Source organism: Pseudomonas sp. NFX5 (genome assembly GCF_049132125.1).
In the GTDB taxonomy this organism is placed as follows: domain Bacteria; phylum Pseudomonadota; class Gammaproteobacteria; order Pseudomonadales; family Pseudomonadaceae; genus Aquipseudomonas; species Aquipseudomonas marginalis.
In genome coordinates this window covers 225,904-341,246 of the sequence record NZ_JAFMZG010000035.1, presented here as the reverse complement: position 1 = coordinate 341,246, position 115,343 = coordinate 225,904, and the positions used below count along the sequence as shown (strand labels likewise).

97 protein-coding genes and 1 pseudogene (2 of these 98 only partly in view) are annotated in these 115,343 nt (G+C 62.0%); 46 read left to right on the top strand and 52 right to left on the bottom strand.

The window, feature by feature from the left end:
* The 4 genes in view from J1N02_RS26125 to glnT are tightly spaced (at most 22 nt apart) and all read right to left on the bottom strand, a layout consistent with a single transcriptional unit that may run on beyond the window.
* Positions 1-1,079, bottom strand: the 5' portion of a protein-coding gene (locus J1N02_RS26125) for an FMN-binding glutamate synthase family protein (protein WP_027603581.1). Its footprint begins 244 nt before the window's first position; only the first 1,079 of its 1,323 coding nucleotides appear in the window; the start codon lies at positions 1,077-1,079; the stop codon falls past the left edge of the window.
* A gap of 14 nt (positions 1,080-1,093) precedes the next feature.
* Positions 1,094-1,768, bottom strand: a complete 675-nt coding sequence (locus J1N02_RS26120) for a protein glxC (protein WP_027603580.1) — start codon at positions 1,766-1,768, stop codon at positions 1,094-1,096.
* A gap of 11 nt (positions 1,769-1,779) precedes the next feature.
* Entirely contained in the window at positions 1,780-2,685 is a 906-nt protein-coding gene (locus J1N02_RS26115) for a class II glutamine amidotransferase (RefSeq protein ID WP_065925860.1), read from the bottom strand.
* A 22-nt stretch (positions 2,686-2,707) separates the two neighbouring features.
* The gene (glnT, locus tag J1N02_RS26110; protein WP_027603578.1) at positions 2,708-4,042 is read right to left on the bottom strand and encodes a type III glutamate--ammonia ligase; all 1,335 of its coding nucleotides are present in this window, start codon (positions 4,040-4,042) and stop codon (positions 2,708-2,710) included.
* A 282-nt stretch (positions 4,043-4,324) separates the two neighbouring features.
* On the opposite strand from glnT, the gene J1N02_RS26105 reads away from it, so the two are divergent.
* The 7 genes from J1N02_RS26105 (at position 4,325) to J1N02_RS26075 (ending at position 12,035) form a co-directional block, all read left to right on the top strand.
* The gene (locus tag J1N02_RS26105) at positions 4,325-4,924 is read left to right on the top strand and encodes a helix-turn-helix domain-containing protein (RefSeq protein ID WP_027603577.1); all 600 of its coding nucleotides are present in this window, start codon (positions 4,325-4,327) and stop codon (positions 4,922-4,924) included.
* A 342-nt stretch (positions 4,925-5,266) separates the two neighbouring features.
* Positions 5,267-6,133: a formyltetrahydrofolate deformylase gene (gene purU, locus J1N02_RS26100; RefSeq protein ID WP_027603576.1), complete on the top strand. Its 867-nt coding sequence runs from the start codon at positions 5,267-5,269 to the stop codon at positions 6,131-6,133.
* Positions 6,130-7,035 (top strand): bifunctional methylenetetrahydrofolate dehydrogenase/methenyltetrahydrofolate cyclohydrolase FolD, encoded by a 906-nt coding sequence (gene folD / locus J1N02_RS26095; protein ID WP_027603575.1) that lies wholly within the window; start codon positions 6,130-6,132, stop codon positions 7,033-7,035. Before purU ends, folD begins: the two co-directional genes overlap by 4 nt.
* Positions 7,017-8,258, top strand: coding sequence for an FAD-dependent oxidoreductase (locus tag J1N02_RS26090; protein WP_027603574.1), 1,242 nt, complete (start codon positions 7,017-7,019; stop codon positions 8,256-8,258). Before folD ends, J1N02_RS26090 begins: the two co-directional genes overlap by 19 nt.
* 13 nt (positions 8,259-8,271) lie before the next feature.
* Positions 8,272-8,571: a sarcosine oxidase subunit delta gene (locus tag J1N02_RS26085; protein ID WP_027603573.1), complete on the top strand. Its 300-nt coding sequence runs from the start codon at positions 8,272-8,274 to the stop codon at positions 8,569-8,571.
* Positions 8,568-11,465 carry a 2Fe-2S iron-sulfur cluster-binding protein gene (locus tag J1N02_RS26080; protein ID WP_421147978.1) on the top strand — a complete coding sequence of 966 codons (2,898 nt, stop codon included), beginning with the start codon at positions 8,568-8,570 and terminating at the stop codon, positions 11,463-11,465. The genes J1N02_RS26085 and J1N02_RS26080 overlap by 4 nt, the downstream gene beginning before the upstream one ends.
* A 3-nt stretch (positions 11,466-11,468) precedes the next feature.
* Positions 11,469-12,035 carry a sarcosine oxidase subunit gamma gene (locus J1N02_RS26075; protein WP_043293246.1) on the top strand — a complete coding sequence of 189 codons (567 nt, stop codon included), beginning with the start codon at positions 11,469-11,471 and terminating at the stop codon, positions 12,033-12,035.
* Here the strand turns inward: J1N02_RS26075 and J1N02_RS26070 are convergent.
* A complete protein-coding gene (locus J1N02_RS26070; RefSeq protein ID WP_027603570.1) occupies positions 12,023-13,429 on the bottom strand; it encodes a purine-cytosine permease family protein in 1,407 nt (468 codons plus the stop codon). The two genes, J1N02_RS26075 and J1N02_RS26070, sit on opposite strands and share 13 nt — an antisense overlap.
* 322 nt (positions 13,430-13,751) lie before the next feature.
* Between J1N02_RS26070 and J1N02_RS26065 the strand changes: the two genes are divergently transcribed.
* Together J1N02_RS26065 and J1N02_RS26060 are read left to right on the top strand one after the other, a co-directional pair.
* Positions 13,752-14,237 carry a flavin reductase family protein gene (locus J1N02_RS26065; RefSeq protein WP_092359108.1) on the top strand — a complete coding sequence of 162 codons (486 nt, stop codon included), beginning with the start codon at positions 13,752-13,754 and terminating at the stop codon, positions 14,235-14,237.
* 194 nt (positions 14,238-14,431) lie between these two features.
* Positions 14,432-15,475, top strand: coding sequence for an LLM class flavin-dependent oxidoreductase (locus tag J1N02_RS26060; protein WP_108574591.1), 1,044 nt, complete (start codon positions 14,432-14,434; stop codon positions 15,473-15,475).
* 28 nt (positions 15,476-15,503) lie between these two features.
* On the opposite strand, the gene J1N02_RS26055 is transcribed toward J1N02_RS26060, so the two are convergent.
* Complete coding sequence (locus J1N02_RS26055; RefSeq protein WP_108574590.1) at positions 15,504-16,724, bottom strand: MFS transporter; 1,221 nt, start codon at positions 16,722-16,724, stop codon at positions 15,504-15,506.
* The gene (locus tag J1N02_RS26050) at positions 16,721-17,395 is read right to left on the bottom strand and encodes an RraA family protein (RefSeq protein WP_421147977.1); all 675 of its coding nucleotides are present in this window, start codon (positions 17,393-17,395) and stop codon (positions 16,721-16,723) included. Before J1N02_RS26050 ends, J1N02_RS26055 begins: the two co-directional genes overlap by 4 nt.
* Before the next feature lie 313 nt (positions 17,396-17,708).
* Here J1N02_RS26050 and J1N02_RS26045 point away from each other — a divergent pair, with 313 nt between their 5' ends.
* The 4 genes from J1N02_RS26045 (at position 17,709) to J1N02_RS26030 (ending at position 23,560) form a co-directional block, all read left to right on the top strand.
* Entirely contained in the window at positions 17,709-18,686 is a 978-nt protein-coding gene (locus J1N02_RS26045; RefSeq protein ID WP_108574613.1) for a hydroxyacid dehydrogenase, read from the top strand.
* 82 nt (positions 18,687-18,768) lie between these two features.
* On the top strand, positions 18,769-20,094 hold the full coding sequence (locus J1N02_RS26040) for an MFS transporter (protein ID WP_027603564.1): 1,326 nt from the start codon (positions 18,769-18,771) through the stop codon (positions 20,092-20,094).
* A gap of 101 nt (positions 20,095-20,195) precedes the next feature.
* On the top strand, positions 20,196-20,942 hold the full coding sequence (locus J1N02_RS26035; RefSeq protein ID WP_027603563.1) for an IclR family transcriptional regulator: 747 nt from the start codon (positions 20,196-20,198) through the stop codon (positions 20,940-20,942).
* Positions 20,943-21,151: 209 nt separating this feature from the next.
* Positions 21,152-23,560, top strand: coding sequence for a glucose/quinate/shikimate family membrane-bound PQQ-dependent dehydrogenase (locus tag J1N02_RS26030; protein WP_108574588.1), 2,409 nt, complete (start codon positions 21,152-21,154; stop codon positions 23,558-23,560).
* A gap of 87 nt (positions 23,561-23,647) precedes the next feature.
* On the opposite strand, the gene J1N02_RS26025 is transcribed toward J1N02_RS26030, so the two are convergent.
* On the bottom strand, positions 23,648-24,319 hold the full coding sequence (locus J1N02_RS26025) for a hypothetical protein (RefSeq protein WP_133822149.1): 672 nt from the start codon (positions 24,317-24,319) through the stop codon (positions 23,648-23,650).
* 189 nt (positions 24,320-24,508) lie between these two features.
* A complete protein-coding gene (locus J1N02_RS26020; RefSeq protein ID WP_421147976.1) occupies positions 24,509-25,735 on the bottom strand; it encodes a XylR family transcriptional regulator in 1,227 nt (408 codons plus the stop codon).
* A gap of 139 nt (positions 25,736-25,874) precedes the next feature.
* On the opposite strand from J1N02_RS26020, the gene xylA reads away from it, so the two are divergent.
* The 4 genes from xylA to J1N02_RS26000 all read left to right on the top strand — a co-directional run bounded on the left by xylA (position 25,875) and on the right by J1N02_RS26000 (position 31,298).
* Positions 25,875-27,191: a xylose isomerase gene (xylA, locus tag J1N02_RS26015; RefSeq protein WP_092359118.1), complete on the top strand. Its 1,317-nt coding sequence runs from the start codon at positions 25,875-25,877 to the stop codon at positions 27,189-27,191.
* Between the two features lie 418 nt (positions 27,192-27,609).
* On the top strand, positions 27,610-28,611 hold the full coding sequence (xylF, locus tag J1N02_RS26010) for a D-xylose ABC transporter substrate-binding protein (RefSeq protein ID WP_027603560.1): 1,002 nt from the start codon (positions 27,610-27,612) through the stop codon (positions 28,609-28,611).
* 5 nt (positions 28,612-28,616) lie between these two features.
* Positions 28,617-30,161 carry a D-xylose ABC transporter ATP-binding protein gene (gene xylG / locus J1N02_RS26005; RefSeq protein WP_421147975.1) on the top strand — a complete coding sequence of 515 codons (1,545 nt, stop codon included), beginning with the start codon at positions 28,617-28,619 and terminating at the stop codon, positions 30,159-30,161.
* A complete protein-coding gene (locus tag J1N02_RS26000; RefSeq protein WP_421147974.1) occupies positions 30,162-31,298 on the top strand; it encodes a sugar ABC transporter permease in 1,137 nt (378 codons plus the stop codon).
* A 5-nt stretch (positions 31,299-31,303) separates the two neighbouring features.
* Here the strand turns inward: J1N02_RS26000 and soxR are convergent, their stop codons facing one another.
* Positions 31,304-31,756: a redox-sensitive transcriptional activator SoxR gene (gene soxR / locus J1N02_RS25995; protein ID WP_092359124.1), complete on the bottom strand. Its 453-nt coding sequence runs from the start codon at positions 31,754-31,756 to the stop codon at positions 31,304-31,306.
* Positions 31,757-31,844: 88 nt separating this feature from the next.
* Here soxR and J1N02_RS25990 point away from each other — a divergent pair, with 88 nt between their 5' ends.
* On the top strand, positions 31,845-33,263 hold the full coding sequence (locus J1N02_RS25990; RefSeq protein ID WP_421147973.1) for an MFS transporter: 1,419 nt from the start codon (positions 31,845-31,847) through the stop codon (positions 33,261-33,263).
* 73 nt (positions 33,264-33,336) lie between these two features.
* Here the strand turns inward: J1N02_RS25990 and J1N02_RS25985 are convergent, their stop codons facing one another.
* The 6 genes and pseudogenes from J1N02_RS25985 to J1N02_RS25960 form a co-directional block, all read right to left on the bottom strand.
* Complete coding sequence (locus tag J1N02_RS25985) at positions 33,337-34,257, bottom strand: substrate-binding domain-containing protein (RefSeq protein ID WP_027603555.1); 921 nt, start codon at positions 34,255-34,257, stop codon at positions 33,337-33,339.
* A gap of 17 nt (positions 34,258-34,274) precedes the next feature.
* Positions 34,275-35,030 carry a methyl-accepting chemotaxis protein gene (locus J1N02_RS25980; protein ID WP_370671265.1) on the bottom strand — a complete coding sequence of 252 codons (756 nt, stop codon included), beginning with the start codon at positions 35,028-35,030 and terminating at the stop codon, positions 34,275-34,277.
* A 102-nt stretch (positions 35,031-35,132) separates the two neighbouring features.
* Positions 35,133-35,552 (bottom strand): annotated as a pseudogene (locus J1N02_RS25975) (HAMP domain-containing protein); the annotation flags it as partial.
* A 920-nt stretch (positions 35,553-36,472) separates the two neighbouring features.
* Entirely contained in the window at positions 36,473-37,723 is a 1,251-nt protein-coding gene (locus J1N02_RS25970; RefSeq protein ID WP_027603553.1) for a glycoside hydrolase family 68 protein, read from the bottom strand.
* A 251-nt stretch (positions 37,724-37,974) separates the two neighbouring features.
* Positions 37,975-38,913, bottom strand: a complete 939-nt coding sequence (locus J1N02_RS25965; RefSeq protein WP_092359134.1) for a pectate lyase — start codon at positions 38,911-38,913, stop codon at positions 37,975-37,977.
* A gap of 238 nt (positions 38,914-39,151) precedes the next feature.
* Positions 39,152-40,651: a CoA-acylating methylmalonate-semialdehyde dehydrogenase gene (locus tag J1N02_RS25960; protein WP_092359136.1), complete on the bottom strand. Its 1,500-nt coding sequence runs from the start codon at positions 40,649-40,651 to the stop codon at positions 39,152-39,154.
* A gap of 108 nt (positions 40,652-40,759) precedes the next feature.
* Here J1N02_RS25960 and J1N02_RS25955 point away from each other — a divergent pair, with 108 nt between their 5' ends.
* The 10 genes from J1N02_RS25955 (at position 40,760) to J1N02_RS25910 (ending at position 52,508) form a co-directional block, all read left to right on the top strand.
* Positions 40,760-41,698, top strand: a complete 939-nt coding sequence (locus J1N02_RS25955) for a LysR family transcriptional regulator (protein ID WP_027603550.1) — start codon at positions 40,760-40,762, stop codon at positions 41,696-41,698.
* Between the two features lie 141 nt (positions 41,699-41,839).
* Complete coding sequence (locus J1N02_RS25950) at positions 41,840-42,832, top strand: SphA family protein (protein ID WP_092359137.1); 993 nt, start codon at positions 41,840-41,842, stop codon at positions 42,830-42,832.
* A gap of 39 nt (positions 42,833-42,871) precedes the next feature.
* Positions 42,872-44,068, top strand: a complete 1,197-nt coding sequence (locus tag J1N02_RS25945; RefSeq protein ID WP_027603548.1) for an MFS transporter — start codon at positions 42,872-42,874, stop codon at positions 44,066-44,068.
* 25 nt (positions 44,069-44,093) lie between these two features.
* Complete coding sequence (locus J1N02_RS25940) at positions 44,094-45,539, top strand: carotenoid oxygenase family protein (protein WP_092359140.1); 1,446 nt, start codon at positions 44,094-44,096, stop codon at positions 45,537-45,539.
* A 191-nt stretch (positions 45,540-45,730) separates the two neighbouring features.
* Positions 45,731-46,582 carry a fumarylacetoacetate hydrolase family protein gene (locus tag J1N02_RS25935; protein ID WP_027603546.1) on the top strand — a complete coding sequence of 284 codons (852 nt, stop codon included), beginning with the start codon at positions 45,731-45,733 and terminating at the stop codon, positions 46,580-46,582.
* A gap of 3 nt (positions 46,583-46,585) precedes the next feature.
* Complete coding sequence (locus tag J1N02_RS25930; RefSeq protein ID WP_027603545.1) at positions 46,586-47,413, top strand: IclR family transcriptional regulator; 828 nt, start codon at positions 46,586-46,588, stop codon at positions 47,411-47,413.
* Between the two features lie 21 nt (positions 47,414-47,434).
* Positions 47,435-49,096: a bifunctional 3-(3-hydroxy-phenyl)propionate/3-hydroxycinnamic acid hydroxylase gene (locus J1N02_RS25925; protein ID WP_421147972.1), complete on the top strand. Its 1,662-nt coding sequence runs from the start codon at positions 47,435-47,437 to the stop codon at positions 49,094-49,096.
* Complete coding sequence (locus tag J1N02_RS25920; RefSeq protein ID WP_027603543.1) at positions 49,093-49,941, top strand: VOC family protein; 849 nt, start codon at positions 49,093-49,095, stop codon at positions 49,939-49,941. Before J1N02_RS25925 ends, J1N02_RS25920 begins: the two co-directional genes overlap by 4 nt.
* A 49-nt stretch (positions 49,942-49,990) precedes the next feature.
* Positions 49,991-51,469, top strand: a complete 1,479-nt coding sequence (locus tag J1N02_RS25915; RefSeq protein WP_098479826.1) for an aldehyde dehydrogenase family protein — start codon at positions 49,991-49,993, stop codon at positions 51,467-51,469.
* Positions 51,470-51,527: 58 nt separating this feature from the next.
* Positions 51,528-52,508, top strand: coding sequence for a helix-turn-helix domain-containing protein (locus J1N02_RS25910; protein WP_027603541.1), 981 nt, complete (start codon positions 51,528-51,530; stop codon positions 52,506-52,508).
* A gap of 16 nt (positions 52,509-52,524) precedes the next feature.
* Here the strand turns inward: J1N02_RS25910 and J1N02_RS25905 are convergent, their stop codons facing one another.
* Entirely contained in the window at positions 52,525-53,148 is a 624-nt protein-coding gene (locus J1N02_RS25905; RefSeq protein ID WP_027603540.1) for a TetR/AcrR family transcriptional regulator, read from the bottom strand.
* A gap of 150 nt (positions 53,149-53,298) precedes the next feature.
* On the opposite strand from J1N02_RS25905, the gene J1N02_RS25900 reads away from it, so the two are divergent.
* From J1N02_RS25900 to J1N02_RS25875, 6 genes are all read left to right on the top strand, one after another.
* Positions 53,299-54,510, top strand: a complete 1,212-nt coding sequence (locus tag J1N02_RS25900) for an efflux RND transporter periplasmic adaptor subunit (protein ID WP_092359146.1) — start codon at positions 53,299-53,301, stop codon at positions 54,508-54,510.
* 18 nt (positions 54,511-54,528) lie between these two features.
* On the top strand, positions 54,529-57,690 hold the full coding sequence (locus J1N02_RS25895) for an efflux RND transporter permease subunit (protein ID WP_108574585.1): 3,162 nt from the start codon (positions 54,529-54,531) through the stop codon (positions 57,688-57,690).
* Position 57,691: 1 nt separating this feature from the next.
* Positions 57,692-59,143: an AdeC/AdeK/OprM family multidrug efflux complex outer membrane factor gene (adeC, locus tag J1N02_RS25890; RefSeq protein WP_027603537.1), complete on the top strand. Its 1,452-nt coding sequence runs from the start codon at positions 57,692-57,694 to the stop codon at positions 59,141-59,143.
* A gap of 113 nt (positions 59,144-59,256) precedes the next feature.
* Positions 59,257-60,192 carry an ornithine cyclodeaminase family protein gene (locus J1N02_RS25885; RefSeq protein ID WP_098479829.1) on the top strand — a complete coding sequence of 312 codons (936 nt, stop codon included), beginning with the start codon at positions 59,257-59,259 and terminating at the stop codon, positions 60,190-60,192.
* Positions 60,189-61,322, top strand: a complete 1,134-nt coding sequence (locus J1N02_RS25880; RefSeq protein ID WP_098479830.1) for an NAD(P)/FAD-dependent oxidoreductase — start codon at positions 60,189-60,191, stop codon at positions 61,320-61,322. Before J1N02_RS25885 ends, J1N02_RS25880 begins: the two co-directional genes overlap by 4 nt.
* A complete protein-coding gene (locus J1N02_RS25875; protein ID WP_027603534.1) occupies positions 61,322-61,948 on the top strand; it encodes a helix-turn-helix transcriptional regulator in 627 nt (208 codons plus the stop codon). Before J1N02_RS25880 ends, J1N02_RS25875 begins: the two co-directional genes overlap by 1 nt.
* Positions 61,949-62,003: 55 nt before the next feature.
* On the opposite strand, the gene J1N02_RS25870 is transcribed toward J1N02_RS25875, so the two are convergent.
* Complete coding sequence (locus J1N02_RS25870; protein WP_027603533.1) at positions 62,004-62,780, bottom strand: ABC transporter substrate-binding protein; 777 nt, start codon at positions 62,778-62,780, stop codon at positions 62,004-62,006.
* Between the two features lie 263 nt (positions 62,781-63,043).
* Between J1N02_RS25870 and J1N02_RS25865 the strand changes: the two genes are divergently transcribed.
* Positions 63,044-64,726 carry an AMP-binding protein gene (locus J1N02_RS25865; RefSeq protein WP_421147971.1) on the top strand — a complete coding sequence of 561 codons (1,683 nt, stop codon included), beginning with the start codon at positions 63,044-63,046 and terminating at the stop codon, positions 64,724-64,726.
* Positions 64,727-64,780: 54 nt separating this feature from the next.
* Here the strand turns inward: J1N02_RS25865 and J1N02_RS25860 are convergent, their stop codons facing one another.
* Positions 64,781-66,055 (bottom strand): glucarate dehydratase family protein, encoded by a 1,275-nt coding sequence (locus J1N02_RS25860; protein WP_098479833.1) that lies wholly within the window; start codon positions 66,053-66,055, stop codon positions 64,781-64,783.
* Positions 66,052-67,416, bottom strand: a complete 1,365-nt coding sequence (locus J1N02_RS25855; RefSeq protein WP_421147970.1) for an MFS transporter — start codon at positions 67,414-67,416, stop codon at positions 66,052-66,054. The genes J1N02_RS25860 and J1N02_RS25855 overlap by 4 nt, the downstream gene beginning before the upstream one ends.
* 106 nt (positions 67,417-67,522) lie before the next feature.
* Between J1N02_RS25855 and J1N02_RS25850 the strand changes: the two genes are divergently transcribed.
* On the top strand, positions 67,523-68,425 hold the full coding sequence (locus J1N02_RS25850; protein WP_027603529.1) for a LysR family transcriptional regulator: 903 nt from the start codon (positions 67,523-67,525) through the stop codon (positions 68,423-68,425).
* A gap of 152 nt (positions 68,426-68,577) precedes the next feature.
* Here the strand turns inward: J1N02_RS25850 and J1N02_RS25845 are convergent, their stop codons facing one another.
* Positions 68,578-70,407, bottom strand: coding sequence for a methyl-accepting chemotaxis protein (locus J1N02_RS25845; RefSeq protein ID WP_421147991.1), 1,830 nt, complete (start codon positions 70,405-70,407; stop codon positions 68,578-68,580).
* 488 nt (positions 70,408-70,895) lie between these two features.
* Between J1N02_RS25845 and J1N02_RS25840 the strand changes: the two genes are divergently transcribed.
* The 4 genes from J1N02_RS25840 to J1N02_RS25825 all read left to right on the top strand — a co-directional run bounded on the left by J1N02_RS25840 (position 70,896) and on the right by J1N02_RS25825 (position 75,514).
* Positions 70,896-71,348 carry a (2Fe-2S)-binding protein gene (locus J1N02_RS25840; protein WP_421147969.1) on the top strand — a complete coding sequence of 151 codons (453 nt, stop codon included), beginning with the start codon at positions 70,896-70,898 and terminating at the stop codon, positions 71,346-71,348.
* Positions 71,348-73,579, top strand: coding sequence for a xanthine dehydrogenase family protein molybdopterin-binding subunit (locus J1N02_RS25835; protein WP_027603526.1), 2,232 nt, complete (start codon positions 71,348-71,350; stop codon positions 73,577-73,579). Before J1N02_RS25840 ends, J1N02_RS25835 begins: the two co-directional genes overlap by 1 nt.
* Positions 73,580-73,595: 16 nt before the next feature.
* On the top strand, positions 73,596-74,936 hold the full coding sequence (locus J1N02_RS25830) for a c-type cytochrome (RefSeq protein WP_092359164.1): 1,341 nt from the start codon (positions 73,596-73,598) through the stop codon (positions 74,934-74,936).
* Between the two features lie 236 nt (positions 74,937-75,172).
* Complete coding sequence (locus tag J1N02_RS25825; RefSeq protein WP_368963417.1) at positions 75,173-75,514, top strand: hypothetical protein; 342 nt, start codon at positions 75,173-75,175, stop codon at positions 75,512-75,514.
* 105 nt (positions 75,515-75,619) lie between these two features.
* On the opposite strand, the gene J1N02_RS25820 is transcribed toward J1N02_RS25825, so the two are convergent.
* The 15 genes from J1N02_RS25820 to pstS all read right to left on the bottom strand — a co-directional run bounded on the left by J1N02_RS25820 (position 75,620) and on the right by pstS (position 91,208).
* On the bottom strand, positions 75,620-77,116 hold the full coding sequence (locus J1N02_RS25820) for an aldehyde dehydrogenase (protein WP_098479836.1): 1,497 nt from the start codon (positions 77,114-77,116) through the stop codon (positions 75,620-75,622).
* Positions 77,116-78,018: a dihydrodipicolinate synthase family protein gene (locus J1N02_RS25815; RefSeq protein ID WP_098479837.1), complete on the bottom strand. Its 903-nt coding sequence runs from the start codon at positions 78,016-78,018 to the stop codon at positions 77,116-77,118. Before J1N02_RS25815 ends, J1N02_RS25820 begins: the two co-directional genes overlap by 1 nt.
* A 36-nt stretch (positions 78,019-78,054) precedes the next feature.
* The gene (locus J1N02_RS25810; RefSeq protein WP_098479838.1) at positions 78,055-79,386 is read right to left on the bottom strand and encodes an MFS transporter; all 1,332 of its coding nucleotides are present in this window, start codon (positions 79,384-79,386) and stop codon (positions 78,055-78,057) included.
* 161 nt (positions 79,387-79,547) lie between these two features.
* Positions 79,548-80,867 (bottom strand): NAD(P)/FAD-dependent oxidoreductase, encoded by a 1,320-nt coding sequence (locus J1N02_RS25805; RefSeq protein WP_098479839.1) that lies wholly within the window; start codon positions 80,865-80,867, stop codon positions 79,548-79,550.
* Between the two features lie 84 nt (positions 80,868-80,951).
* Positions 80,952-81,674, bottom strand: coding sequence for a GntR family transcriptional regulator (locus J1N02_RS25800; RefSeq protein ID WP_115489159.1), 723 nt, complete (start codon positions 81,672-81,674; stop codon positions 80,952-80,954).
* Between the two features lie 222 nt (positions 81,675-81,896).
* On the bottom strand, positions 81,897-82,742 hold the full coding sequence (locus J1N02_RS25795; RefSeq protein WP_098479841.1) for an ABC transporter permease: 846 nt from the start codon (positions 82,740-82,742) through the stop codon (positions 81,897-81,899).
* Positions 82,739-83,587: an ABC transporter permease gene (locus J1N02_RS25790; protein ID WP_098479842.1), complete on the bottom strand. Its 849-nt coding sequence runs from the start codon at positions 83,585-83,587 to the stop codon at positions 82,739-82,741. The genes J1N02_RS25795 and J1N02_RS25790 overlap by 4 nt, the downstream gene beginning before the upstream one ends.
* Positions 83,584-84,696 carry a quaternary amine ABC transporter ATP-binding protein gene (locus J1N02_RS25785; RefSeq protein WP_098479843.1) on the bottom strand — a complete coding sequence of 371 codons (1,113 nt, stop codon included), beginning with the start codon at positions 84,694-84,696 and terminating at the stop codon, positions 83,584-83,586. Before J1N02_RS25785 ends, J1N02_RS25790 begins: the two co-directional genes overlap by 4 nt.
* An 88-nt stretch (positions 84,697-84,784) precedes the next feature.
* Positions 84,785-85,633 carry a glycine betaine ABC transporter substrate-binding protein gene (locus tag J1N02_RS25780; protein WP_098479844.1) on the bottom strand — a complete coding sequence of 283 codons (849 nt, stop codon included), beginning with the start codon at positions 85,631-85,633 and terminating at the stop codon, positions 84,785-84,787.
* 407 nt (positions 85,634-86,040) lie between these two features.
* Positions 86,041-86,637: a hypothetical protein gene (locus J1N02_RS25775; protein ID WP_098479845.1), complete on the bottom strand. Its 597-nt coding sequence runs from the start codon at positions 86,635-86,637 to the stop codon at positions 86,041-86,043.
* Positions 86,637-87,335, bottom strand: a complete 699-nt coding sequence (locus J1N02_RS25770) for a hypothetical protein (RefSeq protein ID WP_027603520.1) — start codon at positions 87,333-87,335, stop codon at positions 86,637-86,639. The genes J1N02_RS25775 and J1N02_RS25770 overlap by 1 nt, the downstream gene beginning before the upstream one ends.
* 55 nt (positions 87,336-87,390) lie before the next feature.
* Complete coding sequence (gene pstB / locus J1N02_RS25765) at positions 87,391-88,152, bottom strand: phosphate ABC transporter ATP-binding protein PstB (RefSeq protein ID WP_010210300.1); 762 nt, start codon at positions 88,150-88,152, stop codon at positions 87,391-87,393.
* Positions 88,153-88,228: 76 nt separating this feature from the next.
* Positions 88,229-89,140 carry a phosphate ABC transporter permease PstA gene (gene pstA, locus J1N02_RS25760; protein WP_027603518.1) on the bottom strand — a complete coding sequence of 304 codons (912 nt, stop codon included), beginning with the start codon at positions 89,138-89,140 and terminating at the stop codon, positions 88,229-88,231.
* Positions 89,140-90,105, bottom strand: coding sequence for a phosphate ABC transporter permease subunit PstC (pstC, locus tag J1N02_RS25755; RefSeq protein ID WP_027603517.1), 966 nt, complete (start codon positions 90,103-90,105; stop codon positions 89,140-89,142). Before pstC ends, pstA begins: the two co-directional genes overlap by 1 nt.
* Positions 90,106-90,179: 74 nt before the next feature.
* Positions 90,180-91,208 carry a phosphate ABC transporter substrate-binding protein PstS gene (gene pstS / locus J1N02_RS25750; RefSeq protein ID WP_027603516.1) on the bottom strand — a complete coding sequence of 343 codons (1,029 nt, stop codon included), beginning with the start codon at positions 91,206-91,208 and terminating at the stop codon, positions 90,180-90,182.
* A gap of 189 nt (positions 91,209-91,397) precedes the next feature.
* Here pstS and ppk2 point away from each other — a divergent pair, with 189 nt between their 5' ends.
* Positions 91,398-92,315, top strand: a complete 918-nt coding sequence (gene ppk2 / locus J1N02_RS25745; RefSeq protein ID WP_421147968.1) for a polyphosphate kinase 2 — start codon at positions 91,398-91,400, stop codon at positions 92,313-92,315.
* A 210-nt stretch (positions 92,316-92,525) separates the two neighbouring features.
* Here the strand turns inward: ppk2 and J1N02_RS25740 are convergent, their stop codons facing one another.
* The 9 genes from J1N02_RS25740 to J1N02_RS25700 form a co-directional block, all read right to left on the bottom strand.
* Positions 92,526-94,325, bottom strand: coding sequence for a glycosyl hydrolase family 28 protein (locus J1N02_RS25740; protein ID WP_421147967.1), 1,800 nt, complete (start codon positions 94,323-94,325; stop codon positions 92,526-92,528).
* A gap of 192 nt (positions 94,326-94,517) precedes the next feature.
* A complete protein-coding gene (gene kdgD / locus J1N02_RS25735; protein ID WP_027603513.1) occupies positions 94,518-95,429 on the bottom strand; it encodes a 5-dehydro-4-deoxyglucarate dehydratase in 912 nt (303 codons plus the stop codon).
* A gap of 198 nt (positions 95,430-95,627) precedes the next feature.
* Positions 95,628-96,404, bottom strand: a complete 777-nt coding sequence (locus J1N02_RS25730) for an ABC transporter ATP-binding protein (RefSeq protein WP_065939670.1) — start codon at positions 96,402-96,404, stop codon at positions 95,628-95,630.
* A gap of 11 nt (positions 96,405-96,415) precedes the next feature.
* Positions 96,416-97,255, bottom strand: coding sequence for an ABC transporter ATP-binding protein (locus J1N02_RS25725; RefSeq protein WP_065923972.1), 840 nt, complete (start codon positions 97,253-97,255; stop codon positions 96,416-96,418).
* Positions 97,256-97,269: 14 nt separating this feature from the next.
* Positions 97,270-98,187, bottom strand: a complete 918-nt coding sequence (locus J1N02_RS25720) for an ABC transporter permease (protein WP_027603510.1) — start codon at positions 98,185-98,187, stop codon at positions 97,270-97,272.
* 42 nt (positions 98,188-98,229) lie between these two features.
* A complete protein-coding gene (locus J1N02_RS25715; protein WP_421147966.1) occupies positions 98,230-99,840 on the bottom strand; it encodes an ABC transporter substrate-binding protein in 1,611 nt (536 codons plus the stop codon).
* A 45-nt stretch (positions 99,841-99,885) separates the two neighbouring features.
* Complete coding sequence (locus J1N02_RS25710) at positions 99,886-100,923, bottom strand: ABC transporter permease (RefSeq protein ID WP_065923970.1); 1,038 nt, start codon at positions 100,921-100,923, stop codon at positions 99,886-99,888.
* A gap of 20 nt (positions 100,924-100,943) precedes the next feature.
* The gene (locus J1N02_RS25705) at positions 100,944-102,554 is read right to left on the bottom strand and encodes an ABC transporter substrate-binding protein (protein WP_421147965.1); all 1,611 of its coding nucleotides are present in this window, start codon (positions 102,552-102,554) and stop codon (positions 100,944-100,946) included.
* 72 nt (positions 102,555-102,626) lie between these two features.
* Complete coding sequence (locus tag J1N02_RS25700; RefSeq protein WP_421147964.1) at positions 102,627-103,781, bottom strand: mandelate racemase family protein; 1,155 nt, start codon at positions 103,779-103,781, stop codon at positions 102,627-102,629.
* A gap of 359 nt (positions 103,782-104,140) precedes the next feature.
* Here J1N02_RS25700 and J1N02_RS25695 point away from each other — a divergent pair, with 359 nt between their 5' ends.
* Together J1N02_RS25695 and J1N02_RS25690 are read left to right on the top strand one after the other, a co-directional pair.
* Positions 104,141-104,866, top strand: a complete 726-nt coding sequence (locus tag J1N02_RS25695; protein ID WP_092359640.1) for an oligogalacturonate-specific porin KdgM family protein — start codon at positions 104,141-104,143, stop codon at positions 104,864-104,866.
* An 81-nt stretch (positions 104,867-104,947) separates the two neighbouring features.
* Positions 104,948-105,781 carry an NAD-dependent epimerase/dehydratase family protein gene (locus tag J1N02_RS25690; RefSeq protein ID WP_421147963.1) on the top strand — a complete coding sequence of 278 codons (834 nt, stop codon included), beginning with the start codon at positions 104,948-104,950 and terminating at the stop codon, positions 105,779-105,781.
* Here the strand turns inward: J1N02_RS25690 and J1N02_RS25685 are convergent.
* Entirely contained in the window at positions 105,721-106,500 is a 780-nt protein-coding gene (locus tag J1N02_RS25685) for a FadR/GntR family transcriptional regulator (RefSeq protein ID WP_027603503.1), read from the bottom strand. The genes J1N02_RS25690 and J1N02_RS25685 overlap by 61 nt on opposite strands.
* A gap of 221 nt (positions 106,501-106,721) precedes the next feature.
* Here J1N02_RS25685 and J1N02_RS25680 point away from each other — a divergent pair, with 221 nt between their 5' ends.
* Positions 106,722-107,585, top strand: a complete 864-nt coding sequence (locus J1N02_RS25680) for a diguanylate cyclase domain-containing protein (protein ID WP_421147962.1) — start codon at positions 106,722-106,724, stop codon at positions 107,583-107,585.
* 62 nt (positions 107,586-107,647) lie between these two features.
* Here the strand turns inward: J1N02_RS25680 and J1N02_RS25675 are convergent, their stop codons facing one another.
* From J1N02_RS25675 to hpaA, 6 genes are all read right to left on the bottom strand, one after another.
* Positions 107,648-109,096: an amidase gene (locus J1N02_RS25675; protein ID WP_092359642.1), complete on the bottom strand. Its 1,449-nt coding sequence runs from the start codon at positions 109,094-109,096 to the stop codon at positions 107,648-107,650.
* A gap of 16 nt (positions 109,097-109,112) precedes the next feature.
* A complete protein-coding gene (locus tag J1N02_RS25670; RefSeq protein ID WP_098479849.1) occupies positions 109,113-110,345 on the bottom strand; it encodes an MFS transporter in 1,233 nt (410 codons plus the stop codon).
* Between the two features lie 10 nt (positions 110,346-110,355).
* Positions 110,356-111,288, bottom strand: a complete 933-nt coding sequence (locus J1N02_RS25665) for a SphA family protein (protein WP_175472343.1) — start codon at positions 111,286-111,288, stop codon at positions 110,356-110,358.
* A gap of 68 nt (positions 111,289-111,356) precedes the next feature.
* Positions 111,357-112,337, bottom strand: a complete 981-nt coding sequence (locus tag J1N02_RS25660) for a helix-turn-helix domain-containing protein (protein WP_065939661.1) — start codon at positions 112,335-112,337, stop codon at positions 111,357-111,359.
* 167 nt (positions 112,338-112,504) lie between these two features.
* On the bottom strand, positions 112,505-112,927 hold the full coding sequence (gene hpaR / locus J1N02_RS25655) for a homoprotocatechuate degradation operon regulator HpaR (RefSeq protein ID WP_027603497.1): 423 nt from the start codon (positions 112,925-112,927) through the stop codon (positions 112,505-112,507).
* A gap of 173 nt (positions 112,928-113,100) precedes the next feature.
* Positions 113,101-114,006, bottom strand: a complete 906-nt coding sequence (hpaA, locus tag J1N02_RS25650) for a 4-hydroxyphenylacetate catabolism regulatory protein HpaA (protein WP_027603496.1) — start codon at positions 114,004-114,006, stop codon at positions 113,101-113,103.
* 161 nt (positions 114,007-114,167) lie between these two features.
* Here hpaA and J1N02_RS25645 point away from each other — a divergent pair, with 161 nt between their 5' ends.
* Positions 114,168-114,836 carry a fumarylacetoacetate hydrolase family protein gene (locus J1N02_RS25645; RefSeq protein ID WP_065939659.1) on the top strand — a complete coding sequence of 223 codons (669 nt, stop codon included), beginning with the start codon at positions 114,168-114,170 and terminating at the stop codon, positions 114,834-114,836.
* Positions 114,833-115,343, top strand: partial view of a fumarylacetoacetate hydrolase family protein gene (locus J1N02_RS25640; RefSeq protein WP_027603494.1) — the 5' portion only. Its footprint extends 260 nt past the window's final position; 511 of the gene's 771 nt are visible here — the first part of the coding sequence; it begins with the start codon at positions 114,833-114,835; its stop codon lies off the right edge, out of view. Before J1N02_RS25645 ends, J1N02_RS25640 begins: the two co-directional genes overlap by 4 nt.

Here is a 115,343-nt window from a genome sequence, read left to right as displayed (position 1 = left end):
GGGTCGCGGCCGTTCTGCCAGTCGTCGTAGAAACCGGCGGCCGAGCCGATCTTTTTCAGTTCCGCGTCCAGCCGTGGGTGGTTGTCGCCCAGGGCAATCAGCGCCGCCGTGCCGATGGCGACCGCATCCGCGCCCATCGCCATGGCCTTGGCCACATCGGCACCGTTGCGGATCCCGCCCGACACGATCAACTGGACCTTGCGGTGCATGCCCATCTCTTGCAAAGCCTGTACCGCTTGCGGGATGGCCGACAAAATCGGGATGCCCACATGCTCGATAAACACTTCCTGGGTCGCGGCAGTACCGCCTTGCATACCGTCAAGCACGATCACATCGGCACCGGCCTTGACCGCCAGCTTCACGTCGTAATACGGCCGGCTCGCGCCGATCTTCACGTAGATCGGTTTTTCCCAATCGGTGATTTCGCGCAGCTCGGCAATCTTGATCGCCAGGTCATCGGGGCCGGTCCAGTCCGGGTGGCGGCAGGCGCTGCGCTGGTCCACGCCGATCGGCAAGGTGCGCATGCCGGCCACACGCTCGGTGACTTTCATGCCGAGCAACATGCCGCCGCCGCCGGGCTTGGCGCCCTGGCCGAGGACGATCTCGATGGCGTCGGCCTTGCGCAAATCATCCGGGTTCATGCCGTAGCGTGATGGCAGATACTGATACACCAGGTGCTGGGACTGGCCGCGCTCTTCCGGGGTCATGCCACCGTCACCGGTGGTGGTGCTGGTGCCGGCGATGGTCGCGCCACGGCCCAGGGCTTCCTTGGCGTTGGCCGACAACGCACCGAAGCTCATGCCGGCGATGGTCACCGGGATCTTCAGGTGGATCGGCTTCTTGGCGAAGCGGTTGCCGAGGATCACATCGGTGCCGCACTTCTCGCGATAGCCTTCCAGCGGATAGCGCGACACGCTGGCGCCGAGCAGCAGCAAGTCATCGAAGTGCGGCAGCTTGCGCTTGGTGCCGCCACCGCGAATGTCGTAGATGCCGGTTTCGGCGGCACGCTGGATTTCCTGGATGGTCAGGCGGTCGAAGGTGGCCGACTCGCGCAGGACCGGAGGGGTTTGTTCAGTCATGGTGAAGCTCCTGATCAGTACGCGGAGGCGTTATCGACTTTGAAGTTGTAGAGTTGACGGGCCGAGCCGTAGCGCTTGAAATCCGCCGCCTGGTGGGCGAAGCCGGCGCGGTCGAGCAGTTCCTGCAACTCTTGCAGGTGCTCGCTGCGCATTTCTTTTTCGACGCAGTCCGAGCCCAGGGACTCCACCGTGCCTTTCACGTAGATATGGGTTTCGTAGAGCGAATCCCCCAGCGCATCGCCGGCGTCGCCGCACACCACCAGGCGCCCGGCCTGGCCCATGAAGCAGCTCATATGGCCAATGCTGCCGCCGACGACGATGTCGATGCCCTTCATGGAAATCCCGCAACGCGCGCCCGCATCGCCCTCAATCACCAGCAAACCGCCATGGGCCGTGGCCCCGGCGGCCTGGGACGCGCTGCCTTTGACGCGCACCGAGCCGGACATCATGTTCTCGGCGCAGCCCACGCCGACATTGCCGTGCACGGTGATCGAGGCCTGCTGGTTCATGCCCGCGCAGTAGTAGCCGGCGTGGCCCTCGATATCGATGGACACGGCCTGGTTCACCCCCACCGCGAGGTTGTGCTTGCCGTTGGAATGGGTCACGCGCCACTCGTTGTCGATGGCCTGGGCGTGCAGCGCCTGGTTGAGGTCACGCACGGTGGCGGTGGAAAGATCGATGGTTTTCATGTGTGCGCTCCTTAAGCTGACGGGCGTTCCCAGATGTACAACGTGGCCGGTGCCGGCTCCCAGATCCGCGCGTTCTCGATGCCCGGCAGGCTCGACAGCGCCTGGTACTCGGAGGCCATGGCGACGTAGTCGTCGGTCTCGGCCAAGATCGCCGGCTTGCACGCAATCGGGTCGCGGATCACCGCAAAGCCGTTGCGCGTGCCGATGGCGAAGGTGAAGAAGCCGTCGAGGTCTTCCAGGGAGTGGTCCAGCGCCTCTTTGAGCGAATCGCCCTGTTGCAGGCGCCAGGTCAGGTAGCCGGCGGCGACTTCAGTGTCGTTGTCGGTTTCGAAGTGGATGCCTTCGCGCTTGAGTTCCTGGCGCAGGCGGAAGTGGTTGGACAGCGAGCCGTTGTGCACCAGGCACAGGTCGGCGCCGGTGGAGAACGGGTGGCTGCCTTCCATGGTCACCGCGCTTTCGGTGGCCATGCGCGTGTGGCCGATGATGTGGCTGCCCTGCATGTTTGCCAGGCCGAAGCGTTGGGAAATTTCCTGGGGCAGGCCCATGCCCTTGAGGATCTCGATGCTCTGCCCGGCGCTCATGATGCGCACGCTCGGCGCCAGTTCGGCCAGGGCCAGGCGCACCGGGGTTTCGTCGGCGTGGATCTTCAATACGGCGGCGCTGGCGTTCTGGAACCAGTCCAGGGAACAGCCGAGGCGCCCTTCCAGCTCGCCCATCAAGCCTTTCCAGTCGAAGGCTTCGGTGGTGGCTTGCAGGGTCAGCTTGACCCAGCCATCGGCGACTTCATCGCCGTAGATGGCGAAACCGGCGCTGTCCGGGCCACGGTCGGTCATGGCTTGCAGCATGGGTTCAAACAGCTGGCCGAGCTGGGGTTCCAGCTGCGGATTCTTCAGGTACAGGCCTACGATTCCACACATAACAAGTCTCCGTCACACGGTGTCAGAAAAATTCGGTATAGCGCTGGATTTCCCAGTCGCTCACATGGCGGCTGTACTCCACCCACTCCATGCGCTTGAGCTTGATGAACTCGCCCACGATCTGCGGGCCGAGCATTTCGGCGAACAGCGCGTCGGCTTCCAGCGCGTCGCAGGCTTCCTTGAGGGATTGCGGCAGGGTCTTGATGCCGCGCTCGGCGATCTGCTCGAGGCTCAGGCTGTAGAGGTTTTCGTTGCAGACGTGGTCGATTTCCAGCTGGCGATCGATACCGTCCAGGCCCGCGGCGATGATCGCAGCGCTGACCAGGTAGGGGTTGCAGCCGGCATCCGGCAGGCGGAACTCCAGGCGGCCATACGGCACGCGGACCATGGCCGAGCGGTTGTTGGCGCCAAACGCAATAAAGGCCGGCGCCCAGGTGGCGCCGGACAACGAGTTGCCGACCACCAGGCGCTTGTAGGAGTTGACCGTGGGCGCGGCGAACGCACACAGCGCCGGGCCATGGGCGAGCAAGCCGGCGGCGAAGTGATAGGCGAGTGTCGACAGGCCCATGCCGCTCGGGTCGCTGGCGTCATGGAACAGGTTTTTGTTCTCGGCGCTGCTGATCGACAGGTGAAAGTGCATGCCGTTGCCGGCGCGTTTCGGGTCGGGCTTGGGCATGAAGGAGCAGATCATGCCCAGGTCATTGGCGATCTCGCCGGCGGCCATGCGGAAGAAGGTGAAGCGGTCGGCGGAGGTCAAGGCATCGCTGTAGGTGTAATTGATCTCGAACTGGCCGTTGGCGTCCTCGTGGTCGATTTGATAGACCTCGAAATCCACCGCCTGCAAGGCTTCGGTCAGGCGCTCGAGGAACACCCGCGAACGCGACAGGCCCTTGTAGTCGTAGCAAGGCTTGTCGAGGTTGTCGCTGGGGTCCACCAGTTGCAGCTTGCCCTGCTCGTCGCGGCGCATCAGGTTGAACTCGGGCTCCAGGCCGGTGTTCAGCGTCCAGCCCTTGTCCTGCAGGCGCTGCACTTGTTGCTGCAGCACGTAGCGGCTGTCGTAGGGATGGGGCTTGCCGTCGACATGCCCGACGCACACCACGCGCCCATAACCCGGCTGCCAGGGTACCGGGGTCAAGGTCGACAGATCGCCGCGCGCCATGAAGTCCGGGCCATGGGGTTCCATGCCCATGCCGCTGATGGCAAACCCGGCAAACCCCGCGCCCTCTTCGGCCACGGTCTTGAGCCCGCAGATGGGCACCGACTTGGTCTTGGCCGCACCGTGTATATCCACAAACTGCGCAAGCACGTATTTGATCCCGTGCTTGTCGATGATGCGCTGGGTTTCTGCTGGCAACATTGCGTGTCACTCCTCGCGAAAGGCAAAACCGTGTGGGTGGGCCTAGGCTGTCTTTTTATTCCTAAAAAGAAAGTTAGTTTCCCTACAGGAATGCAATACCCTTGCCAGAATCGCGATCGACACATCGAAGTGGGTGGAGCTGCGCTTTTGTGCTGTATATATGGGAAAATTCTTTTCCCCGCAGGAATACGCACAGCGGGGTGGCCTTCAAGCGCCAGACCTTGCACTTTCCCAGTGCGAAAATAATATTACTGAACGGAAACCGTGCAGGAGCCGATGATCATGTCCACCGAAACCGCCCCGCGCCTCAAGCTCGAGCAATACCTGGGGCTGCAGATCAAACGCCAGCGCCAGGCCCAGGACCTGAAGCTGTCCGACGTGGCGAAGATTGCCGATATCAGCCAGGGCATGTTGAGCAAGATCGAGAACGCCCAGGTCTCCACCAGCCTCGATACATTGAGCCGCCTGTGCGATGTGCTCGGGCTGCCGCTGTCGAAGTTATTCAGCGAATACGATCAGCAGGATGGCAGCGCCTTGCTGGTCAAGGCCGACCAGGGCATGGAAGTGGTGCGCCGTGGGACGGAGAAGGGGCATACCTATCACCTGCTCAACCACACGCGCGGTCCGAAGAAGAGCTTCGAGGCGTACATGGTCAGCATGGATGACGCCAGCGAGGAGTTCCCGACCTTTGCCCATCCAGGGACGGAGTTTCTGCATTTGCTGGAGGGGGAGTTGATTTACCGGCATGGCAACCAGCTGTATCGGATGGAGGCCGGGGACAGCTTGACGTTTGAGGGCGAGATTCCCCATGGGCCGGAAGAGTTGGTGCGGGTGCCGATTCGCCTGCTGTCGATCATGAATTACGGCAACGACAAAGAGTAATCCGGACTCGATACACCTGAAGCACAGAGATCCAATTGTGGGAGGGGGCTTGCCCCCGATGAGGGAGTGTCAGTGAATGCATCTTTCACTGCCCCCCCCTCATCGGGGGCAAGCCCCCTCCCACATTTTTAACAGCGTTCGATGCCGTTGGGCCTGTGTAAAAATTCCCCTAAGTTAAAAAACTTTCCCAAACCCTCTAGACGCCCTGCCCCCATTCCCCTATAAAGCCACTTCAGGAATATTTTATTCCCCACAAGAAAACTCGCTCAAGGAATGAGCCTGCTGTCCTCAGACATTTTTTCGCTATGCGATGAGCTGCCGCCATCATCCCGAGGACGTGTCATGCAACACGAAAAAAACCATTTCATCATCAAGGTGACGTGCCCCGCCGTGTCCGGCATTGTCGCTGCCGTCACCACTTACCTGGCGGACAAGGCGTGCTACATCGGGGAAATGGCGCAGTTCGACGATGACTTCAGCGGCCGCTTTTTCATGCGTGCGGTGTTCCGTTTCAACGATGGCCACACAGGCGACCTGCAAGCGATCAGAGACGGTTTCGCCGATGTCGCCCAGGCCTTCGACATGCAGTGGGAGCTGTATGACACCCGCGAGCCGATGCGCGTGATGCTGATGGTGAGCAAGTTCGACCACTGCCTCACCGACCTGCTCTACCGCTACCACAAGGGCGAGATGGACATGACCATCACCGCCATCGTCTCCAACCACCTCGACCTGCGGCCGATGGCCGAGCGCGAGGGCATTCGCTTTATCTACCTGCCGGTGTCCAGGGACAACAAGGCCGCGCAGGAAGCCGAGCTGATGAAGATCGTCGACGACACCCGCACCGAGCTGGTGGTGTTGGCGCGCTACATGCAGATCCTCTCCGACGACCTGTGCCGGCAACTGTCGGGGCGGGCGATCAATATCCACCATTCGTTCCTGCCCGGGTTCAAGGGTGCCAAGCCCTATCACCAGGCGTATCAACGCGGTGTGAAGTTGATCGGTGCCACCGCGCACTATGTGACCAGCGACCTGGATGAGGGCCCGATCATCGAGCAGGAAGTGCAGCGCGTCGACCACGTGTACAAGCCCGACGACCTCGTCGCCATCGGCCGCGACACCGAAACCGTAGCCTTGTCCAAGGCGGTCAAGTACCACCTGGAGCACCGGGTCTTCCTCAATCAGGACAGAACGGTGGTGTTCCGGTGAGCGCGCATAAACTGATCGACGGCAAAGCCGCTGCGGCGCGCGTGCTGCTGCAAGTGCGCGAGGACGTGGCGCGACTGCATGGGCAGGCTATTCAACCGGCGCTGGCGGTGATACTGGTGGGCAGCGACCCGGCCAGCCAGGTCTATGTGCGCAACAAGATCCTGCGCGCCGGAGAGGTGGGCATCCGCTCCGTGGAGCATCGCCTGCCCGGCGATACCAGCACCGAACACTTATTGATCCTGATCGGCCAATTGAACGCCGACCCGGCGATCCACGGCATCCTCCTGCAATTGCCGTTGCCGGCGCAGATGGACGAACTGCGCGCCCTGGAGGCCATCGCGCCGGACAAGGACGTCGACGGGTTTCACAGCCAGAACGTCGGCGGCCTCAGCCAGGGCCGCGCAGTGCTCACGCCGTGCACCCCGAGCGGTTGCCTGTATCTGTTGGAGCAAACCTGCGGCGACCTGCGTGGCAAACACGCGGTGGTGATCGGCCGTTCGAACATCGTCGGCAAGCCCATGGCCGCGCTGCTGCTCAAGGCGGATTGCTCGGTGACCGTGCTGCATTCGCGCAGCCACGACGCCCAGGCCCTGTGTCGCCAGGCCGATATCGTGATCGCCGCCGTGGGCCGCGCCCGCTTGATTGACGCGAGCTGGTTGAAGCCCGGCGCGGTGGTGATCGATGTCGGCATCAACCGCATCGACGACGACGGCCGCAGCCGCCTGGTGGGTGATGTCGACTTCGACAGCGCCCTGCCCCATGTCGCCGCCATCACCCCGGTGCCCGGCGGTGTCGGGCCGATGACCATTGCCTTCCTGATGAAAAACACCGTGGCCGCCGCCCTGGCGCAACACCACGCCCTACGCAGCCAATCGGAGGCCGTATGCCATTCAATCTATTGAAATACGGGCTGAGTTCGGAGTACCCGGTGGAGGTGGACCTGCCACCGCCCAAGGAACTCAAGTCGAGTTACGACGTGGTGATCATCGGCGCCGGTGGCCATGGCCTGGCGACGGCCTACTACCTGGCCAAGTACCACGGCATCACCAATATCGCGGTGCTGGAAAAGGCTTACCTGGGCGGCGGCAATACCGCGCGCAATACAGCGGTGATCCGCTCCAACTACCTCACCAGCGAAGGCGTTCGTTTCTACGCCGAGTCGGTGAAGATGTTCCAGTCGCTGTCCAACGAATTCGATTTCAACATCATGTACTCCGAGCGCGGCCAACTGACCCTGGCCCACACCGACGCCACCGTGCGTTCGTTCCGCCAGCGCGCCGAGGTCAACAAGCACTTCGGCGGGCGTACCGAGATGATCGACCGCCAACAGATCCGCGAGCTGGTGCCCAGCCTCAACCTCGACCCCGGCCACTTGCCGGTAATCGCCGGGCTCTGGCATATCGACGGCGCCACCGCGCGTCACGATGCTGTGGCCTGGGGCTACGCCAAGCAGGCAGCCAAGCGCGGCGTGGAAATCCATCAGCTCACCGAAGTGCAGGACCTGATCATCGAAAACGGCGCCATCACCGCGGTGAAAACCAATCGCGGCACCATCCGGTGCGGCTGCGCGGTGCAGGCGATTGCCGGGCACAGCTCGCTGCTGATGGCCAAGGCCGGTATCCGTTCGCCGATCCAGACCTTCCCGTTGCAGGCCATGGTCACCCAGCCGTTCAAGCCGTTCCTCGACCCGTTGGTGAGTTCCTCGGCCCTGCACTGCTACGTGCAGCAAACCAGCCGTGGCGAAGTGGTGTTCGGTGGCGGCTCCGACCCGTACCCGCTGTTCAACACCCGCTCGACCCTGGACCTCAAGGAAAGCCTGTTGGCCCATGCCATCGAAATGTTCCCTTTCCTGGCCAACGCCAAGTTGATGCGCCAATGGGCCGGGATCACCGACATGACCCCCGACTACAGCCCGATCATGGGCCTGTCGCCGCTGAAGAATTACTACCTCGACGCCGGCTGGGGCACCTGGGGCTTCAAGGCCACGCCGATCTGCGGCAAGACCATGGCCGAGCTGGTCGCCAGCGGCGGCAAGGTGCCGGACTTGATCAAGCCCTTCGGCCTCGAACGTTTCTCGACCTTCCAGCAAGTCAACGAAATGGGCGCCACAGCGGCCAGCCACTGACGGAGAGCAGACGATGAAAATCATGATTTGCCCGCTCAACGGGCCGCGCAATATCAGCGAGTTCACCTACGGCGGTGAATTCAAACCGATGCCCGATCCGGTGACCTGCAGCGATGCCGAATGGGCCGACTACGTGTTCAACACCGATAACCTCGCCGGTGTGGTGCGCGAATGGTGGATGCACACGCCGTCCAGTTACTGGTTCCTCGCCGAGCGCCACACGGTCACCGACGAGATCCTGCGCACCTTCGATCCGCGCGAAGTGTTCACTACCCGCGTCGACTTCACCACCGCCAAGGAGATCGCCGGATGAACCGCCTCCCCGCCCCCATGGGCCTGCTGATCCAGCGTGACCAGCCACTCGATTTCAGTTTCGACGGCCTGCCCTACCAGGGTTTGCAGGGCGACAGCATCGCCAGCGCGCTGCTCGCCAACGGGCGCTTCCTGATGTCGCGTTCGTTCAAGTACCACCGCCCACGCGGCCCATTGACCATGGCCGGCCATGACGCCAACAGCCTGGTGCAACTGCCCCGCGAACCCAACGTATTGGCCGATGCCCACGCGCTGTCCGCCGGCCTGGCGGTGACGGCGCAGAACGTCAACGGCTCGCTGGATAACGACAAGGACGCCTACCTGGGCAAGTTCTCCAGGTTCATGCCGGTGGGTTTCTACTACCGTTCGTTCTACAAGCCCAAGGGCATGTGGAAAGTCTGGGAACCGATCATCCGCAAAAAAGCCGGCCTGGGCGTGCTCGACCTGACCTTCCAACCCGAGTACTACGACAAGGCCTACCTGTTCACCGACCTCGCCGTGATCGGCGCCGGACCCGCTGGCTTGCAGGCCGCGCTGACCGCCGCGAATGCCGGCGCCAAGGTGCTGCTGATCGAGCAGCAGCCGATCCTCGGCGGGTCGCTGACCTACGCGCGCTTCGATATCGCCGGCACCCGCGCCGACACCCTGCGCCGCGAATTGCTCGGTGCGGTGCAGCAACACGCGAATATCCAGGTGCTCACCGACGCCACCTGCAATGCCTGGTTCACCGACAACTACCTGCCGGTGATCCAGGGCAAGCGCCTGTACAAAGTGCGCGCGCAGCAGTGCCTGGTGTGCAGCGGTTCGTTCGACCAACCGGTGGTCTTCCGCAACAACGACCTGCCGGGGGTGATGCTCACCAGCGCCGCGCAACGCCTGATGAAGCTCTATGCAGTCAAGCCCGGCAAGCGCGCAGTGGTACTCACCGGCAACGATGACGGCTACCTCGCCGCCCTCGACCTGCATGACCAGGGCGTGGACGTGGCCGCCGTGATCGACCTGCGTCACGCCCCGGCGGACAAAGCCCTGCCGGGTGCCCTGGCCCAGCGCAAGATCCTATGCCTGAGCAACAGCACCGTGTTCGAGGCCCTGCATGAAAAAGGCCTGCGCCATGTGAAGGGCGTCGACGTGCGCCAGATCACCGGCCAGGGCCAGGTCAGCGCCAGCGGGCACGTGATCGACTGCGACCTGCTGTGCATGTCGGCCGGCTATATGCCGGTCTATCAGCTGCTATGCCAGGCCGGTGGCAAGCTGGCCTATGACGACGCACGAGCGGAGTTCAGCCTCAGTGGCCTGCCGCGCAACCTGGGCGTGGCCGGTTCCGTACACGGTCGGCATCAACTGGACAATGTGCTGGCGGATGGGACCAACGCCGCCGCCGATAGCCTGCGCGCCCTCGGTTTGAACAGCACCAGCCTGCCTGCAGCGCTGCGCAGCGAAGCCCAGGTCAACTTCCACTGGCCGATCTTCCCGCACCCCAAGGGCAAGGATTTCATCGACTTCGACGAAGACCTGCAAGTGGCGGATATCGTCAACGCCACCCGCATCGGCTACCGCGATGTGCAGTTGGTCAAGCGTTACTCCACGGTCGGCATGGGTCCGTCCCAGGGACGTCACTCGGCGCTGCCGACCGCACGGCTGGTGGCCTGGGCGACCCAGCGCACGATCAGCGAAACCGGGGTCACCACCGCACGGCCGCCGTTCGTGGCGGAAAAACTCGCCCATGTCGCCGGACGGGCCTTCGACCCTTACCGCCAAACGCCGATGCACGCGCGCCATGTGCAAGCCGGGGCGAAGATGATGCCCGCCGGTATCTGGCAGCGCCCGGCCTATTACGGCAAGTCCCAGGACCGCGAAGCGTGCATGCAGGCCGAAGCGCTGCACGTGCGCAACAAGGTCGGGCTGATCGATGTGTCCACCCTCGGTGGCCTGGACGTGCGCGGCCCGGACGCCGCCGAATTGCTCAACCGCATGTACACCTTCGCGTTCCTCAAGCAGCCGGTGGGCCGTTCGCGTTATGCACTGATGACCAACGAACACGGCGTGGTGATCGACGACGGCGTGTGCGCACGGCTGGCCGACAAGCATTTCTACGTCACCGCCACCACCAGCGGCGTCGACCGCATCTACCAGCAGATGCTCAAGTGGAACGCACAGTGGCGCCTGGACGTGGACGTGACCAACGTCACGGCAGCGATTTGTGCGGTGAACCTCGCCGGGCCGGATTCGCGCAAGGTGCTGGAGCAGGTGTGCAGCGACCTCGACCTGAGTGCCGAAGGCTTCCCCTACCTGGGCGTGCGCCAGGGCACGGTGGCCGGAATCAAGGCGCGCCTACTGCGGGTCGGGTTCGTCGGCGAGCTGGGCTATGAAATCCACGTACCGGCACGCCACGGCCTGGCGTTGTGGGACGCGTTGATGACGGCCGGCAAGGCCTTTGACATTCGCCCCTTCGGCGTCGAAACCCAACGCCTGCTGCGCCTGGAAAAAGGCCATGTGATCATCAGCCAGGACACCGACGGCATGACTCACCCGGCAGAAATCGACATGGGCTGGGCGGTCAGCCGCAACAAGCCGTTCTTCGTCGGCCGCCGCTCGGTGGACATCCTTGAAGCCCAGCCGCTGAAACGCAAACTGGTGGGCTTCAGCCTGCCCAAGGGCAGCGTGCAACCGCTGGAAGGCCACCTGGTGCTCAACGGCGCGGACATCAGCGGCAACGTCACCTCCTGTGAATATTCCGCCAGTCTGGGCCGCATCATCGGCCTGGCCTACGCCGGGATCGACCAGAGCACACCGGGGCAGCGCATTCCGATTCGCGTCGAAGGCGGCATCGTCGTCCAGGCCGAGGTGGTGCAACTGCCGTTCTTCGACCCCACTAACCAACGCCAGGAGGGTTAAGCCATGACCAGTCTGAAAGCCCACGAATTGTTCACGCCGCCCTGCCAACTGCAGGACCAGACCGACCTGCCCCGGGTCGGCTTTCGCGGCGCACAAAGCGCCGAGTACCTTACCGCGCGCGGCTTCACGTTGCCGGGCGCGCCCAACCAAGCCAGCGCACAAGCGGACGGCAGCTGGGTGGCGCGCCTGTCGCAGAACGAATACCTGGTGCTGGGCAGTCCGCAGGATCAGGGGCAACGGATTGCCGATGAAGAAGCGCGTTGGGAACTGGACCACCGCGCCAATTACCTGCTGCCGCGCCAGGACAGCCATGCCTGTGTGCGACTCAGCGGGGGCGTGATTGCGCAGGTGATGGCCAAGCTGTGCGGGGTTGACTTGAGCGACCCGGCGTTCAAGCCCGGGATGGTGGCGCAGACGTCAGTGGCGCGGGTCAATGCGATTGTCATCCACACAGGGAGTGTGGAGCTGCCGGCGTTTCATATCCTCTGGGATCGCGCCTCGAAGGAATACTTCGAGGGCACGTTGCGGGATGCGTTGGAGGAGTTCGGCGGAGTGGCTCAGTCGGTGTAGCCCAACCGCACCGCCCTGATCTTCCGGGTGTGTTGACGTGTCGCCAGGCAGTAATACAACGGGCACGTCACCACCAGTCCCATCAGCCACGACAGGTCCGCGCCTTCCACCAGGTTGGCCCACGGCCCCACATACAGCGACGTATTGGCAAACGGCAGTTGCACGATGATGCCGATGCAGTACGCCACGATTGCATGCAGGTTGAAACGCCCATACACCCCGCCATCCGCCTGGAAAATCGAGGCAATGTCATAGACCCCGCGCTTGATGATGTAGAAGTCGATCAGGTTGATCGACGCCCACGGCACCAGCACCAGCAACAGCGCGAGGATCAGGCCGATGAATTGCGAGATGAAGTCCGCCGACGCGCCCAACGCCACCACGCAGCAACCGGCCAGGACCACGCCCGACAGCAGCACGCGCACCTTGATGCTCGGGGTCCAGTGGCTGGCGAAGGTCTGCACCGAGGTGATGATCGACAGCACCGCGCCGTACAGATTCAGGGCGTTGTGGCTGATGATATTGAGCAGGAACAGCACCATCAGGATCGGCCCCAGCCAGCCGGTGGCTTGCTTGACCGCGACCATGGCTTCGGTGCCTTCGGGCGTGGCCAGTGCGGCTACCAGGCCAAAGGCGAAGGACAGGATGGTGCCGAGGGTGGCGCCCAGGTAGGTCGCAATGAACGGCCGGGTGATGCCAATATCCGCCGGCAGGTAGCGCGAGTAGTCGCTGGTGTAGGGCGAAAAGCTGATCTGCCAGATCACCCCCAGCGACACGGTGGCCAACCAGCCAGCGGCGTTGAAGCCGCCACGGGTCAGGAAATCTGCCGGCAGGTCATGGGCGAAGATGTAGATAAAACCGGCCAGCAACGCGCTGCCCATCACCCAGGTGCCGATGCGGTTGAGGCTATGGATAAAGCGGTAGCCGATCACTCCGATCGCGGTGGCGCTGAGGGCGCCGATCAGGATGCTCGCCGGCACCGGCACCGACGGCACGATGCCGACGATGGACTTGCCGGCCAGGACGATATTGGAGATGAAAAAGCCGATGTAGATCAGCGCGGCAAAGAACACGATCAGCAGCGCGCCGTAACGGCCGAACTGGCCACGGCTCTGCACCATCTGCGGGATGCCCATGCGCGGGCCCTGGGCTGATGCGAGGGCAATCACGATGCCGCCGAGCAGATGCCCGAGGGCAATCGCCAGCAGCCCCCACGCCAGATTGAGATGGAACACCTGGGCCACCATGGCACCGGTGACAATCGGCAGCGGTGCGATGTTGGTGCTGAACCATAAGGTGAACAGGTCGCGGGCCTTTCCATGGCGCTCTGCGAGGGGGACGTAATCGACCGTGTGATGCTCGATCAGGGGGTCTTGCCGGGACATCTGGGGCATGGAAATGAACTCGCGTTTGTCTGATCTTATAGTTGTTTGACGCCACACCGGGGGAGCTCTCTGGCCGCCCCTCAGATGAACACCATATTATGGTATTCCAACATTTTCACAAGGCTGATCCGTAGTTTCAGCGCCCATCTGATCCGCAAGTGTGCCACAGGGCACCCCGTTATTTCCTGCCATGGCGCCCGTATTTATTGGCTATTAGACCCAGCCTTGACGTTCATCGGGCGACTGAAAAAGCGGTTGCATCGATTGTATTACGGTATACCATCAGACCTACAAACCCATAAAAACCGCTTTATCCGCAGAGGACCGCCCCATGATCGATGCCGCTATCTACAAACAAGTGATGGGTTCGTTTCCGTCCGGGGTCACCGTGATCACCACGCTCGATGACGACGGGCAAATCGTCGGGTTGACCGCCAGTGCCTTCAGCTCGTTGTCCATGGACCCGGCCCTGGTGCTGTTCTGCCCCAACTACAGCTCCGACTCGTACCCGGTGTTGATCAAGAACAAACGCTTTGCCATTCATGTGCTTTCCGGTGGGCAGCAAACAGAAGCCTATGCCTTTGCGCGCAAGGGCAAGGACAAGGCCCAGGGCATTGAATGGACCCTCAGTGAGTTGGGCAACCCGATCCTGGCGAATGCCACGGCGGTGATCGAGTGCGAGTTGTGGCGCGAATACGAAGGCGGCGATCACGCGATCATGGTCGGCGCAGTGAAGAACCTGATCGTGCCCCGGCAGAACGCCGGGCCACTGGTGTATTGCCACGGCAAGATGGGCGCCCTGCCGCTGCCGGCCTGAGCCCCTCCCACAGTTTGATTGCAGGTGTCAGCCCGGTAACCGGTTGAGAGAAAAATTTTGCGGACATTCCGTATTATGGTATACCAATAATCAATCCGCCGAACCGCCGTCATCACTGGCAGGCTTCACATTGGCGAGAGCACTTAAGGGCCCGCAGTCGACAGGCCGATCACAATAGATCCGAGGTAAGCGTCATGAAGTTTTCCCTGTTCGTACACATGGAACGTTGGGACGAAAGTGTCAGCCACCGTCAGTTGTTCGAAGACCTGACTGAACTGACCTTGATGGCGGAGGCTGGCGGTTTCAGCACCGTATGGATTGGCGAACACCACGCCATGGAATACACCATCTCGCCAAGCCCGATGCCGCTGCTGGCTTACCTCGCGGCCAAGACCACCACCATTCACCTGGGTGCCGGCACCATCATCGCGCCGTTCTGGCACCCGTTGCGAGTCGCCGGTGAATGCGCCCTGCTCGATGTGATCAGCAACGGGCGCATGGAAGTCGGCCTGGCCCGTGGCGCTTACCAGGTAGAGTTCGACCGCATGGCCGGCGGCATGCCCGCCTCCAGCGGCGGCCAGGCGCTGCGCGAGATGGTGCCGGTGGTGCGTGCGTTGTGGAAAGGCGACTACGCCCACGACGGCGACATCTGGAAATTCCCCACCTCCACCAGCGTGCCCAAGCCGATCCAGCAGCCCAACCCGCCGATGTGGATCGCCGCCCGCGACCCGGACTCGCACAACTTTGCGGTGGCCAACGGCTGCAACGTGATGGTCACGCCGCTGATGAAGGGCGACGAAGAAGTCCTCGACCTGAAAAACAAATTCCAGGCCGCCCTCGACAACAACCCCGGCGTACCACGCCCGCAACTGATGGTGCTGCGCCACACCCACGTGCATGCCGCCGATGATCCGGACGGCTGGAAAATCGGGGCCAAGGCGATCTCGAAGTTCTATCGCACCTTCGATGCCTGGTTCGGTAATAAAGAGGTACCGGTGAATGGCTTCCTGGCACCGAGCCCGGAAGAAAAATTCGCCGCCCGCCCGGAGTTCGAACTGGACAGCCTGCACAAGACCGCGATGATCGGCACCGCCGAAGAAATCATCCCGCGCATCCGTTACTACCAGGAGCTGGGCGTGGATGAGTTCAGCTTCTGGTGCGACAACAGCCTGCCCCATGCCGAGAAGAAGAAGTCGTTGGCGTTGTTTATCGAGCAGGTGGTGCCGGCGTTTCGTTGAGAGACACGCGGCGCAGGCGTGGTTGCTGTCAACCACGCCTGCGGCTGATGTACCCACTGACACCCTGATAAACCCCCAGCAACAGCCCCGCCAGCAGCAATGTCCATTGCACGCTCAGCGCCGCCGCCAGCAGGCCGGCCAACAATCCGCCGATGGCTTCAAAGCCGAAACGCATGGCGATATAGAACGCAATCACCCGGCCGCGCAACGCTTCCGGCGCCGCGCTTTGCAGGGTCATATTGCTGCTGACATTGCTCACCGTGATGCCGAAGCCCAGCCCGGCAAGCGCCGCCAGGGTGAACCACAGCGGCGGGTTGGCCGCCACCGCGCACAGCGACACCGCACACACCAGCGTGCCGAGCACGATAATGCGGCCCAGGTTCGAAGCACTGCCGGCAAACGCCAGGAAGATCGTGGCCACAAACGCACCGGCACCGGCTGCGCCCCACAGCCAGCCGAGGGTTTGCGCATCGCCGCTGAACGCATGCTTGGCCAGGATCGGCAGCAGTACGGTGTAGCAGGACGCCAACAGGTTGACCATCACCACACTGACCAGCAGCCGCCGAATCGCCAGGGTGGTCCACAGGTAGCGCAGACCTTCGCGGAAAATCTCCCCGGTAGACCCTTGGGCCCTGGCCTGCGCTCGGCTTTGCACCCTGCCCAGGCCGATCAGCAACATACCGAACGCGATGGAAGTGAGCACAAAGCAACCGGCCTCGCCGCTCCAGTTGATCAGCAAGCCGGCCAACGGCGGGCCGATAAAGCGTGCGGCATTGATCAGCATCGCGTTGAGCACAAGGGCGTTGGGCAGGTCTTTGGGCTCATCGACAAAGCTCGCGATCAAGGCTTGGCGCAGCGGCGTTTCCAGGGCGTTGAGCAAACCCAGCAGAAGCGCCATGGCGATGATCACTTCACGGCCCATCCACTGCTGCCAGGTCAGCACGGCCAGGGCCAACGATTGCAGGGCCAGGGCGGCCTGCACCGCCATCAAAAGGCGGCGTTTGTCATGGCGGTCGGACCAGGCGCCCGCCAGCGGTCCCACCAGCAGCTGAGGCAACAGCGTCAGAAACGCAATCGCCCCCAGCAGCACGGCCGAGCCCGTCAAGTGATAGGCGAGCCAGGACAGCGCGACCTGTTGCACCCACTTGCCCAGGGTGGAAAGGCCCTGGCCGACAAAGTAGATCTGGAAATTTCGATGGCGCAGCGCGCGCACAGGCGCCGGCCAACGGGAGTGGGAAGCAGGATTCAAATAAACTCGCAGCCCTTTTGTGTGAGCGATTTCAGGACCCAGGTGCGGTCGTTCTCGCCCAGCGCGATCTGTTCAAGCTGCTTCTGTTCAGCGGCATGCTTGGCGTAGGCGCGATCATACACCTCGCCGACCTGATCGAAGGGCACGCAGATCAAGCCATCTTCGTCACCCTTCACCAGATCTCCCGGTTCGATCACCATGCCCGCCAAGGCAATCGGTACGTTCACCTCGCCCGGGCCGTCCTTGTACGGGCCGCGATGGGTGATGCCGGCGGCAAACACCGGGAAGTCACCGGCACCGATACTCGCCGCATCGCGAATGGCGCCATTGATCACAATGCCGGCCACGCCTTTCTTGATCGCGTACGCCACCATCATTTCGCCGATCAGTGCGTTGCTCAAGTCGCCGCCGGCGTCGACCACAATCACGTCGCCAGGCTGGGCGATATCCAGGGCGTAATGCAGCATCAGGTTGTCCCCAGGCCGCGCTTTGACGGTCAGCGCCGGCCCCACCAGCACGCCCTGGTGGTGCATCGGTTGCAGGGCGGCGCCACCGGCGGTCATGCGGTTCATCGAATCGCTGATATTGGCGACGGGCATTGTCCGGTACCGCTCGACCCACTCGGCAGCGACTTTACGTTGCTGCTTGAGCACTCTGAATCCGATGGACATGGGGCATTCCTCTTGTGGTTTTTATTAAGCGTGAAAATTCATGAAATGAAATGGCATTTCGAAATTAACACTGCAATTTAAAACTGACAAGACTCACCCACAGCGGCTTCGGCACATGAAAAACGGTTTAAGGCTGAATAAATCCCTTAACTCGTTGAATAACACGGGGTTGCACGCATGCACTCAACCGTTTCGCGCAAATCAACAAAAATTATTTATTGCAACGCCATTTCATTATGTTAGGTTTCGAGCACTGTTGAGCGACATCACGAACCGCCAACTGCACACAGATAAGAAAACCAAGGTGCGCCAAATGACCCGAACTCTCCTGCTGACCGGCCCGCAATTAACTGCCGAAGCCATGGCCCACGCCGCCGCCCATGGCGTGCGCGTAATCCCTACCACCCCGTATGCCCCGGTCGACGAACTCACCGCGATCATTGCCCGCGAACAGCCGGACGCAATCATCGTGCGCCAGGGCAAACTGACCCGGGACATGATCAATGCATCGCCCGCGCTGAAGATCATCGCCAAGCACGGCGTGGGCTACGACACCATCGACATCGCCGCCGCCGCTGAACGCGGCATCCCCGTCACCATCGCCCTGGGCGCCAATGCGCAATCGGTGGCTGAGCATGCCCTGGCGCTGATGTTCAGCGTCGCGCGCCAGACTGCCCTGCTCGATGCGCGCATGCGTGACGGCCATTGGGACAAAGCGACCGCCGTGGGCATCGAGCTGTCCGGCAAGACCCTGGGCCTGGTGGGCCTGGGCGCTATCGGGCGAATCCTGATGGAACTGGTAACGCCGCTGCGCATGACCATCAAGGTATTTGATCCCTACTTGAGCAACCTGCCCGACCTGCCGAATGTCGAGCGCGCCGAGGACTTCGATGCCTTGCTGACGAGCTGCGATATCATCAGCCTGCATTGCCCGCTGACCGAGCAGAACCGCAACCTTTTCGGCGCGGCGCAGTTCAAGCGCATGCGCCCAGGCAGCCTGTTGATCAACACCGCACGCGGCGAACTGATCGATACCGAAGCGCTGGTGCAGGCGCTGAGCACCGGCCAGATCGCCGGCGCCGGCCTCGACACCTTCAACCCCGAACCGCCACCCACCGACTCAGCGCTGTGGGGCCTGCCGACCCTGGTCGCCACCCCCCACGTAGGCGCCAACACTGCCGAGGCGCGCGATCGCGTGGGCCTGCTGGCCGTGCAACAGATCATCGACTTCTGGGACGGCTGCGCACCGGAGCCGCGTTCGGTGGTCAACCGCCACCTGTTCGCACACTGATTGAACGCCCATCGCCCGGCCTTCACCCAAGGAAGGTCGAGCTCATTACGCTTCTCCAAAAAAAACAAAATGGGAGAGAGTCATGCCTATCAGTTCTACCGACATCAGCGCGATCGAGCGCTCAACCATGCGCAAGGTGGCGTGGCGACTCCTGCCGTTCCTGATCCTTTGCTACCTGCTGGCGATCATTGATCGCGGCAATATCGGCATGGCATCCCTGCAGATGAACCAGGACCTGGGCCTTACACCGGCGATCTTCGGCTTTGCCAGCAGCCTGTTCTTCGTGTCGTATTTCCTGGTGGAAGTGCCAAGCAACCTGGCGCTGCAACGTTTCGGCGCACGGGTGTGGATTGCGCGGATCATGATCACCTGGGGACTGATTTCCGCCGGCACCGCGTTTGTGACCGGAGCCAATTCGCTGTACGTGATGCGTTTTTTGCTGGGTGCGGCCGAAGCAGGCTTCTTCCCGGGCGTGCTGCTGTACCTCACCTACTGGCTGCCAGCGGCATACCGTGGACGCATGGTCGCTATCTTCATGGTCGCCATTCCCGGCGCCAACTTCATTGGTTCGCCGCTGTCCGGCCTGTTGCTGAGCCTGGACGGCTGGTTCGGCATGCGCGGCTGGCACTGGCTGTTCATCATCGAGGGCATCCCCGCCGTACTGCTGGGCATCGCCTGCCTGTTCGTACTCACCGACCGCCCCGAACAGGCCAAGTGGCTGAGCAACGAACAACGCAGCTGGCTCACCGGCCGCCTGGACGAAGAGCGCAGCCGCAAGACCGCCATCGGGCATATCTCGCTGTGGAAACTGCTGCGCCACAAGCACATTTGGGTACTGGCACTGATCTACTCCGGGGCGTCGGCGGCCGGCAGCACCATGAGCGTGTGGGCGCCGCAATTGCTCAAGACGTTTGACCTGAACAACCTGGAAATCGGCCTGGTCAATGCCATTCCCTACGGACTGGCTTCGGTGCTGATGATTCTGTGGGGACGCAGCTCCGACAAGAGCGGTGAACGCCGCTGGCACACCGCGATGACCTTGCTGCTGATCACCGCCGGTTTGCTGCTCGCACTGGTCACCTCCTCGCTGGTGGCGACGGTGTTCATGCTGTCCATGGTGTTGATCGGGGCGTACTCAATGAAGGGGCCGTTCTGGGCGCTGGTGTCGACCTGGCTCTCGTCCTCCACTGCCGCCGCCGGTCTGGCCGCCGTGGGCGCGATGGCCAATCTGATTGGTGGCGGCATCATGGTGAATGTGTACGGCACCATTCACCACGCCACCGGCAGTTACGCCCTGGCCCTGTTGCCGCTGGCGGCGCTGTGTGCCGCCGGTGCCGTGATGGTGCTGCTGATGGGGCGCAGGCAGATGCGGGATTTGAGCGGCACAGGCGAACTGATCGCCCGGTAACGCGCTGAAATCGCTGTACGCTCAATCGCTTGGCATTGCTCCCTGCGGGCAATGCCAGTATTTTGCAGCGTACCCGCCCCCCCCCCTTCAAGGAGCCCCCCATGGTAAAAACACGCCCACGCCCCGCCGTCACCGGAGTTGCTTCGGCTGATCGGGTGCTGACCGTGCTCACCGCCTTCAAGATGGGGGACACGGCCCTGGAACTGGCCGAGCTGGCCGCGCGCACCGGGCTGATCAAGAGCACCATCATGCGCCTGATGGTGTCACTGGAAGACCACGGCCTGATCACTCGCCTGGCGGACGGTCGCTACCAGCTGGCGACCGAGATCATGCGCTTGAACACGGTGTACCAGGACGGCCTCGACCTTGAGCGCCATATCACCCCGCTGCTGCATCGCCTGACCCAGGAAACCGGCGAAACAGCTTCATTCTATGTGCGCCACGGCGCCTACCGAATGTGCCTCTACCGGGTCAACTCCCCGCATCACCTGCGCTTGCACCTGCAACCGGGCGACACCCGCCCCATGGACGGTGCAGCCGGTGCCGAAGCGTTACGCACGCCGTATTCGCTGGCGGCGAAGATGATCAAGCCGTTGTTTTCCCATGGCGCCACCGACCCCCACGCCGCGTCGATGGCATTGCCGATCTTCGGCCCAGGGGAAAACCTGATCGGTGCCCTGGTGCTGTCCGGCCCGGCCAGTCGCCTGACCGCCGAGCAGGCGCAGACATTGCACCCCCTGTTCCAGCAGGCCGCCGTCGAGTTGACGCGCAGCCTGGGGGGCGACGCACTGGAGGATGGGGAAACTGCGCAGAAAAAACCTCGCGGCAAAAAACCAGCCGAGGCGTAAAACCAAACCCACCCCGTATGTGGCAACCCGCTTACGCGCTGCCACATATTGCCCAAGGCGTGCCTACACTTCAGTGACACGCGCGACATTTAGCCCCAGCCCATCATCGCAGCACCTGTAATAGTCTATTGCAGGACTCTAATGTACTAACCAGTTAATTATCTTGCTAAAATCGCGTCTTTGCCCTCTCTCACTCGAGTCCTTTCGACATGAAACGAGCATCGCGCGCCACTGGCGTCTCTAGATTCCTACTCTTGGGCCTGGGCGTAATCATCGCCCTGCTCGGCCTCGCGCTGGCCGTTGGCGGCGCCAAACTGGTGAGCCTCGGTGGTTCCTGGTACTTCCTGGTCGGCGGCGTGGCCATGGCGGTTTCCGGCCTGCTGATTGCCCGGCAAAAAACCGCAGGTGCATGGCTGTTCGCGGCTTTCCTGATCGGCACGGCCATCTGGGCGGTGGCGGATGTGGGCCTGGTGTTCTGGCCGCTGTTCTCGCGGCTGTTCATGTTCGCGGTCATCGGCCTGGTAGTGGCGCTGGTGTATCCGCTGCTGGCCGGCCGGCCCGCGCGCGGTGCCTATGGCGTTGCCGCCGTATTGGCGGTGGGCGTGGCGGTGGCGGCGGGCAATATGTTTGTCGCCCACCCCAGCGTCGCCCCGACCGGTGCAGGCCCAGGCATCACGCCCGTGGCCGCGGCCGACGCGCAGAAGGACTGGGCCCACTACGGCAACACCGAAGGGGGCAGCCGCTTCGCCGCGCTGGACCAGATCAACCGCGACACTGTCGACAAGCTCAAGGTGGCCTGGACGTATCACACCGGTGACGTGGCCCTCAGCGACGGCAACGGCGCCGAAGACCAGCTCACGCCCCTGCAGATCGGCAACAAGGTGTTTATCTGCACGCCCCACAACAACCTGATCGCCCTCGACGCCGACACCGGCAAAGAGCTGTGGAAGAACGAAGTCAACGCCAAGTCGGCGGTGTGGCAGCGTTGCCGGGGCATGGCGTATTTCGACGCCACCGCGCCGATTGCCCAGCCTACCCAGCCCAACAGCTCGCCGATCATCGCCGCCAGCGTTCCAGCCGGTGCGCAGTGCCAACGCCGCTTGCTGACCAACACCATCGACGCGCGCCTGATCGCCGTGGATGCCGACACCGGCAAATTCTGCGAAGACTTCGGCACCCACGGCCAGGTGGACCTGAAAGCCGGCCTGGGCAATGTGCCGGACAGCTACTACCAGCTGTCGTCCGCGCCGTTGATCGCCGGGACTACCGTAGTGGTGGGCGGCCGCGTCGCGGATAACGTCCAGACCGACATGCCCGGCGGCGTGATCCGTGGCTTCGATGTGATCAGCGGGCAAATGCGCTGGGCCTTCGACCCGGGCAACCCGGAAGACAAACAGGCCCCGACCGGCGACAAGACCTACGTGCGCAGCACCCCAAACAGCTGGGCGCCGATGTCCTACGACCCGTTGATGAACACGGTCTTCCTGCCGATGGGCAGCTCGTCCACCGACATCTACGGCGTGGAACGCACCCCGCTCAACCATAAATACGGCGCGTCCGTGCTGGCGCTGGATGCCTCGACCGGGGCTGAAAAGTGGGTGTACCAGACCGTCCACAATGACCTGTGGGACTTCGACCTGCCGATGCAGCCGAGCCTGATCGACTTCACCCCACCGGGCAGCGACAAGGCGGTACCGGCGGTGGTGATTGGCACCAAGGCCGGGCAGATCTATGTACTCGACCGCGCCACCGGCACGCCGCTGACCGAGGTCAAGGAAGTACCGGTCAAGGCCGCCAACATTCCAAACGAGCCTTATTCGCCGACCCAGCCCAAGTCTGTGGGCATGCCGCAGATCGGCGCGCAGACCCTGAGCGAGTCGGACATGTGGGGCGCCACCCCGTACGACCAGTTGCTGTGCCGCATCGACTTCAAGGGCATGCGCTACGACGGCCTGTACACTGCGCCGGGCACGGATAAATCCCTGAGCTTCCCGGGTTCCCTGGGTGGCATGAACTGGGGCAGCATTTCCACCGACCCGGTGCATGGCTTTATCTTTGTCAACGACATGCGCCTGGGCCTGTGGATCCAGATGCTGCCGTCGCAGAACAAGGCCCAGTCTTCGTCCGGTGGCGAAGCGCTGAACACCGGCATGGGCGCGGTCCCGCTCAAGGGCACGCCGTATGCGGTGAACAAAAACCGCTTCCTGTCGGTGGCCGGCATTCCGTGCCAGGCGCCGCCGTTCGGCACCCTCACCGCCATCGACATGAAGACCCAGAAAGTCGCATGGCAAGTACCGGTCGGCACGGTTGAAGACACCGGCCCCCTGGGCATCCGCATGCACCTGCCGATCAAGATCGGCCTGCCGACCCTCGGCGGCACGCTGTCGACCCAGGGCGGCCTGATCTTTATCGCCGGCACCCAGGACTTCTACCTGCGCGCTTTCAACAGCGGCAACGGCGATGAAATCTGGAAGGCCCGCCTGCCCGTCGGCAGCCAGGGTGGCCCGATGACCTACGTGTCGCCGAAAACCGGCAAGCAGTACATCGTGATCACCGCCGGCGGTGCGCGCCAGTCCACCGACCGTGGCGACTACGTGATCGCCTACGCCCTGCCATAACCCCCTCCTGGCGCGGTGCCCCGGTACCGCGCTGTCTGGACTGGATCGCTCTTCGAGCAAGCAATGCTCGCGTTCAAGTGCAGGCGGTCACCTCTGGACCGTATTCGCATCATTGTTTCTATCGGTCGTTATCAAAAGATAAACAGCTACCAGGAAACAGTACGCAAGCATCACCAGAGCACCCAACACCAAAATGCCATATCGGGCCATGCTCGCTTCAAACCCTATGAAATCCTCATACACCCGAACTTGCGCAACGCCGTCACTGTAACCGATGTACACGTCCTGCTCTTTTAGCGTTTTTAAATCACCCTGAAAATGAATCCAGAGCGTGTACACACCGTTTTGCACAATCGAAGGAATGACAACACTGCTGACCGGATCAGGCATCACCGTATCAGAGCGCGAATCATCCCTGATCTGGACCAGTCCCTTTGCAGGCAGCTTGATGTGTACATCCTTGATGACCTTGCTGCCGCTGTTCCTCAGCGTAATCAACAGGCTTATGGGGTAATTGTCCGGCCCTTTTTCGAACGGCGCATCGAGTAGCGCGAGGTAAGGCGCCTGGCTCAGGTTGACCATTTTATCGATCTGTTCATGGCTGAGCGCACCGTCGCCAATGCGCTTGATGCTGTCATACAAATCGGCGTACTTGAGCTTTTCAGCAGTACTGCCTAAACGCTCAGAGAATTGACGGGGTGCACTTTCATACCGGTAGGACAGATCAGCCTCGAGCTTAGTGTCATCCTTGAAAGCCACGTATATCCCGGTAATTGATCCCAGACCCGTCACTAGGGCCAACAGAAATTTTCCAACGTTTCCCCAACTCAATGTAATGCTTCCTTATTGATCATCCTGGCGTACTCACTCACCGTTTGAGCGTGCCAAGTTCCGCTACGCAGAGCAAGCGAACAGGTTGCACTTGCACACGGACAGCAGCCTAGCGAGCTAAATGACACTGTGGTTGAACGTTGTGGATGATTGCGACGCAGGCATCGTCCCCCCCGCGCCCTGCTGATACTCGCGGGGCGTGCAGCCAAACTCTCGCCGAAACACCGTATGCAGGTACTGCGCCGATTTGAACCCGCACTTGGCGGCAATATCGGCAATCGCCAGTTCGTGGCTTTCCAGGCCCTTGGCGGCGGCGGCGAGTTTGAAGCGCAGGATCTCGTCATGCACGCTGCAGCCGCGTACCTTGCGAAAGTGCGCTTCCAGGGATGAACGCGACACGCCGACATAGGCCGCCACCTGCGCGGTCTTGATGCCCTGGCAGGCGTACTGGCGGATAAACAGCAGCGCCTGCATCACGTACGGATTACCCAAGGGTTGATGCAGGCTGGAGGCCTGAACGTTGATCGCCTCCGGCGGCACCAGGACCTGCGTGCCCAGGCACGGTTTGCCGTGCAGCATCTGGTGCAGCAAGGCGGCGGCCGTGCGCCCCATGGTTTCCGTGCCCTGGATCACCGAACTCAGCGGCACCCGCGTGAGGGTGCGGGTCAGGGGGTCGTTGTCGATGCCGATCAACGCCACTTGCTCCGGCACGGCGATGCCGGCAGTCAGGCAGGCTTGCAGCAGTTGCCGGGCGCGGGCATCGGTGACGGCGATGATGCCGATGGGCTTGGGCAGGCTGTGCAGCCAGGCAATCTGCTGTTCCACCGCGCTGTCCCACAACGGCGCGCTGGTGCCCAGGCCGCGATACACCTCGACGTGCAAACCATCCCGTTGCAGCAGGCGGCGAAAGGCTTTTTCACGCTCCTGGGCCCAGCGATTGGCCTGGGCCTCGGGCAGGCTGAAACAGGCGAATCGAGTCAGGCCAGCTTCGATCAAGTGTTCGTAAGCCAACTTCATCAATGCGTGGTTATCGGTCGCCACATAGGGAATGCCCTTGGGATAGGCGCGCGCGTCTTCATAGGAGCCACCCACCGCCACCACCGGCAACGTGCTGTCGGCCAACGCTTCGCCGATCAGCGGGTCGTCGAAGTCGGCAATGATGCCGTCGCCCTGCCAGCGCTCGATGCCTTTGAGCCGGCATAGAAAGTCCTCTTCCAGGAACAAGTCCCAAGACGCGCGGGTGCTGCTCAAGTAATTGCCAATACCGGCGATGATGCCGCGGTCATAGATTTTGCTGCCGTTGAACAACAGGGCAATACGGTGCACGGGCGGTAGGGTTTTCATTGTTTTTGTCCTCGGGCCTGTGGCAACAGACTAGCCCTCGCCGGTCAAAATCGCACTACACCTTGGTGATTTTCATAATCAGCGGGCCCGGTGCCGTTGCTAGTATCCAGACACCGCCAAGAACAATAAGGAAAACGCCATGCCGTACTTCCCCGGTGTCGACAAGGTTCGCTTCGAAGGCCCCAGCAGCGATGCCCCCCTCGCCTTTCGCCATTACGACGCCAACAAGCTGATCCTCGGCAAACCGATGCGCGAGCACCTGCGCATGGCCGCGTGTTACTGGCACACCTTCGTGTGGCCCGGCGCCGATATGTTCGGCATGGGCACCTTCAAGCGCCCGTGGCAGCGCAGCGGCGAGCCGATGGACGTGGCCATCGGCAAGGCAGAGGCGGCCTTCGAGTTTTTCTCCAAGCTGGGCATCGACTACTACAGTTTTCACGACACCGATGTGGCGCCGGAAGGCAGTTCGCTCAAGGAGTACCGCAACCACTTTGCGCAGATGGTCGATCACCTGGAGCGCCATCAGGAACAGACCGGCATCAAGTTGCTGTGGGGCACCGCCAACTGCTTCAGCAACCCGCGTTTTGCCGCCGGTGCCGCCAGTAACCCGGACCCGGAGGTGTTTGCCTACGCCGCTGCCCAGGTGTTCAGCGCGATGAACGCCACGCTGCGACTCAAGGGCGCCAACTATGTGCTGTGGGGCGGCCGTGAAGGTTATGAAACCCTGCTCAACACCGACCTCAAGCGCGAGCGCGAACAGCTCGGGCGCTTTATGCGCATGGTGGTGGAGCACAAGCACAAGATCGGCTTCAAGGGCGACCTGCTGATCGAGCCCAAGCCCCAGGAGCCGACCAAGCATCAGTACGATTACGACAGCGCCACGGTGTTCGGCTTTTTGCATGAGTACGGCCTGGAGCATGAAATCAAGGTGAATATCGAGGCCAACCACGCCACCCTGGCCGGGCACAGTTTCCATCACGAGATCGCCACCGCCGTGTCCCTGGGCATCTTCGGCAGCATCGACGCCAACCGGGGCGACCCGCAGAACGGCTGGGACACCGACCAATTCCCCAACAGCGTCGAGGAGATGACCCTCGCCACCTATGAAATCCTCAAGGCCGGTGGCTTCAAGAATGGCGGCTACAATTTCGACTCCAAGGTACGCCGCCAGAGCCTGGACGAGGTCGACCTGTTCCACGGCCATGTCGCCGCCATGGATGTACTCGCCCTGGCGCTGGAACGTGCGGCGGCCATGGTGCAGAACGACCGGCTGCAGCAGTTCAAGGACCAGCGCTATGCCGGCTGGCAGCAGCCGCTGGGCCAGGCCGTGCTGGCCGGTGAGTTCAGCCTGGAGTCACTGGCCGAACACGCGTTTACCCACCAACTGAACCCGCAGGCCGTGAGTGGTCGGCAGGAGATGCTGGAGGGGGTGGTCAACCGGTTTATTTATCGGTGACAGTGTGGCGAGCGGGTTTGTTGTGATGAGCGGGGTTGGTGTGGTGAGGGGCTTATTGTGGTGAGGGGGCTTATTGTGGTGAGCGGGCTTGCCCCGCGCTGGGGCGCGAAGCGGCCCCATTGCAGGCGATGTGTTTTTAGCTGACACACCGAGGTGCCTGGGTTTGGGGCTGCTTCGCAGCCCAGCGCGGGGCAAGCCCGCTCACCACAACAAGCCTGCTCACCACACCAAACCCATTCACCACAATAAGCCCGCTCACCACACTAAACCCATTCACCACGACAAGCCCATTCACCACAAAAGTCCTGTTCACCACAAAAGCCCGGCTTGCCACAACACGCCGGTTAGCCACACCTACAGTGTTCGCCTAGAGTCTTCACCCAGTGTCTTTCCAACAACAATAAAAGGACGCACCACCATGAAGTCATTCAAACGTACCCTGCTCGCCACCGCCCTGGCCCTGTTCGCACTGCCGGTGATGGCCGACTCCGCCCACCCGAAAATCGGTTTTTCCATCGACGACCTGCGCCTGGAACGCTGGTCCCGGGATCGTGACTACTTCGTCGCCGCTGCGGAAAAACTCGATGCCAAGGTCTTTGTGCAGTCCGCCGATGCCAACGAGCAGAAGCAGATTTCGCAGATCGAAAACCTGATCTCCCGGGGTGTCGATGTGATCGTGATCGTGCCGTTCAACGCCACGGTGCTGACCAACGCGGTCGCCGAAGCCAAGAAAGCCGGGATCAAGGTGGTGTCCTATGACCGCCTGATTCTCAACGCGGACATCGATGCCTACATCTCCTTCGATAACGAAAAAGTCGGCGAGATGCAGGCCAGCGGCGTGCTGCAGGCGGCGCCCAAGGGCAATTACTTCCTGCTCGGCGGCGCACCCACCGACAACAACGCCAAGGTGCTGCGCGAAGGCCAGATGAAGGTGCTGCAACCGGCCATCGACAAGGGCGACATCAAGATTGTCGGCCAACAGTGGGTCAAGGAATGGAACCCCACCGAAGCCCTGAGCATCGTCGAGAACGCCCTGACCCGCAACAGCAACAAGATCGACGCCATCGTCGCCTCCAACGACGCCACCGCCGGCGGTGCGATCCAGGCCCTGGCCGCGCAGAAACTGGCAGGCAAGGTGCCGATCTCCGGCCAGGACGCCGACCTCGCCGCCGTCAAGCGCGTGATCGACGGTACCCAGACCATGACCGTGTACAAGCCACTCAAGCTGATCGCCACCGAAGCCGCCAAGCTCTCGGTGCAACTGGCGCGTAACGAGAAGCCCACCTACAGCTCGCAGTACGACAATGGCAGCAAGAAAGTCGACACCATCCTGCTCACCCCGACCCCGCTGACCAAGGCCAATATCGACCTGTTGGAGAAGGACGGGTTCTATACCAAAGAGCAGATCGGCGGGCAGTGATCGCCATGGCCGACTACCTGCTGCAAATGAACGGCATCGTCAAAACCTTTGGCGGTGTCCACGCGCTGAACGGCATCGACATCAAGGTGCGGCCGGGGGAATGCGTCGGCCTGTGCGGCGAGAACGGTGCCGGTAAATCCACCCTGATGAAGGTGCTGTCGGCGGTCTACCCCCATGGCACCTGGGAGGGCGAAATCCTCTGGGATGGGCAGCCGCTCAGGGCCCAGTCCATCAGCGAGACCGAGGCCGCCGGCATCGTCATCATTCACCAGGAACTGACCCTGGTGCCCGACCTGTCGGTGGCCGAGAACATCTTCATGGGCCACGAGCTGACCCTGCCCGGCGGGCGCATGAACTACCCGGCGATGCTCCATCGCGCCGAAGCGTTGATGCGCGAGCTCAAGGTGCCGGACATGAACGTGGCGCTGCCGGTGTCACAGTACGGCGGCGGCTACCAGCAACTGGTGGAAATCGCCAAGGCCCTGAACAAACAGGCGCGCCTGCTGATCCTCGACGAGCCCTCCTCGGCCCTGACCCGCTCGGAAATCGAGGTGCTGCTCGACATCATCCGCGGCCTCAAGGCCAAGGGCGTGGCCTGCGTGTACATCTCCCACAAGCTCGATGAAGTGGCGGCCGTGTGCGACACCATCACGGTGATCCGCGATGGCAAGCACATCGCGACCACGGCCATGGCCGACATGGACATCCCGCAGATCATCACGCAGATGGTCGGCCGCGAAATGAGCAATCTCTACCCCACCGAGCCCCATGCCATCGGCGAGGTGATTTTCGAAGCGCGCAACGTCACCTGCTATGACGTCGACAACCCCCAGCGCAAGCGCGTCGACGATATTTCCTTTGTGCTCAAGCGCGGCGAAATCCTCGGCATAGCCGGGCTGGTGGGCGCCGGGCGCACGGAGCTGGTGTCGGCGTTGTTCGGCGCCTACCCCGGCCGCTACAGCGCCGAGGTGTGGCTCGACGGCCAGGTGATCGACACGCGCACGCCGCTCAAATCGATCCGCGCCGGACTGTGCATGGTGCCCGAGGACCGCAAGCGCCAGGGCATCATCCCTGACCTGGGCGTGGGCCAGAACATCACCCTGGCGGTGCTCGACACCTATGCCCACCTGACCCGCATCGACGCCGAGGCCGAACTGGGCAACATCGACCAGCAGATCGCGCGCATGCACCTCAAGACCGCCAGCCCGTTCCTGCCGATCACCAGCCTGTCCGGCGGCAACCAGCAAAAGGCCGTGCTGGCGAAAATGCTGATGGCCAAGCCCAAGGTGCTGATCCTCGACGAGCCCACGCGCGGGGTGGATGTGGGCGCCAAGTATGAGATCTACAAACTGATGGGCGCGCTGGCGGCCGAAGGCGTGTCGATCATCATGGTTTCCTCGGAATTGGCCGAAGTGCTCGGCGTGTCCAACCGCGTGCTGGTGATCGGCGACGGCCAGTTGCGTGGCGACTTCATCAACGAGGGGCTCACCCAGGAACAGGTGCTCGCCGCCGCGCTCAGCCAAAACAATAACAATCGGAAAAACGCGTAGATGAATCAGGTCAAACAGCTGTTCACTCGCTACAAAATGCTCGCCCTGGTGATCGCCGTGGCGTTTATCTGGCTGTTTTTCAGCTGGCAGACCGAGGGCGGCTTCCTCACCCCGCGCAACCTGTCCAACCTGCTGCGGCAGATGTCGATCACCGGGATATTGGCGTGCGGCATGGTGCTGGTGATCATCAGCGGCGAGATCGATTTGTCGGTGGGTTCGTTGCTGGGACTGTTGGGCGGGCTCGCGGCGATCCTGGATGTGGTCTATCACATTCCGCTGCTGGCCAACCTCAGCCTGGTGGCGTTGTGCGGCCTGATGATCGGCTTGGCCAACGGCTACATGACCGCTTACCTGCGCATTCCGTCGTTTATCGTTGGCCTCGGCGGCATGCTCGCGTTTCGCGGGATTCTGCTGGGGATCACCGGCGGCACCACCATCGCGCCGGTGTCGCCGTCGCTGGTGTATGTAGGCCAGGGGTATTTGCCGCATTCGGTGGGGGTTGGCCTTGGGGTCTTGCTGTTTGCCCTGACTCTGTTTTTGACCTGGAAACAACGGCGCAACCGCGCGCTGCATAGCTTGGCGCCGCACGCCCTGATGCGCGATGTGCTGCGCGTGGGGGTGATCGGCGCGGTGCTCGCCGGGTTCGTTACTACCCTCAACAGCTACGACGGCATCCCCGTACCGGTGCTGCTGTTGCTGATGCTGCTCGGCGTGTTCAGCTACGTCACCAGCCAGACCGTGTTCGGCCGCCGCGTGTACGCGGTGGGCAGCAACATGGAAGCCACGCGGCTGTCGGGCATCAACGTGCAGGCGGTGAAACTGTGGATCTTCGGCATCATGGGCGTGATGTGCGCCCTCGCCGGCCTGGTCAATACCGCACGCCTGGCGGCGGGATCACCGTCGGCGGGCAATATGGGCGAGTTGGATGCCATCGCTGCGTGCTTTATTGGGGGGACGTCGATGCGCGGCGGCTCGGGCACGGTGTATGGCGCGTTGCTCGGGGCATTGGTGATTACCAGCCTGGATAACGGCATGTCGATGCTGGACGTGGACAGTTACTGGCAGATGATTGTGAAGGGCAGCATCCTGGTATTGGCGGTGTGGGTGGATGTGAGTACGCGCACGGGTCGGCGCTGACTGCCTCACTTTCCGAGCAATACGGCCCCATCCCCCAGCCGTCCCAACTGATCCCCCGGATTGCGCAACGGGCAATCATCCAGGGACAGGCATCCACAGCCGATACAGCCATCAAGTTGGTCGCGCAGTTGAGTGAGGCTGTTGATGCGCTCACTCAACAGGTCGCGCCAGTGTGTGGAGAGTTGGGTCCAGTCCTTGGCCGTCAACGGCCGTCCTGAAGGCAGTTCGTCCAACGCGTCCTTGATGGCCGCCAAGGGAATGCCCGCGCGCTGCGCGACCTTGATCACCGCGATCCGGCGCAGTACGTCACGCTGATAACGACGCTGATTGCCCGCGCTGCGTTGTGCGTGAATCAACCCCTTGGCTTCGTAGAAATGCACCGTGGCCACGGTCACGCCGCTGCGGCGGGCCAGTTCGCCCACGCCGAGGGGGATGCGCACATCGATTTTCGCTTCCATCCAGCTCTTGACCTCATCTAAACATGAGGTTTTATAAAGGGTGTCGGCTTGCCTTGGCAAGCCTTCAGCCCTTTGAATCGGAGCCTGCATGGACACACCTCAACCCTCCCCCTCCAACTGGGCCGCGCTGTTGTCCGGTACCAACGGCGTACGTTCGCTCGCACTGGCCGGCGGCGTGGTGCTGCATGCGATCAACGTGTACATCGCCACCACGATTCTGCCGTCGGTGGTCCAGGACATCGGCGGCATCGACTACTACGCATGGAATACCACGTTATTTGTCGCCGCCTCGATCCTCGGCTCGGCATTGTCGGCGCGCCTGCTTGGCAGCCTCGGGCCGCGTGCGGCGTACCTGGTCGCCAGCCTGGTGTTTGCCGGCGGGGCCTTGGCCTGTGCGTTTGCGCCGTCCATGCCGGTGATGCTCGTTGGGCGGTTGGTGCAGGGGCTGGGCGGTGGGTTCTTGTTCGCGCTGTCCTACGCGATGATCCGCTTGGTGTTCGATGAAAGCCTGTGGCCGCGCGCGATGGCGTTGGTGTCGGGGATGTGGGGCGTGGCGACGCTGGTCGGCCCGGCGGTGGGCGGAGTGTTTGCCGAGCTGGGCATATGGCGCGCGGCGTTCTGGTCGTTGATTCCGGTGGCCGGGTTATTCGCGGTGCTGGCGGCGGCGGTCCTGCCCAGGCGCAGCACCGAGAGCGCTGCGCCGACCCCGTTGCCACTCGCCCAACTGGTGCTGCTGACGGCGGCGGTACTGGCGGTGTCGGCCGGCAGTGTCTCGTCCACCCTGCCCCTGAACCTGCTGGGGCTGGCCGTGGCGGCGGTGTTTACCGCGCTGCTGATCGTCACGGAAAGCCGCGCCCGCCATCGACTGTTGCCCGCCGGCGCGTTTCGGATCACCACGGCACTCGGCGCGCTGTACGCCACGATGTCACTGCTGGCGGTGGCCGTGACCAGTGGCGAAATCTTCGTGCCGTTGTTTCTTCAAGTCCTGCACCACCAGTCGCCGCTGGTGGCCGGTTATCTGGCGGCACTGATGGCGGCCGGCTGGACGCTGGGGTCAATCGCTAGCGCGGGTGTGACGGGCAGCAACATTCGACGGGCGATCCTGGCCGGGCCGATCCTGGGCGTGGTGGGCATGGTGGCGCTGGCCATCTTGATGCCCGTCGAAAGCAACGGCAGCGGGCAGACGCTCACACCGATCTGCCTGGCGCTTATCCTGATTGGGTTGGGCGTGGGGCTGGCTTGGCCGCACTTGCTGACGCGGGTGTTCCAGGTGGCGCCGGCCGGTGAGCAGGACCTCGCCAGCGCCTCGATTACTACCGTGCAACTGTTCGCCACCGCGTTTGGCGCGGCACTGGCGGGGATGGTCGCGAACGTCGCCGGCCTCACTGAGCCCGGCGGTGTCGAAGGCACCGCGAGCGCGGCGGTGTGGTTGTTTGGGGTGTTTGCACTGGCGCCTGTGGTGGGTGTTCTGATTGCCAGGCGGGTGGTTCGCATGATCGGTCAGTAGCATGCCAAGCTCACCAAACCCCCTGCCTGAGCACATTTGATTGCACTCCAAGGTTGGATCGAGGTGCCCAGTGCTATTCAAACGCCTGGCGATTCTCAGGCGTGATCAACTTGAACGGCACCCAGACCACCGCCGACTCCAGCACCTCGCCGCGTACCAGGCGCAGTGCGGTGTCCACTGCGCCGCCGGCCTGGCCGGCGGCATCCTGGAACACGCTGACCGCCATCTTGCCCTCAGCCATCAATTTCAAGCCGTCCGGTGTGCCGTCGATGCCGCCGACCCAGTAGTCCTTGGCCTGCTTGCCGGCCTTTTCCAGGCCCATGATCGCGCCGATCGCCATTTCATCGTTATTGGCCGCAATGATCGAGAAATCGACGCCCTGCTTGACCCAGTCAATGACAATCGTGGCGGCCTGGCTACGCTCCCAGTTGCCGACTTTTTTCTGTACGACTTTCATACCGGGGTATTTGGCGACGACTTTCTCCACGTCCTCGGTACGCATCAAGGAGGACGCGTTGGCGGGGTCGCCCACCAGAATCACCACGTTGCCCTTGTAACCGGCGCGGCGCGCCAGCTCTTCCATCTGCAACGTACCCGACTCCAGCTCGTTGGAGCCGACAAACGCGGTCTGCGCCGGCCACGTTTGCGGGTTCGGGTTGCGGTTGACGAACACCAGCGGGATCTTTGCATCCGAGGCCAGCTGCATCATCTGCGCCGCACTTTTGCCGTCGACCATCGCGACGATGATCGCATCCACCTTGGAATTGACCAGGTTGCGGAATTGGCGCATCTGCAGATCGACGCTGTCCTGCCCGTTCTCCATAAAGATGTCGGCGTTCATGACGCTGGCCTGTTGCTGCACCCCGTTGCGCAGCAGGGTCTGGAAGTTATCGTCGTACTTTGCCATGCCCACACCCAGCAAGGGCGTGGCGGCCTGGGCCGGGCCCGGAATGAACAGCGTCGCCCCCAAGGCGAGGATTAACCATGCTTTCATGTTCTGACTCCCGCGGCTCAAACGCTGAAATGATGGAGCAGCTCGCGCTGCACCTTGGCCATGTCCGACAGCTCGTGGCTGCTGATGGCGGACTGCTCGGCGCCGTCTGCCGTCTGCTGGGCCGAATCGTTGATCTGGATGACCATCCGACTGGTTTCCTGCACCGTGGCGCTCTGCTCCTCGGTGGCGGCGGCGATCTGGATATTCATGTCGCGGATACTGTCGACCGAGTCGCTCATCGACAGCAGCAAGTCACCCGCGCCCGAGGCCAGGGACACGCATTGGGTGGACTGCGCCTGGCTTTCGTTCATCACGTGCACCACCGAGTGAATCTTTTCCTGCATAAGCCCGATCATGTCCTGGATTTCGCTGGTCGAGGTCTGGGTACGGCTGGCCAGGGAGCGCACTTCATCGGCCACCACCGCAAAACCGCGTCCCTGCTCGCCGGCACGGGCCGCTTCGATCGCCGCATTCAGGGCGAGCAGGTTGGTCTGTTCGGCAATGGTGCGAATGGCGACAACAATGCCCTCGATATTCTGTCCGTACTTCTGCAACTCATCGGTCACCTGCGTGGCCTTGTTCACCTGGTCGGCCTGCTGGCGGATATTGACGATGGTCTCGGCCACACGCGCCTGCACCTTGTGCGTGAGCTCACTCGTGTCGTCCACGGCCTGGCGGGTGTCCTGCGCACGCCGGGCCACCTCTTCGACCGTGCTTTCCATCTGCGTCATGGCCGAAGCCGCCGATTGCAAGCGGTCCTTCTGTTCATCCACCACCCGGGTGGTCTGCTCGCTGTTCAGGGCGTTGCTGCCCGCGGTAACGGCCAGCGCATCGGCAGAGCCGATCAATTCACGGAAGGTTTTGCGCAGGGCCGTGGTCAGTTCGTTCAGGTAACCGCCCAACTCTCCGAACTCGTCTTTACGGCTGACATCGAAACTGACCCGCATGTCTCCCGCCGTGAGCGTCTTGAGGACTTCGCGAAACGCCGCCAGCGGACGCCGCAGGCTGAAGGCGACCCAGGTACCAATCGCCACCGCCGCCAGCACCGCCAGCACACACGCGATCAACAGCAAGCTGCGGCTGGTGCCGATGGTGGCATTGGCCGACTGGCTGGCCTGGTTGGCGACCTCCAGGGACTGGCTGCCGAACTCGCCAATCCTGTCCAGGGTGGCTTTCAGCGCCGCGTCAACCGCACTGCGTTGCTGCTGCACCTGCGCGGCCAGTTTTGCCTCCACCTGATAAGCCTGGAACAGGCCGTCAGGGGCGGTCAGGTCAGTCAGCAGGCGATTGACCATGACGCCGGCAATCCGCCCGACCCTGGGGTCAATCGCCGCCAGGGCCTGGGCCCGGGTGCTGATCACTTCGTCCTGGAGATTGAGCACACGCTGTAATTTATCAATGGCCGGCGTGACGGTATGAGCCGCGAAGCCATCGTAGGATTTGTTGACTTCCAACAGCAGCTTTTCCGCTGCGGCCACCTGTTGCGGTTCGCCGACACTGCGTGCATGGGCAATGTAATCGCGCAGATAGCTGGTCAGCTGTATCGCCTGTGCACTGCTGTAGCCTTGCAGTTGCCGCGTCAGCGCCAATTGCTGCACGTGTTGCACGTGGGACGCCATCAGCGCCTGCGCCTGTTCGGCGTAGGCCGCGACCTGTTGGCGCTGCTGCGCCAGGTTCGCCCGCAGCGCCTCATGCTCGCCCGTATAGGCAACGGTGCTGTCGAGCAATTGATTGAACTGGGCGATGCTCTCGGTGAACGGTCGCTTGCCGTCCTCGATCTGCTTGGGGTCGGTGCTGATCTGAAGGGCCAGCAACGCCTGGTTGGCGCGCAGGATGTGCACGTATAGCTCACTGGCGGCCCGGCTCAAGGGTGCCGACTCGCCGGTGATAATGTTCAAGCGACTGCTGATGGACTGCGTGTTCTGATAACTGATCCCCGCCATGACTAGCAGTAACAGCACCAACACCGCAAACCCGCCGATCACACGCTGCAATATGGTCATGGCCACCCCTTTTGATTTTTATTCGTTGACCTGAGCGACGACCAGGCGTGCACCTACGAGTTCGGGATCACTCGTGCTGCTAGTGCCTGTATCGGCCAGGTGGGCGAGGACTTGAGCCTTGAAGGCAGGCTGAAATGCGGTCAAAAAAAAGTGGGAGGTGGCAAGCCCCCTCCCACCTACCTGATGAAATCAGGCTGGGTTTTGCACTGCGGTCACTGGCTCAACACCACATCCCGCATCGCCGGAATATAGCCATAGTCATAAGCCTCCTGCACAAACGAACGTGCGCCCTTCAACACGATCCTGACCGTCGGCGCTTCGGTGCCGCCGATGCGATAGTCATCGCCGGTGGTGGGCACGCTGTCGATAAACGACGTCACCAGGCCGTTGGGCATCACGCAGTGGGAATACGTCTGGAACGGTTGCGACGGCGGATTGCCGAGGACCAGCCCGGACGCGTTCATCGGCGTATAGGGCCCGAACAGATGATCGCTGACAAACCCATAGACGCCATCCGGCCCCGTCACGCCATCGGCATAGGTGAACTTGTGGCTGATGGTGAACAGGTAGTACTTGTTGTCCTGGAACACATAGTGCGGCCGTTCGGTCTGGTCGTTCACGCCGACGGCCGTGACCAGTGGCGGCAGGATTTCCCACTCGTCACCGTTGAGGTCCTTGGCCACGGCGATGCCGATGCAGCCCACCTGGTAGCGGGCACCGCCCACGTCCTCGTGCCCCGGCGGCACCAGGCCCAGCTCGTTCGGGCCCACTTCGTGAGTGCCGCGCTCACCGGCGACATTGCCTTCGAACACCATGTACAACTTGCCATCGACGGGATCGATAAAGGGGCTGGGATCGCGAAAGTTCCAGGTCGCATTCTGCGCTTCGGTTTGATAATAGGTGCCGTCGGCGTCGAACAACGACTTGACCTGATCAAAGCCCTGGAGGGTGACACCGGTGTCGGACGTAATGACCTGGCCCCGGACTTTGGCAATCGTGGCACCCGGCGTGACGCAGGTGTAGTACAGGTCGATGTCACCGTTGTTATTCAACAGGATCGGCGTGCCCGCCCATTCACGGGTGGTCGGCGAAACCCCTTCGGCCATGACCCGGCCGCCGAAGATCCAGTCCTTGCCGGTGCGCGAATACCAGTAGCAGATCCGCGCATGACCATGACGGTCTTCCCAATCGCGCTTGATGTCGTAGCGGCCATCGGCATTGATGAATTGTGGATCATGGGGGCGACGATCGGCGGTCAGGGTGAAGATCACCGACCAGCCATCCACCGATACCACCGTGCCATCCAGTTCACGCAAGGGCATGGTGTCCCAGATAAAGACCGTGTCACTCATGACAGGAAAGTCAGGACTCACTAACGGCTGTGTCGTCGTCGGGTCATTTTCATTAACTTTCAGCGCATCGGCCCGTGTCCAGCGAGTGGGTGTGTGATTCGCATGTTTCATGATGATGTCCTTTTGCTGACGCTTAAGTGACAAGCGAAGATTAAATAGCACCTGGCAGCCAGCAACTTAATACTGACTGAAAGAGCAAGAGATAGTTGGCCCTGCAAGTGCGCCCCAAGGTTTAACATGGGCACTTGCTTATCGCAACATGAAGAATTATTTAGATTACAAAGGCCATCACTGTATTTATATCCTTGATATAAATACAGTGGCACTTGCAATAAATGACAGCTCAATAGAAAGCTAGCTACTCAACTACCGAATACCAGCGCCGCAGCCTGGGCACCGGCATTCTTCTGGGTGAAGTCCTTGGCTTGCGTCGCGGTCTTCAAGGTATAGGCGTAGTTGGAACTGGCCGTCCATTGTGCTTTGGGCGACTTCTGGTTGGTGATCGGCGGCACACTGTTTATATCAGTGAACGTCCCGGTGCCTTTGTCATCCAACATGCCTTTATTCTGGCTGCCTTCGCCAAAATAGTTACTTTCAGACAGGATATTGGCGTTCTGCGCCAGGGTAAAACCGAGGTGGAAGTTATTGATGTAGTTGTTGTACACATGGAAGTAACCGTAGCGCATCAAGCCGGGTGCGCGCACTTCCATATTGTCGAAGCGGTTATGACACAACGTCAGGCGCGGATAACCGTTGAACTCTGCCTTATTATCATCCGCCGGGTGACCGAAGATCAGCCCGTACTTGTGGCTGCCAAAGAAGCAGTTGCTGATGGTGGCATAATCGGCTTTTTCACCGATATACAGCAGTTTATCTTCACTGCCGTCAGTGGTTGACCAGCTGTGACCGACAAAGGAGCAATGATCAATCCAGTACTTGCTGCCGTAGTTCAGGTAGACCTGAATATCGTCATTGGCCTTAATACTTGCCGAATGCTTGAAGATAATATTCTGCAGGATGATGTTCTGCGACTGCGCGGTTGCACGCAGGTGAATATTCTCCAACGTGCGGTTCTGGAAGGAACCGATCAGGGTCTTGTTGGCGCCCAAGTTGACTTTGGTCAGGCCCGACGCCGAGATATTACTGTTGATCACCAATACCCGAGGCGTGGTGTCGCCGATATTGGCCTTGAGTTGATCCAGGGTAGTAATGCTGACCACAGGGCCGGACCAGCCACCGGTGACTTTTGCCGCGAGGGCGAAACCGGTCAAGCCGGTGAGTTTGCTTTCTGGATAGGACATGAGTTCCCTCTCTATCAATAAAAACAGCTCGGTAGAACGAGCCTGCGCATTAAGTTAATCCATTAACTTGCACACAGTGTTTGGCGTGGCTGATGTTGCCATCCTGGTTGATCAGCGCTTAAACACTGTGTTTACGTACAGTATTCGTCATTCGCCTGGCCGTCAACCCTCAAGTGAAAAACAACCAAAAGTGGGAGGGAGCCTGCCCCCTCCCACCTTTGCCCTGCGGTGCCAAGCGTTATTTGGACACCGGCATCGCAAACTCCGCGCCCTGCTCGATGCTCTCCGACCAGCGCTGCATGATCGATTTCTGCTTGGTGTAGAAGCGCACACCCTCAGTGCCGTAGGCATGCATGTCGCCGAACAGGCTCTTCTTCCAGCCACCAAACCCGTGCCAGGCCATCGGCACCGGGATCGGCACATTGATGCCGACCATGCCTACTTCGATACGCCGGGCAAATTCGCGGGCAATGTTGCCGTCGCGGGTAAAGCAGCTGACGCCGTTGCCGAATTCGTGGTCGTTGACCAGCTTCACCGCCTCGGCGAAGTCATTCACGCGCACGCAGGCCAGTACCGGGCCGAAAATTTCTTCGCGGTAGATGCTCATCTCCTGGGTCACGTGGTCGAACAGGGTCGCGCCGAGCCAGAAGCCGTTTTCCAGGCCAGCCTCGGTGGGTACATAGTCACGTCCGTCGAGCAGCAATTGCGCGCCGGCCTGCACGCCTTGTTCGATGTAGCCGCTGATGCGCTCCAGTGCGGCGCGGGACACAATCGGGCCCATCTCGGCCTTGAGGTCGCGGCCGTCGGTGATGCGCAGGTGCCTGGCGCGTTCGGTCAGGGCGGCGATGACCTTGTCACCGACATCGCCGACCAGCACCGCTACGGAAATGGCCATGCAGCGTTCGCCGGCACTGCCGTAGGCGGCGCCCATCAAGGCATCGACGGTTTTTTCGATATCCGCGTCCGGCATCACCACCATATGGTTCTTCGCGCCGCCCAGGCCTTGCACACGCTTGCCGTTGCGCGCACCGGTTTCGTAGATGTACTGGGCAATCGGCGTGGAGCCGACAAAGCTCACAGCCTTGACGTCCGGGTGCGCGATCAGCGCGTCCACCGATTCCTTGTCGCCCTGCACCACGTTGAATACGCCTTTGGGCAGGCCGGCTTCACGCAGCAGTTCAGCCATGAACAGCGAAGCACTTGGATCGGTCGGGCTTGGCTTGAGGATGAAGGTGTTGCCCGCCGCAATGGCGATCGGGTACATCCACATCGGCACCATCACCGGGAAGTTGAACGGCGTGACGCCGGCCACCACACCCAGCGGCTGGCGCATCGTCCAGTTGTCCATGCCACGGGAGACCTGGTCGGAATGCTCGCCCTTGAGCAGGTTGGGGATGCCGCAGGCGAATTCGAGAATGTCGATGCCACGGTCGACTTCGCCCTGGGCATCGGTGAAGACCTTGCCGTGTTCGGCGACGATGATGCGCGCCAGGTCGTCCTTGCGCTCACGCAGCAGGTGCAGGTATTCGAACAGCACGCGGGCGCGACGGATAGGCGGGGTGTCGGCCCAACCGGCAAAAGCGGCCTGGGCAGCGGCGACGGCTTCGGACACGGTCTGGCTGCTGGCCAGGGCAACGCGGCCGGTCACTTCGCCGGTGGCCGGGTTGTAGACGTCCTGATAGCGATCATCGCGGCTGACGCGCTGGTCGTTGATGTAGTGCTCGATGGTTGTAGTCATGGCAGTCGATCCAGGTGGGTTGCGTTGGGACACACGATAGGCTTTCGGTTTGTTCCAAACCAGAGCAGAATCAAGAACTGATTGTCCTCACAAGCGAACAATAAACCCATGGAAAAATCCGAGATCGAAGGGCTGTGGACCCACATTCACTGGCTCTCAGTGCTGGAGGAACACGGCACCTACACCGCCGCCGCTGCGCGCCTGGGGGTGAGTAAATCCGCGGTCAGCCAGCGCATTTCCGACCTCGAGAAAGCCACCGGCACACGGCTGGTGACCCGCACCACGCGCAGCGTGCGCTTGACCGATGCCGGGTTGTCGCTGACCCGTGAAGTGCGCGGTGCCTATGAGCAAATCGCGCGCAGCTTCTCGTCGGTGCGCGATTCCGCCGGGGAGATTCGTGGCCTGGTGCGCTTGACCGCCCCCGTGGCATTCGCCCGGCAACAGCTGGTGCCGCACTTGGCGGAATTCCTGCAGCAGTACCCGCAGGTGCGTATCCAGCTGGATGTCTCGGATGCCCTGAGTTCGCTGGCGGCCGAGGGCTACGACCTCGCCGTGCGCCACGGCTTCCAGGTGCCGGAAACCCATGTGGCCTGGAAGCTGTGCGACACCGGTTCGGTGCTGGTCGCCAGCCGCGATTACCTGCAACGCCACGGCGAACCCCGCGAACCCGGCGACCTGTCGGCGCACAACTGCCTGTTCTACCCGCGCGGCACCGACCAGCCCGCCTGGACCTTCGAGCGTGGCAGCAAAAAGGTCGAACGCCTCACCGTGCCCATCGCCGGCAGCTTCGCCACCAACAACAGCGAAGCCCTGCGTGATTCGGCGCTCAACCACTTGGGCATCGCCCTGCTCCCGGACTTCAGCGCCCACGCTGCGCTGGCCAGCGGCAAGCTGGTACAGGTGCTCAAGGGCTGGACACTCAAGGGCGCGTTTGCCGATGAGATCTACCTGATTCGGCCATATTCGCCCCATGTGCCGAAGTCGGTGAGTGCGTTGGTGGGGTATTTGAAGGGCAAGTTGTCGGGTGGGTTTCGCTACGAGGGTTGACAGCGCCGGCGTTAAAACGAGCCCCGTGGCGCTATCAGTCAACTCTGGCGGTACCGCGCAAGTACGCCGGCGGGGTTTGGCTTAGGGTGATTGTGCGAGGGAGTTCCCTCTGCTCACAATTCCAATAATAGAGCCACGTCAATGAGCCCACTCAAATACTTGCCAGCGTGCCTGGTGCTCAGCTTCGCCTCGTCAATTGTATTCGCCGCCGATGGGCCGCCAGCGCCCTCGGTGACCGAGCCCAGTGGCATCAACCTCGGCGGCACCAGTTTCTACGATGGTTTTGCCGGGCCGCCCGGCCTGTCCCATCTCACCTACTTGAAGTTCAGCACCGCCAGCAGTCTCAGGACCAACAGCGGCAAGGCCAACGGCGCCTTCGACAATCCCAAAATCAACGTGATCACGCTGATCAACCAGCTCAGCTACTACTCGCCCGACACCATTGGCGGCGGCGCGCACCTGGGCTGGAGCTTGCTGGTACCCGTCGTGTCACTGGATGCCACCTTTGGCAGTAATGGACCGGCGCTGCAAGACAACGCCACGGGGCTTGGCGATGTCACCGTCGGGCCGCAGATCCAATTCGATCCTATCGTCGATGCGCACGGGCGCCCGGTGTTCGTGCAGCGGGTGGCCTTTGACACGATCCTGCCGACCGGTAAATACGACAAACACAAAGACCTCAACCCAGGGTCGAACTATTACTCCCTGAACCCCTACTGGGCCGCAACCTGGATGCCGGCACCGCGCTGGGAAGTCAGTTGGCGCCTGCATTACCTGTACAACTTCAAGAACCGCGACCCGGCCAGCAGTTCGCAGGATTCCTTCGAGGGCAAACCGGTGAGCGACAGCCGCGCCGGGCAGTCGGCCTGGGCCAACTTCACGGCGTCCTATGAAGTCATCCCCAACGTGTCGGTGGGGATCAACGGCTATTACTTCCGGCAGATCACCGACGACCAGATCAACGGCGACCGGCTGAGCGACTCGCGGGAAAAAGTGCTGGGCATAGGCCCCGGCATGTTCTGGAAAATCAGTGAAGGCCAAGGCTTCTGGCTCAACACTTACAAGGAAACCGGTGTCGAGAACCGCTCCCGGCAGGACTATGCCGTGCAGGTTCGTTACGCCCACACCTTCTGACCGACAAGCGCTCGCTCACCCTATAGAGGTACTGCATTCATGAATGCATCCGCTGGCATCGACAGCAAAACATCCCTGGCGGCTATTTGCCTGATGATGGTCACGTCCCTTGGCACCTTGCAGATTCAACCGATTCTGGGCGGGGCTTTTATCGATCAGCTCGGTATCCCGCTCAATGCCATCGGTAGGATTTTCGCAGGCGAACTGATTGCCATGGCGCTCACCTGCGGGGTGTTTGCCCTGTTGATGACCCGCGTCAATCGCCGCTGGGTGGCGCAGCTCGCCTTGCTGGTGCTGGTCTGCGCCAATCTGGCGAGTACCCGGTTCCACAGCGAAACATCGCTGCTGCTGTGCCGCATCGTCTCTGGCGCCAGCGGCGGCGCGGTGATGGCGGTGGTGTATGCCTCGGCGGCACTGCGCACAGCCAAGGACGCGACGTTCGCGGTGATCAATATCGGCAATCTGTTCTGGGGCATGTTGCTGGTGACCTCGATGCCAGCGGTGCTCATGGCCTTTGGCGTCAACGGCGCGTTTTACCTGCTGGCCGGCGCCAGTGCCTTGGCCCTGCTCGGCTGCGGGCGCGTGCCTGCGCAGTACACCCCCGCCGACGGTGCGCCGGCGCGGCTGGCCCAGCCGTTCGGCCTGACGTCACTCTTGTTGATCGGGCTGTTTGCGCTGTTGTTTTTTGGCCATTCTGCGCTGTGGGTGTATCAGGAGCGCATCGGCAAAAGTATCGGCCTGGAGCCCCAGCAGATCGGCGCCATCCTGGGTGGCAGTATTCTTGCCGGGGCACTCGGTGCTGCGCTGGCGGGCCTTATCGGGCGACGCCTGGGGCTGCTGTTTCCGCAGTTGCTGGGGTTCGGCACGGCGGTGATGGCCACGCTGATCATGGTCTACGGCGACAGCCCCATGGCGTTCGCCACCACGGCATGCCTGATCCATATGGTCTGGTTCTTCAGCCTTCCCTACCTGCTCTCGATGGCGGCCGAGTTGGACGCGAGCGGCCGACTCGCAGGCCTGGGCAATGCTGCGATCTTCGTGGGCCAGGGCCTCGGCCCGTTTGGCGCGGCCCTGGTCGTCGGTGACGGACACTTCCGTGCGGTCGGCTGGCTGGCGGCCTCGGCGTATATCGTCGCCCTGGTCATCTCCTGCTGGATGGTTGCCCGTTTTCGCCGCGCGTCCGGCCCTTCAACACCCGACGCGCCTGCGCTGCCCGCCGGCCTGCTCGATAAATAAATACTGCGCACATGAGGTCGTAGCCATGAGTACCCGATTCCCGCAAACCCCTGAATTTTCCGGGGCGCTGTATAGCCCCAGTCGTGTCGAAGCCGAGGTGCTGGACCTTGAGGTCGAAGGCACCCTTCCCGCGTCCATCCTAGGCGTCTTCTATCAGGTGGCCCCCGACCCGCAATACCCGCCCATGCTGGGCAGCGATATGTTTTTCAACGGTGACGGGATAGTCAGCGGTTTCTATTTTGCTGACGGCAAGGTGTCCCTGCGGCGACGCTACGTGCAGACCGATCGCTTGCTCGCGCAGCGCCGTGAAGGCCGCTCCCTCAATGGCGTCTATCGAAACGCGTACACCAATGACCCACTGGCGGCCAAAAAAAACACCACCGCCAATACGTCGGTGATCCCTCACAACGGCAGGCTGCTCGCACTCAAGGAGGACGCCCTGCCCTGGGCCATGGACCTGCAAACCCTGGAAACCCTGGGCGAATGGGATTTTGCCGGGCAAATCAAGTCGGCGACCTTTACCGCCCACCCCAAGATCGACCCCGTCACCGGCAACCTGCTGGCCTTCAGTTATGAAGCCAAAGGTGACGGCACGCCGGATATGGCGTATTTCGAACTCTCACCCGACGGCAATCTGCTCAAAGAGATCTGGTTCCAGGCACCTTATGCGGCGATGGTGCATGACTTTGCGGTCACCGAGCACTACGTCGTGTTCCCACTGATTCCGCTGACCGTCGATGTAGAACGCATGAAAAACGGCGGGCCGCATTTTCAGTGGCAACCTGATCTGCCGCAGTTGTTTGCCGTGCTGCCGCGCAATGGCAACGCGCAGGCTATCCGCTGGTTCAAAGGACCCAAGGACAGCTTTCAAGGCCACACCCTCAATGCCTTCGATCAAGACGGCAAAGTGTACGTGGACATGCCGGTTACTGGCGGCAACGTGTTTTATTTCTTCCCCCAGGCGGACGGTGCGGTGCCCGCCCCCGAGGACCTGCCTTCGAGCCTGATGCGCTGGACGTTTGATCTGAACGACGCGCGGGATGACGTCGAGCCGCAACCGTTGACCGACTACATGTGTGAGTTTCCCCGCTGCGATGAGCGCTATCTGGGTCGCCCGTACGAACACGGCTTTGTGCTCGCTTTTGATCCGACACTGCCCTACAACCCCGCAAACGGACCCATGCCCTTTCAGTTTTTCAACCAGTTGGCCCATCTGAACCTCAAGACGGGCAGCACCGACGCCTGGTTCCCAGGGGACAACAGTTGCTTCCAGGAGCCCATATTCATCCCTCGTTCCGCGGATGCCGAAGAGGCCGACGGTTACGTGGTCGCACTGCTGAATGTGCTGGACCAGGCGCGCAGCGAACTGGTGATCCTGGATTCGCGAGACATGGCCAGCGGGCCCATTGCGCGGATCAAGGTTCCGTTACGGATGCGCATGTCCCTGCACGGCTGCTGGGCACAGGGATAACCCTGGGCTAGACCCGACCGCCAGCACACCGAATGGCCTGCTCCCGAAGGCAGGCACGCGGCTGCGCGAAGGCAAAAAATATACATTTTTCCTGCAATTTGGGATTTAAGAAAAATCCCGCTTTACAGGATTTTTAAGCGCGAATAGAGTGAAATTCTGTCCACGCTTCCCTCGCCAACAAGGACTATCGAATGAAACTTGCAAGCTTCACCGTTGAAGGCCGTCCCACCTATGGCATCGTCGAAGGCGACCAGGTGGCTGATCTGGAATCGATGAAAAATACCCTCGGCGCGGATCTCAAGCAGGCGCTTGCCCTCGGGCGCCTGGGGTCGGTGAGCGATGAGCAGGTGTCGAGCCTGCCGCGCCGGGCACTGGCCGGCGTGACGCTGCTGCCGGTCATTCCAAACCCCGGCAAGGTGCTGTGCATCGGCATCAACTACGCGACCCACGTGCGCGAAACCGGGCGTGACATGCCGGTTTACCCAATGATTTTCACGCGATTTGCCGACAGCCAGACCGCTCACCTGCAACCCATCGTGCGGCCGACGGTCTCGCACAAGCTGGATTTCGAGGGCGAACTCGCCATCATCATTGGCAAGACCGCGCGCCACATCCGCAAAGCCGACGCCCTCGATTACGTCGCCGGCTACGCCTGCTACAACGATGGCAGCGTGCGCGATTGGCAAAAGCACACCCTTCAATTCGTCCCCGGCAAGAACTTCCCGAGCACCGGCGGGTTTGGCCCGTGGCTGGTCACCCGTGACGAAATCAGCGACCCGCAGAACCTCGAATTGACCACCCGGCTCAACGGCGAGGTCATGCAGCACACGTCCACGCGCGACATGATCTTCGACGTCGGCGCACTGATCGAATACTGCTCCACCTTCACCGAACTCGCCCCCGGTGACGTGATTGTCAGCGGCACCACCGGCGGGGTTGGAGCCTTCCGCGAGCCGCCGGTGTGGATGCAGCCCGGTGATGTGGTGGAAGTGGAGATCTCGCGCATCGGCACCCTGCGTAACACCATCGTCGACGAGCAATAAACCATGACCCTGATCGATGAATCATCCCAACCACCAGAGCGCGACACCAAGGGTTCCAGCCTGGAGCGCATGCTGCGCGTGCTGGATCTGTTTACCGAGGCGCAGCCGATCTGGGCGGTCGACGACATGGTCAGCGCGCTGGGGTTTACCCGCTCCACCGCCTACCGCTACGTGCGTGAACTGGCCGAGACCAATCTGTTGTTCCAGGTCGAGGCCGGGCGCTATGCACTGGGAGCCAGGATCATTACCTGGGACCGTCAACTGCGGCTCAGCGACCCGCTGGTACGCGCCGCTCAGCAGCTGGAGGCCAACCTGCCAGGCTGGAGTGAGCAACAAGTCTGGCTGATCTGCCGGTTGTTCAAGGACCAAGTGGTGTGTGTTCACCAGTGCGGTGAATTGGCCAGCACCGTCAGCTATTCCCGTGGTTCGCCACGGCCGTTGTTCATGGGCGCGACCTCAAAAGCCATCCTTGCGCACATGAACGCCCGCCAGCACAGCCAGCTGTTTCTCGAGCACCCTGACGAGGTGCGCGCCAGCAACCTGGGCGCCACCTGGGAAGACTTCCGCCGCTCGCTGCAACGCTTGCGGCGCCAGGGCTATGTGGCCAGTGCAGGCGAAGTCGACCCCGGCGTGTACGGCCTGGCCGCACCGATATTCGACGGCGACGGCAAGGTGGTGGGCAGCCTCAGTTGCGTGCGCCCGGCAGCCGAGCGGCACAAGGCGCTGGAGCAGGAACAGGGTGAGCAGATGGTCGCGCTGGCCCACACCCTCTCGCGGCACATGCTCGCGCTGACCCACAGCGCCAACCCATCCTCCAAGCCATTGGACTGATGCAGTCGTAGGGGAACAACAATGACAACCCTGAACAGTATCAATACCCGTGTCCTGATCGTCGGTGCCGGCCCTACCGGGCTTACCCTGGCCAACCTGCTGGGCCAGGCCGGCGTGGATGCCTGGATTATCGACAGCAAACCGGGCACCGTCACCGAGCCTCGCGCGGTCTCGATCGACGATGAGTCGTTGCGCACCATGCAGGCCATGGGCTTGAGCCAGGCGGTGCTGGCGGACGTGGTGGCCGGCTATGGCGTGCATTACTTTACGCGCCCTGGCGGGCGGTGCTTCGGCAAGGTCGAACCCAGCGGCAAGCTATACGGTTTTCCCAAGCGCAATGCGTTCCGCCAACCGCTGTTCGAAAGCACGTTGAGGGCCGGCCTGCAGCGTTTCGCTTGCCTGACTGCACGCTTCAGCCACGAACTGCTGGAGTTCACCCAGGACGAGCACGGCGTGCGCGCGCTGGTCGTGGACGCCAACAAGGAACTGCTGGAAGTGCAGGCCGACTACCTGATCGCCTGTGATGGTGGGCGCAGCCCGGTGCGTAAACAGCTTGGGATCAATATGGTCGGCTCCAGCTTCGCCTCGCGCTGGCTGGTGGTGGACACCGATCAGGACGATGACCCGTTCTGGCAAACCCGCGTGTACTGCGATGCGCGCCGCCCGATCGTCGAGGTCCCCGGCCCGCATCGCACGCGGCGCTTCGAGTTCATGCTCAAGGACGGCGAAAGCGACGCGCAGATGCTCAGCCAAGCGCGATTGCAAGCTTTACTACGCCCGTTCAAGGGCGATGCACCGCTCTCCATCGTGCGTAAAACCGTGTACACCTTTCACGCCCGCATCGCCGAACGCTGGCAAGTCAACCGTGTGTTGCTCGCCGGTGACGCGGCACACCTCACGCCGCCCTATGCCGGACAAGGCATGAACAGCGGCGTGCGCGATGCCCATAACCTGGCCTGGAAACTGATCGGCGTACTGACCGGGAAAATGGCCCCGGCCGTTTTGCTCACCTACGAAAGCGAGCGCCGCGATCACGCGTGGGCATTGATCAAGCTCGCGCTGAACCTCGGGGTGGTGATGGCGCCCGCTACCGTGCTGCGGGCGCGATTGATCAGTGGTGCATTCTCGCTGATCGGGCGGGTACCGCCGCTGCGTGACTACTTCCTGCAGATGCGCTTCAAGCCAAAACCACGGCTGCGCCAAGGCCTGGTGCTCACCGCCGGTGCCGCGGGCGGCGTGCGCAGCGGGCAGATGTTCCCCCAGCCCAGCCTCACCGACAGCCAGGGCACTGAACGTCTGCTCGACGATTACATCGGTGCAGGTTTCGCCCTGGTCCAATACGGAGACCCTCATCGCGAACGCCTGGATCAATTGCAACACCCGCTCTGGGCGCACTTGGAGGTGAAGCGGATTCTGGTCCTGCCAGGTTCCGTCAGCAAGCCGCCTGCCCTGCCGGGCTGCACGGTATTGCACGATCACGCCGGGGCGCTCGAGGCATTGCTCGGCGCCAGCGCCAGCTTCTTCCTGCTGCGGCCTGATCGCTACATCGCCGCGATTTTCCACAGCGCCACCGAGACAATCACTGCCGAGGCCTTGCAGTCCTTGCTGGGTGCCGTGCCCGCGGGCGATCACACGCCCCGACCGTCCATCACAACGCCCGTTACGCTCGAGAGGTGCGTATGAACACATTGCAAACGTCCACCCCGGCTCGCCTGTGCTACTTGCACCTGGCGAGCAAAGACCCGCAACGGCAGATCGACTTCTATCAACGCATGATGGACATGCAGGGCCAGCCTCAAGCCGACGGCCACTGGCTACTCAGGGGACCTAATCGCGCCATGCTGCTCTCCCCGGCCGAGCACAGCGGCCTGCTGGCGGCGGCGTATGACCTGGCATGCCCAGAGAAACTCGCCATGCTGTACCGCCGCCTGCGCGAGCGCAACTGCACCACCGAAGACATCAGCTCGCCACTGCTCGCCCCGGGCGCCTTTGCAATACGCGATCCTCAAGGTCGCCAGACGATTTTTGGCGTATCCCAGGCACACACCCATGCCACCCCACCCGGCATGCCCGGCCGCCTGCAGCATGTGGTGTTCCAGACCACCGAGCTGGAAGCGATGATTGAGTTCTACGTCAACACCGTTGGCTTCACGGTGTCCGACAGCGTGGTCGACCAACAGAGCGGCCTGTTGATGGTGTGCTTCCTGCGTTCGGACGATGAGCACCATTCGCTGGCGTTCTTCCGCGGCTCGAAAAACGAGTGGGATCATCACTGTTACGAAACCAATGAATGGAATGACATTCGAGACTGGGGTGATCGCTTTGCCAAGGAGCGCATCAGCATTTTCTTTGGCCCCGGTCGTCATGGGCCGGGCGACAACCTGTTCTTCATGGTGGTGGATGCCGATCGCAACCGGCTGGAGTTCTCGGCGGAGCTGCAAATCACCGAAGCGAGCGACCCTCCTGGCACTTGGCCGCAAGAAGAACACACCCTCAATTCCTGGGGCCGCGCGTGGATCAGAACCTGAGCCCGTCTCGCTCTGAAACCACGTGCCCCACTGACCCAAAGGTAAAACCATGACTGCCCAACGCCCAACCCCTTACGCCCTCAATGGCGACCAGTTCATCGACGGCACCTGGCACACCGGTCGTTCCTCAGCACGGCTGGACGATCGCAATCCTTTCAATGGCGAGACATTGCTCGAAATGCCCCTGGCCAGCGTTGCCGACCTCGACGCGGCCTACGCAGCAGCACAACGCGCACAAACCCCGTGGGCGCAGTTGCATCCAACCACACGGGGCGCCCAGCTGGAAAAGCTCGCTCACGTCATCCAGCAACGCCGCGAAGAGATCATCGACTGGCTGATTCGCGAGTCCGGCAGTACCCGTATCAAGGCGACCATGGAGTGGCAATTCACCCTGAACCTGGTGCGTGAATGCATTGCGCTGCCCATGCAGGTGGAGGGGCGCATCCTGAGCAGCTACAAGCCCGGCGAACAAAGCTTCGTGTTCCGTGAGCCGCTCGGGGTGATTGGGGTCATCAGCCCCTGGAACTTCCCCCTGTACTTGAGCATGCGTTCGGTGGTTCCGGCGTTGGCACTGGGCAATACGGTGGTCCTTAAACCGGCCAGCGACACGGCCGTGACCGGCGGCCTGCTGATTGCGCACCTGTTCGAAGAAGCGGGTTTTCCCGAGGGCACGCTCAATGTAGTGGTCGGCGCCGGCTCGGAAATCGGCGATGCCTTTGTGGGGCACCCCGTTCCCAGCCTGATCTCATTTACCGGGTCTACCGATGTCGGGCGCAATGTCGGGCGCATCGCCACCGGCGGCCAGTACATCAAGCGGGTCGCCCTGGAGCTTGGCGGCAACGCGCCGCTGGTGGTGCTCGATGATGCGGATATCGACCTTGCCGCGCATGCAGCAGTGGTCGGACGCTTCCTGCATCAGGGCCAGATCTGCATGAGCGTCAACCGGGTGATTGTGGACCGTTCGCTCTACGCCGACTTCAGCGCGTTGGTGGTGGAGCGCGTGCGCAACTTGAAAACCGGCAACCCTAACCTCGCCGATACAGTGATTGGCCCGGTGATCAACCGCAGCCAGTTGGACGGCCTGCTGCGCAAGGTCAATGCCGCCGACAGCGCGAGCCTGAAGAAACTGCACGGTGGCCCGGCGTCCGGGCTGGTGCTGCCGCCCCATGTATACGGGGATGTCCCTTTCGACCACGAACTGGCGCACGATGAAACCTTCGGGCCCTTGCTGCCAATATTGATCGCCGACAATGAGGCACATGCCCTGACCCTGGCCAACGCCAGCGAATATGGGCTGTCCAGCGCCGTGTTCAGTAAAGATATGGCCCGCGCGCTGAATTTTTCCCGTGGCATCGTGGCTGGGATGACGCACATTAACGACATCACTGTGGACGACCAGCCCAATGCCCCGTTCGGCGGCGAAAAGAACTCCGGGCTGGGACGCTTCAACGGTCACTATGCCCTGGATGAATTCACCCGTGCGCACTGGGTGACCTGGCAAGCCGGGAGCCACCACTACCCCTTCTAGGAAACAGGGTGGGCCCACCCGGTGTGGCCCACCCCATAACAATAAAAAGAGGCGAACCATGAGCAATCTAGCCTGCGTTTCTACCGATCAAGTGATGCGCTCCGACCGCCTGATGAAGTGGAAGGAGTTTATGAGTGACAACCTCGGCCGCACGCCGGAGTACATCAAGCGCCTCGAGTCCACCTACATCGAACCTTTGCACGATGCCGATTTCCAGGGCCGCCTGGAATACGGCGATCTTGGAAAACTGCGTTTTTGCCGCATGACCGCCAGCGCGCACCGCTACTCCCGTCACCTGAGCAAAGCAGTCGAGGCACCCGATACGTCACGCATGTTGATTCTGCAAACCGCCGGCGTCAGTCATTTCCAGCAAGGCAAGCACAGCAACGCCTTGGCGCCCGACGAGTTGCTGGTGGTAGACTGCGCCCAACCATTCAACGTCAGCAGCCCACAAGGCTGTGAGCACTTCATCCTGTTGTTCAACGAAGGCGCCGGGCAGGCACTGGACGCTGACGACCTGCATATCAGCGCACGCAACGGGCTTGGGCGGATGTTGATGCACCTTATCGTTGACGCCTACAGCCAATATCCGCTGCTGAACAGCCAGTCGGCGGCGCTGATCGGCGACAGTATCGTCGGGCTTTTGAACAATGCGCTGGGCAACAAGCAGGAAGAGAAGAAGCTCGAACACGACTTCCGTCACTACAAGCAGAACCGCCTCAAGCGCTATATCGAACTTCACCTGGCCGACCGCGACCTGAGCATCGAGCGCATCGCGTTTGCCGAACACTGCTCCGTGCGCAGTCTGCATCGGGCATTCCAGGACGAATTCGGTTGCAGTGTCAGCGAGTACATCTGGCAACGCCGCGTGGCGCGCTGCGCGCAAGACCTACGCAACCGTGACCTCAGCCATCGCTCGCTCACCGACATTGCTTACGCCTGGGGCTATGGCAGCAGCGCTCACTTCAGTCGCCATTTCAAGGCAGCATTCGGCATGCCGCCCAGGCTCTACCGTGAAACGGCCAGCGCCGCCCAATGAGCCAGGCCGCGTTTCCCTAGGGGACAACGCTGTGAGGCCCGAGCGCATAGCCCGCCAGAAAGGTATCCAGCGCACGACTTACCGCTGCTCGTATATGGGCGGTCGAAGGCTTGCGGTTGACGCCCAACAGACAAGGAGTGACGGTCTCCGAATCCAACAGTGCCATCAGGTGGCAGGCTGCGACCTCCGGGTCGCACGGCCTGAGCTGGCCCGCCTCGATCCGGCGTGTCAGGAAACTGGCCACTTCGCGCATGCCTTTTTTCGGGCCCCGCTCGTAGAACCGCAAGCCGATGTCACTGCGACCCGACTGCGCGATGATCGCGCGGCGTGCCTGAATGGAAGCTTCCAGGCACAACACGGCCAGGGTGCGCTCGCCGAACTGCTGCAATGCATGCCGCAAGTCATCATGGTCCTTCTGCAACGCTTCGAAGATGGGCTCCAGGAAACGCTTGGCCATGCCATGCATGACCTCGACAAACAACTCCTCCTTACTGCTGAAGTACCCGTACAACGTCCCCTTTGATCCGCCCACTCGCGTGGCGATCTGCGTCATGGACGCACCATCAAAGCCGAACTCCAGAAAAACCTGCGCTGCAGCCTCGACGATGGACTCGCGTTTGGCTTCAGTCTTGACTCGCATAACCCTTGCTCCACTGCTTCCACAAACGCCCGGATGATACCCCAGGGGCGTTCATCCCGGTTGACGGCGCAAATTTACCTCAATACATTACCGTACGGTACGGTATTTAAATAACTAATCCGCTTCCTCCTTCCCGCCCTGGAGAATGCCTTGCGCCCGCCCCTGACTTACTTCTTAAGCTTCTTCGCAGCCTGTACTGCTGCTTGCTTTCTCACCGCCTGCGGCAAGCCGCCGGGTGGTCCTCCACCTGCACAGGGCAAACCGACCGTGGGGGTGATCACCGTGCAACCCCGGCATCTGGCGCTGACGACACAACTCCCCGGCCGCACCTCAGCGTACCTGGTCGCGCAGGTACGCCCGCAAGTTGCCGGGATCATCAAGACTCGCCTGTTCAAGGAAGGCAGCGATGTCACTGCAGGCCAGGCGCTGTATCAAATCGACCCGGCCACCTACAAGGCCACCCACGACAGCAATCTAGCAGCGCTCGCCAAAGCGCAAGCAACCCTCAAGACTGCGCGGCTCAAGGCTGAACGCTATAAGCAATTGCTGGCCATCCAGGCGGTCAGCCAACAGGACTACGATGATGCAAGCGCCTCCCTCGGCGAGGACGAAGCCCAGGTAGCATCAGCCAAGGCTGACGTTGAAAGCAGCCGTATCAATCTGTCTTACGCCCGTGTGGATTCACCGATCTCCGGGCGCATCGGCAAGTCGAGCGTCACCCCCGGCACACTGGTTACCGCCAGCCAGACCACGGAACTGGCGACGGTCCAACAGCTGGATCCCCTGTACGTCGACCTCTCCCAATCCAGCACCGCGCTGCTGCAACTCAAACACGCGATGGCCCGAGGCGAACTGCAAAAGAGCGGCGCCAACTCGGCCAAGGTGCAATTGCTGCTTGAAGATGGCAGCGCTTATCCGCACGAGGGCACCCTGGAATTCTCGGATGTCACCGTGGACCAGAACACCGGCACGATCACCTTGCGGGCGGTATTTCCCAACCCCGACGGCGACCTGCTGCCCGGCATGTATGTGCGCGCGATACTGCAGGAGGCCGTCAAGGAAAACGCCCTGTTGGTGCCCCAGCAAGCGGTCTCCAGGGATGGTGCGGGCAAGCCGTTCGCCTATGTCGTCGACAGCGAGAAAAAACTGCAGCGTCGACCACTACAGACCGAGCGGGCAGTAGGCGATCAGTGGTTGGTGCAGGCCGGACTTGAGCCGGGGGACCAGCTTGTAGTCGACGGCCAGCAAAACGCCGCGCCGGGCCTGGAGGTGAATGTCACACCGTGGGTAACCAAACCGACTGACGACGCCTCCCACGTTGCCCCCCCTGCGCCAGCCATCAAGGCCACCGCGTCAAACTGACCTGCGAGAGAGCTACTCATGGCACGTTTTTTTATTGATCGCCCGGTGTTCGCATGGGTGCTGGCTATTCTCGTGATGCTGGCCGGCATCCTTTCGATCCTCACGCTGCCGATCGCGCAGTACCCGGATATCGCGCCTCCCGCCGTGGCAATTACTGCCACCTATCCCGGCGCGTCGGCCAAGACACTGGAAGACACGGTCACCCAGATCATCGAGCAGAAGATGAAGGGGCTGGACCGGTTGAGCTACATGTCATCCACCAGTGAGTCCTCCGGTTCGGCCACCATCACACTCACGTTCGAGAACGGCACCAACCCCGATACCGCGCAGGTGCAGGTTCAGAACAAGCTCGCGCTGGCAACACCGCTGTTGCCGCAAGAGGTGCAGAACCAGGGCCTGACGGTGACAAAGTCAGCGACGAACTTCCTCAATGTCCTGGCGTTTACTTCCGAGGACGGCAGCATGAGCGGCTCCGACCTCTCGGACTACGTGGCCGCCAACGTGCAGGATGCGATCAGTCGGGTTGAAGGGGTGGGCGACACCACGCTGTTTGGCTCACAGTACGCCATGCGCATCTGGCTCAACCCCGACCAGTTGGCCAACTTCAGCCTTACGCCAACCGATGTGAAAACCGCGATCCAGGCGCAGAACGTCCAGGTCTCCGCCGGGCAGTTGGGCGCCCTCCCCGCTACCAGCAACCAGCAGATCAACGCGACGATCACCTCGCAGACCCGCCTGAGAACGGCGAAAGAATTCGAAGACATCCTGCTGCGCACCCAGACTGATGGCTCTCAGGTGCGCCTGCGTGACGTTGCGCGCATAGAACTGGGCAGTGAAAGCTACACCAGTGCCGGACGTTACAACGCCAAACCCGCTGCGGGCCTGGCTATCAAGCTCGCCGCGGGTGCCAACGCCCTGGACACCGTCAAGGCGATAGACGCCCGGGTAGCAGAGCTTGAGCAATTCTTCCCGCCCGGCATGGCCGTGCAAAAGCCCTATGACACCACGCCCTTCGTGCGTATTTCGATCGAGGAGGTCGTACGTACCCTGGTTGAAGCCGTGGCACTGGTTTTCCTGGTGATGTACCTGTTCCTGCAAAACTTCAGGGCCACGTTGATTCCGACGATAGCTGTACCTGTGGTGCTGCTCGGCACCTTCGGCGTGCTCGCGACGTTCGGTTTCACGATCAATACGCTGACCATGTTTGCCATGGTACTGGCCATCGGTTTGCTGGTGGACGATGCCATTGTCGTGGTGGAAAACGTCGAACGGATCATGGCCCAGGAAGGGCTATCGCCGAAGGAGGCCACTCGCAAGTCAATGGGCCAGATCACCGGAGCCTTGGTGGGCGTCGCCCTGGTGCTGGCCGCCGTATTTGTGCCGATGGCGTTTTTCAGTGGTTCCAGCGGCGTGATCTACCGACAGTTTTCCATCACCATCGTCTCGGCCATGACGCTGTCGGTACTGGTAGCGCTGGTGCTCACACCCGCCCTGTGCGCAACGTTACTCAAACCCATTGAGCAAGGCCATGGCGCTGCTACCACCGGTTTCTTCGGCTGGTTCAACCGTTCGTTTGACCGAGGCAACCTTGGCTACCAAGGCATCGTGCGCCACATCGTGGGCAAGGGTTGGCGGTACATGCTGGTGTACGCCGTGGTGCTGGGCGCGGTGGTCTTCGGCTTCATGAAGTTGCCGGTCGGCTTCCTGCCCGATGAAGACCAGGGCACCCTGTTCGTACTGGTGCAATTGCCACCCGGTGCGACAGGCGCGCGTACCGATGAAGTCATTCATCAGGTCGAGCAACACTTCCTGGTCGATCAGAAAGATGCGGTCTCCGGCGTGTTCACAGTGTCCGGCTTCAGCTTTGCCGGCAGTGGCCAGAACACCGGCCTGGCGTTCGTCAAACTCAGGCCCTGGGATGAGCGCAAGGGTGACGCGCTCAGTGTGTCTGGTGTGTCCAGCAAAGCCATGGCTTACTTTTCGACGCTCAGGGACGCACGGGTATTTGCGTTCGCCCCGCCGGCCGTGGCGGAGTTGGGCAATGCCACCGGCTTCGACCTGATGCTGCAAGACCGCGCCAACCTTGGCCACGCAGCCTTGATGAGTGCGCGTAACCAACTGCTCGCCGAGCTCGCAAAAGACAAGCGCCTGGTGGCGGTGCGGCCCAACGGCCAGGAAGACGCGCCTGAACTGCAGCTCGAGATTGACCCGGACAAGGCCCAGGCACTGGGTGTGTCGATCGCCGATATCAATGACAATTTCTCGGCTGCCTGGGGCAGCAGTTACGTCAATGACTTCATCGACAAGGGCAGGGTCAAAAAGGTCATGCTGCAGGCGGATGCCACCTACCGCATGCTCCCCGATGACATCAATCGCTGGTACATCCGCAACAGTGACAGCGGCATGGTGCCCTTCTCTGCCTTTTCAAAGGCGGTGTGGGCCTCGGGGTCGCCTCGGCTTGAACGCTATAACGGCGTCCCGTCCGTAGAGATATTGGGCATGGCCATGCCTGGAGCCGCGTCCAGCGGCGAAGCACTGGCGATCGTGCAAGACGCCGTTGCCAAGTTGCCGACCGGCATCGGCTACGAATGGACTGGCCTGTCGCGCCAGGAAAAAGCCTCGACCGGCCAGACCGGCTTGCTGTACAGCCTGTCGATCCTGTTCGTGTTCCTGTGCCTGGCCGCACTGTATGAGAGCTGGGCGATTCCATTGTCAGTGGTGCTGGTAGTACCGCTGGGGGTGCTGGGGGCCCTGGTCGGCGCAATCCTGACGTGGAAAATGAACGACGTGTACTTCCAGGTCGGGATATTGACCACCATTGGCCTCGCCTCGAAAAACGCCATCCTGATCGTGGAGTTCGCCAAAGACCTCTACGCCGGCGGTCAGAGCCTGGTGGATTCAGCACTCGAAGCCGCGCGCATGCGCTTGCGTCCGGTACTCATGACGTCCCTGGCATTCATTCTTGGCGTGTTACCGATGGTATTGGGCAGCGGCGCGGGGGCCGGTGCACAGCACGCGTTGGGCAGCGCAGTGATCGGCGGCATGCTCTCCGGCACGCTCCTGGCGATTGTCTTTGTTCCGCTGTTTTTTGTACTGGTGATGCGCCTGTTCAAACCAAAAACCGTTGCGCCGACATCCACGCAATCCCCTGCCCAACCAGCCCCTGCACAAGGTCTCTGATATGCAACGGTTTACACGTTCTGTACTGGTAGTGGGGGCTCTGTTGAGCGGTTGCAGCCTGATACCGGCCTACCAGCCTCCACCCTCGCCCGTCCCAGCGACGTTCCCCGAAGACCAGGGCGTAGTGCCCACCGTGCCGGTCGCTGACCTGGGCTGGCGCGATGTGTTCACCGACCCGTCCCTGCAAAAGGTCATCGAGCTGGCCCTGGCCAACAACCGCGATCTGAGGGTGGCGGTGCTCAATATCGAAAAGGCTCGCGCCACCTACCGCGTTCAAGACGCGGCGTTATTTCCCAGCGTCGATGCCAGCGGCAGCTCCAGCGCCAGCCGCACACCGGCCGATCAATCCCAGACGGGCCAGGCCATGGTCACGCACAGCTACAGCGCGACGCTGGGCTTCAGTGCCTACGAACTGGACCTGTTTGGTCGCTTGCGCAGCCTCAGCGCGCAGGCACTCGAGCAATACTTCTCCACGGCTGAGAATCGCCGAAGCACTCAAATCAGCCTGATCGCGGAAGTCGCCACGGACTACCTCACACTGGCGTCCGACCAGGACCGACTCAAGCTGGCGCACGATACGCTCACCAGCCAGCAAGACAGCTACGCACTCGACCAGCGCATGTTCGACCTGGGTTCATCTTCCGCCCTCACCCTGAGCCAGGCACAGACCAGCGTCGAAACGGCACGCGTCGATGTGGAAAAATATACCGCTCAAGTCGCCGAGGACCTGAACGCATTGCGCCTGGTAGTCGGTGCCGATCTGCCAGCCGCGCTGCTGCCCAAGACCCTGCCCGAACGCTCGACAGCCGAAGCGAGCCCTTTGGCCAACATCCCGCCCGGCTTGACCTCGGACCTTCTGCAACGCCGCCCCGACATACTCAAGGCCGAGCGCGACCTGAAGGCCGCCAATGCCTACATCGGCGCCGCCCGTGCGGCGTTTTACCCAAGCATTACCCTCACGGCTTCGGCGGGGACTTCAAGCGCGAGTTTGTCGAACATGTTCAAAGGCGGCTCGGGAACCTGGAGTTTCGCGCCGCAACTCTCGCTGCCGATCTTCGATGGCGGTACCAACCAAGCCAACCTGGCCAGCGCCACGGCGGATCGAGACATCTATGTAGCGGACTACGAGAAGGCGATTCAAACGGCGTTTCGCGAAGTCAGCGATGCGCTCGCGCAACGCGGCACACTGGGGCGCCAGCTTGATGCACAGCAAGCGCTGGTAGATGCGACCGCCAGAAGCTATCGGCTGTCACAGGCACGCTTCAGTCAGGGGATCGACAGTTACCTCACGGTATTGGACTCGCAACGTTCGCTCTACACCGCGCAACAGGACCTGATCGGCACGCAGTTGTCGCGCCTGACCAACCTGGTGACCTTCTACAAAGTGCTTGGAGGAGGATGGGTCGAAACTCGCGGGGCCGTGGTCGCCAAGGTGAGCTCAGTGACAAACTGACCACCGTTGCTTCTAACGTAGGGGGGAAGGTCTGCAGATTTTTTGCGCCCAGTGGTTGCCCAATAAAACTAAAAGTCCATAATGGACAAATTAGTTTAATTTGGAAGTTCTCCATGTCCAGCCCCCCTTTTGTCATCAACCAAGCCCAGGCCCGCGAATTGCTCGCCCAAGTCGATGTACCGCAGATCCTGCGCACGCTGTTCCGCGCCCTGGCCGCCGGGCATGCGGTGCAACCGGCGCAGCAGTTAGTGGCGTTCCCCCACGGCGCGGGCGACTTCATCAATTACCTGGGCGTGCTGGCTGCAGAGGGGGTGTACGGGGTCAAGACCTCGCCGTATATCGTGCGCGAGCAAGGGCCGCTGGTAACGGCCTGGACGCTGTTGATGTCGATGCAAACCGGCGAGCCCCTGTTGCTGTGCGATGCCGCCGAGTTGACCACCGCGCGCACCGCCGCGACCACTGCGCTGGCGGTGGAGGCGTTGGCCCCGCAGGCAGCACGGCGCCTGGCGATCATCGGCAACGGCAAGGTGGCCCAGGCGCATCTGCACTACGTGAAAAACCTGCGGGACTGGCAGAGCATCAGTGTGTTTTCGCCCAGCCTGGCCACTGCCAATACCGACGCCATCAAACGCCTGGATCCACGCTTGAGCGTCGCCGACAGCTGCGATGCGGCGGTGGCCGACGCCGATGTGATCCTGCTGTGCACCTCATCGGCCGGCCCGGTGATCGACCCGTCGCGCTTGAGCAAGCCGGCGCTGATCACCTCGATCAGCACCAACGCCCCGCGTGCCCATGAAGTGCCGCCCCAGAGCCTCAACGCCATGCAGGTGTTCTGCGACTATCGCCAGACCACCCCCGGCTCGGCCGGCGAGATGCTGATCGCGGCCGAACAGCACGGCTGGGACAAAAACGCGATCGTCGGCGACCTGCCCGAACTGCTCAGTGAGCAGGTACAGCGCCCGCCCTATGACCGCCACGTATTTTTCCGTTCCATCGGCCTGGGCCTGGAAGACATCGCCCTGGCCAATGCCCTATGGAGACTGTTATGAGCCACGCCGACTTCATCATCATCGGCGGCGGCATTGCCGGCGCGTCCACGGGTTTCTGGTTGTCGCAGCATGCCAAGGTGCTGGTGCTGGAGCGTGAATCCCACCCGGCCTATCACTCCACCGGACGCTCGGCGGCGCTCTACACGGCGGCGTATGGCACCCCGCAGGTGCGGGCGTTGACCCAGGCCAGCCGCGCGTTTTTCGATAACCCGCCGCCGGGTTTCTGCGAGCACCCGCTGCTGACGCCGCGCGGCGAAATGACCGTGGACTTCAACGGCGACGCTGCCGAATTGCAGGCCCAGTACCTGAGTGCCAAGGCCACGGTGCCCCAGGTCGAACGGCTCACGGCGGATGAAGCCTGCGCGCGCCTGCCGATCCTGCGCCGGGAAAAAGTCCACGGCGCGCTGTATGACCCGACCGCCAGCGACATCGACACCGACGCCCTGCACCAGGGCTATCTGCGCGGGATCCGGCGCAATCAGGGCGAAGTGCGCACCGACAGCCACGTGCTGGGCTTGAGCCGTGACAGCGCGGGCCTCTGGCACGTAAGCACCCAGGACGGGACCTACACCGCGCCGATCATCATCAACGCCGCCGGCGCCTGGGCCGATCATATCGGCGGGCTGGCGGGCGCCGCGTCCATCGGCCTGCAACCCAAGCGGCGCTCGGCATTTATCTTCGCCGGCCCCGAAGGCGTGGACAGCCATGCCTGGCCGATGCTGGTGGCCCTCGACGAAGCCTTCTACATGAAGCCCGACGCCGGCATGTTCCTCGGCTCGCCGGCGAATGCCGACCCGGTGGAGCCCCAGGATATCCAGCCCGAAGAACTGGACATCGCCATGGGCATCTACCAGATCGAAGAAGCCACCACCCTGAGCATCCGCCGCCCGACGCGCACCTGGGCCGGCCTGCGCAGCTTTGTGCATGATGGTGATTTGCTCAGCGGCTTCGACCCACAGGTACCCGGCCTGTTCTGGGTGGCGGCGCAAGGCGGTTATGGGATCCAGACATCGCCCGCCATGGGCCAGGCCAGCGCAGCGCTGGTGCGCGGTGAAGCGTTGCCGGAGGCACTGACACGGTTCGCCCTCGACGCTGGTATGCTCTCCCTCGCCCGCCTGGAGCCCCATTGATGAACAGCGCCGAACACGAAAAAGTCCTGCAGAATTTCCGTGCGATTGCCGATGCAATCGCCACGCTGTTCTTCCCCCACGCCGAAGTGGTGCTGCATGACCTGCGCACGCAAAAAGTCGATTACATCGCCAATAACCTGTCCAAACGGGGCATTGGCGACGACTCGGCGCTGGAGGACATGCTCAGCGCCGACGTCAGCGACGTGAATATCGGCCCCTACGAAAAGCTCAATTGGGATGGCCAGAAAATCCGCAGCCTGAGCACCGTGCTGCATGACCACACAGGTCGCCGGCTGGCGGTGCTGTGCATCAACCTGAATATCTCACTGTTCGAAAACGCCAAGGCCGCGCTGGACCTGTTCCTGTCGCCGAGCAAGCTGATCCCGCAACCGGACTCGCTGTTTCGCGATGACTGGCAGGAGCGCATCAACACGTTCCTGCATGCCTGGATGCGCGAGCGCCAGCTGAGCCTGAACCTGCTCACCCGTGACCACAAGCGTGAGTTGGTACTGGCGCTGCATGCCGAAGGCGCGTTCAAGGGCAAGAGCGCCTCGAACTATGTGGCCAATGTGCTGGGCATGGGGCGGGCCACGGTCTACAAGCACTTGAAGGAACTCAAGGGCTGATCAAATGTGGGAGGGGGCTTGCCCTCTCCCACCACATTTTGCCCGCGCAGGACGCTCAATCGCCGTAGATATCGGCCTTGAAGTACTGCTGTGAAATCTTCTGGTATTCCCCACTGGCGCGAATGCCGTCGATGGCGCTGTTCAGTTCGCTGACCAGTGCGGTATTGCCCTTGCGCACCGCGATCCCGGCGCCCTCGCCCACGTATTTCGGGTCCTTGAGTTCCGGGCCGACAAACCCGTAGCCCTTGCCCCGAGGCATCTGCAAAAAGTCATTCAAGGGAATGGTGTCGGCAAAGATTGCATCCAGCCGGCCTGCCGCCAGGTCCATGTAGATCTCTTCGTTATTGCTGTAGCGCTTGACGTTGATGCCCTTGGGTTCGAACACCTCGGTGGCGTAACGGTCGGTGGTGGTGGCGCGCTGCACACCCACGGTCTTGCCCTTGAGGCTGGCGTACTGGTCGTCCACCACGGCACCGTCCTTCATCACCAGGCGCGACGAGGTGAAGTAGTACTTGTGGGAGAAATCCACCGACTTCTTGCGATCGTCATTGATGGTCATGGACGACAACGCCATGTCGATTTTCTTCACCTTGAGGGAAGGAATCAGGCCGTCGAATTCACCTTCGACCCACACACACTTGACCTTCATCTGCGCGCACAGCGCATTGCCGATGTCGTAGTCGAAGCCGACGATCTTGCCCTCTTCGGTCTTGGACGCAAACGGCGGGTAAGCCGCTTCGATGCCGATACGCAGGGTTTTCTCGGCGGCCAGCAGCTGGCTGGAGGCGATCAGGCCCAAGGCCAGGGCGGTGATGAGGGAGAGTTTCTTCATGGTCGTGTCTCGCGAGTTGTTATTGGTTTTGGCAAGCGTGAAGAAAAAGCTGGAGCGGGTATTTTGTACTTATAATTCCATACTGGACTTTTACGTATCACCCGTCAATCACTCCTCGCCAGCCCTTATCGCCCATGACTTTTTTGCACAACGCTCCGGTGTTTTTGAGCGTTTTGCTCTTATTTATGCGTGCCTATACTCGGTCCAGCCTCTCGGTGCACCCGAAGGGCCAGTCCCCACAACAATAATTAAGGACACCGACCATGACCCAGTCCTTCCTGGCTGCCCGGGATTTCCTGCTCGCGCACCGCACCGACTACGCCACCGCCGCCCGGGATTTTCGTTGGCCACAGCTGAGCGAATTCAATTGGGCCCTGGACTACTTCGATGCCATCGCCGAGGGCAATGCCGCCGACGCGCTGTGGATCGTCGAAGAGGACGGCAGCGACCAGCGCTACAGCTTCCAGCAACTGGCCGCGCGTTCCAACCAGGTGGCCAACCACCTGCGCGCCCTCGGTGTGAAGCGTGGCGAACGCGTGCTGCTGATGCTCGGCAACGATGTGGCGCTGTGGGAAACCATGCTGGCCGCCTTCAAGCTCGGCGCCGTGGTGATCCCCGCCACCGCCCTGCTCAACCCCGTCGACCTGCACGACCGCATCGAGCGGGGCCAGGTCCGCCACCTGGTGGTCGGCGCGGCGCATGTCGGCAAGTTCGAGGGCCTGGGCGAAGGTTGCAGCCGCGTCTGCGTGGGAGCGGCGCCGACTGGCTGGGTCGCGCACAGCGCCGCCTTCGAATACCCCGAGCGGTTCGAGGTCGAGGGCCGTACCTTGGCCACGGACCCGATGCTGCTGTATTTCACCTCCGGCACCACCTCAAAACCGAAGATGGTGCTGCACAGCCACCAGAGCTATCCGGTCGGCCATCTGTCGACCATGTACTGGATCGGCCTGCAACCCGGCGACCTGCACCTGAACATCTCCTCGCCAGGCTGGGCCAAGCATGCCTGGAGCTGCCTGTTCGCACCGTGGAATGCCGGCGCCTGCATCTTTATCCATAACGTCGCGCGGTTCAGTGCCCAGGCATTGCTCGGCGCGCTGGAAAAGTACAGGGTGACCAGCCTGTGCGCCCCGCCCACGGTGTGGCGCATGCTGATCCAGGAAGACCTGGCCAGCTACAAATCGCGCCTGAACCTGCGCGAACTGGTGGGCGCCGGTGAACCGCTGAACCCGGAGATCATCGAGCAGATCCAACAGGCCTGGGGCCTGCCGCTGCGCGACGGCTTCGGCCAATCGGAAACCACCGCCCTGGTCGGCAACACCCCGGGCCAGTTGCTCAAGCCAGGCTCCATGGGCCGCCCGTTGCCGGGCTACCAGGTGGCCCTGCTGGACGCCGACGGCGTGCCGGGCACCGAGGGTGAAGTCGCCCTGCCCCTGGATATACGCCCACTGGGCCTGATGCTCGGCTACGAAGACAGCCCGGAGAAAACCGCCGAGGTGATGCGCGACGGTTACTACCGCACCGGCGACACCGCGCAGATCGACGCCGACGGCTACATCACCTTCGTGGGGCGCGCCGACGACGTGTTCAAGGCCTCCGACTACCGGATCAGCCCCTTCGAGCTGGAAAGCGCGCTGATCGAACACCCGGCGGTGATGGAAGTGGCCGTGGTGCCCAGCCCCGATCCGTTGCGCCTGGCGGTGCCCAAGGCGTTCCTGATCCTGGCCCACGACGCCCCGGGCAGCGCCGAGCTGGCACGCCACATCCTTGAGTTCGCCCGCGAGCACCTGGCGCCCTACAAGCGGGTGCGGCGGATCGAGTTTGTCAGCGAATTGCCCAAGACCATTTCCGGCAAAATCCGCCGGGTGGAGTTGCGGCAGATGGAGGTGGTGCGACGCCAGAGTGATACACGGGGTGAACAGGAACACTTCGAGGAAGATTTCAGCTGAAAAAAAGCCCGGCGGCCGCTAAAGGCTCCACCGGGCAAAACGAAGCGACCAGCTTCAGAAACGCGGTTTGACGGTCTTCCAATCCGGTTGATAGCGCTGCATCTGCTTCACGTCGTCGCGCTGGCGAATGCCGCAGCTGAGGTATTGGTCATGCAGCTTGCCCAGTTGGTCAGGGTCCAGTTCCAGGCCCAGCCCCGGTGCGCGGGTGATCTTCACGCAGCCGTCGACAATCGGCAGTTTGCCGCCCTTGATCACTTCTTCGTCCGGTTCTTGCCAGGGGTAGTGGGTGTCACAGGCGTAGTCGAGGTTGGGCACCGACGCGGCCACGTGGGCCATGGCCATCAGGCTGATGCCCAGGTGTGAGTTGGAGTGCATCGACACGCCCAGGCCAAAGGTCTGGCACATCTTCGCCAATACCTGGGTGTCGCGCAGGCCGCCCCAGTAATGATGGTCGGCGAGCACGATCTGCACGCTGTCCAGGGCCACGCTGCGGCGGAACTCATCGAAATCGGTGACCACCATGTTGGTCGCCAGGGGCAAGCCGGTGCGTTTGTGCAACTCGGCCATGCCTTCCAGGCCGGGGGTCGGGTCTTCGTAATACTGCAGGTCATCGCCGAGCAGTTCGGCCATGCGGATCGAGGTTTCCAGGGACCAATTGCCATTCGGATCGATGCGCAGCGGCACACCGGGGAAGGCCTTTTTCAAGGCCTTGATGCACGCCACTTCATGCTCAGGGTCCAGCGCACCGGCCTTGAGCTTGATGCTTTTGAAGCCATAGGTGTCGATCATCCGCCGCGCCTGGGCGACGATCTGTACTTCGTTGAGGGCTTCGCCCCAACTGTCGGGTTTATAGGGCGAGTCGATGTGCTCGGCATACTTGAAGAACAGGTAGGCGCTGAACGGGATCCGGTCGCGGATCGCGCCGCCCAGCAGGTCCACCAGCGGCACATTCAATGAGTGCGCCTGCAGGTCGAGAAACGCCACCTCAAACGCCGAATAGGCATTGCTCACTGCCTTGCTCGCATGGGAACCGGGGGCCAGTTCGGCGCCGGCAATGCTCGCGGGTTTGTGCGCCGCCACGGTGGCCTGCACGATGGCGCGCAGTTGGTTGAGGTTGAACGGATCGAGGCCGATCAGTTGGTCCTTGACCTGTTGCTGGATCGCCAGCGCCGGGGCATCGCCGTAGCTCTCGCCAAGGCCGATGTAGCCGGTGTCGCTCTCGATTTCGATGATCGAGCGCAGCGCGAAGGCTTCGTGGATACCGCTAGCGTTGAGCAGCGGCGGGTCGCGAAACGCGATGGGGGTGACGGTGACGCGGACGATTTTCAAGAGGCGGCTCCCTGTGGGCCTGGACGCAAGGCGTGATGATGAGTCGGTTTGGAGGTGGGCGGCACACCGGGCCGTGGTGCGGTGCGCGCAAAAAACACCACCACCGCGGCCACCAGCGAGGTCGCGGCCAGGCCATACAGTCCGCCTTCAATCGAACCGGTGGTCTGCTCCAGCAGGCCGAAGGTGGTGGGTGCAACAAAACCGCCGAGGTTGCCGACCGAATTGATCAAGGCGATCACCGCCGCGGCGATGCGCGCATCCAGGTAACCCTGGGGGATCGGCCAGAACAGCGCCGAGGCGGCCTTGAAGCCAATCGCGGCAAAACAGATGGCCACAAACGCAAACACCGGCCCGCCGGTGGTGGACATGAACATGCCGACGGCGGCGATCACCAGCATCAGCGCCACCCACGCCTGCTGGTGTTTCCACTTGCTCGCCAGGGCAGCGAACCCATACATGGCGACGATGGAAATCAACCACGGGATCGAGTTGAACAACCCCACCTGGAAGTCGCCCAGGTTGCCCATTTTCTTGATCATGCTCGGCAGCCAGAACGTGGCGCCGTAGATGGTCAGGGCGATGGAAAAGTAGATAAAGCAGAACAGCGCGATCTGCTTGTCGGCCAGCAGCTTGAACATCGACGGCCGCACGCTCCGGTTGGCTTCGCGGGCCGTTTGCTCAAGCGCGATGGCCGTCACCAGTGCATGCTTTTCTTCGGCGCTGAGCCACTTGGCCTGATGGGGATGAGAGTGCAACCAGAACCACACAAACCCGCACAACAGGATGGAGGCAAAGCCCTCGATCAGGAACATCCACTGCCAGCCATGCAGGCTCAAGCCGCTGACGTTGAGCAACGCCCCCGACACCGGCCCGGAAATCACCGAGGCGATGGCCGAACCGCTGAGGAAAATCGCCATCGCCTTGCCGCGCTCGGCGGCCGGCAACCACTGGGTGAAGTAATAGATGATGCCGGGGAAAAAACCGGCTTCGGCCGCGCCGAGCACGAAACGCAGGATATAGAAGCTGGTTTCGCCTTGGACAAAGGCCATGGCCATCGCGGCCGCGCCCCAGGTGAACATGATGCGTGTCAACCAGGCCCGTGCGCCGTAGCGCTGCAGCAACAGGTTGGACGGCACTTCGAAGATCGCGTAACCGATGAAGAACAGCCCGGCGCCCAAACCATAGGCGGCGGCGCCAATGCCCAGGTCGGTCTCCATATGGCTGCGCACAAAGCCGATATTGACCCGGTCGATGTAATTGACGATGAACATCACCACGAACAACGGCAGTACATGACGCTTGACCTTGGCGGCTGCGCGGGCGAGCACGCTCGGGTCGGGCGGATTCTGGACGGTATCCAAGGGCAACTCCCACTCATTGTTTTTTTAGGGACGCACCGAGGATGGACGCCGGGGATTGTTCCCGTCTAATCTAACTTGGCATTCGATTGATACCTGGATTAGATCAATGTTCGAACTGACACAACTGCGCTGCTTCACCACCGTGGCCACCGAGCTGAATTTTCGCCGCGCCGCCGAACGCCTGAACATGACCCAGCCGCCCCTCAGCCGGCAGATCCAATTGCTCGAACATCATCTGGGCGTGGAGCTGTTTACCCGCACCACCCGCAGCGTCGCCCTCACTGCCGCCGGGCGCGCGTTTTTCATCGAGGCGCAGAACCTGCTGGAGCGCGCCCAGCAGGCAGCCGTGACCGCACGGCGTTTTGCCGAGGGCGATATCGGCACGGTGAATATCAGCTTCGTCGGCAGCGCGGTGTATGAGTTTTTGCCCAGGGTCATTGCCGAGGCACGGCTCAAGCAGCCCCAGGTCAGGATCGACCTCTCGGAGATGAACACCTACCAGCAATACGAAGCCCTGCGTGCGCGGCGCATCGACCTGGGCATCGTCCGCGCGCCCCTGCTGGAACCCGGTTATGCCACCGAATGCCTGGTGCGCGAGCCCTTCGTGCTGGCGGTGCCGAGCAGCCATCGACTGGCCAGTGCCGACAGCGTCAGCGTCCACGACCTCGACGCCCAGCCGTTCCTGATGTATGCCCATGCGGCCTACCCGCCGTTCAACGAACTGCTCACCGGCCTGCTGCGCTCGGCCCGGGTCGCCCCCGAATATGTGCAGTGGCTGGGCTCGTCCCTGACCATCCTGGCCCTGGTCAACGCCGGCATGGGCTTGGCGCTGGTACCGCGTTGCGCCAGCAGCGTGGTGTTCAAGAACGTGGTGTTTCGCGATATCGACCTGGGCGAAGGCGCGCAAAGTGAACTGCACCTGATCTGGCGCGAGAACAATGACAACCCGGCGTTCGCGATGTTGCTGGAGGGGATTCGCAGTGCGGTGCGTGACGGCTGGGCGGACTGACTGCAGGAGCAGGCTTGGACGACATCAAGGCCTTGCTGCCATCCACCCATCGCCACCAAACAACTGTGGCAGGGGGCTTGCTCCCGATAGCGGAGTGTCAGTCACTGTAGAGGTCGACTGACCCACCGCCATCGGAGCAGGCCGCCCTCGCCTCACGCCACCTTGAACCGATTGACCAGCCGCTGCTGGTGCTCGGCCAGGCGCGCCAGTTCCTGGCTGGTGATTGCGGTTTGCTCGGCGCCGGCACTGACCTGGATGACCAGGTCGTTGATCTCGTTGACGTTACGGTTGATGTCTTCTGAAACCGCACTCTGCTCTTCGGCCGCCGAAGCAATCTGCAGGTTGCGATCACTGATACTGGCCACGCCTTCGGCGATCTCCAACAACAATTCACCTGCACGTTCGACCTTGCGCGCGCCGTCCTGGGCCTTGCCCAGAGTCTCCTGCATGGACGAGCTCGCCCGATCCGAACCACTTTGCAGGTTGCTGATCATCTGCTGAATGTTCCCGGTGGACTCCTGGGTCTTCTGCGCAAGTACCCGCACCTCGGACGCCACCACGGCAAATCCGCGCCCATGATCCCCCGCCCGCGCCGCTTCGATGGCCGCGTTCAAGGCCAGCAGGTTGGTTTGCTCGGCAATGCCGCGAATGACGTCGAGCACGGAGGAAATCCCATCGCTCTCCTGCTTGAGTTCGCCAATGATCAGCGCGGTGTCCTCGGCCTGCCCCGAGAGCTGGCGGATCAGGGTGATGGTGCCTTCGATCTCGGTGCGTCCTTGGGTGGTGCTGGTATTGACCCGCTGCGACAGCTGCGCCGCATCGTTGGTGCTGTGCGCCACCTCGCGCACGGTGGCGCTCATCTGGTTGATCGCCGTGGCCACCAGTTCGGTGCTTTGACGCTGTTGCTCGACGCTCTGGCTGGTCTGCATCGTCACCGTGGAAGACTCCTCCGCCGCCGTTGCAACCTGCGCGGTGGCGTTGCCGATTTCCTGTACCACGCCACTGATCTCTTGCGCCATGCGGTTGAGGTTGCGCGAGATCTGACCGAATTCATCCTTGCTTTCATAAGTCGCCCGCGCGCTGAGATCGCGCTGTGCCAGGTCATTGAGCACGCGGTTGAGGTCGCGCACCGCCGAATCGATCATGCGGATGATCAGCCAGGACAACACCGCCACCGCCAGCAGGGACACGATCACCGCGCCAACGGTCAGCCACAGGGCGCGGCGGGCGTCATCCCGCTCGTGCATCGCCAGGCTGCTGACACTTTGGCCCAGGGCTTCCTCCACTTGGCTCATCAGGTCAATGCGTTGGGTAGAGGTTTCAAACCAGGCTTCGGGTTTGATCCCCAGCGCCTGCCCCATCGGCACCTCAAACGCCAGGCGCTGCAACTTGCCGACTTCGACGGCGGCAGGTTGTTGCATTTGCGTATCGAACTGCGCCAGCGAGGCCGCGGGCGCCTTGCGCCGGAACGCATCGTAATAGGCGCCGAACTCGCCCAGGTTGCGGCTGAAGCGCGACAACAGCGCCTCATCGAAATGCCCCTGGCTGAAGACCAGGCCCAGCACCACGCGCTCGCGCCCGGCCCGCTCTTTCATTTCGATAAATTGATTCAGGGCCCCCAGGGCGTAGACGATGGTCGCGTTGTTGACGCTCGCTTCCAGGGAATGGGTGTAACCGGTCAGCACTTGAATGATCTCGGTATACCGCGCGCCGGATTCGGTGCTGTTGATACTCAGCTTGTCGACCTGCCCACGCATCGCCGGCAACTGGTCCAGGGCCCGCAGGACGTTGTCCAGGTTCGCACCGCCGGAGGTGGACAAACCGCGCACCACCTCGACGGCCGCGCTGGAATCCCTGCGCATCTGCACCATCCGCTCGCCCATGGACTTGCCGCCACTGCCGAGGAACACGCCACTGGCACCACGCTCACGCTGCAAGGTGGTAATCAACTGGCTCAACTTCTGGGCGGTGGCGCTGGCCATCACCGTGGTGTTCATGTCGCGCAGCGTTTTGTAATTGTCCACCACAAACACGCCGGCCAGGGTCAGGAACCCGAGCATGGGCAGCAGCAGAATCAACAACAGTTTCAGACGCAGCGGAGCGTTCTTAAGCATTTCCCTAAAGCCTCATGTCCATGGATCAGACTGGCGCCTGTCACGCCAAGATAGTGGCGCCATAATATCACCCATGAAAACGGCGCTACCGCTCTCGGACGGTCATCTGGAGCCAATAGGGGGTTGTACTGACCCAGATCAATAAACCCTCACAAACCAATCGGCTGCCGGCCCCTGTGTTGATCGAGCACCTGCCTGACTGACTCAATCCTCTCGAATACTTGCCTGATCCTCCGAATGTTCGGTTTTTTCATAGATGGCCCTTGTGCCCTGATCTAGAGTTCGACAATGGGCGCCCATCGCCTTTCTTATAAGAAACACGCTATCCCGACCGATGATCAGCAGGTGAGCCAGCCATGGAATTACGCATCAATCAAAAGACCTATCAGGTCGACGCCGACACGCCGCTGCTGTGGGTGATCCGCGATGACCTCGGGCTGACCGGCACCAAGTACGGCTGTGGCCTGGCCCAATGCGGCGCCTGCTCGGTGCTGGTGGACGGCAATGTCGTGCGTTCGTGCGTCACGCCGGTGGCCGGGGTGGTCGGGCGTGAGATCACCACCATCGAGGCCATCGAAGCTGATGAAGTGGGCAAGCGGGTGGTCAGTGCCTGGGTCGAGCATCAGGTGGCGCAATGCGGTTACTGCCAGTCCGGGCAGGTGGTGGCAGCCACCGCGCTGCTCAAGCACAGCCCCGCGCCGACCACTGCGCAAATCGACGCGGCCATGGTCAACCTGTGCCGCTGCGGCACCTACAACGCCATCCATGCCGCCATGCATGACCTGGCCGCCGGGAAGGAGAGCGCCTGATGAACACGCCATCCGTCATCCCCGGCCTCACCCTGGGCGAGCCGATCAACCTGTCGCGTCGACGCTTCCTCGCCAGCACGGCGGTGGGTGCACTGGTCATCGGTTTTGGCCTGCCACTGGGTTCGGCCCGGGTGCAGGCCGCTGCCGCCGCAGAACGCGGCACCCAGGTACCGGCGTTCCTGGAGATTCGCCCGGACGGTACGGTGCGCCTGCTCAGCCCCTTTATGGAAGGCGGCCAAGGTACCCACACCGCCATGGCGCAGATCGTCGGCGAAGAGCTGGATGCCGACCCCGCCACCTTTATCGTCGAAGCCGCGCCACCCGGTGAGGCCTATGTGGTGATGGAGAACGGCATGCGCATCACCGGCGGCAGCATGTCGGTGCGCATGAGCTACCCGGTCATGCGCCGCCTGGGCGCCCTCGCCCGCGCCATGCTGTTGCAGGCCGGCGCCGAGCAGCTTGGTGTGCCGGTGGCCCAACTGACCACCCAACCCGGCCGCGTGGTGCACGCCGCCTCCGGCCGTTCCCTGGGCTACGGCGAGTTGGCCGGCCGCGCCCTGGACATGCCGGTGCCCGACCCGGCCGGCATCACCCTGCGCGACCCGAGCCAGTTCCGCTGGATCGGCAAACCGGTCAAGCGCCTGGATGCCTATGACAAATCCACCGGCAAGGCGCAGTACAGCATCGACATCAAGGTCGACGGCATGCTCCACGCCGCCGTGCAGCACGCGCCGCGCCTGGGCATGACCGTGGGCAGCCTGCGCAATCAATCCCAGGTCGAAGCCATGAAAGGCGTGCACTCCGTGCACGTGCTGCCCGGCGCGGTGGCCGTGGTGGCCGAACGCTGGTGGCACGCCAAGCGTGCGGTGGAGGCGATCCAGGTCGACTGGCAGGAACCGACGGCCGACTCAAAAGTGCGCGGCATGCCCGCTGATTTTTCCAGCGACGGCTTTCGCGATTTCCTCGCGGCCCAGCAAGGCCCGGCCCGTGACGACGAGAACGAAGGCGATGTGGCCGGCGCGTTGAAAAACGCCAAGACCCAGGTCGAGGCCACCTACCACAACCAATACCTCAACCATGGGCAACTGGAGCCACCGTCAGCCCTGGCGCGCTTCAACCCCGACGGTTCGTTGGAGATCTGGCTGCCCAACCAGGCACCCGATCTTTTCCGCGCCGACATCGCCAAGCGCGCCGGGCTCGACCCCGCGCAGGTGACCCTGCACTCGCCGCTGCTGGGCGGTTTTTTCGGCCGGCACTTCCTGTATGACTCGGCCAGCCCCTACCCCCAGGCGATTGCATTGGCCAAGGCGGTGGGTCGTCCGGTCAAGCTGATCTGGAGCCGTGAGGAAGAGTTCCTGCGCGACGTGTTGCGCCCGGTGGCGGTGGTCAAGTTCCGCGCCGCGCTGGACGCCGACGGCCTGCCGGTGGCGATCGAAGCGGTGAGCGCCACGGAAGGCCCTACCGAGGCCATCGCCGGCAAGCAGGGCGAAAAACTCGACCCCACCGCCCTTGAAGGGTTGTCGGGCAAGAGCTACGCCATCCCCAACAAACGCATCGCGCAGATCTACGTCAAGGGCCCGGCCATGCTCGGCTACTGGCGTTCGGTGGGCAATTCGCTGAATGACTTCTTCTACGAAGCGTTCCTTGATGAGCTGGCGGACAAAGGCGGCCGCGATCCCTATGAGCTGCGCCTGCACCTGCTGCGCGACAACCCACGGCTGACCACCCTGCTCAAGGCCGTGGGCGAGTTGTCCGGTGGCTGGAAGCGTGGCCCCTACACCGCCGAAGACGGCACCCGGCGCGCACGCGGCGTGGCCATGGCCTCGCCGTTCGGCTCCCACGCGGCGGTGATCGCCGAAGTGTCGCTTGAAAACGGCCAGGTCAAGGTGCACCACATCTGGGAAGCCATCGACCCCGGCAGCATCGTCAACCCGGCGATTGTGCAAGCCCAGGTCAATGGCGCGGTGGCCTTGGGCTTATCGCAGACATTGCTGGAGGAAGCGGTGTACGTGGACGGTAAGCCACGGGCACGCAATTACGACCTTTACCCGATCCTGCCGCCCTCACGGATGGCGCAGGTACACGTGAAGATTGTCGAGAGTGGCGAGAAGATGGGCGGCATCGGTGAGCCTCCGCTCCCCGCTGTGGCGCCAGCCGTGGTCAATGCGGTAGCGCAGTTGACCGGCCAGCGTGTTCGCAGCCTGCCATTAAGCCGACACACCTTCAGCTAACCGAGCGAGACCGCCCATGAACAACCGTCGATTCGCAAGAACCGCAGGCTGGCTGGTGCTGCCCTGCCTGGTCGCCGCCGGCCTGCTGGCCTGGTATGTCACCCGCCAGCCCGCCACCCCGTTCGCGCAGGAACAGGCCGCCAGCGTCGACCCCGCACAGGTCAGTCGCGGCGAATATGTCGCCCGCCTCAGTGACTGCGTCGCCTGCCACAGCCTGCCGGGCAAGGCGCCCTTCGCCGGGGGCCTGGAAATGGCCACGCCGCTGGGCGCCATTCACGCCACCAACATCACCCCGGACCGCACCCACGGCATCGGCACCTACAGCCTCGCCGACTTCGACCGAGCAGTGCGCCACGGCGTAGCACCGGGCGGGCGGCGGCTCTACCCGGCGATGCCCTACCCGTCTTACGCCAAGCTCAGCGACGACGATATCCGCGCGATGTATGCGTTCTTCATGCAAGGCGTACAGCCGGCCAGCGAGCCCAACATCCCCAGCGATATTCCCTGGCCGCTCAATCTGCGCTGGCCCATTGCCCTGTGGAACGGCCTCTTCGCGCCGACCGCCACTTACGCGGCCAAACCCAACCAGGACGCGCGATGGAACCGTGGCGCCTACATCGTCCAGGGCCCTGGCCACTGCGGCAGCTGCCACACGCCGCGCGGCCTGGCCTTCAACGAAAAAGCCCTGGACGAGTCCGGCAAGCCGTTCCTCGCCGGCGCCCTGCTCGACGGCTGGTACGCTCCGAGCCTGCGCCAGGACCCCAACACCGGCCTGGGGCGCTGGAGCGAGGCGCAGATCGTGCAATTCCTCAAGACCGGGCGCAACGCCCATGCGGTGGTCTACGGCTCGATGACCGAAGCGTTCAACAACTCCACGCAGTTCATGGAAGACGCCGACCTGGCCGCCATCGCCCGTTACCTCAAGTCACTGCCCGGCGACCCACAGCGTGACGGCACGCCCTGGCAGTACGTAGCCGCCGATACACGCCAGGACGTCCCCGGTGCCCACACCTACGCGACCCGCTGCGCCTCCTGCCATGGCCTTGACGGCAAGGGCCAGCCCGAATGGATGCCCCCCCTGGCCGGCGCCACCTCGGCATTGGCCAGGGAAAGCGCCTCGGCGATCAACATCACCCTCAACGGCTCACAGCGGGTAGTGGCCGCCGGCGTACCGGACGCCTACCGCATGCCGGCGTTTCGTGAGCAACTGTCCGATGCGGAAATCGCCCAGGTACTGACCTACGTGCGCAGCACCTGGGGCAACCACGGGGAGGCGATCGACGCCAAGGCAGTCGGCAAGCTGCGCGGGCATACCGACCCGGCCAGCAGCAGTCCGATTATTTTGCATATGCGTTGAACGGGTGTACTGAGGCCTACCCCAACTCCCGCTTGAGTTGTTCAAGGTCCAGTGCCCTATCCCTTCGGGCAAGAGTGGTTGAAGATGCATTTGCCGTTGCCAACCCCCAACGGACTCAGCGCTCGACAACTGTTACGGGGGCGCGGAAATAGTGAAGCAGCGCCCCCCGAACTAATTTGAACGAACCTCCACGTTTATCCATCAACATTGAAGGACCTATCAGACACGAGAACGGCTTGTGTCGCTCCTACGCGAGCAACGAACCCGGCGGCCTCGACCAGGCCCTGCTCTCTTCGCTCGCACATGACGACCTTGGGGTGAAGGCCATGGCAGCGAATATGCGTGACGTGTCGAAACAAGCCGGCTGGGAAATTGAGCTGGCCACAAACACCGAACTGTTCTACGAGGCCGACCGCCTGGAAACACAGGCCTACGCCATCATAGGCAGCAGCCTGGCCGACGCCGGTGACTGGCTGCGCTTTACCGAAGCGAAACAGCTAGCCGATGCAAAGCGCACCGAGGCGTATCAGGACCTGATGCGGATCCGGCGCGGCATGGAGGCTGCGCGCTCCGACTGAGGCCTCCGGGCGTGCAGCGGCGGGTGAGCTGCCCTCGCCCTGCTCCGCTGACACAGACGCCCCGCCCCTGCGTTGAGCGTTGAAGCGAGGCGCTGCCTGTGTGTCTCAGCCTTGGGACACGTCGATCCAGATGGTCTTGATCTCGGTGTATTGGTCATGGGCCCAGATGGATTTGTCACGCCCACCGAACCCTGACTGCTTGTAGCCGCCGAATGGGGTGGAGGCGTCGCCTTCGCCAAAGCAGTTGACGGTGACAATGCCGGCGCGGATCTCGCGGGAGAGCTTGATCGCGTTGCGCAGGTTGTCGGTATAGACCGATGCGGCCAGGCCGTAGATCGTGTCGTTGGCCAAGGTGATGGCTTCTTCCAGGGTATTGAACGTCGTGACGGTCAGCACCGGCCCGAAGATCTCTTCCCTGAACAGCAGGCTGTCGGCACCTACCCCATCGACCACGGTCGGTTGCACGTAAATGTCGTATTCGGTCTTGCCTCCGAAGACCACGCGCAGTTGTTCGTTGCCGGCCTGTACCAGGTATGAACTGACTTTATCGAAGTGCGCTTTGCTGACCATCGAACCCAATCGGTTGTCCGGATCAAGCGGGCTGCCCATCTTCCAGGCCTGCAGTTGCACGCCTATGCGCCTGAGCAGTTCATCCTTGATATCGGCGTGGACGATCAGGCGCGAAGACGCCGAGCAGTTTTCCCCCATATTCCAGAACGAACCGTTGACGATATGCCCCGCCACCAGATCCAGGTCGGCCACATCGTTCATGACCACGGCCGGGTTTTTACCACCGAGTTCAAGCACGATGCGCTTGAGGTTCGATTCTGCCGCGTACTGCAAGAACAGGCGGCCGGTGTCGGTGGAACCGGTGAAGCTGACCATGGTGACATCCATGTGACGACCCAACGGCTCGCCCACTTCGCGACCACCACCGGAGACCACGTTGAACACGCCATCCGGAATGCCGGCCTGGGACGCCAGCTCGGCGACGCGTAACGCCGTCAACGTGGTCTCCTTGGCAGGCTTGACCACAATCGAACAACCGGCCGCGAGCGAGGGAGCAATTTTCCAGGCCAGCATCAGCAGCGGGAAATTCCACGGCAGCACCAGGCCGACCACGCCGATGGCTTCGCGCACCACCAGGGTCAGTGCATCGTGGCCGACCGGGGCGGTGTTGTCGTAGATCTTGTCGATCAGTTCGGCGTGCCAGCGGATCATGTGGATGGTTTCCGGCACGTCAGTCAGCTGGCATTCACGCACCGGCTTGCCACTGTCGAGGCTTTCGAGCACGGACAATTCGTGGGCGTGCTGCTCCAGCAGGTCCGCAAAGCGCAGCAGCACTTTCTTGCGTGTGCCAGGGCTGAGCGTGTGCCAGCGGCCATCGTCGAAGGCCTGCTTGGCCGAGGCCACGGCAACATCCACATCGTCGCTGTTGCACGCGGTGATTTGCGCCAGCACTTCGCCGGTGGCAGGGTTGGTGGTGGTAAAGGTCTTGCCCGAACCTGAGGTGTAGGACGCGCCATTGATGAAAGACGTAGTGGGGAATTTCATGTCCTTTGCAATCGCGGCGTATTCGACGGCACTGAGCAGTTGGGTCATCATGCACCTCCAACGATGTGGGCAACGTCGCGCTTGAGGGTGGTAATGACCTGCTCCAGCGCGTGCTTTTCATGTTCGTAGAGCGGTTGCAGCGGCGAACGCACGCTGCCGGTACGCAGGCCGTTTAAAGCGCAACCGGCCTTGATGGCCTGGACGAATTTGCCGCCTTCGAGGAAGTCCATCAACGGCATGAACGCGCCCATGATCCTGCGGCCTTTGTCGAAGTCTTTTTCGATCACGCAGGCTTCATACAGCGCGATGTGCTCACGCGGCACAAAGTTGGAACCGGCGCACACCCAACTGCGCGCGCCCCAGGCGAAGAACTCCAGGGCCTGGTCATCCCAGCCACATGACAGGGCGATGTTCGGGTATTGTGTGGCCAGGCGATGCACCTGGGCCATGTCGCCTGAACTTTCCTTGATGGCCACGACGTTTTTTGAGGTGGATACGGCCTTGAAGTACTCGTCACCCATATTCACGCTCATCCGGCCCGGGTAGTTATAAAGCATGATCGGCAGGTCGGCGGCCTTGTCGACGGTCAACGCGTGGATGGCGTTTTCCTGCTCGGTCGGTAACGCATAAGGCGGCGAGCCGACGAGGATCGCATCGGCCTTGATCGCACGCGCCGCCTTGGCATATTCCACCGAGTCTTCGGTACGGATGGCGCCGGTACCGATCACCAGGGGCAGGCGATTGCCGATCACTTCCCTGGCGTGCCGGGCCAGCTCAACGCGCTCCTGAGCGGTGTGCGCGTAGTATTCACCGGTGGAGCCACCGATGATGATGCCGTGGACCTTGGATTCGATCAGGTATTCAAGGACGTCGGCGAACGCCGCGTTGTCGATCTGGCCGGCAGCGGTCAGCGGGGTGATGGCCGGTGTATAGATGCCTTCAAACTTCATGAGTGTCTCTCCAACAGTAAAAGGGATGTTTTCAACTCAGCGGCTTAACGCCGCCGCATCGCGCAAGTTCAAGGAACGTGTTTCAGGCGCCATGGCCCAGGCCGCAGCCAGGCCGATAAAGGTCACGCCGGCCGCGACATACATGGTGTTGCCGATACCCAATGTATGCAGGGACAGCGGGACCAGATACGTACCCACGGCCGCGCCGACCCGCGACAACGAGGTGCCGATGCCGACGGCAAAGGCGCGGATTTCCGTGGGGAACAATTCATTCGGGTAAACCAGTTGCAGCACTTGTGCGCCGCCGATGAACACGGCGTAGGCGCCAAACAGCAACAGCACCAGCACTTCATGGCTGTTGGAAAAGGCCGCCAACAGCAACAGCGCAAGCCCTGACCAGAGGAAGCTGTGGATCAACATGCTGCGCCGGCCAAGGGTGTTGATCAGCCGGGTTGCCAGCACGCAACCGACCACAAACAGCAGCGTGATGAACATCGAGCCATAAGAGGCCCATTCACCTTTCAAGTTGAGCGCCAGCAGTACCTTAGGGGCGAACGCGTACACCGCGAACACGGGAATGATCGAGCAGGACCAGAACACCGAGACAAAGAACAGGCGCTTGCCATAACCGGAGCGCAGCAGGTCGCACAAGGTCATCTTGCGTTCGTCAGGCTGCTCCGGCAGGTCCCGCAGCGAATAGTGCGGCCCGTAGATTCGCTTGATGACCTGATCGGCTTCGGCATCGCGGCCCTTGCTGAGTAACCAGCGCGCCGACTCCGGGGTGCCCAGGCGCAGGACAAGCAGCGCCAGGCCGATCACCGAGGCACTCGCCAACGCATAGCGCCAGGCATCATCGGTACCGGTGTTGAGGATCGCGTTGCCGACCACGTAGGCAAAGGCCGCACCGGCGAACCAAAGGATGGTCAGCGCGGCGAGACGCGGCCCGCGTTGTTGTTTCGGGAGGAACTCCACCAACAGCGAAGTGGCGACCGGGTATTCAATGCCGACCGCCAGGCCGATGATGAAACGCAAGATAAATAACGCCCACGCCGACTCGACCCAGAACTGCGCCAGCGAACACACGATAAATAGCGACGGGCCCATGAAATAGACTTTCTTGCGACCTAATTTATCGGTCAGCCAGCCGCCGATAAAACCGCCAAAGAACACGCCGATCAACGCCGAAGCGGCAATCAGGCCTTGCCAGAACTCGCTGAGCTGCAAGGCGCCGGCTAATTGCACCATGGCAATACCGATAATACTTAATACATAACCATCGACAAAAGAACCACCCCCCGAACGCACGGTTAGCAGGCGGTGAAAGTTATTAAGCGGTACATCTTCAACTGAGGCATTCGGACTTGTCATTATTGTCTCCTACTTCGCTTAGTTCATTCGCCGAGGTACGGCGCACACTTGAAATTCAGGCGAATGAAAGCCGTCTCAATCAGAAACCGCAGTCGCAAGCGCCTGCTGTTTACTCATTGATAGATTAAGTTCGGTATTGCCTATCTAGCGTGTTGCGACGCTCAACTTTCCTGGCCGGCGCGGCTTTGTCCCCATAGCAAGTTCATGTTCACACCCGCTGACAACAGAGGTTCCGGTGGGTTTCTGCTCGGTCCCGGGGACGTCAACAGGAAGTCCACCAAATGATTGGTGTTGCCCGCCAGCCAATCGGCCAGCAAGGTGCCGGTGACGGTGCCACGGGTTACACCGAGGCCATTGCAGCACAGGGCGCCGTAGACGTTTTTGGCCAATTCGCCGAAGTGCGCCATATGGTTGCGCGACAGGCTGAGGGAACCGCCCCAGGTGTATTCGAAATTGACCTCGCGGTGCAGCGGGAACCGCCGGTCGAAGGACGCTTTATGCCGTTTTACGAAGCGCTGCAGGTACTTGGGATTGCTGCGCCCATCGGCGTTGAAACTGAAGCTGTTGCGCACCAGCAGGCGGTTATCGACGGTACGGCGCAGCGTGGTGCCAAACGGATCGGCGGGGATCACGCCCCAGGAGGCCTGCCCACCGAGGCGTGCTTGTTCTTCTTCGGTCAACGGTCGGGTCAGGCTGGCATAGGTGAAGATCGGCAGCATGCGGCTTTTGAGGAAGCCGAAACTCATGGCGAAGGCGTTATTCGTCAGCAAAAGCTTGTCGGCGATGATGCGCCCGTGGGGGTGGATCAGCACGGTTTTGTCGCCGTACTCTACGGCAGTAATCGGCGTGTTTTCGTAGAGCGTCACATTGGACGGCAGGCTGTCCGCCAGGCCTTTGACCAGCGCCGCCGGCTGCACCAGCGCAGTACCGGGGGTGAACAATGCCTTGCGATAGAAACCGGTGCCGATGTGGCTGGGCAAGTCATTGGCTTCGATCACCTGGTAGGGCTGGCCAAGCTTATCGAGGCCCCTGCGATAGGCGTCCAGCACGGCAATGCCACGGTCTTCGACGGCGGCCTGATACTTGCCGCAGTCGCGCCACTGGCAGCGGATGCCGTGTTGCTCCACCAGCGCACGCAGCATGGATTGCCCGGCGAGGTTCAGCTCCATGCTGATCCTGGCGGTGGCGATATCGCCGATATAGTCTTCGGCACCAATGTCATGGGGCAGGTCAATGGCGAAGCCTGCGTTGCGCCCGGAGGCGCCGTAACCCACTTCCTGCGCTTCGATCAGCACGATCTCGTCATCCGGAAAATTCAGCGCCAACTGGCGTGCTGCAGCCAGGCCGGTGAACCCCGCCCCGACCACTGCCCAGCGGGCCGTCCGCATGCCGCTATGGGCCGGGCGTGCCACGCGAGGGGGGCTGAGGTGAAACCAGCCACAGGTTGAATCGTCTGCCGGTGTGTTTCTGATGAGTGCCATTTTCGCGACCTGGGTTCTTTTATAGTTGTAAGTATTAAAAGCTGCCCGTCTGTTGATCGCATCACACTGGCCGTCATTGAGGGATCAGTAGTTAAGCGTCACATCCAGGCCTTCGGGGGCCGCGTACTCAGACATCCGCCGACGGGACAGTTCGAGGTGGGCCCGCACGATTTCACCGGCCAAGACCGGGTCGTGGTTTTCGATTGCGCTGATCATGTCGTCATGCTGTTGGGCGGCCACTTCCAGGTCTTCCTGCATGTCCACCGTGGTGGGGTGGCGGTAGAAGATTTTGCCCAGGCGAGCGTGGTCGATCAGCAGGCGCTGCAAGCTCGGCATCAGGTAGGCGTTGTGGGCCATCTTGCCGATTTGCAGGTGGAATTCGTCGTTGTAGAGCACACGCTTCTCAACATCTTTTTCCTCGATGGCGGAACGGAAAAACGCTTGTATCCGCTTTAACTCCACCACCTCCGCCGGCGTTGCGTGGGAGCAGGCCAATTGCGTGGTCGCGATATAGATCAACGGCGCCGCCAGGAAAAAACTGCGCAGCGACTGGTAGCTCATCGCCGAGACCCGGGCAGCGCGGTTAGCTTCAAGGTCGATGTACCCTTCTGCCGCCATCTGCCGCATCAGTTCACGCACAGGTGGGCGCGACAAACCGAACTCGTCGCACAGGGCCAACTCATCCACCACGGCGCCCGGCGCCAGTTCCATGCTGAGAATGCGGCGGCGCAGCGCCTCGCCCAATACCGCCTTGCGGTCAACGGGCGACTCGGCGGGAGCCTGCAGATCGAGTTCTTTCGTAGCCATCGTGAAAACCTTCCTGGGATTAAGTGAACACGGTCTACTACCTGTATTCGCACTATAAAACAACAATATTCTTAATGTCTACAATTTATATACACAACTAAAATAGAAACCAAGGCCCAGTATCCATGCGGCTTTGAGGGTATTTTCCTGGTGAATATTCGGGGCCAACAGTGACAACAACAGGCACCTTAATACTGGCTGGAGAGGTGGCGTTCCAGGGCATCACGTACGACGCGCCTGGCGCTGCAAGGCACCGCGTGACAGGCGATCGAGCAACAAGGCCACGGCCACAATGGCCAGACCTGCACGCAGGCCCAGTCCCATTTCCATACGTGTCAGCCCGCGCGTTACTTCGGCGCCCAGTCCACCTGCCCCCACCAGACCTGCAAGCACCACCATCGCCAGCGACAACAGGATGCATTGGTTCAATCCCACCAGCAGCGTGGGCGCCGCCGTGGGCAATTCGATCTTGAACAGGATATGCCGTGGCGACGCGCCCATGGCCTGGCCTAGCTCCAGCAGGTCCTTGGGCAGTTGCTTGAAGGCCAGCGTGGTTAAGCGCAGCATCGGCGGGATGCCATAGACGATGGTGGCGATAATTGCCGGCACACGGCCCAGGCTGAACAGCATCACCGCCGGAATCAGGTACACCCACGGCGGCACGGTTTGCATGATATTGAGGATCGGCAGCAACGCTGCGTCCACACGCTTGACCCGCGCGGCCAGGATGCCCAGGGGGAAGGCGATGCTCACCGAAATCAGCACCGCCACCGAGACCAGCGCGATGGTCTGCATCGACGCCACCCACAGCCCGGCGAACAGGCAGAACGCCAACATCCACCCGGCGAATACGGCAACGCGCCAGTTGGCGAAGACCCAGGCCAACAGCACCACCACGGCAATCAACACGTAGGCATGGGGCGCGAGCAGGCAGCCCTCGATTGCGCCCAAGCAGGCCTCGATAACCTTGCTGATTACCACGAACAAGCCATGCAGGTTGGCATTCAGCCAATCGATGGCGGGCGCCAGGAACGCACCTGGCGAAAACCGCAAATCCTGCAGGTTCATTGGCTTGCTCCCTCGCGCGACTCGGCGGCACTCTGGGCGAGACGGTCGAGAATCATGGTGAGGATGACGATGGCCAGCGCTGCGTTGATCGACTTGGCGATGTCCAGGGTACGGACGGCGCCGTAGATCGATTCGCCGAGCCCGCCGGAACCAACGATCCCGGCGATCACCACCATGCCGAACGCCATCATCAGGCTTTGATTGACCCCTGCCATGATGCTCGGCATGGCGAAGGGCAAGCGGATCTTGAAAAACATCTGCCAGCCGGTGACACCACTGGCTTCACCCAACTCGATGAACTCCTTGGGCGTCATGCGGATCCCCAGGGCTGTCAGGCGCAACGCCGGTGGTACCGCGACGATAAAAGTCGCCAGCAGTGCCGTCGCAGGGCCGTAACCGAGCAACGCGATGGCCGGCAACAGGTAGATATAGGGAGGCAGGGTCTGCACCAGGTCCAGGCAGGGGTCGACCACTCGATCGAATCTCGGCGCCAGCCCTGCCAGTACGCCCAGCGGCACGGCAACCAGCAGCGCCAGCACCGTCGCCGTGAGCACCAACGCCAAGGTACTGACCGTCTCGAACCACAAACCAATGAACGCACATACCAGCAATGCAAGCATCGACAACACGCCGAAACGAGCGCCCACCATGCGCCAGCCCAGCAGGCCGATCAGCACGGCAATCACATAAAAGGGCGGTGTGCCGATGCACCATGCCACCCCTTTGAACACCCCCGAGAGCAACGCATTGGCAGCGTCGAAGAATGACTCACCGTTGTCCTGCAGCCACATCAGGCCCGAATCCACGGCAGCGTCGAACTGTACCGAAAAGTCTGGAATACTCATGCCAAGGGCTCCAGAAACGGGGCGGTGGCGTGGGCATCATTGGGAATGCCCTGCACGCCGCGCAGCAGGTCCTTGGCTGTGATGATACCGACCACCACACCCTGCTCGACTACTGCCAGCGGCTCAAGGTTGGCGCCGATAGTCAGACCGATCAGCGCGTTGATATCGGCATCCAACGACGTCTGCGTCAAGCGCGAAAAATCGCATTGCGCAAAGGCCTGCGTGTAGATCGCCACCGGCGTCATCACCGAATGCGCCTTGACCAAGTGCAAGCGTGAAATGCCTGCGACGAACTCGGCCACATAGTCATCGGCCGGGTTCAACACGATCTCTTCGGCGGTGCCGACCTGAATAATCACCCCGTCCTTCATAATGGCGATGCGATCACCGATACGGATCGCCTCTTCCAGGTCGTGGGTGATAAATACCGCAGACTTGCCCAGTTCCTTGGTGAGCTGGCGGAACTCGTCCTGCAGTTGACGACGGATCAGCGGGTCGAGTGCACTGAACGGTTCGTCCATCAGGATAATCTCAGGGTCCGCGGTCAGTGCCCGCGCCAACCCGACACGTTGTTGCATGCCGCCCGACAACTCGCTGGGATAACGCGATGACCAGTCAGTGAGGCCGACCTTGGCCAACGCACGTTCGGCCACCTGGTACCGCTCGGCCTTGCCCACGCCCTGTACTTCCAGGCCGAAGGCGGTGTTTTCCAGCACCGTGCGGTTGGGCAACAGCGCCACACTCTGGAACACCATGCCGATATGCCGGGCTCGTACTTCCCGTAGCTGTGCGGGGGACAATGCGGACAAATCCTTACCCTTGACCAGCACCTTGCCGGCGCTGGGGGTGATCAACTTGTTAAGCAACCGAATCAGGGTCGATTTGCCACTGCCGGACAACCCCATGATGCAAAAAATCTCACCGCGGCGAACCTGCAGACTTACATCCGACACCCCGACCACGCAGCTGAAATCCTGCAGCACCTGGGTTTTGCCAAGGCCCTTGTGCACCACCGCCTCCATCGCTGCCTTGGCATTCTGACCGAAGATCTTCCAGACCGACTGGCAATCCACAAGCACTTCGTTAATGTCGATTTTGAGCGTTGTCATTTCTAAGCCTATTGAACCAGTCGAGCTGGTTTTTCTAATTGATCAGAGCGCTTTTTCAGAACGTGGCAGTGGCAAAGAACAGCAGTGCTTATTGTTTGATATTGGCCCAGCGCTTCATCAGGTCGGCGTGCTTGTCGGCCCAGCCGGCGACGGCCTGGTCCATGGTCTTGCCATCCTTGACGTCGCCGTTGATGGCGGTGATATCGGCCAGGGGTACATACACGCTGGCGATGACTTCACGGGCGTGGGGGTATTCGGCAGCGAAACCTTTATGCCCGATCCAGTAGTAAGCCTGCGGCGGAGCGAAAGAACCCTTGGGATCCTTGAGGAACTTGAGGTCGAACTTCTGGGCCATCCACGACGGCTCCCAGATGGTCACGGCAACCCACTCTTTGCGGTCGACGGCGGACTTCAGGGCGGCGGTCATGGCGGCGGTGCTGCCTTCAAGCAATTGCAGCTTGAAGCCATAATCCTTCACCGCTTTGTTGGCATCGCTCATCAAGCCTGAACCGGGTTCGATGCCGATGATCTTGCCGCCAAACTTGTCGGCGTTGTCGTTGAGTTGCTCCAGCGAATCGATGTCTACGTACTTGGGTACCGCGATGGCCTGGTACAAGCCATAGGAAACCGGAGAGAGTTTTTCCAGGCGGTTCTTGTTCTTGTTCCAGTAATCCTGGGTGGCGTAATCGGTCTGCGAAGCCAGGACTTGTACGTCGCCCTTGGTCAACGCCGCATACGCGATGCCGATCTCGGAAAACTCCACCACTTTCACGGTATAGCCCGCGTTCTCCAGCACTTTTCGGGTGATGCCGGTAATCGGCGTCAGATCCTCCCAGGACATGGTCCCGACAGTGATGGTTTTTTCTTCCGCCTGCACAGGCAGAACCACCATCCCCACCAGCGCAATCGCACAAACGGTTTTCCAGAATTTCTTCATGGCGTGCCTCGATCTCGTTCTATTTTTAGTTTCAAACCTCTGATTGCCAGAGGCAGGGGTGATGCGACAACAAGGGGCGCAGCGTTGGAAAAAGCTGCTTGCTGAATCCAGACTGGCATGGGCGAAAGTGCCGGTCAATAGGATGTATTTTCTGTGTATACAAATTGAATTCAGATAAAACACAAATTAAATAATATTTTTACTATTAGATTCAGGTAGTTACTGAAGCACAGCCGAAAGCTGACAGGTCGCTTACAGGAACGTATCGCGTCGCTTTTGGAATACCCGGTCGACACCAAAAAACGGCACAAGCCGAGAGCCTTCGCGAAAAATGCAAAAAAAAGCCACTCGTCTGAGTGGCTTGTTCTGCGATTGGAACGGGTAACGACCTGTGGATTGAGTGAGCCTCAGGAGGAAAATACTTGCGCAGGCTGCTTGTGCCTGACTGGCTGCTGTCGAGCGAGCTGCGCCTGAACCTGCGCGACCGCATCCAACACCCGCTGCGCCCAGTTTTCGTCCTGAGGGTCCACCACTACCACGCGAAAACCGTGGTCATGGCCTTCACTGCGCACGCCTTCGGAGTCATCCACATGCAGGTCGATGTCGAAGGCCGGGGGGAATTTCGAGGGTGCGTTCGACAGCCCGCGTGCCGTCAGGGCATGGTTGTGCAGCACGCTGTTGACCACGCCGTCGACGCGGATGCCGTAGAGCATCAGCCAGCGGCGGATATACGACGGCGTGCGACCGGACGAGGTGTAGACCCAGATGCTGCAGCCCTGGCGACGTAGCTCACGGGTCAGGGAACGCGTGCCGATCCGCAAGGGCTCACCCAGCCAACGGTGCACGCAGGCCGGCAGCCGGCTCGGCTCGACGTCGCAGTGGTGCAGCTGGCAGGCCAGGGTGTCGTCGATATCGAAGGAAATACGGATACGCGGGCGCTGCTGCATCGGCAGGATGCGCTGGAGGACCCGCCCTGCCCTGGCGAATAGGGGAGAACCACTCATCAATGGCCTCCTTGAAAAACGGGCGGGCGCGGGTCCTTGAGAAAAAACTTGTGCGGATCCGGCGCCTGTTCTTCCAGGAAGGCGGCGTATTTTTTCTTGATCTTGGGCAATTCGTACAACGCCTTGACTCCATGTTTGGCTGAGTTGCGGATCACCGACGAAGGGTTGAAGTAGCCCTCGGCGTTCTCCAGCGTCAGCACGAACGGCGGCAGGCCTGCACGCATCAACAAATAGCTGACGATCAGCGAACCGCTGCGGTTGTTGCCTTCAATGAACAGCTGCGGCTTGCTGAGGATGCGTACATACACCCCGGCGGCGCGCTTCCAGACTGATTCACTGCGGTACGCGCAGTACCAGTTGTACAAGTCCTTGATGCCACCTTCGACATTGTTGAAGAAGTGTTCTTCGGTCGCCGCCAGGTGGTGGGCGTATTCCAGGCGCCGTGCCGGGTCGCTGCCACAGAGCACGGTGGCGTTGATCTCCAGCATCAGGTCCAGCTGCTGCAGGTCGAACAGGTCGACGCCCCGCGCGACATAGTCGTCAATCAGCGCGTAGCCTTCAAGCACGTTGTGCAGCACTTCGTCGGTCAACGGGTCGCGCGGCTCGGTAAAGTCCCGGCTGAGCTCGGCAAAGCGCTGTTGCACCTCACGCAGTGCGCGTTCAATCGCGGGCAAATCAAGGCGTCGTGTTGCAGGCATCGGCATTCCCATAAGCAGTTGAAAATACGGGAGCATCCCAGCTCCCGCAGGGGCATCAGCTGAACTTGCCGCTGATGTAGTCCCCGGTCATTTGTTCACGCGGGTTCTCGAAGATCTGCGCCGTCGGGCCCATCTCCACCAGGTAGCCGGTGCGCGTGCCCTGGGAAATATCCACCGAGAAAAACGCCGTGGTGTCGGCCACGCGGATGGCCTGCTGCATGTTGTGGGTCACCAGGGCGATGGTGTAGTCCTTCTTCAGCTCGACCATCAGCTCCTCGACCCGGCGGGTGGCGATCGGGTCAAGCGCCGAGCACGGCTCATCGAGCAACAGCACTTCCGGCTCGGTGGCGATGGCACGGGCGATGCACAGGCGTTGCTGCTGGCCACCGGACAGCGACAGGCCGCTGACCTTGAGCTTGTCCTTGACCTCATCCCACAGCGCGGCGCCTTGCAGGGCGTGCTTGACGCGGTCGCCCAGGTCGCCTTTGTAGCGGTTCAGGCGCAGGCCGAAGGCGACGTTGTCGAAGATGCTCATCGAGAACGGGTTCGGCTGCTGGAATACCATGCCGATGTAGCGGCGCACGACCACCGGGTCCACGCCCTTGCCGTAGACGTCCTGGCCGAGGAAGTGCACATGGCCCTCGAAACGGAAGCCCTTGACCAGGTCGTTCATGCGGTTGAGGCTACGCAGCACGGTACTTTTACCGCAGCCGGAAGGGCCGATGAAGCCGGTGATCTTGTTCTTTTCGATCGGCACATGGCTGTCACGCACGGCCATGAAGTTGCCGTAGAAGATCTTGTCCAGCTTGCAGTCCATGACCACAGGCGCCTGGGTGACAAACGGAGCGGCTATTTGCGCAGTTGATACGTTCAAGATTCAGATGCTCCCGTTTTCAATACTTTGGCTTGCCGAAGATACGGCTCACGATATTCACGACCAGCACGATCATTACCAGTACCAGCGACGCCGCCCATGCGAGTTCAAGCTGGTTGTCGAAGGGCATGCCGGAGAAGTTGTAGATCAGCACGGCCAGGGAGGCCGTCGGGTTCATCACCGCCAGGCTGCCGTCGTGGTAGATCCAGTAGTTGCTGAACAGCGCGGTAAACAACAGCGGCGCGGTTTCGCCGGCGGCGCGGGCCACGGCGAGCATCACGCCGGTGAGAATTGCCGGCAGGCCGGTGGGCAGGACGATTTTCCAGATCACCTGGGAGCGGGTGCAACCCATGCCGTAGGCGGCGTCCTTCATGATCTTGGGCACCATGCGCATCGACTCTTCAGCCGTCAGCACCACGATCGGCAGCATCAGCACCGCCAGTGCCACGCCACCGGCCGGGGCCGAGTAGGTGCCGGTGGTCATCACCACCAGGGCGTAGGCGAATACACCGGCCAGGATGGAAGGCAGGCCGGTGAGCATCTTCGCGGCAAAACGCGCGGCGTTCGCCAGCTTGCTGTCCGGGCCCAGTTCGGCGAGGAAGATTGCCGCCATGATGCCGACCGGCACGGCGATGGCAGCGGCAATGCCGACCATCACGAAGGTACCGGCCATCGCGTTGCCGAAACCACCGCCGGTCTCGAAACCAGTGGGTGGCAGCTCGGTGAACACTTCAAGGCTCAGGCGCGCGCCGCCGCGGGTGATGAGCATGTAGAGCACGGAAATCAGCGGTACGCTGGCCAGCAGCGCGCCCGCCCAGACCAGGGTGGTCAACACCAGGCTGCGCAGGGCACGGCCTTCGAACCGGCGCTGGAGGCTGGGCATTGCGCCTGCGGGGGACGTCAGGTCAGTTGCAGCAGTGAGGTCAGTCATCACTTATTACCCCGTTGGGCGTACATCATGATCATGGAGCCGAAGATGTTGACGATCAGCGTGATCAACATCAGCACCAGTGCGGCGTACATCAATACTTCGATCTCGTTCGGCCCGGCTTCGGGGAAGTTCAGCGCCAGCAAGGCCGCCAGGGTGTTGGCCGGGGCGAACAACGACAGCGAGATGTTGTTGGCGTTGCCCACCAGCATGGCCAGGGCCATGGTTTCACCGAGTGCGCGGCCCAGGCCCAGCACCAGGGAACCGAAGATGCCGGTGGCGGCGGACGGCACCATCACCTTGAGAATCGCTTCCCAGTGGGTGGTCCCCATGCCGTAGGCGGCTTGCTTGGTTTTCATCGGCACGGCGGTGAGCGCATCCTGCGACACGGCGGCGATGGTCGGCAGAATCATGATGGCCAGTACCAGCGCCGCCGGGAGCAACCCAGGGCCGCTCAGGGACGTGCCGAAAAAGGGGATCCAGCCAAGTTCAGTGTTCAACCATGCGGTCAACGGCCGAATTGCCGGGATGACCACGTAAATGCCCCACAGGCCGTAAACGACGCTGGGGATGGCCGCGAGCAGTTCGACGATGGTACGAAACACCGCCGCCAGCTTCGCCGGCAAAAAATCCTGGGTGAGGAAAATCGCCATGCTGACGCCGAAAACACCTGCGATCAGCAACGCGATAAAGGCACTGTAGAGCGTGCCCCAGATGGCCGGCAGAATGCCGTACTTGCCTTGGTTGACATCCCAGACGCTGCCCAGCAGCACGTCAAAGCCGTGCTTTTCCATGCCTGGAAGGGCCTTGCGCCCGACTTCGAACACCAGGGCAAACACCAACGCCAGCACCAGAACCACGCCTATTCGTGCAAGCGCACGGAAGGTGCGGTCAACCAGAAAATCCTTCGCAGAAGGTGGCTGGCAGGCAGAATCCGGGTTACCCGGTACGACAAACGGTGTGTTCATTGGCTGATTCCGGAACAGGGGGGTAACCCTCCCGGCCGGGCTGACAGCGCCCGCCGAGAGAGGCCTCACAAGCGTTACTGGATGTTGGCGGACGCTTTACGAACCTGATCGACCACCGACTTCGGCAGCGGGATATAGCCCATCGAATCGGCGATTTTCTGCCCTTCGGTCAGGCTGTACTCGACCATTTCACGCATGGCCTTGGCCTTGGCCGGGTTGCCGTTGTCCTTGCGGAAGATCATCCAGGTGTAGGACGTGATCGGGTAGGACTTGGCGCCGTCCGGGTCCGGCAGCCAGGCCACCAGGCTTTCCGGCATTTTCACCGCTGCCAGGGCTTCGGCACCGCTTTCGGCGTTAGGTACCACGTACTTGCCGGCCTTGTTCTGCAGCTGGGCAAAGTCAACCTTGGCCAGCTTGGCGAAACCGTATTCGATGTAGCCAATCGCGCCTGGGGTCTGGCGTACGGTGGCGGTCACACCATCGTTCTTCGGCGACTTGATGAATTTGTCGCTGGCTGGCCAGTTGACGGTGTTGCCTTCACCCAAGTCCTTCTGGAACTGCGGGTTGATGGCCGCCAAGTGCTTGGTGAATACGGCAGTGGTGCCGCTGGAGTCTGCACGCACGACCACGGTGATCGGCATGTCCGGCAGTTTCAGGCCAGGGTTGGCGGCGACGATCTGCGGATCGTTCCACTTGGTGATCTTGCCCAGGAAGATGTTGGAGTACACATCCCGTGGCAACTTAAGTTCTTTAGGATTGCCCGGCAGGTTGAACGCCAGGACGATTTCGCCTGCGGTCATCGGCAGCAACTGCACGCCTTCGGCGACCTTGGCGATGTCTTCGTCCTTCATGGCCGAGTCACTGGCGGCGAAGTCCACGGTTTTGTTCAGGAAGTCCTGTACACCCGCGCCACTGCCTTTGGACTGGTAGTCAACCGTGACGCCTTCGGTCTTCTTGCTGAAATCCTTGAACCAGGTGAGGTAGATCGGCGCTGGGAAACTGGCGCCAGAACCTGTCAGACGGACGTTCTCGGCAGCAAATACCGAGGTGGCACTTAGAGAAACCGCAACGGCGAGTGCAGCTGACTTCATCAGACGTTTCATTCAGGGAAATCCTTGTGATTACGGGCTCCCGGAACTTTGCAGCAGCTTTGTTACGCTTTTATGAAAATTGGGTGGCAAACCGCTATTTCGTCCGGTCTTTCCGCCCCAGCCACACATTTCGATGTAATTGGTTGGTAACAAAATGCGACTAAGACTTTGCCATCTCCCCCCACGACGCGAGTGCCTCCCATGTCTGCAGTAGACGACGCCTTGATCCAGCGCATCCACCGAGAGCTGCTGGATCACAGTGACGAAGAGCTGGAACTGGAATTATCCGAAGACGGGCACGACCTCAACGCGCTGTTCGACGAGCACGTCGAGGAAAGCCCCGAGAAGGCCGCGCGCAGGATTTACTTCAGCGAACTGTTCCGCCTGCAAGGTGAACTGGTGAAGCTGCAAAGCTGGGTGGTCAAGACCGGCGCCAAGGTGGTGATCCTGTTCGAGGGGCGCGATGCCGCCGGCAAAGGCGGTGTGATCAAGCGCATTACCCAGCGCCTCAACCCGCGGGTCTGCCGCGTCGCCGCCCTGCCCGCGCCCAACGACCGCGAACAGACGCAGTGGTACTTCCAGCGGTATGTCTCGCACCTGCCGGCCGCCGGTGAAATCGTGCTGTTCGACCGCAGCTGGTACAACCGCGCCGGCGTCGAACAAGTCATGGGCTTTTGCAACGAAGACCAGTACGAGGAATTCTTCCGCACCGTGCCGGAGTTCGAACGCATGCTCGCCCGCTCCGGCATCCAGTTGATCAAATACTGGTTCTCCATTTCCGACCAGGAACAGCACCTGCGCTTTCTCAGCCGCATTCACGATCCGCTCAAACAGTGGAAACTCAGCCCCATGGACCTGGAGTCGCGCCGGCGCTGGGAGGCGTACACCAAGGCCAAGGAAGTCATGCTCGAGCGCACCCACATCGCCGAAGCGCCATGGTGGGTGGTGCAGGCCGACGACAAAAAGAAAGCCCGCCTCAACTGCATCCACCACCTGCTCGGGCAGATGCCTTATGAAGAAGTGGAACTGCCGGTGATCGAGCTGCCGCAGCGGGTCAGGCAGGAGGACTATTCGCGCAATCCGACGCCGATGGAAATCATCGTGCCGCAGGTCTATTAACGCAGGACGCAATAGATTCCCCAGGGGTAGTTAAGAGCGAACACCATACCTGTGGTGAGCGGGCTTGCCCCGCGCTGGGCTGCGTAGCAGCCCCAATAAGAACGCCGCAGTGTGCCAGACAGTTCCGGGGCTGTGTTTTGGGGCTGCTGCGCAGCCCAGCGCGGGGCAAGCCCGCTCACTACGAGGGTCCATTCGCCAGAACGTTTGCGCTTACGGTGACGGCTCCACCTCCTTGAACACCAGCCCTTGGCTATCGCTGACCTGCCATGGGTTGGCAGCGCCGGTCTGGCTGAAGACCACGTGGTCGAAGCGTGAGTCTTTCAGTCCATCGATACGCGCCTTGGCCGCGCCGCGAAAGCGCACGCGCTCGAACACCAGGCCCTGATGGTAGGCGTTGTGCGCTGCATCACCCTTGACCTCGATCGCCGCTCCCTGGGCATTCTCGACGCTCACGTCGCTCACCCGGATGTCCTTGAACTGCCCCGCGATGGTTGAGCGCTGATAATCGAGCTTGGCGTTCGGGTCGTTGTAGTCGAGGGTAAAAATGAACGCCTGCTTGACGGTATTGCGGATCGCCGAGTCGCGGAATGTGACGTTGCGCGCGCCGCCGCCCATGAAGTTGGTGCTCTTCATGCGCAACCCGGCATCGGTGCCGTCCGACACGTTGTCTTCGGCCAGGATGTTCTGGATCCAGGCACCGGTGTGGCTGCCGGCGACCACCATGCCATGACCCTTGCGGAAGTAGTTGTTGAAAATCCACGCGTCTTCCTGCGGCGGCTGGTGCACGGCGTCGGCACCGGTGCCGGCCGCAAAGTTCACGCAGTCATCGCCGGTGTCGAAGAAGTTGTTGAACACCATCGCGCCCTTGCTGTTGGCGAACTCGATGCCGTCGCCGTTGTTGGCGTCGTAGGTCTTGTGGGTGGTGTTGGCCAGCACCACGTTTTCGGTCTCCAGGTTCATGATGCCGTGGAATGCCGGGTTCACCACGATGAAGCCGCCGTAGAAGACGTTCTTCACATTGCGCAGGGTAATCAGCGAGGAGCGCATCTGCCCGTAGGCGTCCTTGACGTTCATGCCGCGCGCCACGGCCTGTTCCACCTGCGCCTTGGCGAGGATGCCGTCCCGGGCATAGCGGGTATTGTCGCTGGGCAGGTAGAACGGCAGTGCCTGGCCACGCTCGTCGACGACATCGGCGTCGCGCTTCCAGCCATTGCCGTCGAGGGTGCCCTGGCCGACGATGCGGATGTTTTCGAATGACTGATGCTGGCGCGGATCACGGGGCAACGCGTTGATCAGCGAGGCCGGGCGCACAGTGGTGGAATACGGGTACTGGATGTAGCCGGCCAGCGGGTAATCTTCGGCGCGCTCGGAGCCGAGCAGGGTCGCGCCTTCGGCGATCTCCAGGGTCATGTTGCTCTTGAGGTAGAGCGCGCCGCTTTTGTAGGTGCCTTCAGGCAGCAAGACTTTGCAACCGACGGTGCAGGCATCGATGGCGTTCTGGATCGCCTGGGTATCGAGGTGACTGCCGTCGCCTTTGGCGCCGTATTTTTTCACGTCAAATACCGCCGCAACCGGGGTGGTGCGTTGCAGCACCGGGGCGCTGTCGGCGGACTCCTTGCCGTTGCCGTCCACCGAACGCACGGTGAAACGGTACACAGTGTCGGGCTTCAAGCCTCGGGCAGTGAAGCTATGAATGCCGATGCGATGGTGGAAGTTGGCGGTGTCTTGCCGATAAAACTGGTCGATGTAGGGTTTGGCCGGTGACACCTGGTCATTGTTGGCATTCGCGCTGCCCAGCAGCGTGCCGTTGGCGTAGACCCGGTAATCCTTGATGCCGGCATGCTCGGCAGGTTTTTCCCACACCAGGATGATTTGCCGGTCATCAAAGGCCAGCGTCGGTACCTGCAGGTTTGACGGGGCTTGCAGCGCCCATGACAGCGGGCTGCATCCAAGCGCCACGAGGGCCAGCGCGCAACGCACCGAGGTTTTTTTCGAGGGTTGATACGGCATGTTGTTCTCCTTGTTTTTGCCGGTATTCACACCGAGGTGCGCTACATCTGCCGCCCGGTTTTTTCGAGGTAGTTGATAAGGCGGTTGCAGGAGCGGGCTTGCCCGCGAAACGCGTCAACCAACACACAGCGTTACCGGGTGGCCCGAGTCGTCTGTGGTTTTTTCGCGAGCAAGCTCGCTCCTACAGGGGGCTTACTGGGCGCCCAATGCCTTGATCAGCACGTCCAACTGCTCCACTTCTTGAGGCAGCAAGTCGGTCAACGGCGCGCGCACCGGGCCGGCGTCGTGGCCGACCAGGCGTGCACCGGCCTTGACGATACTCACGCCATAACCTTCGCAGCGGTTGCGGATCGCCAGGTACGGCAGGAAGAAATCATCGATCAAGCGGCCCACGGTGGCGTGGTCGTCGGCGGCCACGGCGCGGTAGAAATCCATCGCGGTTTTCGGGATGAAGTTGAACACCGCCGAGGAATACACCGGCACGCCCAGGGCCTTGTAGGCCGCGGCATAGACTTCGGCGGTCGGCAGCCCGCCGAGGTAGGTCAGGCGATCGCCGAGGCGACGACGGATCGACACCATGGATTCGACTTCACCGATGCCGTCCTTGAAACCGATCAGGTTCGGGCAGCGCTCGGCCAGCTGCTCGAGGCTGTCGGCATTGAGACGGCACAGGTTGCGGTTGTACACCACCACGCCGAAATCCACCGAATTGCACACCTGCTCAACGTGGGCCACCAGGCCTTTCTGGCTGGCTTCGGTGAGGTAGTGAGGCATCAGCAGAATACCGGCGGCACCGAGGCGCTCGGCCTCCTGGGCGTAGGCGATGGCCTGACGAGTCGGGCCCCCTGCCCCGGCGAGGATGGGCACCTGGCCCCTGCAGGTGTCCACGGCAGTCTTGATGATCTGCGTGTATTCCTTGGCTTCCAGGGAGAAGAATTCCCCGGTGCCCCCGGCCGCGAACAACGCGCTGGCGCCGTAGGGTGCCAGCCATTCCAGGCGGCGGGCATAGGTGTCGGCACGGAAGTCACCGGCCGCGTCAAAATCGGTAACCGGGAACGAGAGCAAGCCGGAAGACAGGACTGTTTTTAGTTCTTGTGGCGTCATGTTCGCAAACCTCAAATCAAAAAATAAAGGGATACCTTAAGAGGTACGTCATCGTACAACTACAAATAATTGTTAGCTAGCCCTAAGTGCCTTAGTTCGAACCTTTAAGATTTAATTCAATAAAAACAGCATATTAATCGCAATACATAGGAATAAGCGCATTACCATTCAAGCATAGTCATACGATGACTACAGGAATCAGCCGACCCGCCGTCGCTCAGACTCCTGGCTGAAGTCACGACTGGCCTGCACCAGCATGCGCGTGTAGTCGTGCACGGCCTGGTCCTGGCTCAAGGCCTGGCAGTCGAGCAATTCGACGATTCGGCCGTGCTGCATCACCGCCACCCGGTCGCACAAGTGAGTGACCACCCCCAGGTCATGGGTGACCAGCAGATAGGTGAGTTTCTCGCGCTGGCGCAGGTCCGCCAGCAAGTTGAGGATCTCGGCCTGGACCGACACATCCAGGGCCGAGGTCGGTTCATCCAGCAACAGCACGCGGGGCTCAAGGATCAACGCGCGCGCAATCGCCACCCGTTGGCGCTGCCCACCGGACAACTGATGGGGATAGCGAAAGCGGAAGCTGTCGTTGAGGCCGACCTTGAGCAGGATCTCGTTGATCCGGTCGTCCTTGTCCCCTACCCCGTGGATAATCAGCGGTTCGCGCAGGGCGGTGTCGATGGTGTGCCTGGGGTGCAGGGAGCCGTAGGGGTCCTGGAAGACCATCTGCACTTTGCGAAAGTGCTCCTTGGGAATCTTGTGCTGCAACGGCGCGCCGGCGATGCTCAGCTCGCCGTTCCAATGCCGGTATTGCCCGGCCAGGCAGCGCAGCACGGTGGTCTTGCCCGAACCGGACTCCCCCACCAGGCCGAACGATTCGCCGTCGGCGACACTCAGGCTCACATCGTGCAGCACCTGGTTGATGGCAGCGCCGGTGCCGAAACTCAGGTTCAAGGCGTGCGCTTGGATCATGGGCATGGTCAGGTTCCTTATTGAGTCAGCCAGAGTGGATCGCGCTTGAGCACCGGCAGGTGCACGCGACGGTTATCCATGCTCGGCAGCGCGGCCAGCAGGCCACGGGTGTAGGGATGCTCGGCGTATTGCAGGTCGCAGGCAGCCAGGGATTCGACGACGCGCCCGGCGTACATCACTAGCACGCGGTCACAGTAGTTGCGCACCAGGTTGAGGTCGTGGCTGACAAAAATCAGCCCCATCTGCTGCTGGTCTACCAGTTCTTCCAGCACGTTGAGCACTTGCTGGCGCACCGAGACATCCAGCGCCGACGTAGGCTCATCGGCAATGATCACTTCCGGACGCGTGATCACCATCATCGCGATCATGATGCGCTGGCCCATACCGCCGGACACCTCGTGGGGGTACAGGTTGTAGACCCGCTTCGGATCGCGGATGTGCACCTGCTCGAGCATCTGCATGACTCGCTCGCGCGCATCACTGCGACTGGCCTTGTGGTGGGCCAGGTAGGCTTCGGCAATCTGGTCGCCCACCTTGACCACCGGGTTCAGCGAGTACTTGGGGTCTTGCATGATCATCGAGATACGCTGGCCGCGAATCTTCTGCATCGCCTTTTCACTGGCCGAGAGCAGGTCGACCTCGCCAAACGCCATGGCCTTGGCGGTGATTCTGGCGCTGGGCGGATGCAGCTTGAGCAGGCTGCGCCCGACGGTGGACTTGCCTGAGCCGGACTCACCGACAATCGCCAGTTTCTCCCGCCCCAAGGTAAAGGACACATCGCGCACGGCGTGGGTTTCTTTCTGGCCACTGACGAAGCGCACATTCAGCCCTTCGACATTCAGTTTGATGGCGGACATAAGGTGTTCTCCGATTATTCGCTGCGCGGATCAAGGATGTCCCGCAGGCCATCGCCCAACAGGTTGAAGGCCAGGCTGACCAACATGATCGCCGCCCCGGGAACCGCCACCAGCCACCAACACTCGAGCATGTAGCGGCGTCCGGTGGAAATCATCGCGCCCCACTCCGGCAGCGGCGCCTGGGCACCCAGGCCGAGGAAGCCCAACGCGGCGGCGGTGAGGATGATCCCGGCCATGTTCATGGTCAGGCGGATGATCACCGAGGACAGGCACATCGGCACGATATGGCGCAGGATAATCCGCGCCGGCGACGCGCCTTGCAGTTCCACGGCGACGACAAAGTCGGCGTTGCGCAGGGACAGGGTTTCAGCCCGCGCGAGCCGCGCAATCGGTGGCCATGAGGTCAAGGCAATCGCCACCACCGCATGCTCCAGGCCAGGGCCCAGGGCGGCGATAAAGGCCAGCGCCAGGACCAGGCTGGGGAAGGAAATAAAGATATCGGTCAGGCGCATGAACACGGTGTCGACCGCCCCGCCGAAGTAGCCCGAGACGGTGCCGATAAACAGCCCGATGGGACCGACGATCACGGTTACCAGGGCAATGATGTACAGCGTGATCCGCGAGCCATAGACCAGCCGACTGAAAATATCCCGACCGTATTCGTCGGTGCCGAACCAGTGCGCCGAGCCCGGCGCCTGCAAGGCTGTGGCGAGGTTTTGCGCGACCGGGTCGTGGGTGGCGATCCACGGCGCAAAGGCCGCGACCACCACCAAGAGCAGCGCAACCAGCAGGCCCGCCAGGGTCATGGGGTTGCGCAACAGGTGACGCAGCACCCGCAGGCCGCTCTTGCAGAAGGCATCGAAACTGGAGCCCGGCGAGCGATCCACCGGCCGCTTCGCCGCCGTGTCGATGGAAGACAGATTGGCATTCATAAGCATCTTCTCTGTGTGAATTCTGAAGGGCCGCAGCCCCACTCAACGCTGCTTGTAGACACCCAGGTAGCGGGTGGCCTCGGCATCGTCACCACTGAAACCCTTGACGTCGGCAGCGCTGACCACGGTGTCGGTCATCTGCGAGATCATCAGGATCGGCCCCACCTGCTGGTCATAGAGCGTCTGCGCCTGGTGATACAGGCTGACCCGCTGTGCCGAATCGCGCGTCACGCCCGCCTGGTCGATCAGGCTGTTGAGCTGCGGATTGAAGAACGAAGCGCGCCAGCCCTGGAAGTTCGGCAAGCCGGCGTCATCGCTGTTGTCGGGGTTGTAGGCGAAGGTGCGCAGGCTGAAATACGGATGGGGATAGCGCTCGGCGCCACGGGCCACGATGATCTCGAAATTGCGCGCGCGCATGGCGCCGTAGACCTGGTTGCCGGTGCCGGTGACGATGCTGGCCTTGATCCCGCCTTCGGCCAGGGTCGCTTGCAGGCGCGCGGCGATGTCAATGAACGGCGGCTCCGACAATGTACGAATGGTGGTGTTGAAACCGTCGGGGTAACCCGCCTCGGCCAGCAGCTTTTTCGCCTTGGCCACGTCCATGTGATAACCCGGATCCGGCAAGCGCGCTTCCAGCCCCAACTGCATCGGCTGCTGATTGAGCTTGCCGTAATACGGCATCACCTGTTCATCCAGGCCCTTGTAGTCGATCAGGTTGCGCACGGCTTCACGCACCTGAGTCTTGGCAAACTCGGGTTGCTTCATGCTCATCGCCACGTAGTACATAGTGCCGCGTGGCAATGACTGCACTTGGATCTTGTCCGAGCCGTCGATGGCGCGAATGTCCGGCGCCGCCATGCCGTAGGCCAGGTCGAGGTCGCCGCGTTCGAGCATCAGGCGCAAGGATTGGGATTCGGTCATGTGCCGCACCACCACGCGCTTGAGCTTCGCCGCGCCGCCCCAGTAGCCGTCGAAACGGGTCAGCAGCAGCGAATCGTTGGCGCTCCATTTGGTCAGCACGAAGGGACCACTGCCCGCCTCGTTCGTCACCAGCCAGCCGGCGCCGAGGTCGCCGTTTTTCTCATGGGCCAGGGCGGTCTTGCGGTCCACTACCACGGCGCTCGGCGAGATCGCCAAGGAGTCCACCAGCAGCAGCGGGTCCATGGTCTGCGGCAGGTCGACGACCAGGGTGTGGGCGTCCGTGGCGCGGATCAGCGATTGGATATTCTCGACGCTGTAGCCGTAGGCCTTCCAGGTGGTGGCCAGGCCGAAATTGAGCTTCATCACCCGGTACAGCGACCACGCCACGTCCTCGGCGGTCAGCGGGTTGCCCGAATGGAATTTCACATCCTGGCGCAGATGAAAGGTCACCTGCTTGCCGTCTTCGCTGATGTCCCAGCGCTCGGCCAATTGCGGCAGGTGTTTTTCCGGGTTGCCCCGGTCACGCTTGATCAGGGTGTCGTAGAGGTTGGCGTTGACGCCGGAGGCATCCAGGCCAGGCGCATTGGCCGGGTCGATGGAGAACAGGTTGACCATGCTCATGCCGACGATCAATTGATCGGCGGGGGTCTTGGCGCTGGCCGTTGTCATCGGCCCAAGGGCGAGCATCGCCGTCAACAGGCCAAGGTGCAGTGTTGAAAATACCGTCTTCATGCAAAATTCCTTCTTTTTATAGTTTTATCGGTACGGCGCAGTGCGTTAACGGGTACGGGGGTCGAACACCTTGTACAAGGCGTCGCTGATCAGGTTGAGCGCGACGAAAATCAAGCCGATCACCAACACGCAGCCCATCACCGCGTTCATGTCGCCGAGCATCAGGCTGCTGGTCAGGTACTGGCCGAACCCCGGCCAGGCAAACACGGTTTCGATCAGCACCGCGCCCTCCAGCAACGAGCCGTAGGCCAGCGCAACCACCGTCAGCAACTGCACGAGGATGTTGCGAAACGCATGCCCCCACACCACCTGGCGCCGGGACAGGCCCTTGACCCGCGCGGTGATGATGTACTCCTGGGACAGCTGCTCGAGCATGAAGCTGCGGGTCATGCGGCTGATATACGCCACCGAGTTCAGGCCGAGGATCAGCGCCGGCAACACGATGTGGCGCAGGGCGCTGGCGAAGGCCTCCCAGTCACGTGCCAGGGTCGAGTCGATCAGCAGCAGGCCGGTGACCTCGGGCACCATGCCGTCATAGGCCAGGTCGATGCGCCCCGCTCCACCGGCCCAGCCGAGCCAGGCGTAGAACACCAGCAACCCCATCATGCCCAGCCAGAAAATCGGCGTGGAGTAGCCGAACAAGGTGATCACCCGCGCCACGTGATCGCCGAGGCGCCCCTGGTTGCTGGCGGCACAGACGCCCAGGGGCAAACCGATCAGCACGCCGAACAGAATCGCCAGGGTGGCCAGTTCAATCGTCGCGGGAAAGACGCGCAGGATATCGTCCAGTACCGGGTGGCCGGTCAACAGCGCATTGCCGAAGTCACCGTGGAGCAGGTCATTGAGGTAAAGACCGAATTGGGTCCAGATCGGCTTGTCCAGGCCCATCGACCGGTACACCTGATCATAGGTGGAACTGTCGGCATCCGGCCCGACTACCGCCAGCACGGGGTCGAGCGGCATGACCCGGCCGATGATGAACGTCAGGGCCAGCAGGCCGAGCAAGGTCACCAGCACCGTACCCGCGCGCCGGGCCGTGTTGGACGCGCGAGCGCCCATGACAGAGGCAGTCATAACAAACATAGTGAGCTCCTGATAATCGGTCAGCGCTTCTTGTAGACGTCTTTGTAGCGCGTGGTCGCGGCGGTATGGCCCTGGAAGTCGGCCACGTCTTCGTACACCACCACGGTGTCGGTCATTTGCGAGACCGGCAAAATGGCCCCGACCTGCCGGTCGACCTGCTCCTGGATGTCGCGGTATTGGGCCAGTTGCTTGCCTGTGTCAGGCTCGACTTCCGCGCGCTCGATCAGCTGGTTCAGCTCGGGGCTGTAGAAGGATGTGCGCCAGCCCTGGAAGTTGGTGAGCTTGGCCTCATCGCGGTTATCCGGGTTGTACACCAGCGTACGCAGGCTGGAGTGCGGATGCCGTTCGGCCCCGCCACCGCCGCGGCCGACGATGATGTCGAAGCTGCGCTCACGCATTGCGCCATAGATCTGGTTGCCCGTGCCGGTGATGATGCTGGCGTCGATACCGGCCTGGGCCAGGGTCGACTGCAGGTTGGAGGCAATGTTGATAAACGGCGGTTCGGCGAGCACGCGAATGGTGGTCTTGAAACCGTTCGGGTAACCGGCCTCGGCCAGCCAGGCCTTGGCCTGCTCGACGTTGAGCGTGTAGCCGGGATCCGGCAGGCGCGCGGCCAGGCCCAGGGGCAGCGGCCGTTGATTGATCACGCCGTAATGGGGCATGACGGTCTGGTTGATGCCCTGGTAATCGATCAGCGCACGCACGGCCTTGCGCACGCGCGCATCGGCAAACATCGGTTGCTTCACACTCAGGGCGACGTAGTACAGGGTGCCGCGCTGCAAGGTCTGGGTGCGGACCTTGGCGCTTTTCTGCAGGGCTTCGATGTCCGGCGCGGACATGCCTTTGGCGATGTCCAGGTCGCCGCGCTCGATCATCAGGCGCAACGACTGCGACTCGGTCATGTTGCGCATGACGATGCGCTTGAGCTTGGCCGGGCCGCCCCAGTACCCGTCGAAACGGCTCATCAGGATCACGTCGTTGGCGCGCCAGTCATTGAGCACGAACGCACCGCTGCCGGCGGCGTGAGTCACCAGCCAGGCGGCGCCCATGTCGTTGTTCTTCTGGTGTTCGAGGACTTTCTTGCGATCGAGGACAAAGGCGCTCGGCGAGGTCGCCAGGGTGTTGAGCACCAGCAGCGGGTCGGTGGGCCGGGGCAGCTCGATCAGGAAGGTCGAGGCATCCGTGGCACGCATGTAGCGCTCGACGTTCTCGGCGGTAAAGCCGTAGGCCTTCCAGGTGGAGGCCAGTGCGAGGTTGAGCTTGAGCACGCGCTGCAACGACCAGGCAACGTCTTCGGCACTCAGGTCATTGCCGGACTGGAATTTCACGCCGGTGCGCAGGTTGAAGGTCAGGGTCTTGCGGTCATCACTGACCTGCCAGCGCTCGGCCAGCGCCGGTACCAGGCGATCCGGCTGGGCGACGTCCTGCACCAGCAACATGTCATAGAGGTTGGCGTTGATCTCCGACACATCCAGGCCGGTGGCCGCCGCCGGGTCGAGGGACAGCAGGTTGATCATGCTCATGCCGACGATCAATTGATCGGCCGGGGTTTTTGCGAAGCTTGCAGGTACAGCGGTGACAGCCAGCGCGGCGACGAACACCCGCGCCCACAGCGAAGGGAAAATGCTCATAACAAGAGTGCCTTTTTTATATTTATAGGGCTCTTGATCAGCCCGACGGATGCCGGGCTGACCCTGTACACGTCAGAAGCTTTTAAGCGTATGGGTCTCGATGAAGTTGAAATCGATGTCTTCACCCAGGCCCGGCAAGTCGGACAGGTGCACAAAACCGTCGTTGTCCATCGGGTCTACCAGACGCTTGAGGTAGGCCGGTACTTCGTCGTAATCCAGGTACGGGTGCAACAGGCCACGCTCATACCAGGTGCAGTTCTTGATCGCGCCGACCACGGCCAGGTTGGCCGCACCGTTGCCATGAATCTCGCAATCCATGCCGAAGGATTCAGCCAGGTGCGCAACCTTCAGGCACGGCGCAATGCCGCCGACGCCCGCCACACCGGCGCGCAAGATATCGCACACATCGTGCTTGACCCAACTGGCACGGGCGAGGTGTTTGCCGGACAGGGTTTCCGGGCCCAGCACCGGAATGTCCAACTGCCCCGCCAGCCAGGCATAGGACTCGGCGGACTCTTCCATCATCGGCTCTTCGAACCAGGCGAAGTCGAGCTTCTCCAGCTCACGCCCGATGTACAGCGCTTCGGTGCGGCTGTACCAGTGATAACCGTCGAGCATCAGGGCGATGTCCGGGCCGACCGCTTCGCGTACCGCCGCACAAGCCTGCACGTCGATGCGCGGGCTCGGGGCGAAGGACACCGGCGGCATCCAGGTGTGCAGCTTGATGGCCTTGTAGCCGCGTTGCACCAGGGTCTCGGCAAAACGCCCGTAGTCTTCAGGGGTGGCCAGGCCACCGGGCAGTTCGTCGCCACACATGGTGGAGCCGTAGGCCGGCACCTTGTCGCGGAAACCGCCAATCAACTTGTGCACCGGCACACCCAGCTTGCGCCCGGCCCAATCCCACAGGGCCTGCTCCACCAGCGCCAGGGCGCGGTCGGTCAACTGGCTGGCACTGCCGCGCTGCCAGTGCGCGAGGTCGTGCCAGATCTTTTCGCGATCGAAAGCGTTCTGCCCCACCAGCACTTTGCGCACGAAACCATCCAGTACATACGGGCGAATCAGTTCAGGGGCGCCGAAGGCATAACCCTCGTGGCCGTCTTCGGTCTGGATGCGCAGCAAAGCCATCTGCGCCTGGGTGACATCACCGGGGTGCGCATGGCCGGCACTGTCCACTGCGCGGCGGGTCGGGTAGGAAAATACCTGGACGTTGACTGCTGTGATTCTCATGGACGTCGTAAGCCTTCTTATTGGATTTGTGACGGGAGTGTCGTCTGTTGCGATCGATCATAGGTCATCGTACAACACTTGAAAAGACCCAATAACCCGCCCCTCTTCTGCATGCATTTTCAATAAATCCCGACAAAACCCTTATTTTTAAAGACAACCAAGGAATAACATGGATTGCTGTAAAGCCCTATTCACTGGGCGCATATATTTCGAGATGTTTCAAAACCATCGATAACCCATAGACGAGTCATCTTGTCGTACGATAACGTATATCGGCAGATTAGATGAGAGCCATACGCAACAACCCACTGCCGTAGCAACCGTCAAACGACCCTAACAAAAACAAAAAAGAAGACCGTATGAACACCACCCTACGCACGCTCGTTACTGCCCTGACCCTCGGCCTGCCGCTGTATGTCAGCGCTGACTCTGCCAGCATCAACTACCGCCACCAGTTCACCGAGGAGGACAGCGCCCACGCTGACCGAATCAAGCTCAACTACCGCCTGGACAGTGGCCTGGGATTTGAAGCGGAAATGAAATACCGCACCGCCGGAGACCGTGAAGACGTCGCCTACGACAACATGGTCAACAACGGGCACGAGTTCACCGTGAGCTACAACTACAAACTCAGCGCGCAATCGACGTTGACCCCGGCGTTCCAGATGGACAGCTCGAAAGACTCGACCACCTACAAGTTCGGCCTCAAGTACAACTACAAGATCAACGACGCCTTCTACGCCGCCACGCGCTATCGCCTGGACGCCAAGAAGCTGGACCGCGACCAGGTCAACGAGGACTTGCCCGACCACATCAAGGATGACCAGACCACCCATCGTTTCGAGGGCTGGCTCGGCTACACGCCGGCCAGTAAGTGGGCGTATGAATATCAGTTCATCTACTTCAAGACTGACTACATCCGCTACGACAACAAGAAGAGCGATTACGAACAGAACCTGATCGTCAAATACAAGCTCAACAAGGAATGGGCCCCGTTCATGGAGATTGGTGATGTGAAGGTCAACGCCACGTCCGAAGACCGCCAGGCGCGGTGGCGCCTGGGCATCCAGTACAACTTCATGTAAAGCCCCCACGACTTGCCTGGCGAGTGCGCATCGCTCGACAGGCAAGCCACCTGCATTCAGCTTTCAATGGAAGACCTGACCATGACCACACCACCCAAACCCTTCACGCGCATCTTGCTCACCGGCGCTGCCGGCGGCCTGGGGCAAATCCTGCGGAACACCTTGCAGGCCCATGCCGACATCGTCCGCGCATCGGACATCAGCCCCATGGCCCCCAGCCGTGGAGAGCACGACGAGGTGATCACCTGCAACCTGGCCGACAAGGCCGCCGTGGCGGCGCTGGTCAACGGCGTCGACGCCATCGTTCACCTGGGCGGGATTTCCGTGGAGCGGCCGTTCGAGGAGATTCTCGACGCCAATATTCGCGGCACATTCCACATTTATGAGGCGGCGCGACAGCGGGGGGTCAAGCGGATTGTGTTTGCCAGCTCCAACCACGTCACCGGTTTCTATCCCCAGGACGTTGAACTGGACGTGCACTCACCGCGCCGTCCGGATGGCTACTACGCCCTCTCCAAGGCCTACGGCGAAGACCTGGCGGCGTTCTACTTTCATCGCTATGGGATTGAAACCGTGAGCTTGCGCATCGGCTCGTCGTTCCCCGAGCCGCGCAACCGGCGGATGCTGTCGACCTGGCTGAGCTACACCGACCTGGACCACCTGGTGGCGCGCGCCCTGCTGGCCAAGGATGTGGGACACAGTGTGGTGTATGGCGTCTCGGCCAATCGCGATCGCTGGTGGAGCACCCGGCACACCGAGCACCTGGGCTTTGCGCCCAAGGACAGTTCGGAAGCGTTTCGCGCCAAGGTCGAGCAACAACCGCCAGCGCCGGCCGATGAACCGGGCAGCCGGCTTCAGGGCGGCGCGTTCACCGCGGCCGGGCCGTTCGACAACTCGGCGGCGGCGGCTTCATAGGCCCGACGCATACGCTCGCGACTGTTGGACAGGTGCAGGCGCATCGCCGCCCGAGCCGCATCGGCGTCACGGCGCAGGATGGCTTTGTAGATGTCCTCATGCTCACGGCTCAAGCGCTCCAGGAAGGGCTCCTTGTTGGCGTTGGCCAGGCGTTTGGAGTGCAGGCGTGTACGCGGCAGGATGTTGAGCCCCAGGTGCAACATGATGTCGGTGAAGTAACGATTGCCCGTGGCCAACGCGATTTGCTGGTGGAACTGAAAGTCTGCCGACACCGCGTAGTCGGCACTCACCGCCCGCGAGTTGAGCGCATCCAGCGAGTCGCGCATCACCTGCAATTGCTCGTCGGTCCGCCCCACGCACGCCAGGCCGGCAGCCTCCACCTCCAGGCTGATGCGCAACTCCAGCACGGCCAGCACATCCTGCAAGGTCACGATGCTGTCCGGGTCGATGCGAAACCCGCTGGGGCTCGGGATATCCTTCACAAAGGTGCCGACGCCGTGCCGGGTTTCCACCAGGCCCGAGGCCTGCAGGCGCGAAATGGCCTCGCGCACCACCGTGCGGCTCACCCCATGTTCGGCCATCACTTCGGATTCGGTGGGCAGCTTGGTGGCACGCGGCAGCTCACCGGAACAGATGCGCCGGGAAAGCTCGGTGACCAGTTCTTCGGCCAGGCTGCGGTGCCGGCGGCGAACGGTGGGCTGGACGTTCGGGTTGTCCATCAAGAACGGGTATCTCGGTTGGCGGAGGAACGCGCATCATAGCGCATTCGGTTGTACGACAACTCTCCCTGTGGCTCCCAGCGCGTCCCACAACGCGAAAAGCCCCTGCCAGACCGCCCTCGGCAACTGCCGAGCGGACTAAAAAATGTGCAGGATTGCTCGACGCCCCAGCTCATGATCGGGCTATGATCGACCGATATGAACCGGACGCCCGATGCCCCATGCCCGTTGACCTGCAAGCGCTGTACCCGAAACTGATCCACCTGATGCTGGATACGGTATTTGTCGTCGACGGCGACAGCCAGATTGTCTTCGTCAGCGATGGCTGCGAGGCCCTGCTCGGCTACCGTGCCGACGAACTGGTCGGCACCCTGATCACCCACTACATGCACCCGGAAGACCTGGCGCGCACTCGGGCCTCGATTGTGCGGGTCATGAATGGCCACTCCCATGTCGACTTCCGCAACCGCTATCTACGCAAGGACGGCAGCGTGGTGCACATCCTGTGGGCGGCCTTCTGGTCCAAAGAGGTGGGCGCGCGCATCGGCGTCGCACGGGACGTGACGGCGCTCACCCAGGCCGAAGAAGAACTGCGCTTCCTTGCCCACCATGATCCGCTGACGGGCCTGACCAACCGCTCACTGTTCAATGATCGGCTGGACCAGGCCCTGCACAGTGCCCAGTCCCACAACCGCGGCCTGGCGTTGCTGTTCCTGGACATCAATGACTTCAAGGGCATCAACGATGTGCATGGCCATGCCATGGGCGATCGCGTGCTGTGTGCGATCGCCCGACGCCTGGAACGCTGCGTACTCGACAGCGACCTGGTGGCGCGGATGGGCGGTGATGAGTTCACGGTGCTGTTGACCGACATCCCGTCGCGGGAGGCTATTTCTGTCAGGGTGGTGCAGATACTCGCGGTCATGGCCGAGCCGCTGGGGCCCGAGTTTGGTGGGGTGAAGATGCCGTCCTGCAGCATCGGCGTGGCGGTTTATCCCCAGGACGGGGAAGATGCCGATACCCTGCTCAGCCATGCGGACGGTGATATGTACCGGATAAAAAGGCAGCGATTCGCGGCTGAATGACCAGAAGGCGTTTTGCATCAGGCAGGTCGGTCCACCCGCCCGATGCAGAAGCCCTCAGACGCTCACAACCGACAGGCGTTGACCGGCGGAACCCGACCGCGCCAGGGCTGGGCCCGCTCCAACTGCCCCGCAAGGGCCAGCAGGGTACTTTCTTCGCCAAAGCGCGCGGCGAAGTGGGCGCCCATCGGCAGGCCGGCAGCGCTCCAGTACAACGGTACCGACATCGCCGGTTGCCCGCTGGCATTGAACAGCGCCGTGAACGGTGAGTAGCTGTGGAACCGTTCGATCAGTTCCTCCAGGCTCAAGCGGTCGTCTTGCAGGTCCAGCTCCCCGATCGGCACCGGCTCGCGGGCCAGGGTCGGCGTGAGGATCAGGTCGTAATCCTGCATGAACACCGCCAACTGCCGGCCCAAGGCATGAATCCATTCCACGGCACCGGCGTACTGCGCACCGCTGACGGCCCCTTTGCAGCGCAGGATAATGCGGGTGCGGGCTTCCAGCTCCTCAGGCTGTACGGCGGAACCGCGCATCTGCCCCAACACATCGACGTAGTGACGCGTGCTTGCACCGATGATGGTGAAGACCTGATCGAGAAACGCCGGCAGCGCCACCGGCAAGTTGACCGGTTCAACGCGGTGGCCCAGGGATTCACACAACCTGGCGGCCTGGCGTACGGCTTGCGCACTTTCGCCGGAGGTCGGCCAAGGCCCGAGCTGCTCGACCAGGGCGATCCGCAGCGGCCGAGGGTCCTGCTGCAGCGCGGTGACATAGGGCTGCGCCTGCAGCGGCGCGGCATAAGGTGCGCCCAGGTCGATCCCGGCCGTGGCATCCAGCAGCGCGGCGCTGTCACGTACCGACAAGGTAATCGCATGGGGGCTGCCCATCCCGGCCCAGCCCTCGCCGATCATCGGCCCGGAAGGCAACAGCCCACGGCTGGGCTTGAGGCCGAACACCCCACAGCAGGACGCCGGCACACGCAAGGAACCGCCGCCATCGTTGCCATGGGCAAACGGTACGACGCGCGCCGCCACCAAGGCTGCCGCGCCGCCGCTGGAACCGCCGGCACTGTGACCGATATTCCAGGGGTTGCGCGTGGCGCCAAAGCGGTTCGACTCGGTGGAATACGAGGTGCCGAATTCGGGTGAGGTGCTGGTACCGACAATCACGCACCCGGCACGGCGGATACGGCTTACGTGTTCGGCGTCAAAGTCAGCGCGAGCGCCTCCCAACGCCTGCGAGCCATGGGTCATCGCCGCGCCGTTGACCGGCGAAAACAGATCCTTGATCAGGGTCGGTACCCCGGCAAACACACCGGGGCCGGGGCGCGACGCGCGTACCGACTGGCGGGCCGAATCGTAAAGCCGCTCGGCCACCGCATTCAGCTGCGGTTCGACCCGTTCGATACGCTCGATCACCGCTTCCAGCAGCTCGCCGGGCTGCACCTCACCGCGCCTGACCCATTCGGCCAAACCGGTGGCGTCTTCGCTGTCCAGCAGGTTGTGGATGTCCATGCCTATCTCCTCTTGATTACGAATGACTTGATCCGAATGCCTGGGTCAGCGCTTTGCGCCGTGCTTGCAGGCCTGCCAGTGCCCAGGCCAGGGCCGAGGCAAAACTGGCACAGGCCAGCCACAGGATTGAACGACGCACGTCACCCGAGTAAACGCTGAGCACGGCCACCACCAGCGGGCTGACAAATTGACCGAAATACAGAAACGCCGTGAACCCACCCAAGCCGCGCCCGCGGGTTTTCGCGCTCAGGGCATTCATCACCGGCGCCATCGCGTTGGGCACCAGCAGCCCGGCGCCCAGGCCATGGATCAGCACGGCCACCAGCACCATGCTGTAGCTCGGTGCGCGCATCAGCAGCCACAACCCCAGGCCCAGCAGGCTCAGCAACAGCGCATTGCAACCGGGGATACCGATGCGCCGGCGCAGCAGCGGCCAGGCTAACGAACCGCCCAGGGTCGCCAGCAGACTGCCCCCCGCCGACAGCCCGATCATCGTGCTTGAAGTGATGCCGAGGCTGACGAGTAAAACCGGCGCCTGGATCGGCACGATAAAACTCAGCACCATCCCACTGAGGATCAGCAGATAACCGAGCACCAACGGCAGCACGGCCACCCTGCCCTGTTCAGCCACCTCGACGGGCTGGCGGGCGGCGGCGGGTTCCCACAGCACCTTGATCATCATCGGCACCAACAGCAGTGGCAGCAGGTACAGCAGGAATGGCAGGCGCCAGGAGTGTTCGCCCAACGCGCCGCCCACGACATAGAACAGCGAGCCGACCAAACCGATGGTGACCACTTGCCGATTGATGTAGCGCAGCCGTTCCTCGCCGTGCCAATAGTCGGCAATCAGCGTCGCGCAACAGGTCATCACCGCCGCCTCCGCCGCGCCGAACAGCAGGCGTACACCGACGATGGCGGGCAAGTTATCCAGCAGCGCCGGGATGGCCCCGAGCACGGCATACAACAGCGTGGCGATTACCAGCAACGCCTTGCGCCCGACCCGGTCGGCCAACCAGCCGGCCAGGGGGGCGCACAGCGCAATCGCGAGTGCCGGCCCGGTGACCGCCAAGGGCACCAGCAGGGCGGCGCGCGGTTCCAGCGCACCGAACTCGGCGCCCAGCTTGGGCAGGATCGGCGCGACCATGGCCGCGCCCATGATGGTCAGGCTGCTGCCCAGCATCAGCACCAGCCCTTCACGGCGCCCGGTGGCTTGCCGCGGCGAGGGGGAATCGGAATGTGATGAGTTCATGGCCAGCCCCTTAGAAACTTTGAGAAATGCGCAGTGCCACGGTGTAACCCTCGGCACGGTTGCGGGCATCGGTTTCCTTGTAGGCGTGCAGCCAAATGGGCGGCAGGCCGGGCTTGAAGTAACTCACGGCCGGCCCGACAGCCAGCACCCGCGCCCGGTTGCCCGATTGCAGCCCCGGGGCGTCGTCATCGCTGAACTGGCGGTAGTAGTAACCACCCAGGCCCAGGGTCCACGGCCCTACATGCTGGCCCACGGCAAATTCGTGGCGGTATTCGACACCGTTCTTGTAGTCGGTCGCGGGGTTGCGGGTATTGACGTCCACCTCAACGCTTGAGGAAACCTCGAAGCCACTGTCGGTGATGTAGGTGGCGTTGACGATCGGCGAGAACGTCCAGTGATTGAGCCCTGGGGAAATCAAACGATTCTTGTCGTAGTCACCGGTGGGCGCCTGGATCTGCAGTTGCGTGTTGATAAACAGGTTCGGCGACAGGTTCCATTGCAGGATCACCGGCAGAAACTGCATGTCGGCCATTCGAAACGGATCGGCCTCCAGGCTCAGCGGGCCGGCCGGGGTCGGTACCTTGACGGAAGCGTCCATCTTGAAGAACGGTACCACCACCCCGAAACCATAGTTGGCGCCCAGCACCGTGTGATCGGTCATGCGCATGTAGGCGACGCCGATGGACAACACATCCAGTGAGAAGTGGTTGTCGACGGAGCGACCGTTACGGTCCTTCTGCACATTGGCCGAGTAAAACGCCGTGCGCAGTCCCACGGTCCCGAACGGCGTGGCCGGCGGCATCATCCCCGCGCCGAAATCGTACACACCGACAGCGGTGGTCGGCGCACCGTTCTCGGTGGCCTGGACACTGGCGCAGCAACCCAGCAGCCCCAGGGTGAACAGCGTCATGCGTGTGGCGCTTGCATTATTGTGGTGAATCATCGAATGCCCCTCCCATCAAGTGGTGTGGGCCATCCTAGTAACGCGCAGAGTGCGGCGGTTATCCGTTTTCAGCAGAGTTGCGTGCGACGCAGGGTCTGGGAAGGGCTTTCGCCGAACATGGTGCGGTAATCGCTTGCGAACCGGCTCAAATGCCAGAAGCCCCAGCGCGCCGCCACTTCCTGTACGCCGTGGGCTTGGGTGCTGGTTCGCAGTTCGCGGCGCACCGCATTGAGGCGCAGTGCCCGCAGATAGGCCACCGGGTTGATGCCCAGCGTCTCCTGAAAACAGTACTGGAGTTTGCGCCGGCTGGCGCCGATGTGGTTGCACAGGTCGAGGATCGACAGCGGCTCGTCGAGGTGACTCAATGCATATTCGCGGGCGCGATCGACCATCCTTTTGCGCGCCGTGGGGTTGAGGGGTGGCGCCTGGTCCGGGGCGATCAACTCCAGCATATGCAGCATCACCGCATCGCGGATGCCGCGGCGGATCGAGTCATGCCCGAGCACGGCATCGCAGCCCGCCAGCTCGTCGAACAACGCCGCGAGGTCACGTTGCACGGATGAATCACCCAAGCGGTAACACCTGGGAAGATCGGTAATTCGAAACTGAATGCCCTGGCACTCCAGCACATGTTCCAGGGCGTGCTCTTCGATGGCCACGCCGAGCAGGTCCAAGTGCTGTGGAGTGTGCAGCTCGGGCAGGTTTTCACCGTGGGCCACCAACAGGCTGGGCTCGTGGATCGGATGCCCCGAGCAATACACCGGGCCGTCGGCACTCAAGGGAATGCTGAAGGTGATCGCACCTTTCCAGGCCACACCACTCTTGACCATGGCCTGATTAGAGCGGTCGCGCACCAGTTGCATCCAGTCCGAGCGGAACTCCAGCAACTCACCGGCAAAGGAGCCAGGTGACAACTGATCGTAGCGAACCTGCCAGCCGCCCATATTGCGAGCGTGCTCGTCGATGTCGCTGGTCAGGAAACGCTGGAGGGGTAACGCCGGTGGAAGCACCACCGAGGCCGCAGGCATCTGCACATTATTATTGTTCATTGACCTAACCTTTTTCAGTTGCAAGGCTTACAGGTCGTATCGCACGCAAGTTCCATTCCGAACCCGGGGCAGCGCGTGCATGTGTGCCGAAAATGGATAGTGAGGATGTGCGCCGGCGATGCCAGCCTCGGGCAAATACGTTCACCTGTTAATGAATTTTTTCACCTTCAAGGCTTGATGTTTTTCAGCTCATTGAGCAAGTCCAGCAACTGCTGCATTTTCTCCGCGCCAAACTGCGCTTCGATTTTCTGGTAGTTGCTTTCCATGCCCTCGCTCATGGAGACGAAACACTGCTGGCCGCGCTCGGTGAGGCCCACGAACACCCGGCGCTGATCCTGGCTGGACTTCTGCCGGCGCACCAGGCCGTCGCGCTCCAGGCGCGTCAACACTCCGGTCATGCTCGGTTTCAGGATGCAGGCCTGCTGGGCGAGCTGGTGGCTTTCGAGTTCGCCCTGCTGGCGCAGGATCCGAATGACCCGCCACTGTTGCTCGGTCAGGGCATGCTTGTTCAGTGCCGGGCGGAAGAACGCCATTGCGGCTTCACGGGCTTGCAGCAGGGTCAGGGTCAGCGAAGGTCTGGGGTTGGCCATATCGGCACCAATTGGATGGGCGAGTCGGCAGCTTAGTGTCGCCGGCCAACCGCTGCAAGCAGCCTGGGGGCTGTGAAAAGTACAATCGGTTCGGCGTAAAAGCCATTCTGTTGCACCGCGGCGATGCTCATGATGATCCGCACAAGATCAACAAGACCTCCCTTATGCCTGGCTCAACGCAATCCCGATTGGCGCTGGCGGTACTCCCCCGGAGTGAGCTGGGCGTAACGCTGGAAAAAACGACTGAAATAGGCCGGGTCCTTGAACCCCAGCTGATAGCAGATCTCGTTGGCCGAGCTGCCGGTAAACAGCAGCAGGCGCTTGGCTTCCTGCATCAGGCGCTCCAGGATCAGGCGCTTGGACGGCAAGTCGGCAATGCGCCGGCACACATCATTGAGCCGTGCTTCTGTCACCCCAATGCCCTGGGCATACCGCGACAACGGCCAGTGTTGCTGGTAGTGCGCTTCGATCAGCTCGTTGAAGCGGTGGAAGATTTTCAAGTCTTCGTGACGGGCGGGCGTGGCTTTCAACGAGTTCGAACACAGCCGCAACAGGCTGATCATGATCAACCGCGTCAGGCTGTCCAGAGCTGCGCTGCGCCCGGAACGCTGGGCTTTTACCTCTTCGCGCAGTTCCTCGAACAGATAATCCAGGCGGCGGATATCGCCCGCGTATTGCGGCGCCAACTGCGTCAGGGCGACACACGCGGCCGGCAATTGCACACCGGCCGGCGCCAGGCTGGCGTCGGCTTCGATCAGTTGCCACACCAGTTGCTGACGCACCGTCAGCACATGCCCGTCACTGTCGGCTTCGGTCACAAACGAGTGCGGCACCGTGGGTGGCGTGAGGAAGAACATCGGCCCGGACTCGACGTATTGCTGGTCGTCCAGGTACACGCGCACGGTGCCGCTTTTTACGTAGTGAACCTGGAAGAACCGGTCATGCCGGTGAACGGGCATGTTGCGCCCGAAGAAATCCGCCAGGTTGGCCAGCTTGTCGTAATGGACTTCGGCGTCGCTGTAGCGCTGGTCGTACACCTGGCCAATGTTGATGTTCGGGATGGGTTGACGGTCGCTCATCGCACGCTACTCGTTTTTATTGTGATTGCCCTGATGCAGCGGTGCTCACCCTGCAAGCACCCCGTGGACAGTCTACACCCTTGACGATAGTTAACATCTTAATTATAACTGTTAACACATTAACTAAATGCAAGGCCGCCATGGCCCTGCCAGGAGAACCCATGAGCCGTGCCTTGCATGACATCGCGACCGGCACCCTTTTCGGTGTCGCGCTGAACTACCAGGGGTTGCTCAAGCAGCGCCTCGCCGAATTCGAACAGCCGCCGTACCAGAAACCGCCGGTCAAGCCGGTGCTGTTCATCAAGACGCCCAACACCCGCAACCAGCACGGCGCCGAGGTGGTGCATCCCGGCCAGGGCGAGCGCCTGCAGCCTGGGCCGGCATTGGGGGTGGTGATGGGCAAGAGCGCCAGTCGCGTCAGCGCGGCCGAAGCCCTCGACTACGTGGCCGGCTACACCCTCGTCAATGAGTTCAGCCTGCCGGAAGACAGCTACTACCGCCCCGCCGTCAAAGCCAAATGCCGCGATGGGTTCTGCGCCATCGGGCCCGAGCTGATACCCACCGCACAGGTGTCGAACCCGCACAATCTCGCGATCACGCTGTACGTCAACGGCGAGGTTCGCCAGCACAACACCACGGCCAACTTCGTGCGCAATATTCCATTGCTGATCGCCGAGATCAGCGAATTCATGACCCTGCACGCGGGCGATGTGCTGATCACCGGCACGCCCGAAGGCCGGGTGGATGTGCAGCCAGGCGACACCGTGGAGGTCGAGATCAGTGGCCTCGGCCGCCTGGTCAACCACATCAAGGCAGAGGAGCTCCCATGAAACACGCCCGTATTCGCTTTGAAGGTGAAGTCCATTCGGTACAGGTCGAAGCTGAAAACGCCGTGCGCCTGGCCGACGGCCGCCTGCTGGCCGAAGACCAGGTGCAATGGCTGCCACCGGCCACCGGCAGCATGTTCGCCCTGGGCCTGAACTATGCCGACCACGCCGCTGAACTGGCGTTCAAGCCGCCGACCGAACCCCTGGCCTTCATCAAGTCCGTGGGCACCTACACCGGCCACAACCAGGTGACCTGGCGCCCGGATAACGTCGCCTACATGCACTACGAGTGCGAGCTGGTGGCCGTCATCGGCAAGCCGGCGCGCAACGTCAAGCGCGAAGACGCCCTGGATTACCTGGCGGGCTACACGGTGTGCAACGACTACGCGATTCGCGACTACCTGGAAAACTACTACCGGCCCAACCTGCGCGTGAAAAACCGCGACGCCACCACGCCCGTCGGCCCATGGATCGTCGATGTGGCCGATGTGCCGGACCCGAGCAACCTGA

Bases quoted from the DNA above. Each gene is read 5' to 3' on its own strand.
- J1N02_RS26120 (WP_027603580.1), bottom strand. From the start codon at position 1,768: ATGAAAACCATCGATCTTTCCACCGCCACCGTGCGTGACCTCAACCAG.
- J1N02_RS26115 (WP_065925860.1), bottom strand. From the start codon at position 2,685: ATGTGTGGAATCGTAGGCCTGTACCTGAAGAATCCGCAGCTGGAACCC.
- glnT (WP_027603578.1), bottom strand. From the start codon at position 4,042: ATGTTGCCAGCAGAAACCCAGCGCATCATCGACAAGCACGGGATCAAA.
- J1N02_RS26105 (WP_027603577.1), top strand. From the start codon at position 4,325: ATGTCCACCGAAACCGCCCCGCGCCTCAAGCTCGAGCAATACCTGGGG.
- purU (WP_027603576.1), top strand. From the start codon at position 5,267: ATGCAACACGAAAAAAACCATTTCATCATCAAGGTGACGTGCCCCGCC.
- J1N02_RS26090 (WP_027603574.1), top strand. From the start codon at position 7,017: ATGCCATTCAATCTATTGAAATACGGGCTGAGTTCGGAGTACCCGGTG.
- J1N02_RS26085 (WP_027603573.1), top strand. From the start codon at position 8,272: ATGAAAATCATGATTTGCCCGCTCAACGGGCCGCGCAATATCAGCGAG.
- J1N02_RS26080 (WP_421147978.1), top strand. From the start codon at position 8,568: ATGAACCGCCTCCCCGCCCCCATGGGCCTGCTGATCCAGCGTGACCAG.
- J1N02_RS26075 (WP_043293246.1), top strand. From the start codon at position 11,469: ATGACCAGTCTGAAAGCCCACGAATTGTTCACGCCGCCCTGCCAACTG.
- J1N02_RS26070 (WP_027603570.1), bottom strand. From the start codon at position 13,429: ATGCCCCAGATGTCCCGGCAAGACCCCCTGATCGAGCATCACACGGTC.
- J1N02_RS26065 (WP_092359108.1), top strand. From the start codon at position 13,752: ATGATCGATGCCGCTATCTACAAACAAGTGATGGGTTCGTTTCCGTCC.
- J1N02_RS26060 (WP_108574591.1), top strand. From the start codon at position 14,432: ATGAAGTTTTCCCTGTTCGTACACATGGAACGTTGGGACGAAAGTGTC.
- J1N02_RS26050 (WP_421147977.1), bottom strand. From the start codon at position 17,395: ATGTCCATCGGATTCAGAGTGCTCAAGCAGCAACGTAAAGTCGCTGCC.
- J1N02_RS26045 (WP_108574613.1), top strand. From the start codon at position 17,709: ATGACCCGAACTCTCCTGCTGACCGGCCCGCAATTAACTGCCGAAGCC.
- J1N02_RS26040 (WP_027603564.1), top strand. From the start codon at position 18,769: ATGCCTATCAGTTCTACCGACATCAGCGCGATCGAGCGCTCAACCATG.
- J1N02_RS26035 (WP_027603563.1), top strand. From the start codon at position 20,196: ATGGTAAAAACACGCCCACGCCCCGCCGTCACCGGAGTTGCTTCGGCT.
- J1N02_RS26030 (WP_108574588.1), top strand. From the start codon at position 21,152: ATGAAACGAGCATCGCGCGCCACTGGCGTCTCTAGATTCCTACTCTTG.
- J1N02_RS26020 (WP_421147976.1), bottom strand. From the start codon at position 25,735: ATGAAAACCCTACCGCCCGTGCACCGTATTGCCCTGTTGTTCAACGGC.
- xylA (WP_092359118.1), top strand. From the start codon at position 25,875: ATGCCGTACTTCCCCGGTGTCGACAAGGTTCGCTTCGAAGGCCCCAGC.
- xylF (WP_027603560.1), top strand. From the start codon at position 27,610: ATGAAGTCATTCAAACGTACCCTGCTCGCCACCGCCCTGGCCCTGTTC.
- xylG (WP_421147975.1), top strand. From the start codon at position 28,617: ATGGCCGACTACCTGCTGCAAATGAACGGCATCGTCAAAACCTTTGGC.
- J1N02_RS26000 (WP_421147974.1), top strand. From the start codon at position 30,162: ATGAATCAGGTCAAACAGCTGTTCACTCGCTACAAAATGCTCGCCCTG.
- soxR (WP_092359124.1), bottom strand. From the start codon at position 31,756: ATGGAAGCGAAAATCGATGTGCGCATCCCCCTCGGCGTGGGCGAACTG.
- J1N02_RS25990 (WP_421147973.1), top strand. From the start codon at position 31,845: ATGGACACACCTCAACCCTCCCCCTCCAACTGGGCCGCGCTGTTGTCC.
- J1N02_RS25985 (WP_027603555.1), bottom strand. From the start codon at position 34,257: ATGAAAGCATGGTTAATCCTCGCCTTGGGGGCGACGCTGTTCATTCCG.
- J1N02_RS25970 (WP_027603553.1), bottom strand. From the start codon at position 37,723: ATGAAACATGCGAATCACACACCCACTCGCTGGACACGGGCCGATGCG.
- J1N02_RS25965 (WP_092359134.1), bottom strand. From the start codon at position 38,913: ATGTCCTATCCAGAAAGCAAACTCACCGGCTTGACCGGTTTCGCCCTC.
- J1N02_RS25960 (WP_092359136.1), bottom strand. From the start codon at position 40,651: ATGACTACAACCATCGAGCACTACATCAACGACCAGCGCGTCAGCCGC.
- J1N02_RS25955 (WP_027603550.1), top strand. From the start codon at position 40,760: ATGGAAAAATCCGAGATCGAAGGGCTGTGGACCCACATTCACTGGCTC.
- J1N02_RS25950 (WP_092359137.1), top strand. From the start codon at position 41,840: ATGAGCCCACTCAAATACTTGCCAGCGTGCCTGGTGCTCAGCTTCGCC.
- J1N02_RS25945 (WP_027603548.1), top strand. From the start codon at position 42,872: ATGAATGCATCCGCTGGCATCGACAGCAAAACATCCCTGGCGGCTATT.
- J1N02_RS25940 (WP_092359140.1), top strand. From the start codon at position 44,094: ATGAGTACCCGATTCCCGCAAACCCCTGAATTTTCCGGGGCGCTGTAT.
- J1N02_RS25935 (WP_027603546.1), top strand. From the start codon at position 45,731: ATGAAACTTGCAAGCTTCACCGTTGAAGGCCGTCCCACCTATGGCATC.
- J1N02_RS25930 (WP_027603545.1), top strand. From the start codon at position 46,586: ATGACCCTGATCGATGAATCATCCCAACCACCAGAGCGCGACACCAAG.
- J1N02_RS25925 (WP_421147972.1), top strand. From the start codon at position 47,435: ATGACAACCCTGAACAGTATCAATACCCGTGTCCTGATCGTCGGTGCC.
- J1N02_RS25920 (WP_027603543.1), top strand. From the start codon at position 49,093: ATGAACACATTGCAAACGTCCACCCCGGCTCGCCTGTGCTACTTGCAC.
- J1N02_RS25915 (WP_098479826.1), top strand. From the start codon at position 49,991: ATGACTGCCCAACGCCCAACCCCTTACGCCCTCAATGGCGACCAGTTC.
- J1N02_RS25910 (WP_027603541.1), top strand. From the start codon at position 51,528: ATGAGCAATCTAGCCTGCGTTTCTACCGATCAAGTGATGCGCTCCGAC.
- J1N02_RS25905 (WP_027603540.1), bottom strand. From the start codon at position 53,148: ATGCGAGTCAAGACTGAAGCCAAACGCGAGTCCATCGTCGAGGCTGCA.
- J1N02_RS25895 (WP_108574585.1), top strand. From the start codon at position 54,529: ATGGCACGTTTTTTTATTGATCGCCCGGTGTTCGCATGGGTGCTGGCT.
- adeC (WP_027603537.1), top strand. From the start codon at position 57,692: ATGCAACGGTTTACACGTTCTGTACTGGTAGTGGGGGCTCTGTTGAGC.
- J1N02_RS25885 (WP_098479829.1), top strand. From the start codon at position 59,257: ATGTCCAGCCCCCCTTTTGTCATCAACCAAGCCCAGGCCCGCGAATTG.
- J1N02_RS25880 (WP_098479830.1), top strand. From the start codon at position 60,189: ATGAGCCACGCCGACTTCATCATCATCGGCGGCGGCATTGCCGGCGCG.
- J1N02_RS25875 (WP_027603534.1), top strand. From the start codon at position 61,322: ATGAACAGCGCCGAACACGAAAAAGTCCTGCAGAATTTCCGTGCGATT.
- J1N02_RS25870 (WP_027603533.1), bottom strand. From the start codon at position 62,780: ATGAAGAAACTCTCCCTCATCACCGCCCTGGCCTTGGGCCTGATCGCC.
- J1N02_RS25865 (WP_421147971.1), top strand. From the start codon at position 63,044: ATGACCCAGTCCTTCCTGGCTGCCCGGGATTTCCTGCTCGCGCACCGC.
- J1N02_RS25850 (WP_027603529.1), top strand. From the start codon at position 67,523: ATGTTCGAACTGACACAACTGCGCTGCTTCACCACCGTGGCCACCGAG.
- J1N02_RS25845 (WP_421147991.1), bottom strand. From the start codon at position 70,407: ATGGCCAGCGCCACCGCCCAGAAGTTGAGCCAGTTGATTACCACCTTG.
- J1N02_RS25840 (WP_421147969.1), top strand. From the start codon at position 70,896: ATGGAATTACGCATCAATCAAAAGACCTATCAGGTCGACGCCGACACG.
- J1N02_RS25835 (WP_027603526.1), top strand. From the start codon at position 71,348: ATGAACACGCCATCCGTCATCCCCGGCCTCACCCTGGGCGAGCCGATC.
- J1N02_RS25830 (WP_092359164.1), top strand. From the start codon at position 73,596: ATGAACAACCGTCGATTCGCAAGAACCGCAGGCTGGCTGGTGCTGCCC.
- J1N02_RS25820 (WP_098479836.1), bottom strand. From the start codon at position 77,116: ATGACCCAACTGCTCAGTGCCGTCGAATACGCCGCGATTGCAAAGGAC.
- J1N02_RS25815 (WP_098479837.1), bottom strand. From the start codon at position 78,018: ATGAAGTTTGAAGGCATCTATACACCGGCCATCACCCCGCTGACCGCT.
- J1N02_RS25810 (WP_098479838.1), bottom strand. From the start codon at position 79,386: ATGACAAGTCCGAATGCCTCAGTTGAAGATGTACCGCTTAATAACTTT.
- J1N02_RS25805 (WP_098479839.1), bottom strand. From the start codon at position 80,867: ATGGCACTCATCAGAAACACACCGGCAGACGATTCAACCTGTGGCTGG.
- J1N02_RS25800 (WP_115489159.1), bottom strand. From the start codon at position 81,674: ATGGCTACGAAAGAACTCGATCTGCAGGCTCCCGCCGAGTCGCCCGTT.
- J1N02_RS25795 (WP_098479841.1), bottom strand. From the start codon at position 82,742: ATGAACCTGCAGGATTTGCGGTTTTCGCCAGGTGCGTTCCTGGCGCCC.
- J1N02_RS25790 (WP_098479842.1), bottom strand. From the start codon at position 83,587: ATGAGTATTCCAGACTTTTCGGTACAGTTCGACGCTGCCGTGGATTCG.
- J1N02_RS25785 (WP_098479843.1), bottom strand. From the start codon at position 84,696: ATGACAACGCTCAAAATCGACATTAACGAAGTGCTTGTGGATTGCCAG.
- J1N02_RS25780 (WP_098479844.1), bottom strand. From the start codon at position 85,633: ATGAAGAAATTCTGGAAAACCGTTTGTGCGATTGCGCTGGTGGGGATG.
- J1N02_RS25775 (WP_098479845.1), bottom strand. From the start codon at position 86,637: ATGAGTGGTTCTCCCCTATTCGCCAGGGCAGGGCGGGTCCTCCAGCGC.
- J1N02_RS25770 (WP_027603520.1), bottom strand. From the start codon at position 87,335: ATGCCTGCAACACGACGCCTTGATTTGCCCGCGATTGAACGCGCACTG.
- pstB (WP_010210300.1), bottom strand. From the start codon at position 88,152: ATGGACTGCAAGCTGGACAAGATCTTCTACGGCAACTTCATGGCCGTG.
- pstA (WP_027603518.1), bottom strand. From the start codon at position 89,140: ATGACTGACCTCACTGCTGCAACTGACCTGACGTCCCCCGCAGGCGCA.
- pstC (WP_027603517.1), bottom strand. From the start codon at position 90,105: ATGAACACACCGTTTGTCGTACCGGGTAACCCGGATTCTGCCTGCCAG.
- pstS (WP_027603516.1), bottom strand. From the start codon at position 91,208: ATGAAACGTCTGATGAAGTCAGCTGCACTCGCCGTTGCGGTTTCTCTA.
- ppk2 (WP_421147968.1), top strand. From the start codon at position 91,398: ATGTCTGCAGTAGACGACGCCTTGATCCAGCGCATCCACCGAGAGCTG.
- J1N02_RS25740 (WP_421147967.1), bottom strand. From the start codon at position 94,325: ATGCCGTATCAACCCTCGAAAAAAACCTCGGTGCGTTGCGCGCTGGCC.
- kdgD (WP_027603513.1), bottom strand. From the start codon at position 95,429: ATGACGCCACAAGAACTAAAAACAGTCCTGTCTTCCGGCTTGCTCTCG.
- J1N02_RS25730 (WP_065939670.1), bottom strand. From the start codon at position 96,404: ATGCCCATGATCCAAGCGCACGCCTTGAACCTGAGTTTCGGCACCGGC.
- J1N02_RS25725 (WP_065923972.1), bottom strand. From the start codon at position 97,255: ATGTCCGCCATCAAACTGAATGTCGAAGGGCTGAATGTGCGCTTCGTC.
- J1N02_RS25720 (WP_027603510.1), bottom strand. From the start codon at position 98,187: ATGAATGCCAATCTGTCTTCCATCGACACGGCGGCGAAGCGGCCGGTG.
- J1N02_RS25715 (WP_421147966.1), bottom strand. From the start codon at position 99,840: ATGAAGACGGTATTTTCAACACTGCACCTTGGCCTGTTGACGGCGATG.
- J1N02_RS25710 (WP_065923970.1), bottom strand. From the start codon at position 100,923: ATGTTTGTTATGACTGCCTCTGTCATGGGCGCTCGCGCGTCCAACACG.
- J1N02_RS25705 (WP_421147965.1), bottom strand. From the start codon at position 102,554: ATGAGCATTTTCCCTTCGCTGTGGGCGCGGGTGTTCGTCGCCGCGCTG.
- J1N02_RS25700 (WP_421147964.1), bottom strand. From the start codon at position 103,781: ATGAGAATCACAGCAGTCAACGTCCAGGTATTTTCCTACCCGACCCGC.
- J1N02_RS25695 (WP_092359640.1), top strand. From the start codon at position 104,141: ATGAACACCACCCTACGCACGCTCGTTACTGCCCTGACCCTCGGCCTG.
- J1N02_RS25690 (WP_421147963.1), top strand. From the start codon at position 104,948: ATGACCACACCACCCAAACCCTTCACGCGCATCTTGCTCACCGGCGCT.
- J1N02_RS25685 (WP_027603503.1), bottom strand. From the start codon at position 106,500: ATGGACAACCCGAACGTCCAGCCCACCGTTCGCCGCCGGCACCGCAGC.
- J1N02_RS25680 (WP_421147962.1), top strand. From the start codon at position 106,722: ATGCCCGTTGACCTGCAAGCGCTGTACCCGAAACTGATCCACCTGATG.
- J1N02_RS25675 (WP_092359642.1), bottom strand. From the start codon at position 109,096: ATGGACATCCACAACCTGCTGGACAGCGAAGACGCCACCGGTTTGGCC.
- J1N02_RS25670 (WP_098479849.1), bottom strand. From the start codon at position 110,345: ATGAACTCATCACATTCCGATTCCCCCTCGCCGCGGCAAGCCACCGGG.
- J1N02_RS25665 (WP_175472343.1), bottom strand. From the start codon at position 111,288: ATGATTCACCACAATAATGCAAGCGCCACACGCATGACGCTGTTCACC.
- J1N02_RS25660 (WP_065939661.1), bottom strand. From the start codon at position 112,337: ATGAACAATAATAATGTGCAGATGCCTGCGGCCTCGGTGGTGCTTCCA.
- hpaR (WP_027603497.1), bottom strand. From the start codon at position 112,927: ATGGCCAACCCCAGACCTTCGCTGACCCTGACCCTGCTGCAAGCCCGT.
- hpaA (WP_027603496.1), bottom strand. From the start codon at position 114,006: ATGAGCGACCGTCAACCCATCCCGAACATCAACATTGGCCAGGTGTAC.
- J1N02_RS25645 (WP_065939659.1), top strand. From the start codon at position 114,168: ATGAGCCGTGCCTTGCATGACATCGCGACCGGCACCCTTTTCGGTGTC.